Source organism: Chryseobacterium viscerum (assembly GCF_025949665.1).
Taxonomy (GTDB): Bacteria; Bacteroidota; Bacteroidia; order Flavobacteriales; family Weeksellaceae; genus Chryseobacterium; species Chryseobacterium viscerum_A.
Genome location: NZ_JAPDFT010000003.1, coordinates 173,014 through 288,356, shown reverse-complemented (window position 1 = coordinate 288,356; position 115,343 = coordinate 173,014). Strand labels below are relative to the sequence as shown.

Genomic DNA, 115,343 nt, shown 5'->3' with positions numbered 1-115,343 from the left:
GCATGGTATGAACCTTTAACCCTTGCATCAAAACATGCAGAAGAAAACAATGTACCGATTACTCTTCCAATGATAGGAGAAAAAGTAGATCTCGATCAGTTGGGAACCATAACCTGGAAAAAATGGTGGGAAGAATATATGTAATGAATTATCAACAATCCATTTTTTTAATTTTAAAAATAAAAACCTGCTCAGTAATGGGCAGGTTTTTTCCTTATTATAAAAAAATAATCACTACAAAGGCTCTTTATGGTTTACCTTCGTATGAATAATGTCGTAAAATACAGCTGGGTTTGCCGCATCAGGAGTAATTCTGTAGGTGAATGTTGTTTCGTTCAGAAGCAGAATATCCACAACACGGGTAAAAGTAGGCGTGGTAAGTGTTCTCTTCTTTCCATCCGGAGAAATCGACCATGTACCTTCAGATCTCAATACATCATTTAATCCGAAAATTTTAAAAGTTCCGTTAGCTTTGAAGTAAGAATATCCTACATATCCGGCCACACTGGCATCTGTAAGTGCCACATTATTTCCACTTTTATCCTTAGCACTGGTAGTTTCCCATGGCGTAGAAGCTAGTGTAAGCTGTCCATTAGTTGGTTCTGCATGAGAAGTTCTCATATGGATGATGTCATAATAAACTGACGGATCACTGGAGTTAGGACGGATTCTGTACGTAAATTCATTTCTGTTTAAAACAAGAATTTCAACATCACGGGTGAAAATAGTTGTTCCATCCGGGTTCAATGCGGCTATAGTTCTTGTTTTTCCCTGTGCATCTACAGACCATGTTCCCATAGATCTCAGCACATCCGTAAGACTGTAAATAGCAAATTTCCCATCTGCTTTGAAATATGCAAAACCTACATATCCAGCCACACTGGCATCTGTAAGTGCTACATTATTTCCACTTTTATCCTTGGCTCCGGTTGTTTCCCATGGAGTGGAAGATAGTACCTGTGAGGGAGTCTGCTGTTCAATAATAATTTCATTGTCATCGCTTGAACATGCAACGAAAGATGCTGATAACAGCATGGATGCAGACAGATAACATAATTTTTTCAGTGTATTCATAAGGGTATTTTTTAAGTCTTTGCAAACTTATCCGTAATAAATATCAAAACGTTGTACAAAATATCTCTTTTGTTGTAGAAAACATAACAGATCAGGAATTGGAATGAAAGAAACAATGTTAACCTTGAATTCTGTTTAAGGTGTTGACTTGATAAGCATTACTATTGAATGAGCACAATTCCTCTCTTTTGACGGGGAAGTCTCTTACATTGCCAATAAAATCTATTTCTTACCCTAAAAATTCACCAAAAATTCTATTTTTGAATATGAATAACAGAAACCGCGGAAAAAATACAGGAGATGACACTCTGTTTGGTTCAGAGAAGCAGATCGGCAAGCTGAAACTGGCTGTTGAGGACATGCGGTATCTTTTAACCAGAGAATATCCGGAAAAAGCAGCTTCTGAACTTGTTGGAAACAGATATAGATTGAAAACCCGTCAGATACAAGCTTTGCGAGGGGCGTCTGCATCAGATTTACAACTTTACAATAGACGGTTGAAACACGTGGAAACCTTAGATTTAAAAGGAAAAACAGTTTATCTCGATGGCTTTAATGTCCTTATCCTGTTGGAAAGTCTGCTTTCTGAAGCTTATATATTTGAAGGATTGGATGGCTGTATCCGGGACCTTTCCGGAGTTCATGGAACGTATAAAAGAGTAAATCAGACTTTAAGAGCGATAGAACTGGTTGCTGCCTTTTATCAGAAAAATCAGATTCAGAAGCTTGTCTGGATCTTTGACAAACCGGTTTCCAACAGTGGACGAATTAAACAGATTATTCTTGAATTTGCGGAGCAGCAACAGCTCAATTGGGAAGCTGATCTGCAGTTTAATCCGGATAAGTTTTTAGCGGAAAGTTCAGAGATTATTATTTCTTCTGATGCCTGGATTCTGGATCACTGTAAAGAATGGTTTAATCTGATCGGCTATTTGATCAGAGAAGAAAAGCTTCCTGTTAATGTGATTAAAATGCTGTAAAATATGAACCTGTTTGATCCCTATATTTCCCTGTTTTCTGAAGAATGGAAAGACAAATACCAAGGTGTTTTAGCTAAAGAACATCTGAAAACTTTGGAAAAAAATCTTCATAGGTTTAAGGAGAATACTTTAGAAATGAATTTGCCTTATTTTAATGAAGAAATAATCACTGACAAGCAGGAAAGCTTTGCAAAATTCATTGATATTCTTGAAAGTAATGACTCAGATGAGGTGAAAACAGAATTTCTGGAAGCAATTCCGTTTGAACATTGGCTGAATATCTTAGGACAAAGATTGACCTCAGCAAGCATCCGTGATGAAAATGCAATTCCACCTTTGAAAACAATACTTATCAATGCCTGTCAGGAACCTTTCAATAGTGAAATTACCATTGCACAGAGGGCCTGGGAAAAACATATCGGAAGAATGGATGACGATTTCTGGGGAGAAATCAAAGGAAACAACCAGCAGAAACAAGAAAAAGTAATGACAAAAATTCATGAGATTCTTGACAATAGAACCTGGTGGAATGTTTTCTTCCATTATAAACATGAACTAGTTTTTGAAGTTCGCGAAAAAGAAGGCCATGGAATCCGATGGAGCCACGGAGGAACAAAACTGATCGGTTTTCTGGAAAAATTCATCAATGAATAAAACATAAACATCTGCGTCATCTGCGTGAAATGAACTAGCAAATAAGACAGATTGACATATTTTTTTATTTTAAGTTTTCTGTTTTTTTTCTGATACGTAAAAACATTGCGTATTAAGCTTGTAGTTTTGCAAACATGAAATAGAAGCTGCAGGTTTTTTCAGAACAGAATGCTGCCAGCTTCCATTTTTTATATTTGAAAACAACATTTAATAAAAAAGTAAAAAAACAAATGAACACTTACATTGATATTGGCATTAATCTGACCAATAAACAGTTCTATAATGAACACGACGAAATTATCAACCGCGCTTTGGACCAGGGTGTAGAACATATGATCCTCACGGGAACCAGCGTAAGAGGAAGCAAAGAATCCGCTGAGATTGCAGAAGAATATCCGGAAATTTTATTTTCAACAGCCGGAATTCATCCCCATGATGCCAAATCTTTTAATGAACAAAGCATCAGCGAACTCAGAAAATTGTTAAAGCAGGATCACGTAATTTCAGTAGGAGAGTGCGGACTTGACTTTGACCGTGATTTCTCTCCGAGACCCATACAGGAAAAATGTTATCAGGCCCACCTGGAACTCGCAATACAAGTCAATAAACCGCTTTTTCTTCATGAAAGATCAGCATTTAAAAGGTTTAATGAGATCACAGATGAATATCTTTCTCAATTGCCCGAAGCCGTTGTACACTGTTTTACCGGGACATTGGATGAGGCAAAGATTTATCTCGATAAAGGATTTTATTTAGGATTTACCGGAGCCATTAGTGATGAAAAAAGATTTAAACACCTTGAAGACGTTATAAAATATGCACCTCTTGACAGAATGATGATTGAAACGGATGCCCCTTTTATGCTTCCGAAGAATATGCCCAGAATGCAAAACAGACGGAATGAACCATCCTTTTTACCTTATGTAGCACAAACAATTGCCTACCTGAAGAAGATCAGCATTTCCGAAGTCGCAGACGAGACTACAGAAACGGCCAGAAATTTTTTCAGGCTATAAAAAAGAGCTCTACTGATAAAGTAAAGCTCTTTTTTTATAAGCAGAATTGTCTTCGTCTTTTACAAACTCTTTATTGCCGATTCCAAAGCCAGTTCCATCATTGGATTTAAGGCTTTTTCTCTTTCGTCAGCAGAGATTTTCTCATGGGTAGGAATGATATCCGTTACCGTAAGAATAGTCGCTGCATTCTTTCCTAAATGCTGAGCATTGGCAAATAAACCGAATGCTTCCATTTCTACTGCAGGACAGTTGTATTTTGTTGCAATTTCAGGAGTAGCAGGATCTTTTCTGTAGAAAATATCACTACTGTGAATGTTGATTGCTTTAGCATTTAATGATAATTCTTTAGCTGTTTCATTGATAGTACTAAAGATATTCCCCTGGTGAGGAAGGATTTCATCTTCAATTCCCCATGCATATTTGGCATAAGTACTTTCGCTGGCAGCATTTTCAATATTTAAAATATCAAAAAGTTTAAGATCCGTATTGTAAGCACCACAAGTCCCAATTCTGATGATCGTATCTACTTCATATTCTGTAAACAGTTCAAAAGAATAGATCCCGATGCTTGGGAATCCCATTCCACTGGCTCCTACAGTGATCTCCTTACCTTTATAAAGGCCCGTATAATAAAAAATCCCTCTGGTTTTGCTTACCAGTTTTGCATTTTCTAAATAATTTTCAGCAATATACTGTGCACGAAGCGGATCCCCCGGCTGCAATACTACTTTAGCAATTTCTCCTTTTTTTGCACTGATGTGAATACTCATAATGTTATTTTGAATGAGCAAAGATAATAACTTTTAGATTGTCTCTGTGATTACGATAATGGAAACAATGAAGCCATCTCATATCAACAGAATATATAAGATGTTATCAATAAATGCCTTAAATAATCTTATATATGCAGTCTTTTGTAGAATTCAAAACGTAATATGGTAAATATAGAACAATAAAAGAATAATGTGGAGCAGGTATGGTGAAATCGGTCAGACTAGTTTTGCAGAAGTAAAACAATAAAATTTTTAAAAATGAAAATAGAGCATATTGCTATTTGGGTCAAAGACCTTGAAAAATCCAGAACATTTTACCAGAAATATTTCGGAGCTGTGTCCAATGAAAAATACCATAATCCTGTCAAAAATTTTCAGTCTTACTTTTTAAGTTTTAATAATGGCTGCCGTCTTGAAATAATGACTAAACCGGATCTCAAAGAAAGTGGAAACTCTTACGAATCTCAGCAATACGGAATCATTCATCTTGCATTTTCGGTAAACAGTAAAGAAAAAGTAGACGAACTTACGGAAGTGTTAAGAAAAGACGGATACACTGTTGCCGGAGAGCCACGCACTACCGGAGACGGCTATTATGAAAGCGTAATCCTAGATCCGGAAAATAATATTATTGAAATCGTGGCCTAAACCGTCATTGCGAGGAGCTTCAGCGACGAAGCAATCTAATAGCTTGGAAAACGCAAAGACGCAAAACTTAATCCATACTGTGTATTAAGGCGCAAAGATTTTATCTCCGATAAAATTAATACTATAAATTATAATCCTGATAAAACAAATTATTAAGTGATATCCCTGCTGAAAATCTTTGATTTTCTAGCGCCTTAAAAACAGTATAATAGATTTCAGCTTAGCGCCTTTGCGTTTTCCAACATTATAATTAAAAGCAGAGAATTCCATATTTAACATGAATCTTCTCCATAAAAATTTTATTCTCAACGAAATAATTTTATTTTTGTTAGATCATGGAAACCAAGTCACCGTTTTTAGACACGATCTTTTTGCTTCGTAAAGAAGAATGTATTACTCTTTTTTCAAGCTTACAGAAAATTTCCCCTCAGGAAGAGGCGGAAGCCGGAGACTATTTTGACATAGAATTCGAAAAAGAGCGACTTGAGTTTTTGTCAGACCAATTCACCTGCAGCAAAGAAGCTGCTGTTTGGGCGGCAAAAGTTCTCTACCATAGCACACAGCTTTACCTGATCCGAGAAAATACAGAGAAAGATATTCAAAATCTTATTCCCGGATTCAAAGGAACACGGGACATTTCTTCTATTTTATCCGCAGATTTATCACTGAGGTTTTTACCGCAGATAATAGTTGCCTTAAATACGGTTGACCCTGAAGATCCACTGATTGCAAGACTGGAGGATATTCTGGCACAGTTTCACTATTCAGGAATAGGGTATGATCTCGATCTGAAAAATGTAAACTGGAAGGAAGAATTGAAAGACAAAACCTACAGAAAACTATATCTGGAAAGAATTGTTGAAAAAAAAGATTATAAACTGGCGGAAATTCCGTTAATCAATAAACTAATAACTGCTGAATTCGGAATATACAAAGACGCATTCTGGCGAGAACTAAAAACGATAACCGAAGACCACAATGAAAACGTATGAGAAAGTATTTGAATTTTTAACTGACCCCACAAAAGAAACCTTCCTGAAGTGCCGTGAGCTGGTAATCAATGATCCTGAATATGATCCTTATTCCGAAGATATTGAAAATATCCAGAATTTACTCAATGAAGGAAAATTTGAAGAGGTTATACAATATGTAAATGTCAATATTCTGTTAAGTCCGAGAGCACATATCTATAAATATTTTGCGTACAAGGAACTGGGTGATGAAAAAGGGAGGAGTATTGAAATGACAATCACTCAGATTATTTTTGAATGCCTTGAGAAGACAGGAAACGGAACTAAAGATTCTCCCTATATTATTACAAGAATTTCCGATGAAAGAGATCTGATCAGACATCATCTCAATAAACAGGATGTATCGCAAAATCTGGTCAAAGATGGAGCTAAAATCATGGATGCGCTTACCCTGGATGATGGAACGCAATTGTACTTTGACATCAAAGATCCCTATCATAGACTTGCTTTTTCGTTCAGCAAAAGAAATGAGCAGGCGGAAAGTAAAGATGTAGAGAAAGTTCAAAAGAAAAAATGGTGGAAATTTTAATTTTTTAAATCAATGAATCAAAATATAAATCAACTCAATACAGTTCTTAACTACGTAAAAGAAACTTTTGTAGGCAAAAATGATGTTGTAGATCTATTGGGAATATGCCTTTTGGCGAGAGAAAATGCCTTTTTGTACGGGCCTCCGGGTACAGCAAAATCAGCTATTGTCAGGACTCTGGCAAAAACAGTGAAAGACGGGAAAAACTTTGAATATTTATTAACCCGCTTTACAGAACCGAACGAAATCTTCGGACCTTTTGATATCAGAAAACTGAAAGAAGGAGAACTCCTAACCAATACAGAAGGAATGATGCCTGAAGCTTCCATGGTTTTCCTGGATGAGATATTCAATGCCAATTCTGCTATTCTGAACTCACTTTTAATGGCACTCAATGAGAAGATTTTTAAAAGAGGAAAAGAAACCAAGCATTTACCCGCATTGATGTTCGTAGGAGCAAGTAACGTTCTTCCGGAAGATGAAGCGTTGAACGCATTGTTTGATCGTTTTCTTGTGAGAATCAATGTAGATTACGTAAAACCTGAACTATTACAGCAGGTGCTTTTAGCCGGAAGAAAACTTGAGAATGATGAAGAAGTGGAAATTCCGGAAATTCACGCTGATGAGATCAGGCAGCTTCAGAACCTGTGCAGAGCAATAGACCTTAAACCCATATATGAAGTCTATCTGAATACCATTATGAGCCTTAGGAATACTGGAATTGCCATTTCAGACCGTAGAGCAGTAAAACTTCAGAACCTGATCGCAGCAAGTGCCCTGATCTGTGGAAGAAAAGAAGCGGTACTTTCCGATCTTTGGGTATTGAAACATATCTGGGATACAGAAGAACAGATTGAAATTCTGGAAGGGATTATCAACAGAACGATCGAGAAAGATGATCACCCGGATTCACATCCACAAGCGATGCAGAACAAAACACCTAATCCAGAGGAAGTCATGAAAGATGTGACAATTCTTGTGGAAAAATGGAATGGCGGAATGCTGAGCTTTGAAGAACAGAATGTGATTAAAGATAAACTGAGATACTTACAGACCCGCTGTGACTGGATCAGAAATCCGGAGCAGAAACAGTATATCCAGCAAGAAATTGAAAGCTTATGGCAGAAGATTCTTCAAAGCGTTTAAAAGAATTCTGGGCGGAGCTTCCCCGTGCTGATGAAGATTTTCTAGGCTCAATTAGAGACTGGAAAAATGTTCAGATTGCTGTAGATGATGACACAATCTGGCTGAAAGACTTTACCGATGAACAGGCCGCAGCCCCGGAAATACAACAGTTACCTGACTTCATCCTGTATGAACTTAGGGATGGTCTTTTATTCAGGAAAGAAGCTTTGGTTCCGAGTAAAAAAATGAGGACAGCATTGCTTTGGATACCTATAGACAAGGCATTGCAGCTTAGTTTTTCACCTTTCAATCAAAATTATTTTGGAATTCAGGAACAGGTTCTGGTAAGATTAAAAGAAAGCAATGAAGAGCAGCCCGTAATTGCTTTATTAAGCAATATTGCTGATATTAAAGAAAGCATCGCAGCATTACCCAAGTTTAAACTGGAAAAAATAAAATGGACTTTGCTGGGAGATAAAGCTCTGTTTATAGGAGCTCCTCTGCTAAGCTTTCCCGGAAAAACATACTGGACCAAAGACAGACATTTACTGCCGGCAGGTCTGGATTTTGAATTTAAAAATGTAAGTACGCTGTTGCAGCAGAAATATAATAAAAAACCGGAAGGATGGTTGCTTTGGGATGAAAATGGAGATTACCTTTTAATAAAAGAAACAGATTTCCGCCCATTGTCCGTAAGCTCATTCCGTCTTACAGAAAAATCAAGAGAATGGAATTAAAGTTCTATTTCCAGTCCTATGAAAATTACTTCTGGGAATGGAAAACTGATGAAGATATTCCCGGAGATTCCGGATACCATGACAATAATCTCCTCTCAGTTCCAGGTGTGGGAGCGATAGCTTACAGGCCTTATGTGATGGAGATTCTTAAAGAGCTTCAGCCACAGGGGTGGCCTCCTTTTGGAGCATTGCTTATGGTTTTGTATGCCATGCAGGACGGCTATATTGATTTTGCCGGCCCATTGAGACGTACAGCTGAGTTTTATAGCGGAGAAGATTTTGAATTCAATGTGGAAAAACAAATTGAATTTCTTGAAAAAATAGAAGCGCTTCCCAAAATTTACAAGCAAAAACAGAACAGAATTGTACTGTTGCAGACCTTATTCAACAATAGCCACAACAGAATATCTTCATTGAACTCTGAAGCTAATATAAGAATCTATTATAAGCGGCCGCATGAGCTGGCTTTCAGCGCAGAAAAAAAGGATGCTGCTCCATTTGTTTTAAACAAAGATTTTAGCGCTTTAGATCTGAATGAAAAGTTTCCTACTGTACAATCTATCATGGATGCTGTGAAGGGGCTGGTTGACGAACCCGAGCTGGATGATGAGGTGGTAGAAGAAGAAACAACGGCGGATACTGATAAAGATTTCATCAAAGAATTAATTGAAGAACCAAAGACATTTCAGGTTGGAAGTCTCATCAAAAGAATATGGAGCGGTCTGAAAATTCCGATGCGCCACCTTTCTCCCGGAGAACAACCCATTGGAGGAATTTCTGATATGACCAACAAAGGTGATTTTCACAGGATGCTTCTCTCCGAATTTGCGAATGAAGATGATGTCTTCATGAATCGTGTTGCCAATAATGAAGCGCTTTATATTCAAAGGGAGATTCCACCTGAAGAAAATATTTTTGAAAGAATTATCCTTATTGATACCTCCCTCAGAAACTGGGGAACACCAAAAGTATTGGCTTTTGCCTCAGCAATAGCCATTATCAAACATCCGAAAGCCCATTCTGAATGTAAAGTCTTTGCTTTAGGACAGGCAGGTGTTCCGATTGCACTTAGCAAAGTGGAAGAAGTAGTGGAAAACCTGAATCAGGTAAGTCCGGTTTTGGAAGTGTCAGAAGCCCTGGAAAAGTTTTTTAATGAAAACCATTCAGAAAAGGATATTGAAGTATTCTTCATGACGCATCAGGATAATATGAATGATGAAAAAATTCAGAGGGTTGTACATCAGAACAGAGATCAACTGAAGTTTTTGGTGACTACCACTTCAGATGGTGAGATTAATTTTTACAAGCATCACAAAGGAGCGAGAAAACATATTCAGAAAATAAAGCTTCCACTGCAGGAGCTGTGGGCCAATCCGCCGCAGCAAAAACAATCTGTTCAAAACTTTAACGGAAAGAAAACAGATCTTCCGCAAAACTATCCGATTTTATTTCCAACACCTGTTAATAAGATCGCCAAGTTTTTATATGAAGGAGAGTTTTTCATTCTGAGTTCGAAAAAGCAGCTATTGAAGACGTATCTTTCTGATAACTATTACGACAAACATTCATACGATTACTATAAAACACATCATGGCTGTGAAGTTTTATTTGACAATATTTCCATAAAACCCAAGGGACAGTTTGCGCTTGCAAAAAACAAACAGCAGCACTTTATTCTTTGCCAGTATCAGTCTGACCAAAAATTAATATCAAAGCTTAATCTTAATACAAGAGAATATTCTGAGCAGAATCTTACAGGGATGAATATTCCGGAGTACTACAAACTGCTTTATTTTGGACGAAGTTTTTACCTGCATCACCCGGATAATTCTACTCACTATAAAATAAACAGAGATGGAAATATCTCTGTGGAACCTATTACCGGAAAAGATAAAGAATTTGAAAAAAATAATATAAAGGCCGAAGCGGAAGTTGCCAAACTGAAGGAAAGCGGACTGAAGATTATTAATAATTTCAACAAAATAGGAATCAATCAATATGAAAATCTGGTTATTTCCGGACATGAATTGTACAGTTCTGCAGAAAATACACTGGATTTTTCCAAAAATAAGTATGATATTAAAATTTTTGCTGAGCAAAATAAAAATAAATTTACATTTCCCGATGGAAGCGAAATCATTACAGATTCACGGGGAATGCTGGCTTTCCGGAGCAGCAACAAGAGCATTGAAGAATTTTTCATTCCTTCCACAGCTCATGGATTCCTCTCTTTGGCAACTTATGCTGAATTTGGAGGATCAGAATATTATCTTCCGGAACACGCCCTGTTGAAAGTAAGAACAATGGATGATATGTGCGACAGGTTTTTAAAACCGTTTATAGAACAGATTTTGGATTATGGAGCTTAGAATAAAACCTTTCCCGAAAAATAACTATCCCAAAACGGGGCTTTTGATCAGAGGCTCTTCACCTGTGGTATGGCTTCAGGAAATGGAAATGCTTGGAATTAATTTAAGTCAGGTAAGATCTTATGCAATTCCGGGCAACAGTCCCAATGTGCTTTACGGTTGTTTCCTTGTTTTTACTAATGATGCCCCGCAGGAAATAGGTAGGAATTCTTACTTCCAGTGTGTAGATAACAAGCTTTTTATCCCTGAAAATACTACTTTTTATCCCAAAATAAACCCGGAAGACTGGGCACAGCTTGATTCCCGTTTTCTGATTATGCATCCTGAATTCGGACTGGTAAAATTATCTGAAGAAATCGACTGGATTTCATTACTTCAGCAGCCCGGTATTATAAATGAAAGCATCAGAAAACCACTGAATGGAGTTTCAATCCCTCAAAAAATTGAAAGCTATACAGTTGAAATAGATGATGAAAAAGTGATGGAAGCATTACAGCCAAAGCAAACGGAAGAAGAATGGATGAATAACCTGCCGTTTGATCTTAAAAAAGTAATGGCCGGGAATAAAAAAGAAATAGAAAAGTATTTACAATATATTGAAAAATATCCTGAACGGGCAGTAGAATTAGGTGTTTCACTTGACGTTATGGGAACTTCCAGAGGAGATGGCTTAGGAAAATTTACATGGCTGGAAGGATTATTTGGCGGAGGTGCAGGAGGTAAAACCGAAAGTGCAGGAACAAGGAATTTTCGAAGAATATTCTGGGCAGTTATTATTGTGGCTATAGTCCTAAAGATTGCATTACCTTCAGATAAAAATGATTCCGAACAGGAAGAAAATGTTGCCTCTTCGGGAAAAATTGCAGACAATGCTGTAAAAGCACCTTCTGATATGGTTGCTTTCCAGTCCGGAACTTCGGAAATTGATCTGAAGATAGACTCTATGTATCATCAGGAGAGAAAAGTATTGTCCAAAGAACTTATTCACGCCGGGATTATAGAATCTAAAACAGAAAAAGACAAAGAAAATTATAAAAAAGCCGGTGGAAGAGATGTAAGTGAAATAGGAAGTGACATCGAAAAACTTGTTAATAAAGAAAAACAAAGCAGAGACTCTCTTAAAACTATTTATACCCAAAAGATCACAAAACATCTGGAACAAAATACAGAAAAACTGAAACGTAAAATTTCAGATTCTCTCAAGCAGTATATCAAAGGAAAACCTGTGAACGGAGAAGTCGTAAAATTTCTGCTTAAAAAGAGAAAGGCCCTGATGGCTGATTCTCTGGGAAAACTTTACGGGACATTGGATATTGTAGACCCTTCTTCTGCTTTAACTGACAAATCTAAGGTGAAAGGAATAGGACCGGAAGGTTCTCCATTGGAGAAAAAAGCCCCGGTTTCAGATATTATGTACATGGTTATCCTGATGATTGCAGGAGTGGGATTGTATTTGTTCTTATTTAAAAATAAATCATTAAACCTTGGTGGTGATAATGTACCTGTATGGGTGAAGTTTATTTTAATAGCAATCCTTGTGGTGATGCTGGTGTACTTATTTTATCCTTTGGTAAAAACGTTTGGGTACAACTGGTTTGTATGGGTTCTGGTGATTTGTGTAATGCTACTCCTTTATCGTCTTTTCCGGGAAGATAAAACCATTTTAAACTCCGATGATGATGAATAAACAGAAATTTATAGACAAGTTTATGGCGGCATTTGTATTGCTGGCCATGTTTAAGGTCATTGGAATCGTAGCTCAGCTATTTCATGAAAGCTTTTGGAGTGTAGTCGGAACATTAGCTATTTTCTTAATTGTAGCCTTTATTATCCTTCTCGTGATTACTTCTTTAAAAGATAAAGAACAAAACAACAGAAATTCAGCAGGAAGAAAAGGCAGTGGAAGCAGCAGTTTCTATCTTGAAAACTCACTTTTTGACAGAATCCGGAGCAAATACGAAGAACTCGCCGAAAAATATATTGCCGAAAACGATTATAAAAAAGCAGCCAGAGTCTATATGAATCTTTTGCAAGATAATTACAGAGGCGCAAAAACGCTGGAAAATGGTGGGTTCTACAATGAAGCAGCCGTAGTCTATCTTAAAAAGCTGAACAATAAATCCGATGCAGCAACCTGCTATGAAAAAGCCAAACAATACAAAAAAGCCATTGACCTCTATAAAGAAATGGAGCAGAAAGAAAAAGTAGGTGATCTCTATAAAGAAATCAACGATCTTAAAAACGCCCACAATTATTATCAGATGGTTGCAGATGACTACACCGTCAATAATCAGATGGTGAAAGCTTCCTTGGTATACCGTAAAAAAATGGAGAAAACGGAAGAAGCACAAAAAGTACTGTTGAAAGGCTGGGAAGAAGATAAAGATGCATTCAATTGTTTGAATAACTACTTTGCCAATATCTTTGACATTAAAAAACTGGAATCTGAGATCCAGCATTTATATCAAAAAACTCCGGCTCACAAAAAGATTACTTTTCTGGAGGCTCTGAAATATGAATTCAAAAAAGATCCTAAATTGCATACGGCAACCAGAAATATCGCCTATGAGATCATTGCTGAAAAAGTAGCTACTCGTTCCGAAATTGTAAACGAACTGAAATTTTTTAATCCCGATGATGAGGTAATTCTCAAAGATATTTCGAGATTTAAAACAGGAAGAAATAAAATGTTCAGGAATTAAATATTTAAAGATTGAAGAATTTAAAAATTAAAGAAAAACTTCTGCTTCATCAAATCAATGTTAATTGATTCCCCTTAGCTCCCTAAAAATAAGAAACTCTTGAACTTAAAACTTTGCGTTTAAAAAAGCATTATACATAAGTATCAGAAACACCCTTTTTATTACCCTTCCTTGTGAAAATGATAAAATAATATCAAAAAAGATTTATCTTTGCCCCAGAAAATTATGACAATACAAAGAGCACATATCAATGCAGAACTATGCGAAAGTCCTTCTACGAAAGGGTTATTCGGGTATGATGAGATGATATGGAATGAGGCGAAATGTGCTGACTTTGGAAATTATTTACTGTAAACTTGTAAAAATTTAATCAAAATACAACAGAAACGTCTCGAAAAATCGAGGCGTTTTTTGTTTTTTAGGTCAGAAATTATTTAGAATGAAAAAAAATAACTATAAACATGAAAATTTTTTAACAAAGAATGAAACTTTAATACGATAAAATAGAGTGATAAGCAACCCGGTGAGAGACAGTCATTTAGGTAATTAAGATATCTGCAAAATATTGCGGACAGAAATTCTCTACTCTAAAATTAACATGTAATTAATTGATTATCAGTTATTTAATTTGAGAATTTATTTGCAGATTCCAAAAATTCATATTTACTTTGCAACCGAAAATTGAAAGCAACAGGTTTTCAGGATTCAATTAAAAATAATTTAGAAACAAACAAAAATAAAATGAAACAGTTACACAACATATTCAATCATTATTCAAGACTATTCGGACAAGAGCCGACAGGTGTTGCGTGTATTCTTGAAAGTGGAATTGTGGATAAAAGGTGCTTATATACGTGGGTCAGCTAATGATCTCTTACGTTAAAATATATGAAGCGCCTCCCGAAAAGAGGCGTTTTTTTTTTTGGTTTCTTTAGCTTATTTGGTAAAGCGCCGGTCTGTGGAACCGGAGAACAGGGTTCGATCCCCGGAGATACCCCAAGTATAAAATCTCATAGCTCAATTGGTTAGAGCACCGACCTGATACGTCGAAGGTTGAAGGTTCGATTCCTTCTGGGATTACAAAAATGTGAATTCTGAAATTAAAAATTGACAAGCGAAGCGAATTGATTATTGACGATTCACAAAATTAAAATAATCTCATAGCTCAAATGGTTAGAGCACCGGTCTTTTAAACCGGGGGTTGAAAGTTCAAATCTTTCTGGGGTTACAAAAACGGTTCCGTAGCTCAACCGGATAGAGCATGGGTTTTCTAAACCCAGGGCTAGAGGTTCAAATCCTCTCGGAATCACAAAAGAGGTTCATGGAAAATTTCCAATCCGGCTGTCTCCCGGAAAAGAAACAGAAATGGACCCCAAAGCTGGAAAGATAACGGTGGTTGTTTACCCGTCTTGGACGCGGGAGGTCGCAAGTTCGAATCTTGCTTTCCAGACAATTTGTTCCATTAGCATAGTGGTAAGTGCATTCGGCTTTCTACCGAACGACAAGGGTTCGATCCCCTTATGGAATACAAATGATTTCGTAGCTCAAGTGGTTAGAGTGTCGGTCTGATACGCCGAAGGTTGAAGGTTCGAGTCCTTCCGGAATTACAATGATTTTGTAGCTCAATGGCAGAGCACCGGTCTGTTAAACCGGAAGTTGAAAGTTCGAGTCTTTCCAGAATCGCAGGTAACTAATTGTTAATTGTTTCAGGAGAAAAAGTAAAAGTTTGTCGAGAGCAGAAGATCTTTACGCCAAACACGAAAAATACAGACAGACTTTTCTTCTCTCCGGATTAATTAGAAATTAAAGAATATCATTTATAAATTTTTAGGTAAAAATAAAGTTTGTCAAGCGTAGAAGTTCTTATATCAAATAAATTAAGACAGACTTTATTTTTTAATCTGATGGTTCGCCGAAGTGGAAGAGTCGGGGCGGTCTGCAAAACCGTTGTGTAAACTGAGTGGGTTTGAATCCCATAACCATCTCAAAGAAAGACGAGATATTAGAAAAGATAGTACAGATGAAATATCATCACTCTTAAGAAATATCCTTTATTAATAAAAGAAAAAGGCTGTCGAGCGCAGAAGATCTTTAGTTAAACATTCAATATAAAGACAGACCTTTTCCTTTTTTGAAAGGAAAAATGAGGAATTACTTATTATTCATTGCTAATTGCTCATAAAAATCCGGAAGTACGCCGAAGTTGGAGAGTCGGGGCAGACTGTAAATCTGTTGCTTCATAGCTGAGTAGGTTCGAATCCTACTACTTCCACCCAACCACTGGTAATGTAATGGCAGCATGCAGGAAATGTACTCTTGTTGTTTAGGTTCGATTCCTGGTCAGTGGGTAATGCTCTATTCGTCTAATGGTGAGGACGCCTGCCTTTCGAGCAGAAAATAAGGGTTCGATTCCCTTATAGAGTACTGGATGTGAATAGCTGGTCAATATTGAATTGATATAATACCATGAAAGTTCAGATTTTAAAAAAATTGGCCAGTTACCATTCACACAAAAAATGAAGAAAAGAGAAAAGGTCTGTCAAGAGCAGAAGATCTTTAGTCAATAAAAATAGACAGCCTTTCACTTTTTTTAAACAAAATACATTAGGAAATGAGAAAGGTTTGTCAAGCGCAGAAGATCTTTACAAATACTAGCAGGCATAATTTATTAACAGACAGAGCTTTCTCAAACCTAGATATAATATGAGTAATAAGCAATGAATAATAAGTAATAATAAAAAGAGAAAATATTACTCATTACCGATTACTCATTACTAATAAGTTACGCCTCTCTATTCCAATTGGCAGAGAAAACGGCTTTAAACCCCGTAAAGTCCCAGTTCGAATCTGGGGAGAGGTACAAGATATGAGCAATAAGTAATGAATGATGGGTAATTAAACAGTATAAAAAAATTACTTATTACTAATTACTTATTACTAATGAAAAATCTGCGGGAATGGTGGAATGGCAGACACTCTTGATTTAGGATCAAGCTTTTGAGGGTTCGAGTCCCTTTTCCCGTACCAAAACATAAATGATAAGCAATGAGCAATAAGTAATAATAAAAAGAGAAAATATTACTCATTACCAATTACTCATTACTTATAAATAGCCGGAAGAGTGGTGTAGAAGGTCTGCACGTTAGTCTGAAAAACTAAAGGTACAGGTTCAATTCCTGTCTGTTCCACAAAAAGCATGAATGATAAGTAATACGCAATGAGCAATCATTGATATCTGACCAGTTTCTGTATTACTCATTACCAATTACTTATTGCTCATGAAATTGATTCATAGTGTAATTGGCAGCACACAAGATTTTGATTCTTGTAGTTTAGGTTCGAGTCCTAATGAATTAACAGTATTTACTCTGATAGTGTAATGGCAGCATCTCAGTCTCCAAAACTGATGGTATCGGTTCGAGTCCGGTTCGGAGTGCAAAAGATGAATAGTCAATATTGAATTTTGCTTTGCAAATGAATTTAAAAAAATTGATGATTCACAATTCAAACTAATTTAAAACAAAATTTAAAACATGTAGAAAAAATGGAAACGCAACAACAAACATGGCAGAATATGAATGGAAAATTTTTCCAAAACTCTATCACACAGCTGGTAGAAGAAGCCATCATCCGCGAACAGGCCAACGGACACCGTCTGAAAGTATGTGTGGGATCAGACTCTCATGTATACGGAGATGCCATCAGTTATGCTACGGCAGTAGTATTTATTCGTGAGGGAAAAGGAGCGTTTACCTTTATCAGAAAAGAAAGAGAAATACAGAGTATCAGTATCAAGGAGCGAATGCTGAATGAGGTCAACAAATCCGTTGAGATTGCATACGCTATCTGCTCTGTGTTGGATACTTATGGTGTGGAAATGGAGGTACACGCAGACATTAATACCGATCCCGACTTTAAATCCAATGTCGCATTAAAAGATGCAATGGGATATATTCTGGGAATGGGATATGTGTTTAAAGCAAAACCTTATGCTTTCGCAAGTTCCAACTGTGCTGATATGATGGTGTAATAAAGTTGGAAAAGGGATGTAAGGAGGATTGAAGTTTAAAAAATAAATCATGGAAAAAACAAAAAGATTATTATTTCTGGATGATATAAGGTATCCTATTGAAGCTTATCATTATACCAAACAGGATATTTTCCTCAGAAACGATTGGCATATCGTTCATAATTACGAACAGTTTGTCAACAGAATTTTGGAAAAAGGGCTTCCGGAAATGATTTCTTTTGACCATGACCTTGCCGATGAGCGCTATTTCAAACAGGACTCCCAGGAATATGTTGAAAGAACAGGATATGACTGTGCCAAATGGTTGATAGAATATTGTATGGATAACTATTTGGACCTTCCAGAATTCTACTCTCACTCTATGAATCCTGTAGGAAAGGAAAATATTCTTAGCCTTTTAAAAAACTTTAAAAAATTGTAATGGACATTTTTAGATTTATTGAAGATATTAAAACACATTTGAAACTCACATTTGATGAAGTGGATGGATGGTTTGAAAAAGATAATAAAATATTGAACCATCAACCTTCAAACAAAGGTTGGACCGTTCAGCAGATTTTAGAACACATTTATCTTACGAATTTTTACTTGTTGATCCTTATTGAAAAAGGTTCCAAAAAAGCAATGAAAAATTCTTTACATCTTGATCTGGAATCTGAAATGAAAAATTACAGCTTCAATAAAGAAAACTTTGACAAGGTAGGTGAACATGGCGCTTTTGAATGGATAAGGCCGGAACATATGGAGCCGAAAAGACAATTAGGTCTGGATGAAATCAGAAGCTTAATTACTCAGCAATATCTTCAGTGTTTACAATATCTGGAACTCATGAAGAACGGCGAAGGTTTCTTGTATAAAACAACAATGACGGTGAATGCACTGGGGAAAATTAATGTATACGAATATATTTATTTTCTTTCACTTCATGCTCAAAGACATATTACCCAGATGAAGAAAAACGAATCAGAAACGATTAAAAACTAAAACAAAATGATTTTCAAAACATATAATTCTATAGAAAATGCTTACCAAGCCCGCGTGATCGAGCAGATCAGAATACAGGGTTTTGGGGATGAGGTTTTCATAGTACAGGAAAAAGTTCACGGAGCTAATTTCTCTTTCTTTACCGACGGAAAGGAAATTAAAATCGCGAAGAGAACTGCTTTCATCGAAAAAGATGAGAAATTTTTCAATGCACATCAGATGTTGGAACGCTACAGAGAAAATGTAATAGAAGTGTTTCAAAAAGTGAAAGCCATTTACCCGGATGTAGAAACTGTAGTAATCTATGGTGAATTGTTCGGTGGTGGTTACAAACATAAAGAAGTGGAACCCGTAAAAGATGCTGTGAAGGTACAGAAAGGTATTGAATATGCACCTTACAATGAATTTTACGCTTTCGATATTAAACTGAATGGGATTACCTATTTGGATACAGAAGTTGTCAATCAGATTTTTGAAGAGACAGGATTTTTCTATGCTAAAATTTTGTTTCAGGGAACTCTGGAAGAAGCTTTGAAATTCCCTAATGTTTTCAATTCAAAAATTCCGGCTTGGCTGGGATTACCTGAATTGGAGAGCAATATGTGTGAAGGTACCATCGTGAAAACTTTGAAAACCAAATATTTTGGAAACGGAGCCAGAGTCATTCTGAAAAATAAGAATGAAAAATGGGTAGAAAAGTCCAAAATGGTTAAAAAAGAAGGTAAAACTGTTCAAAAACAGATTCATTTCAGTGAAAAAGCTCAGGAAATCTGGGAAGAAATCCAACAATATGCTACAGTCAACAGATTACATAATGTGGTCAGCAAAATCGGCGAATTCGAACCTAAAATGATAGGTAAGGTCATTGGTCTTTTTTCACAGGATATTTTAGAGGATTTCCAGAAAGATTTTCCGGCAGGTTTCCCAGCTATTGAAAAAGATGAGCAGAAAAGGATCAATAAAAAATTGAATTCTTTAGTAATTGATTTTATAAAAGAAGAGTTGATGACTCTTAAAGTGTAGTTTCGGTAATTTTTTTACCGAAACTTTTTTATGTATAACCTTAACCGTAAAGTAATATGATTTTTACGGTAACATTCAAACAATTAAAAAAATGAAACCCAATATATTTTTTACAGCAGACCATCATTTTGGTCATGAGAATATTATAAAATTTTCAGAAAGACCTTTTGAATCTCTGGACCATATGAATCAAGAGCTCATTAAAAGATGGAACGAGAAAATTCAACCCGGTGATACAGTCTACCATTTAGGAGATATGAGTTTAGGAAAACCGGATTTTACAAAGGAAATTTTAGACAGTTTAAATGGTAATATCCATCTGATCAAAGGTAATCACGAAGGAGCTGCTTTAACCTATCCCAAGCGGTTTGCTTCCATCAGAGATTACCATGAACTGAAAATTGATGAACCGGATCAAAACAATGGTAAACAGAAAATCATTCTTTTCCACTACGCGATGCGTACCTGGAATGGCTCACACCGTGGTGTCTGGCAATTATACGGTCATTCACACGGAACCTTGCCGGATGATGAGATGGCACTTAGTTTTGACGTTGGGGTAGACTGCCACAACTTTTATCCGGTTTCCTACGAGGAAGTCAAAGAATTGATGAAAAGGAAAAAATGGACACCTCCATTTGCTCCAAGAAATTAACAATGAGTAATCATTAAACGTAGAAAAAGTGAAAATGAGACTTCATTTAGTATTGAATAGGATTCATCATACATTTTACTTTTTACATCGTACATTTTACAATAACAATGAAAACAACCAACGAGATAATAATTATCGATCTGGAAGCTACGTGCTGGGAAAACGACAGAATTCCCATCGGGCAGAAAGTCGATATTATAGAAATAGGGATTTGCAAATTAAATTTAACATCAAAAGCAATTTCCCAAAAACAAAGCATTTATGTAATTCCTGAAAGATCGGAAATCAACAGGTTCTGCACAAAACTGACCGGAATTACCCCGCAGCTGATAGCAGAAAAAGGAATCTATTTTGAGGAAGCCTGTGAAATAATCAGGACTGAATACCATTCTGATCCACTTACATGGGCAGGATATGGAAACTTCGATGGAGAGCAGATCATAGAACAATGTGATTGGCTCGGCATAAAAAATCCTTTTTCAGAAAATTATCTGAATGTGATGTTTGAATTTAAAAGACATTTCGGACTGTACAAATCAATAGGTCTTAAAAGAGCTCTTGGTCATCTGAACATGGATTTTGAAGGTACTCATCACAGCGGAGCAGACGATGCTTATAACACAGCCAGAATTTTAAGTAAGATTCTGTAATTAGTAATTAGGCTGGAAGCCTGAAGCAGGAGGCTGGAAGTAAATTAGATACTGTAAAACTTCCCTCTTCCCACATTCATCTTCCTCCATAACAATCAAATTTTAAACAAGTGAAAACAACAGAAAATATATTAATTGTAGACCTTGAAGCAACGTGTTGGGAAAACCGACCGCCAAGAGGCCAGGAAAGTGAGATCATCGAAATTGGTGTTTGTATCATGAACGCAAAGACCGGTAAGATCTCTAAAAATGAAGGGATTTTAATAAAACCCCAGTATTCAAAAGTAAGCCCGTTCTGTACGGAGCTTACTACCATTACCCAAAATATGCTGGATAATGAAGGAATCATGCTGGATGATGCTTTCGATATTCTGAGAGCAGAATATGATTCAGAAGAACTGACATGGGCCAGCTACGGAAACTATGATCTGAATATGCTTCAGAATCAGGCAAGAAGATTCTATACAGATTATCCTATGAGTGATGACCATATCAATGTGAAAACATTATTTGGTGAAATTCATCCTACCATCAGGAAAAGTGTAGGAATGAACAGAGCTTTGGGTGAATTGGGCCTTACGCTTGAAGGTACACATCACAGAGGAGTGGATGATGCCAAAAACATTGCAAAGATTCTGCATTGGTGCATGAAAAATTATTAAGTCATCTTAAATAACAATAGATCCATTTAAAAATGAAGGCTGTCTCAAATGATGAGGCAGCCTTTTTTTATTTTGCTAAATCAGAGATCCTGCCATTGATAAAACCATAGAGCTCCTCAGGAATAGAATGTCCCATCCCTTCAATGAGAAGCCATTCAGCATTGGGAATAGAATCCGCAATATCTTTTCCACAATCAGGATGGAAGATCAGATCATCTGTTCCATGAATAATCAAAGCCGGAGCAGTTATTTTTTTCAGCATGTCAGGATTATACTGAAAAGAACCCATAGCCAGAAGCTGCCGGATGATGCCGTTTTTCGTTCTGGAACGGGTAAGTTCTTCTTCAAGCAAAACCTTTTCCTGATTCGGATCAAACAGATATCCGGAACCTGATATTTTTTCTGCAAAATGGAGTTTCTCCCTGAAATACTCTTCTCTATAAAGAAAAGGATCTGCAGATACCCGTGTCATCATAGCCATTACTTCAGGATCTGGTTTAGGGAGGGCAGGTTTTAAGGAAGTTGACATGATGATCGTCAATGATAAAACTCTTTCAGGATAGTATGAACCTAAAATCTGTGCGATGATTCCCCCCATAGAGCGTCCTGCAATATGAGCCTTTTCAATCTTTAAATGATCAAGCATGCCAATAACATCGTTTGCCATATCCATCAAAGTATAAGGAATACCTTCTTTGTTTATCACAGCAAAAACTTCTTCAATACTTTTATCTGAAGGGATTTCTTTTTTTGCACTAAAAACAGAATTTCCAGAATCTCTGTTGTCAAAGCGGATTACCCTGAATCCTTTTTCAGCCAAAAGTTTACAGAATTTACTATCCCAACGGATCATCTGGCTTCCTAATCCAGAGATCAGGACTAAATTTTTGGTGAAGGAAATTCCAAAAATTTCGTAGCATAAATCTATATCTTGTATGCGAATCGTTTCCATAGAAATTAATACAATTCAGTGGTACTTTCTGAAATTACTTTCTGCTCAGCTTTCTGTATCTCCAGACGGTAGTTGATATATTCATTATTTTGATCAGGTACAATCATGGCAAATTCAAAAGTAAAAAGATCACTTCCCGATTCTGTCCATTCTTTCTGTAATTGAGAATTGGTAAATAACCCGCCATTTAAAAGAAATTTCATCTTATTCACCAACGCTTCCAGATTTAAAGAAGCCTGGATAAACTGTTTTCCATTTAAAGTATTTGTAACAGCAAGAACTCCCATTGTTGTTTTATGATCTTTAGCTTTTTCTCTAAGCTGTTTTTTTAATGCATTTTTCATGTTTTCATTATTGTATATTTCCTCCCAGGTCAAATAAAAATTCATTCACCATCTTTAAAGATTTATTCTTTTTTGAAGAAAGAATTTCTTTTGTAATATGCTCTGCACTTCGCTTTGCCTCTTCAAAGATCTTTTTACCATTAGAAGTGATGACCACATAGCTTACACGGGCATCTCTTTCATTGGTTTCTCTGGCTATCAACCCAATTTTTTCCAAAGGGTTCAATAATCGGGTTACTCCAGATGCTGTAAGACCTGTTTTTTCAGCAAGATCTATTCTTCTCATTTTGCTCTCAGATGAAGAATTAAGGATATAAAGAATAACAAAGTCATTGAATCCCAGACCATGAACGCTCAAATAATCAAATTTTCTGGCGATTACAGACTGCAGCTTATTAATGTTCATTAAAAATAATAATTCGGTACTTATCATTGAAAAGTGTTTGAGTTATCAAGTATTTTTATTTGGCAAATATATAAAATTTAATGAATTACAATCCTGATTTTAATATTTTAAATAAAATTAACGTATCTGTATAATATATTGACTTAATCATGAAGAGTACAAATTCCGAAATTAAGACACTAAATAATGTGTAAATGTCAAAGTACAGAGTCTTTAACCACTTTTTTGTTAATATATCCTTAAACAGGGAATTGTTTTTAGAGTGTCAAAGTGATGCTGGTAGTTGTTTTATTAACTTAATATTTTGTTAAAAAATTCACTTTAATGGGATAATTTACTGTCTGTCAGTCATTTTTTTTTATTTTAGCTGATAAGAATGAATTTATGTTTATTGATGAAGGTTTTAAGACAATGTATTTAAACTGTAAAATAAAGGAGATGGTTCCTTTTCTTAAAAAGCTTACACCAAAAGATAAAAAAGAAGTTGTTGCTCTTTTAAAAAAACATAATAATAAAAAACTGAGCCTTAATACAATTTCTGTATTAGCTTCTTTGATTGGCTGCAAAGCGGGAAATGAGTACAAAGACAAATCCGGATATGATGTGATACCGGTTTATTTTGTCGACGAATTCATTGAAAATTATTTTCTTGAAAATGCTTCTTTTTTGAAAAATGTATTCCATCCTTACCATAGTGTTTATTATAATAGCCTGATCGGAATTTTATATGAGAAACTTTGTTTTTCAGATTCTTTTTTTTCAACGAAAAGCAATAAAATTTCATCAAGTGCTGTTTATCAATATAATACCGAAGAAGAAATGATGTTTCCTGATGTTTGGATGAAGCTGGATTTATCTTCGCAGCAGATACATTATTTATTCCTCTCTTTAGGACTGTTTAATAAATACGAAACACTCTCTGGTACGGCTTTTGAAGCCTCATTAAACAAGGCAGTTTCGGATGATTTTAAGAAACAGACACTGGGAATATTAATTGGTAAAAAGATCAGTTTTGAATGGCCATCTGTAAAGCAATTTACAGACAAAGTTTTAAAATTTATCAACCTGATTACTAGTTGTAATATCGCTTTCAGAAAACTGCTGATCCCCATTCTTTCAGCTGTTGAGAAATCAGTTTTTAATGTTAAAAGCTCCTCAAGTTTTGTTATGACCTGATAAAGCAGAACCGAACCAAGCCCATTATCGGACTGTTAGAAGAATGGAAAAAATGAATAACCTGAAACAAATTTATACATCAAATTAGAAGCACATGAAAGAAAGACTTTATGAGATCCTTAATGAGGAAAAAATACATGAGATTATCCCTTTTCTAAAAGAACTTAGCATTGAAGAAAGGAAAACACTGGTGCCCTCTATAAAGAAAATGGACAGGGAGATCAGTAAAATTGTAATGACTAAAAACTCCTACCATACGGCAGGATCTGTAAGCCAGCATTCCATTATTGATATTGCTTCATTTGTCTGTATGGACAAAAAGAACTTTGGTAAAAACTACTGGAGTCTTTTCCGTAATGCAGAACAAACCGAACAGATCCTGGAGTGGGGCTGCCCGGAATGGTTTTCAGACTTTATCAATGAATCTGTAGAAGCTGAATTTACAGCGTTTAACTATAAAGATATTTTAGGATGGACAGAAAAAGGCTATGTAAAGCCCAAACCGGAATTGCTGGGACATCATCTGAGCAATTACCCGGCTGAACTGGACCGCCATCCCGAAACCCTTAATACCCATTTTTGGTATCTATGTGAATATCCTTCTAAATCTTTACCCTTCCGTAAAGAATGGTTTCCTATTGTTCAGAAGCTCATCACGGAAAAAAAGATTGAAAGAAAAAGGTTTTTGAAAGAATGTCTTCTGGCTTCCAACAGAAATTTTAATAAAAATGTAACAGGCTGGTTTATGGATGCGTTTACATCATTAAAACCAACAGAAGAAGAATTGTCTGAGCTGCAGGATGAATTGCTTGCAGGGCTGGCTTCCTCACAGTCAAAAGCTGTGAATACCATATTATCACATTTGAAAAAAATTGTGGGAGTTCCTAATTTTAAAAATGATGAATTTTCCCATTACCTTCCGAATTTACTGAGTTCGGAAGTAAAAACGGTGGTTGTTTCCAGTCTGGTACTTACCGAAAAAATATTCCAGAGAAAGAAAATAGATCCTGAAATGCTGGGAATGGCTTTAAGTACTGCATTTGTCAGCAAAGATGATGGTGTACAGTCAAAAGCTGCGAAGATCATCCTTAAATATATTCCAGCTTCAGAAAATATCATAGAGGCTCTTTCCCATTATTCAGATAATATACTGACTAATGTACGTCCTCTTCTGATAAAATATATTGAAGAAACACAACCAGAGCTGGAGGCAATAGCGTCGAAAAAATTATCCCTGACTACAGAGGAAAATGCGGTGAGAGTACTTCAGAACTTTGAAGATCTGATGTTTTATCTTCCTTTGGCTATGGATGATCCATACAGCCAGCATTGTGATATTGCTTTGACTGGATTTATCCATTTTGCCGGTGATGTAAACGCTGAGTCTGTGAAATTAATAGAACCGGTATTTTTGAAAGCCTGTAAAACAATTGCGAAGTGGGAAGTTCCCTATCTGAATGTTTTATTGTGCAATGCTATTATCAATTATGGCTTGGGTTTACTGGAAAAATATCCTATTCAGCTTAAAAATCTGGAAAAAATTTACCATAAGACCAAAGAAGAGGAAACAGCAAGAGAATCTTACTCCAATTATCAGAAAAAATTGGGGCCAATTGAAAATGTGGGAGCAGACTGCCCTGCCAGAATAGCTTTTAAGGAGCTTGCTATCCATGCATATGAAAAAATAAAATCAGGAGATAAAATCCCGTTATTGTTCCCTGTTACCCATGCTCCATGCTGGATTTCCCCTATTACACTGGTGGAAAGACTGGAGAGCTATCAGAATAATAATATTGAACCCCATCATCTGGATATTCAGCTGGCATTGCAGCGTTGTGCTTTAGACAATACTTCAGAAGCTGTTGTAGAAGTTGAAAGAAGATTAAAAGGAGAATATAAAGAACTGTTACTTTTCTTCTTTGGCAAAAATGTTAAGCCGGAAGGAAAATTTGAACACCCTTCATGGTGGATGACTGCGGGAATTACCCGTTCACCGGAAATAGTGTTTGAAGAATTCAGCAGTTTCGGGTATGATGATATTCCTGTAGAATTCTTTTCAGGGGCTTACAAATGGAAAACCATTGATAATAAGAAAAACTCATACTACCCTGTAGAGCTGAAGATTGTTATCCCTAAATATCATCTTGTAAAAAGAAAAGAACCTTTATTCGTGGAGTATTTCGTTGCCGAACAGAAAGAACTTACCGAAATTCCCGCTTTGATGCTGTGCTTTCCGAACACTCCGGCAAATGCTTTGGCAAAAGTAATCAAGCACTGTCTTTTCTTTTCAGGAATTGCCGAAGTTTATGAAAGAAGTCTGGTTTTGAATACAGCAAATGCGCTTTATCAGGTTAAAAAACCTTTGGATGAAATCGGATATCTGTTCTTAGGAACTATTTTCCTGGACAGCGATAAGACGATCCGCGGTACAGCAGCTGAAATTTGGCTGGAACACGTTTCTTCCCAAACCATGGATAATGCATGGTTAGGTAGAGTGATTGGTCTGCATGAAAAGTTGGAATGGGCACCTGTTAAAAGACTAACAGATCTCATGCAGCATCATATGCTGAATGTCAGTAAGAATCATAATATTGCCCTGGAAGAATTAATTTCCAATATATTGCTTCAAATGGAAACACCGGTAACCAATCTGAAAAAGATTCTGGAAATATACCATGAAGTATTGGCTTTGAATCACTCAGAAGCACATAAAGAGATAATCATAAAACTAGATAGCTGGAAAGAAAACTCGAGTCTGAAAAAAATATGTAGTCTTCTTCTGAAAAAATAGATTATGGAGGATACACTTATTTACAACTATTCAGAAGCATCCTCTTTAGTAAGGAAAGATGCGCTTGAAGAGCTTTTTCTTGCTAAATACAGTGAGGTCCATAAAAATACCGATGTCCCGTGTTTTTTCTGGGGAAATGTCAGGCAGCCTTTTATTTTAGCACGTTGCCTGATTACACTTTCCAATATTGTGAAATCCAGCTTTAATCTGTCTCCGTTTCAGATGGCATTTCTCAAAGATCCGATAGTAACAGCCGGAAATCAAAGATTACGCTTTGAAGGTTTTTCTCACTGTGCCGGAGTCTATGCAAGAGTTGACATACTGCCTGATGGTCTGGAAGGTGAGTTCCTGGAAAACGGAACTACCAATGTTGATTTTAATCAGCCTATGATAAACGCCCTGGGAAGCATCCGCCCAAATGAAAAAATTATACTTTCCGTGGGTGAAAAAGAAGTGGGCCTGTACAAAAAAGAGGAAAAGGTAATAGAAAAAAAGGTTCCTTTACCGGTAAAATGGATCAAAGGACTGGGAACTGTTCAGGTTTATTTATCAGAATCTGAAAAACGGCATACTTTTAATAAAATTCAGACACAGCAGCTGTTCCAGGGAATGCCGAAAGGAACCATAAAGTTGGATTATTATCTGATTGTGAGAGGAAATAAACCCATTTTCTCTCCGGTAAAATCTGTGGATGCTGTTTGTATAGGCGGTCTTCACAGGCTTCGTCTTTTAGAACCATTGCTTCCTTATATTGATTGTATGCAGGTTTTTCCACATTCTAATATGCAGTCTACAACGTGGCAGCTCTATATGGGACATATCAGATTCAGCTTTTCTTTGTCAAGAGAGTGCTGGAGAGGTTTCTCAGGAGAAGGTGCTGTATTGGAAAACCTTATTTCTGAGGTTTCTGATGAGTGGATTGATGCTTTGGATAAGTATGCCTATGCCAATCAATCTTTTGATCCAGCTATACTTGCTCTGAAGGAAAATCTGAGTTTCAGCAAAGCTGAAAATATTACAGGAAGACTTGCTGCAATGGGATTACTTGGGTATGACCTTGATGATCATGAATTTTTCTACCGCAGACTTCCTTTTAAATTAAGCCGTATTATTGGCCTCAATCCTCGCATAAAAAATGCCGAAAAGTTGATAGAAGGCGGAAAAGTAGAAATTTTAAATAACAACAAAGAAAGAACAGAAGCCAGAGTAGAAGGAACTGATGTACATCATACGGTAATCATTGAAGAAGAAAAAGAACGCTGTACCTGCGAATGGTTCAGTAAATATCAGGGAGAAAGAGGTCCTTGTAAGCACGTGCTGGCAGTGAAGAAACTTGTAAGCGGTTAAAGACTGATCTTATCATTTTGTTGACGGTCGCAAGGGCGCAAAAATTTTGTTTAATAAGAATTTTATTTTGATCCCCTTAAGTCTTTGATTCCCTTGCACCTCTGTATTATATTATTGACCTTTGACAAATATTTCTATAATTTCTGTATCAATTTTTTACCTGTTCCATCCATTCCTCATAACTAAGCACACCCAATTCCGGTTTGCTTTCCCCCTCAAGAATAGAGATAAATTCAAGCTGGTTTCCATCAGGATCATTAAAATAAATGGCCAGTGCGGGCATCCACGCAAATACCATAGGTTCAGTACTTCCGTTTTTTAGAAAATTGTAAGGTTTCAAATTCTTATTTTTCAAAAATTCTACTGAATAATTTAAAATATCTTCTTTACTGCTTGAAAAAGCAAAATGCCTAGTCTGGAGATTTTCCGCCTGTTCCCACAGTCCTAACATAAATTCTTTCCCTTCTCCAACCCATAGAAAAGCGATAGGTCTGGTTCCATCTCTGTGAGCCAGTTTCAATCCTAACACTTCTGTATAAAACTGTATTGCGTTTTCCAGATTGCTTACCTGTACATGAGTCTCATATATTCCCTTAATCATAGCTTAATTTTAATAATAGCAAAGCTAGAAAACCCTTTCTTAAAAACAAATCAGAGATGATTTTTTTAATGAAAACGAATGATAGAAGGATTTTATAATTAGGAATTAGGAATTAGGAATTAGGAATTAGGAATTAGGAATTAGGAATTAGGAATTAGATTGTCATTAAAGATCTATGTTTATTTTCAATGGGTGGTTTTTAACCTACCTTATAAGTTACCATTTAGCCGAAACTTAAATCTGTGTAATCCGCAAATCCTGAATGTTTATCCAATTGAGATATCCTCTATAAAATCTCCTTTCAACCCATTAAAAAAATAAAATTTTAAAAAAAATTAAAGAAAAATTTTCTACGCAAAAAGATTGCGCAATACTGTTTTTACTTTGCATCAGAAATCAGAGAGGAAATATCAATTCTTCTCCATGTTTAACAAAAAAACAGTAACCATGAAATTTAATTTTTTAAAAAAAGAAAATAAAAAAGTAGTCCTGAACTACGAAGGTGCAAAAGTATATGCCATGACACCTGCAGAAGAATTGTATAGTGCTGTTGTTACAACAGGACTGTCCGATGCCAACTATGAAAAAGGAAACGACAGATTGGAAAGAATCCAGTCTCTGATCAAAAAAAATGATCCTGAATTTGTAGCTAAACTGGCAGTGTATGCAAGAAAAGATATGTATTTGCGTTCCATTCCATTGGTATTGACTACCGAATTGGCAAAGCAGGTTTCCGGTACGGATCTGGTAAGTAAAACGGTAGAAGGTGTGGTCCAGAGAGCAGATGAAATCACAGAATTGCTGGCATACTACCAACTTGCGAATAAAAGAACAGATACCAAAAAATTGAACAAACTGTCAAAGCAGATTCAAAAAGGTCTGGTAAGATCATTCAATACATTCGATGAATACCAGTTTGCAAAATACAACAGAAAAGCAGAAGTAACCCTGAGAGATGCATTATTCCTGGTTCACCCAAAAGCTAAGGATGAAAACCAACAAGCTGTTTTCAATAAAATTGCCAATAACACATTGGAAACTCCTTATACATGGGAAGTAGAACTTTCAGTTTTAGGTCAGACGAAATTTGCAAATGATGCAGAAAGAAAGTTAACCTTCAAAAACAAATGGGAAGAACTGATCTTCAGCAATAAATTGGGTTATATGGCAACCATGAGAAACCTGAGGAATATCCTGGAAGCGAGAGTATCACCTGATGCAATGAATAAAGTATGCAGATATCTTTCTGATGAAAGAGCCGTATCCAATTCAAAACAACTCCCATTCCGATTTCTTGCGGCTTATAGAGAATTAAAAAATATTGATTCTCCTTATCTGTCCTCGGTATTGGAAGCATTGGAGAATGCTGTTGTGGTAAGTGCCAGAAATATCAAAGGTTTTGGTTTCGACACTTCAGTAGTGATCGCTGCAGACGTCTCAGGTTCTATGCAGAAATCCGTTTCCGGCAAAAGTAAAATCTTGTTGTATGATATCGGTTTGCTGATGTCGATGATTCTGCAGTCACAATGTAAAAACGTAGTGACAGGTATCTTCGGTGATCGTTGGCTAAGAGTCCCAATGCCTAAAAACAGTATTTTGAGGAATGTAGACGCATTCTATAAGCGTGAAGGTGAAGTAGGATATTCCACCAGTGGCTATCTGGTGATCGAGGACCTTATCAAAAGAAGAGAACAGGTGGATAAAGTAATGCTTTTCACAGATACTCAGCTATGGGATAGCAGAGGAAACAGGAACTCCTTTGAAGACTCATGGAAAAAGTACAAAGCTATCGCTCCTCATGCAAAACTGTATATTTTTGACCTTGCGGGTTATGGTACACAGCCACTTGATATCAGGAAAGATGACGTACACCTTATTGCAGGTTGGTCAGATAAAATTTTCGATGTGTTGAATGCCTTGGAAGACAAGAAATCTGCAGTGGAAATGATTCAAAAAGTAGTGCTGTAACAGGCACTGCTTTTAAAATTCAAATGTAATTTAGTAAATCAAAACCCATGAAAATTATCAATAAATATCCTGTATTTTCAGATATTATACAGCTTGGAGATACATCTTTCCAATTTAAGTTTAAGAAATCAAAATGTTTTGATCATGCGGCGGATCTTTTTGTTGTAAATATTCAAGGAGTCATAATTCAAAATGTTGAAGAATGGATAAGCGCTATAAAAGCAGATCATATTAATATGAATTCTGTTATTACAGTTGATGGAAATGCTATGGAAATATTTACAGGAAATTTTGATGAGGATCAATGGGGTGATTGGTGTACAAGTTTCTCTCCCTTTGTGTTTGAAAGCTATGATACGAAATATATCCAAAAAGAGCAAAAAGATTGGGATGATGAATTATTGTTAACTGTTAGAATGCAGGTCATGGAAAAAATGTGTCGTTCTGTAACTGCCTCTGATTTTAGAAAATTTATACAGGAATATTGTGAAGCTGATTTATCCAAAGCAGAATTGAAAACAATACAACGGGAAAGACTGAAAGAAATTCTGGAAAAGATTAATAAACTTAATGCTTCCAGCTTTTATGACATCTTTGTTTGGAAATCCACATTTCAAATCGATTAATGATGAATCAGATTGCATCATAAAATAAGGAAAGAAAGATTATGGGAAATTTATTTTATAGAATTGAATAGGAACTTGAAATGATCTTATCATTATTTTCTCAATAAAAATCAAACTACGTAAAAAGATTGCGTACATACAGCATAATTTTGCAGTGTTAATAATACTGGTGCCGTTAGAAAGACCTACTTCGATTCCAAACTGACAGAGTCTTTCATCAGCTTGCCCGGTAGCTAACCAATGCCGTAGATAAGAGTTTCATCGTCAACTTCCAATTGAATATCATTTACTCTTATTATTTATTTGCTTGGTTTTTAATAAAAAAAGAACTGCGTAAAAAGAATGCGCAGTAATAATATAGATTTGTAAAAAGAAAACTAATAATTATGAATAAACATAAAAATCAAGTGTCGTCTTAGAATCATACTTCGAGATTGATTAAACATTGGGTCGCAGGTTCGAATCCTGCCTTTTCCCTCGAAAAGGAGAGGTAGCTCAGCAGGTAGAGCAAATGCACGGAAGATTCTGAAAAATATTACCTTGATTTGTAAAAGAGTGCCGTAGAAAAGGCCTACTTCGGTTTAATTTGGTTCGACTCCATAAGGTCATGGAAATGATCTTGTACAAGTCTTTTCGAATCTTGCCTCTTTTTATTTTAAAACAAACAAGTGCCGTAGAAAAATGTTACTTCGCTCATCACGACGGGGTCACGGGTTCGAATCCCGTCTCTTCCACAACAAAAAACACGATCTATATAGGAAGAGTAGCTCAGTTGGTTAGAGCACGACTGCATTATTCGATCTTAGCCTTGTTTTTCTCATATTAGAAGCCGGAAGTGGGGTGTTGAAAGATATCTTTGTATATAATTTTCTATAAAGTCAGAGAGATTTTCAGACTTTAACCCCTTTCTTCATCCCACTTCCAGCTTCTTAATATTACCATTCTAAAGTGTCGTTAGGAAAAAATTCATCGTAACACAATTATGGGAGGAATAGCGAAGTCGGTCACCCCGGCAAGGCTATCCGGTTCGACTCCGGCAAACGTTTAGCCCTGTTTTTTCCTTACTTTTACCTTTAAAAAGTGCCGGTAGATTATTTACCGGCACTCTTCATTGTATCTTCAAGCTCTTCTTCAAACATGACTTTCCATTTTGAAAGAGTAGTTCTGCTTATTTTATATTTTCTTGACATATAGCTTGTGGAATGACCGTGCTTTTTCTGATACTGCAGCAATTTTAGCATTGTCTGTCTGTCATAGGTTTTGAGTTTTTGATTTTCTCTGGACTGCTTGAACAGTTTCTCGTTGAACTTCAGTACATCTTCGCTGGTATGAAGTTTTTCAAGAAGTTCCTTGATTTTCGGATCCTTTAGCTTTTCCGGATATTCCATCCTGAGCATATCCTGATAAATTTTTTTGTAATTGGGGCGCATGTCTTATCTGTTTATCCGTTTACATTATCGCTCTTCTGAAGCCATCTGTGAAGGGTGCTTTTAGGAATAGAATATTCTTTAATGACTTCACTTTGGGTCATTTCACCGGAAAGAATTCTTTTCATAATAAAATCTTTGATTTCCTGAGTGTAAATATTTTTCCTGAAATAAGGCGTTTTTTCGGACTTCTGCTGGTTTTTGTTAATGGCAGAAGGAGGTGCATATAAAATCAAATGTGAGCTGTAAAGTCTGAAAAAATCATATTCCAATAATTTGCTCCATCTTAGAAGAAGATCTGTATCCATCGATTTACTTTCGTACATAACTTCGATAGCTCCTTCATCTTTGCCTAAAAATTTGCATATCCTTTCTATTGTTATTTCATTTTCATCTACTCTTTCCTTAATAAACTTTCCAATATGGATTTCTTTATATAACATTTTTATTGAATATTATTCTTTTGTTTAAACTTATATATCAAAAAAACGAAAATAGGATCTATATATTATTTCATGTGGTGGGGAATAATTTGCTTCAATTTGAAATTGATAAAAAATGGAAATTATGATGTAAGAATGTTAAATCGCGTTTAATAAGATGATGAATCTTAAAAAACGGATCTGTAACTTACCAAATATCTTAAAAACAGGTGGGTAGGAGTCACCTTAATGTACTTGAGATATATTCTTTATTTTCAATGGGTTTCCTCTTCTTCTCTTTCAAACTCTCTTCCTGCCATTTGTGTAAATAATATATGACCTATTAAGGTTTTTATACAATTCTATGAGTTGAAGCTGTAGATGAATTGATATACAGCTTTTTACACGTTGAATTTTTTAATTAGTACCAAATAATTGCTTATTCGTTTTCAAATGTAAACAAAAATAAGAAGTAAAAAGAGATAGAAATGTAAAAATCGTACTTTATCTGCTTATTTTAATTAAAATTAACATATTATAAGAATTGATTTGTAAATTACTTACAGGTAATAGACTTCATCATAGAAAAATGATAAAAAGAAAAAATTGTATACCATTGAGACAGTCCATACCTTTGCAAATCAATGAAAAATACTATAAGCTTATTCGATTTTTCGAAGAAAATCAATTACAAAAATGAACTGCTGGCTGGCTTTACTGTAGCGATGACAATGATTCCTGAATCTCTTTCATTTGCTATCCTTGCCGGTTTGTCTCCCCTTACAGGACTCTATGCAGCCTTTATGATGGGGCTTGTAACAGCTGTTTTGGGAGGCCGTCCGGGAATGGTTTCCGGTGGAGCAGGAGCAACTATCGTTGTATTGATTGCTCTGATACAATCTCACGGAATAGAATATCTTTTTGCCACGGTTGCACTTGCCGGAATACTTCAAATGCTGGTGGGAATCTTTAAATTAGGAAAATTTGTAAGATTGATTCCACAGCCAGTTATGTACGGGTTCCTGAACGGGCTGGCCATTATTATTTTTATGGCACAGGTAGAACAGTTCAAAATTACAGATAGTAATGGAGCTGTACAGTGGCTTCAGGGAGTGCCTTTATACATCATGGCCGGCTTAACTGTACTTACAATTGCCGTAGTCTATTTTTTTCCAAAAATCACAAAAGTTGTCCCTGCCTCTCTGGTTGCCATTATAATCGTATTTGCTGTAGTTCTCGGATTTAATATTCCAACCAAAACAGTAGCAGATATTGCTCATATCAGTGGAAATCTTCCCAGTTTCCATATCCCCAAAATTCCTTTTTCCCTGGAAACTTTGCAGATTATTTTCCCTTATGCCTTAATTATGGCCGGAGTAGGTCTTATTGAATCTCTTCTGACATTATCCATGGTAGATGAAATTACTAACACCAAAGGAAGTGCAAATAAAGAATCCGTAGCTCAGGGATTGGCCAATATTACCAATGGTTTCTTCGGTGGAATGGGTGGCTGTGCAATGGTAGCACAGACATTAGTGAATCTGAATGCTGGTTCCAGAGCAAGATTATCCGGAATTATAGCCTCTCTGCTTATTTTGATCATTATACTGTGTGGAGCCCCTGTGATAGAGAAAATTCCTATGGCAGCTTTAGTAGGAGTGATGATGATGGTGGCCATCAGTACTTTTCAATGGGTGTCTATCAGAATTGTTAATAAAATGCCGAAATCGGATATTTTTGTAGGGGTTACCGTAGCGTTGGTTACTGTGGTTTTACATAATCTGGCTTTAGCAGTGTTGATTGGAGTGATCATTTCAGCGTTGGTTTTTGCCTGGGATAATGCGAAAAGAATCAGAGCGAGAAAATATGCGGATGAAAATGGAGTAAAGTACTATGAAATATACGGACCTTTGTTTTTTGGTTCAGTAACAGCATTTACGGATAAATTTGATCCCATGAATGATCCGGATCAGGTGGTTATCGATTTTAAAGAAAGCCGTATTGTAGATATGAGTGCAATAGATGCTCTGGACAAATTATCAAAACGTTATAAGCAATATAATAAAATCTTACATCTGCGTCATCTCAGCGAAGACTGTCGAAAAATACTTAAAAATGCAGAGGCTGTAGTGGAAGTTAATATCCAGGAAGATCCGACGTATAAGGTGATGCCGGAAAGATAGGGAAGGAGGCAATAAGTGAATTTTGCTTCGCAAGTGAATAGTGAATTTTTGTAGTGTAGAAAATTGACAAGCGCAGCGGATTGACGATTGACCATTCACTATTTTATAGGCAATAAGTGAATTTTGCTTCGCAAGTGAATAGTGAATTTTTGTAGTGTAGAAAATTGACAAGCGCAGCGGATTGACGATTGACCATTCACAATAAACCTCCTCATAAACCAGACAAGGACTGTAAGAAAAAATCTACAGTCCTTGCTAGTTTAGGTCATTAATGTATTCGCAATAAAATCTGGCACTAAAGCATAGTGTGATAATTTCATGCTGATAGAAGCTCTTCCACTCGTTAGTGTTCTCAGATCAGAAATGTACCCGAAAGTTGAAGCTAACGGAACTTCCGCTGCAAAAATCTTTCTTCCTGATTTTTCATCAATAGAAGTAATGATTCCTCTTCTTCTGTTGATATCCGCGGTGACAGCACCAGTATATTCCTCAATACTCTGGATTTCCACCTGCATGATAGGTTCCATCAGTTTAGGACTACATCCTTTTGCTGCCGTTTTGAATCCTTCTCTTGCCGCAATTTCAAAATCAAATGCTGCGGAATCCTGAGCGTGGAAAGAACCATCCAGAAGAGTGATCTTCATGTTTTCCAGAGGATATTCTTTCAATGGTCCATGTTCCATAGCTTCTCTGAATCCTTTTTCAACAGAAGGAATAAATTCAGTGGGAATAGCTCCTCCCTTGATCATATTGATGAATTCCAATCCATGTTCATGATCATTTCCTGGCCCGATTTCAAAAGTAATATCAGCGAACTGACCACTTCCTCCATTTTGCTTGGAAAGCTTTTCTCTGTGAACTTTAGTTTCCGTTAAGATCTCACGATAAGAAACTTTAGGTTTTCCCTGATTGATTTCAATACCATGATTAAGACGGATTTTTTCCAATGTAACCTCAAGATGAAGTTCTCCTAATCCACTCAATAAAGTTTCCCCGGTCTGCGGGTCTCTTTCAACCACCAAAGAAGGGTCTTCTTCCTGGATTTTTGCCAGCACCAAACCGAACGATTTCTCATCACCATTGGTTCTAGGCTCAATTGCAACTCTGATCACAGGAGTCGGAATGGTAATGGCTTCCAGTAATATTGCCTTGTCTGGAGAACATAAAGAATCTCCGGTTTTGGCATCCTTTATTCCCGTTAAAGCAACAATATCTCCGGCTTTAGCTTCTTCCATGGATAAAGTTTTGTCCGACTGCATCTGTAAAATTCTCGAAATCCTGTAGCTTTCACCCGTCCTTACATTCAGTATTGTATTACCGGATTTTATTCTTCCGGAATATACACGAAGCATGGCCAGCCTTCCCATATGTTTGTCAATAACGACTTTGAAAACAAGCCCTGCAAAAGCAGCTGCCTCATTTCTTCCCAATGTTACTGTTTCTTCTGTATAAGGATTTCTTCCTTGAAGGTCAGTTAGCTGATCCGGAGCCGGAAGATAAGTTACCACAGCATCAAGAAGAGGCTGGATTCCCTTATTTTTAAAAGCAGAACCACAAAGAACAGGAACAGCTGATCCGGATCTGCAGACCCTTTGTATAGCTTCTGATATCATTTCGATGGTGACCATTTGTTCTGTATCCATAAAGATTTCAAAGAACGTGTCGTCATTTTCTGCCAGGGTTTCCATTAATTTTATCCTGTATTCATCAGATTCAGCCATATAATGATCGGGAATTTCTTTTTCCACGATAGTCTCTCCATTTTCATCAGTCCAGTATAATGCTTTCATTTTAACAAGATCGATCACTCCTTCAAAATGTACTTCAGCGCCAATTGGAATCTGAAGAGCAAGGGGTACAGCATTCAGCTTAGTTTTTATCTCATTGAGAACCGCAAAGAAATCTGCGCCAATTCTGTCCATTTTATTGATGAAACAGATTTTGGATGTTCCGTGTTTTTCTGCCTGGAACCAAACATTTTCAGTCTGCGGCTGAACTCCTGAAGAAGCACAGAAAACTGCGACAACACTGTCCAGAACTCTTAGAGAGCGTTCTACTTCTACCGCAAAATCAATGTGTCCCGGCGTATCAATAATGTTGATATTATAAACGGTATTGTCTTTCTTCCATTGTGTAGAAACTGCAGCTGATGAAATGGTGATACCCCTGTTTCTTTCCTGGATGTCTTTATCCATGGTGGTATTTCCATCATCTACATTACCAATTTTATGAATAAGTCCTGTGTAATACAAAAGCCTTTCTGATAAAGTTGTTTTTCCTGCATCTACGTGTGCTATAATCCCTATGTTTCGTGTGTTGTATTTCATTTTGTTTGATTTAAATTGTTGATTTTTAGATCTGTGCTTAGAAAAGTTTCTGGAAAAATTGAGCACAAAATACACTCCGGTCTCGTAAAGCCGGCAAAACATTTTTTGTATTTTGTATCAAAGGAAAATTTTCAGAAATCTTAACAAATAACACAAATTCGTTGAATTGTTAAAGTCTGAAATTAGGGCAGCAAAAAAGACCTATCCGAATAGACAGGTCTTCAATATATTTTTAGTATAAAAGATCTATAGAACTATTCAGATAAATATTCAGTGCTGCCAAAGAACACAGCTCTGACAGGATTGCTTAAAGTTATAATATTTATCATTTTTGTTGACATTGTTGATTTTTAATCGGTTGCGAAATTATAATTTTTTTTTGATTTTCAAAGAATTTTTGAAAATATTTTTTTGTGAACGAATATTCAACACTTCTGAAATCATCTTCTGTGAGTCTTTCAAATTTATAGAATTTCATAAAAATATCTTAAAACAGATAACTAACGTAATGCTTTTATGATAAATATTTTATCTTTGGGAAGAATAGTATTATAAACACTTTTTGATGATTAGAAAATTTTAAATCTTTTTCAAGAAGCTAAATAAAAACTTTTAACTTAAAACCTATTGAAAACAGATATCGACATTCATAACCACTGTCATTTTTCCTTTGATTTGTGGCTCACTTTAATCAAATCTCATCCTGAATTTAAAGCAAAAAGAGTTGAGCTGTTCTCCTCATTTTTCAATGTAGATAAACCTATAGATGAAGTTGCAAAAACTGTGAAATATTATGATGATCTTTGTAATACCATCAACGAAGTAACAGGGGGAAATATTGATACTTTTGAGATTTATCTGATGATTCTTGGTTCCCTGGGGGTGGATGTAAAGCAATTGAATAAAGAAAAACTCAATGAGTTTTATAACAAAAGTGAAGAATTGTTTCTGGAATACAGACCAGTTGTGATTTTTGAAAATATTCATGGATTTTTTGATGATATCAAAAATCAAGGAAAGACTATTAATATTCTGAGCAACACAGGATTTATCAAAGGGAAAACAATGAGAAAATTCCTGATTCATGAAAACCTGGATCAGTACATAGATTTTCATATCTATTCTGATGAAATCAACTGTTCCAAACCAAACCCGCTTATTTTTCAGGAAGTGAAGAATAAGATCAAAGATCAGGACTTGCCTCTAAATCGGATTCTGCACATCGGAGATAATCCTGTAGCGGATTATCAAGGAGCAAAAGACTTCGGTTTCAGTGCCTATTTACTTAAACACTAAAAATAAACATGAATACAAGATACAGCTTACACCACATTCATTCCGCAGATGAGTTTACATTCTCACCTGCAGAATACAGCTATTTCAAGTATGGCGATAGATCGTATGCTGAAAAATTTGCAAGAGAATTATTCGATGGATTTATTTCCGAAAATGAAGAACTTTTAAATACGAATAAAGAAATTGTTGTGCTGCCAAGCCCGTATATGGCGATTCCTACAGCATCTAATTTTTTATGTTTTTATTTTAAGAAACATTTGGATTTTTATCTGTTTCAAAAAGGAAAGAAATCCAGTGTTTTATCTAAAATCAATCGTAATCATACTTACATCACAGATTACGGGAATCTTAATTTTGAAGACCGTAAAAATCTGATCGCGAATGACACATATTATATCGATAAAGATTTTTTGAGAGGAAAACTTTGTATTTTTATAGACGATATAAAGATCACGGGAAGTCATGAATATACAGTCAACAGAATTCTGGATGAATATAGTGTGGAGGCTGACTTTATGTTCCTGTATTACGCAGAGCTGATGAATTTTGACCTTGATCCGAAAATCGAAAACTTTTTCAATTACTATGCAGTAAAAAATGTAAAACACGTGGCAGAAGTGATGAATAAAGAAAGTTTTCAGTTCAATACAAGGATTGTAAAATATATTTTAGGTCTGGATTCAAGTAATTTTGATTATCTTACGTCTAAAGTAAAAAAAGAACAGATGGATCTGCTTTTAGAGCTGGCCATCAGCAATAATTATCATTTAATAAAAGAATACGAAAATAACATCAATACTTTAACACAAACGGAATTATATTATGGCTATTAACTTACAAAAAGGACAAAGAGAAAATATTAACGCACCTAAATTTACTGTAGGTTTAGGATGGGATATCAATAATACTTCTACAGGAACAGGTTTTGACCTTGATGCATCTTTGTTTTTGCTTGGGGACGACAAAAAATTAGTTTCAGATAATCACTTTATTTTCTATAACAACCTTGAGTCTCCGGACAAATCTGTAATTCATACAGGTGATAACCTTACAGGAGAAGGAGCAGGAGATGATGAGCAGATCAAGATTGATCTTACAAAGATTGATGATGCTATCAAAGAAATTACTGTAGTAGTAACTATTCACGAAGCAGATTCGAGAAAACAAAACTTTGGGCAGGTAAGAAATTCTTTCATCAGAATTTTCAATACAGATACGAATGAAGAGATCTTAAAATATGAATTGGATGAAGATTTCTCAATCGAAACGGCTGTAGAATTCGGAAGAATCTATAACAGAAACGGAGAATGGAAATTTGAAGCTGTAGGAGCAGGGCAGAGAGACGGCCTTGAGAAATTTGTATCAATTTATCAGAAGTAATCATGGACAATCAGGAAAATCAACCCATAGATCCGCTAGGGTCAATAGAACCTCTTAAAACCTTTGAACCTACTCCAATGGTTCCTCCAACTCCGGCTCAGCCTGTTCAGAATGCAGCGCCGGCAGTTCTTGTGGATAGAGAAGGAAATGTGAATCTGACTCAGTTGCAGTCGGAAGAACGCCAGAAATATGAAGTTCTTGCGAACTCTATTGATGAAGCCAATCCAGGTTCCATCGTTAATTTCGGGGCAGAACTTCAGAAAACATTAACCAATCAGAGTGACAGCTTCTTAGGAAACGTAAGAAGATCAAACTCAGGAGAAGTAGGAGGTCTTATCAATGATCTTTTGGTAGAGCTTAACTATGTAGATGTAGATGAGCTTAACGGAAATAAAGTAAAAAGCTTTCTAAGTAAATTACCATTCATGAAGAAGGTAATTACTCAGGTGGAAAACTTATTTGCAAAATATGACAAGATCATCAATAATATTGAGCAGATTTCTTACAAAGTAAATGCAGGTATTATTACTTCTACAAAGGATAATGCGGTACTTCAGACTATTTTTGAAAGCAATGTGAATTCTATTAAACAAATTGAAGACCTTGTAATTGCAGGAAATATCAGAATGGAAAGAGCTGCAGTAGAGCTAGCTCAAATGGAAACTGCTCCTCAGAATTTTCAGGATTACCAGATTGCGGATAAGAGAGATTTCATTGCAAGGTTAGACCGAAGAATGGCAGATCTTAAAGTAGTACGTGTGATCATGATGCAGTCGCTTCCACAGATCAGACTGGTACAGAATAACAACGTTTCTATTGCTGAAAAAGCACAGACGATTCTTACTACTACACTTCCTGTCTGGAAAAACCAGCTTTCATTGGCTGTAGCGATGTACAGACAACAGCAGAATATTGAAATCCAGCAGAAAGTATCTTCTACTACAGAAGAAATTTTAAGAAAGAATGCAGAGCGTCTAGGACAGAACTCAATTAATGTTGCCAGAGCAAACGAGCAGACTATTGTATCTGTAGAAACATTGAAAGAAACAACATCAATGCTTATCAATACATTGAATGAAGTGAAACAAATCCAGAAACAGGGAGCAGATAACAGAAGAAAACTGGATCAGGATCTTCAGACATTGGAGCATGAACTTAAAGCTAATGTCAGAGGTTAATTTATAGGATACTAAGGTGGGGGATGATGCAGCAACCATATTGTCGCAAAGCAAAAGAAGATTAACAAAGCTTAAGCTTCTCGCGAATTTTTTTGAACATATTGACATAATATCAATTTATATCAAAACAGATATTATCCACAATCTGTTCCAGGAAAATACGGCTTTAGATTACAATAAACTGGAACTTTTTCACCTGCAGTATACGGACAGCCTCATAGAGCTTCTGACTAAAATTAAAAAGCAGAAAGAAAATGATATGCTGGCGGTCATCAATGAAATTAACATCAACAGTAAATATATTTCAGGTTTTGAAGAAAGACAGGTAGACAGCTTTCAGACCGACAGGAAAATGTACAGCGGTGTATTTTCCCAACATCTGAAAAGACTGTATAAAGATCTTACTGAAGACAGCTTTACAGCCAATTGGGATAATGTACTGTACTTTCATAAAAAATATGCCCAGGAATTTTACAGGACAGATGCAGATGAAATGCTGCTGAAATCCGGTTCTTTTCCGGCTTATCAGTATAAAGATTATTCAATTGAAAGAAAGCTGTTGGGAAGACTCAATATACAAGGGTTTAAAGTCCGTTTTGTTTGTGGATACCTTATAGGAACCCATGATTATGAGCTTTTCAAAATCTTTCAGTCTGATGATCATTTTATTTTCAGTGTAGACGAAAAGAAATTGTATCTTTTTGACAAAGAATTGGATAAGCTTGATATTTCTGAAAATCAATCTAATCAGAGTTCTATTATCGATCAGCTGAGAAGTAAAAATGAACAACTGGAATACAGTATGAACGAAAGAAAACGTACATTACCACCAGAAGTAGAAGGTGTTTTGAAAGACTATATCAAAAACCTGGAAAATATGGATATTATGAGCAAAATATTTGACTTCGATGAAGAAACAAATATTCTGCGGGCAATGCTTAATTTGAATTTGAATAATAACTAAGACGAAATTTGAAAAGCAAAGAAGATACACTTTTTTGCAAAATAGTAAATAACAACTAAACATACAAAGATGGCTATTAACTTACAAAAAGGTCAGAGAATCAACCTTAAAAAAGAAAATGGAGCTGAGCTTTCCCAAGCTTGTGTTGGAATCAACTGGGGAGCAATTGAGAAAAAAGGATTTTTTGGAACTAAAAAAGAAGCAGTAGACTTAGATGGAAGCTGTATTTTATATGATTCAAACAAAAATGTTACAGAAGTAATCTATTTTGGAAACCTTAAATCCAGAAACGGATCTGTAAGACACAGTGGAGATGACCTTACCGGTGACGTAGATGGAGATGACGGATTGGATAACGAGGTGATCACTGTAGATTTCAGCCAGCTGGAACCAAATGTAGAGCATGTGGCAATGGTACTGAACAGCTACAGAGGCCAGGATTTCGGAACAATTCCTTTTGCTTCTATCCGTATTTATGAAGGATCCCCTACCAACGTAAGAGAAGTTTTTGCAAAATATGATATTGCCAATGATGCTTCTTTCAGCGGACATGTTGCCATGGTAATGGGTGTTTTCTATAAGAGAAACGGAGAGTGGAAATTCAATGCGATCGGAGATCCTACTGCAGACAAAAAGCTGGAGCAGACGGTTCAGACAGTTCAGATGAATTACCTATAATCAATTGTAAATCAAAAGATAAATAAAATAGCAATATTTGTACCCAGTACATCTATTGCTTTTATCATATAATAACATAACTCAAGTGGAACATCAAAGTATTTTAGAACTGCACCCAGGTCTGGTGTGGGGATTTGCAGTAACGGTCGTTATCATGCTGCTCCTGGACTTAGGGGTATTTAATAAAAAAAGTCATGAAGTCTCTTCCAAAGAAGCTACCATATGGTCTATCGTGTGGATTTCGCTTTCAATGGTTTTTTCAGGAGTGGTGTATTGGGTATTCAATACAGATGGCAGTCCTGAAAGCCATGCTTTGGCAATAGAGAAATTTACACAATATCAGGCAGCCTATTGGATTGAAAAGGCACTGTCGGTGGATAACTTATTTGTATTTATCCTGGTTTTCGGGTTTTTTAAAGTTCCGAAATACCTTCATCACAAGGTTCTTTTCTGGGGAATCATTGGAGCACTGATCTTCAGAGCTATTTTCATCTTTGCAGGAGTAGGATTGATCAATCTGACGTATCTTCCTGAAATGAATATCTTCGGAGAAGCAGTGAAAATCAACATTGTGATGGCGCTGTTTGGATTATTTCTTGTGTATGCGGGAATCAAATCCTGGGGTGATGGTGACGATGATGACGATGAAGATTACAGCAATACAGCAGGAGCAAGACTGATCAAGAGTTTCTGGAAAGTTTCCGACAACTATGATGGAGATAAATTCTTCACCATTCAGAACGGAATTAAAATGGCAACTCCCCTTTTAGTGGTAGTAGGAGTTATAGAGTTTACAGACGTTCTTTTCGCGGTAGATTCTATTCCGGCTATTTTTGCGATTTCTAATGATCCATTTATCCTTTATACATCAAATATTTTTGCGATTTTAGGATTAAGATCACTGTATTTCCTATTGGCGAACTTTATCCATATGTTCAGTAAACTTCCTTACGGATTGGCTATTATCCTATCCTTTATTGGGGTTAAAATGCTTATCGCACCATGGATTCATATTTCATCTCCAGTTTCATTAGGAATTGTAGGTGGAGTATTGGTAATCTCTGTTCTTTTATCCATTATCTTCCCTGAAAAAGAAGAGAAGAAAGAAGAACTGGAAGAAAAATAATCATATTTAAAATAAAATGAAAGCCTCTGGAATGTAATTCTGGAGGCTTTTTCTATTCGTATTCTTTGTTGGACAACGCAAAGGCGAGGCGCTAAAGTTTATTAGTATTAATGATGTTTTTTAAGGTGTAAGAACATCATAGATTTTCAGCACCGTTGAATTTTTAAGATGTAAACCTTATAGGTTTCAAAAACCTATAAGGTTTGAGATAAAGAGAATCAGATTATCAAAATATTTTCCTCAAGGATACCTACTAATTATTTGCATAATTCAGAACCATATTATTAGCGATATTCAATTTTATCGGAGATAAAATCCTTGCGTCCTTACTATGCTTTACCAATTAAAAATTTAGCGCCTTTGCGCTTTCCAAAATTCTCAAAAAAATATTTTCAAAAATAAAACAGACAGACTGGTCTGTTCTTTGTTTTTTTTCATACCTTTGTTTCATAAAAGAAAGCAAAATGAAGTCTCCAAAAGAAAGAATCATAGAAACTACATTTCAATTGTTTGCCAATCAGGGCTATAATTCTACTGGAATCAACCAGATTATTTCTGAAGCAGAAGTAGCCAAAGCCAGCTTCTATCAGCATTTTAAATCCAAAGAAGATTTGTGTGTAGAATTTCTGAAGGTGAGACATGAATATTGGTTCAATGAACTCAATAACTTCTTAGCAAAAGAAAAAAAATCAGATTCTAAAATTATCAAGGCTTTCGATTTTCTGGTTTATATGAACGATAAGGAAAACTTCAGGGGATGCAGCTTCCTGAATATTTTATCAGAAATCCCAATGGATAATATTAAAATCCTGACTGTTATTCAGTCTCATAAATCAGATCTCAGAAACTTTTTTTTAGAATTACTGAATGATAATACTCTTTCCGATCATGTCTATATGCTTTTTGAAAGCAGTATTATAGAAAGTCAGCTTTTCAGATCTAATGAATTAATTGAAAAATCAAAAAATATAGCAACCAATTTAATACAATAAGTTATGGAACGAAAACATCCGCTTCCGCCTTTCACCCTTGAAACGGCACTGGAGAAAATTCAAATGGCAGAAGACGCCTGGAACACTCAGAATCCTGAAAAAGTTTCCAAAGCATATACCATCGACAGCGAATGGAGAAACAGAGATACATTTGTGAATGGAAGAGAAGAAATTGTAGCTTTTCTTCAGAAAAAATGGGAAAAGGAGCTTAATTATAAGCTTAAAAAAGAGTATTGGGCACACACTGATAATCGCATTGCTGTTCGCTTTGAATATGAATATCAGACAAAAGATGGCAGCTGGTTCCGGGCATATGGAAACGAAAACTGGGAGTTTGATGAAAACGGGCTGATGGCGAAAAGATATGCAAGCATTAATGATTTGGCCATTAAAGAAGAAGATCGAAAGTTCAGATAAAATTTAAAGACTGTTGTAACAACAGTCTTTAAATTTTTAGTTGAATAAAATCTTTTAACCTTACATTCAAAAAATCATAATTTATCATTTATAATTCATCATTATTCATTCTACCCGTTTTTCCCATGCAGTAGCTTATTAATCTTTCTCCTGGTCTGTACAGAAACTTTATAAGCTTCATCACGCAGTTTTTGTATTTTTCCTACGGGCTGGAAGAAGATTTTACTTTCAAAAGGATTGAATGAAAGAAGCTCGTTCGTACAATTGCGTGAATCTAATAAGGAATCTTTGTTGATTCTTACCTCACCAATTTTAATAAATGGAGAATCTTTCCATTCAACATTAAGTCGGTTGATCGGTTGATCTTTTAGATCATAGCAAATCTGTATCAGAACATCTGCTGCAAAATCATGCATCTGAAGGTAATTTTTTAATGAATCCTTGATCTTTTGCTTTCTCCCAATATTTTTATCCACAGATTGAGGACATAGCTTTATTTTAATAACCTGATCTCCCAGACGGTAAGCTCCTACAGAATAATAATCAAATGACAGGATAAAATCATTTCTTTTCCCAATAAGTCTGATCATATTGCGAACCATATCACTTGTTAATAATGAAGGAATTATTTTAGCTATCTGAAAAAGCATTGGAAACAAACTGCTCCATTTTTTGATGTAAAACTTATTGACAGCAGTAAACAACTTCAGAAAAGTAGAAACAGAATGGATAGGAAACAAAGGGAAATTCACCAATGGATAATTGGCAAGCAATCCGCCGTTCTCATCTCTTATCTGTACGGCAAACCCATAAGCAGGAATATCTTTTTTTGAATTTTGAATTTTCAGCTGAGCATTGGAAAACCGGATGGTCAGATCAAATTTTTCTTTGTCAAAGAAAGGTTTCAGAGACTCCGGGATGTCAGGTTCAATCCAGAACGTTCCCTTTGCTACAGCATATGTTTTAGCATGGGCATTCCGGGTTGCATAATTGATGTCACTGATGGAAGAGGACTGCTCAACAAAATCAGCAATTGTTTTTTTATTGATTTCCAGAAGTTTTTTTTCCTCTTCATTCAGTTCATCAAACTTCTTATTATATTTTAATGGATTTGGCATTTAGTTTTTAAAATTCAATTATAACGCCAAGTTTCGAAATCTGTGTTACGTAAGTATTACAATTATTTGAATTTTGTGGAAAAGATGTTTGAAAATAAGGAAATGTAAGACAATATGATTAATGAATATTAAAAAATAAGCTATTTAACTTATTGATTATTAGTGTTTAGCTTTTTTTAATAAGAATAAATTAAAAACATATCGTTTGGTAGGAAAATGCTTCGGATTTTTAACCTTCTCTCATCGTGCTTCCATCTTCCAACCCTAAAAAGCCTTATCTTTGTAAAAAAATTATAATATGGGAGTAGCAGATATGTTATTTAAACGTAAAAAAGAATTGGCAGAAAAGAACCTGAAAGATGGTAAAGAATATATGGAAGAGTATGGTAAGAGAGAAAGCGTTGTGCAGTTACCAAGCGGATTACAGTATGAGATCATTACAGAAGGAGATGGCCAGAAACCAGGACCTAAGTCTACGGTAAAATGCCACTATCACGGAACCACTATTTCCGGTAAAGTATTCGATAGCTCAGTAAAGAGAGGTACGCCTGCATCTTTTCCTTTAAACAGAGTGATTTCAGGGTGGACAGAAGCACTTCAGCTAATGCCGGTTGGAAGTAAATGGAGATTGATTATTCCACCGCATTTAGCCTATGGAGATCAGGAAATCAGCAAAGAAATCGGACCAAACAGTACACTTGTCTTTGAAGTAGAATTGCTGGACATTAAATAGTCCTTCTTAAAAATAAATTAAAAAATTATCTGATTTCAGGTAATTTTTTTTATTTGTACTATATTCGTATTGGTAAATTGTAAAGCAAAGGTGGCAGAAAAAGATTTGTTTTATAATTGTTTCGGCTACACAAAAATATGACTGAATGAAAAAACTCTTCTACCTTTTCGCTGTGGTTAGCTTACTGGTGTCCTGTGTTTCCAAAAAAAACCAGGCGATCCAGCAGAATATTCTTACCCTTAAGGACAGTTACTGTAAAGCTCCCTTTAAATACAATTACAATAATAAACTTCCGTCTTATAATTCTGATTCTATTATAACAGCGAATAAAGAACTCAGTGGAATGTTTACTGATCAAAGTATTTTAATTTTAAATGCATTGGGTAATCTTGATGATGTACACAAAATTATCGAACTTAAAAAGGATTCTTCTCTCACTTCACAGGTGAAAATATTGCAGCTTAAAACCAAAATTAACAGCAGAATTACCATTGCTTTAACAGAGCTTGATGCCGTAGCGGCGGAATTCGACTGTGAAGGAGAGCGGGTGGCTCAGATCGGAAGTTATGTGGATAATCTGAATGCATCCAGAAACAATAAACTGATTTTATATTCCATCATTGCCGGAGCAGCCTCATCCATTGCGGGAGGAATTGTGAAAAGTGACGGCTGGGATAATGCCATAGGTATTGGTGGAGGTGTTTTAGGAGCAGGGTTTGGTTTGGCAACCCTTAATCCCAAAGGAAAAAAAGTAGAATTTATCCACCAGAGAAATCTTTTGAGGGATATCTGGAGAGAAAAACTGGAGTCTCCCAACTTTCCTCCTTTTATCTGGTATATGTATACTGAGAAAAAATTTTCCAACAAAGAAGAATACTCTATTATCGGAAATATGAAACAAAGATGGCTTCACTATCAGTTTGATGATGTAAAAGAAGCTGCAGATAAGTCTGTGATCTTCAGTGATGGAGGATTTTATAGAGCAGATGATCTTAATAACCGTGCTGCCATGCTCAATCAGATGCAGTCTGCAACCCGTACTATCAATCAGAATATCAATTATCTGCTGCTTGATCTGGATAAATTAATCCTTTAAGAAAAAATTAACTGTAATAAAATTTGTTACATTTAAAAAAATGCTTACCTTTGCAATGTAATTATAATGAACAATACAAGATTTGCTACGGCAATACATATCATGACATTATTGGCGAAGAGCCCTCAGGAGTGGCTTACTTCCGAGTGGATAGCCGGTAGTATCAATGTGAATCCGGTGATTATCCGAAAGGAGATCAGCGTATTGAGAGAAGTAGGTCTGATTAATAGCAGACAAGGGAAAGAAGGAGGAAGTCAGCTTGGAAAAAATGCTGAATTGATTACCATTTCGGAAATCTATAAAGCAGTAAAAAATACAGAAGTATTAGGTAAAAAAAATCAGAATCCCAATCCGGCATGCAGTGTTGGTAAGGAAATTAACATTCATTTAAATACATTATTTGAAGAAACAGATCATTTGGTAGTAAAGTTTTTAGGAGACAAGTCATTACAGGAATTCGCTGACCAGTTCGAATAAAAATTTTTTAACTTCAAATGTAATAAATTTTATTACAATTTAATTTAAAAATAAAACATTATGAAAAAAGTAGCAGTAATTGGTGCAACAGGATTTGTAGGAGCACACGTAGTAGCGGAATTAGCAGACAGAGGATATGCTGTAGAAGCATTGGTAAGAGATGCCTCTAAAGTAAAATCACAGGAGAATGTAACGGCAAAAAGTATTGATGTAAACAATGTAGATGAATTGGCTGAAGTATTAAAAGGAAGCGATGCTGTAATCAGTACCTTCAACGCAGGATGGACGAATCCCAATCTTTACAATGATTTTTTGACTGGCTCTGAGAGTATTCAAAAAGCAGTAGAACAGTCTGGGGTAAAAAGACTTATTGTAGTAGGGGGAGCAGGAAGCCTTTACACTCCGGATAATGTACAAATCGTAGATACTCCGGATTTCCCTGAAGCTTACAAACCAGGTGCTGCAGCAGCAAGAGATTATCTGAACAAAATCAAAGAAAACAAAACTCTGGATTGGACATACTTCAGTCCTGCAATAGAAATGAACCAGGCAAATGTGGGAGAAAGAACAGGAAAATACAGAACTTCATTAGAAACTCCGGTATTTGATGAAAACGGAAGAAGTATTCTTTCTGTAGAAGATGTTGCCGTTGTTTTGGTGGATGAATTGGAGCAGAATAAACACATTAGAGAACGTTTTACTGCTGCTTATTAATCAACTAAAATGTAAAATCACTAAAAAAAATCAAAAATGATGCTTAAAAAAATTTTCTCATCAGTTCTGTTATTGGGTTTTGCCAGTATTTTATGGGCTGGGAACCTAAAGATCAAGGTATATAATCCGGGTACAAAAGCCATTTTCTCTGTTACATCAACCATCATCTATGGTGATAAGGATGCGATACTTGTTGATGCACAATTCCAAAAACAGTATGTGGAGCAGTTGATTAAAGAAGTAAAGGCAACTGGAAAGAATTTAACAACTGTTTACATTTCTCAGAGTGATCCGGATTTTTATTTTGGTCTTGGCGCAATCAAAAAAGCCTTTCCAAATGCAAAAATTATTTCAACGGCTCAGACAGCTTATCTGGTCTCAGCATCAAAAGATAATAAACTGGAAGTATGGGGTCCAAAGCTGAAATCAGATGCCCCTTCGGAGATGGTTGTACCAGAAGCTGTGAATGCAATACCTGATCTGGAAGGAAATAAAATAGAAATCAGACAGAATCCTGAAGATCCAGCTCATAGTTTCCTTTGGATTCCTTCCATCAAAACAATTGTAGGCGGAATTTCTGTTTTCACAGATTCTCACCTTTGGCTTGCGGATACAAAAAATGAAAAAGCAATTGATTTGTGGATTGACCAGATTAATGAAATGAAATCTCTGCAGCCTAAGCAGGTAGTTCCATCTCACTTTGCAAAACTATCCCTTTCTCCAAGTTCTCTCGATTTTGTTAAAAACTATCTGGAAAACTATAAAAAAGCAGTAACTGAAAATAAATCTTCAGATGCAGCCATAAAATATATGGTAAGTAAATATCCAAACCTTCCCGGGGAAGACGAATTAGAAATGGGAGTAAAAGTATTTCTGGGAGAAATGGAATGGACATTAAAATATCCTTACCCTGCAATTGGTCATAAGGTTGAAGTGGACTTTGGAGCAATAAAATTCCTTCTTGATTTTAAGGATAACAAAACAATGACTTTTGTAGGCACGGAAGGAGATGTAAAAGGAGCAACGGATACTGTAGAATACACAGCCGTAGAGGTAGCAAAAAATGTATTTATGGTCTATTGGCACGAACCGCATCTTGGCTTCAATGTAGTCAATATTCAGGATTATAATAAAAATATTATCTATTCAAATATTGCAGGCCCTGACGGTACGTTTACCCATCCGAAAGGAACTCTTAAAATTTTGAAATAATGGTAAGAATTGAAAGTACATGTAAATTTTGCATGTACTTTTTGTTATATTTGATTTGCAGAAAATCATTCTTTTAAAAAGAGAAGAAGATCTGTAGCTTATTTTTAAAATCAAATAATAACTCATGAAATCAATTAAAATTCTGCCTTTTCTGTTGCTGTTGTTTTTATTTAGCTGTGGTAAACTAGCGACTACATCCGAAGATAAAAAATCTGTCGACGAAATTCTTAAATTTTATGGGGGCCATGCTGAAATGTTAAAAGGAGTGCAAACGTTGAATGGAAAATCCAGCGATTTTTTTGAAGTGGAGGTTAAAGACAGTAAACTCATCAATAGCCAGCCTCAAAGAGCGATATCCAATGCCGCCAATATTGCATTTATAGTTTTTCAGAATCAGAAACCTGGAGAATATGATGTTATCAAAACAAAATTACTTTTATCTGATGGCGCCAGTTTTACAAAATCATTCACCCAAAAAGAACTGCAGGAAGTAAAAGATATATATCCGGAAGTAGAAAAGGTGAATTCATTTCTGCTCAAAAAAGATTACAACGGAATTCTTGAAATGTTTGATCCTAAATTTAAACCTAAAGAGAAAATGGCAAAAGAGGTCCTTTCCAGAATGGATTCTATAGCAGGACCGATTAAAAAAACACAGTTCCAGGGATTTGAATTCATTGAAGATTCCAATTTGGGACACATTGTTGTCATTAGAGAAGTAGGAGTAAGAGATAAAGTTTTTCCTTTTATCAATATGGCATTCGACAGAAAGACAAAAAAACTCTTGAATATTGAGTTTCCATAAAATCAGGCAGATTAACATTAAAAATAAAAGGCCGTTCTATGTGAACAGCCTTTATTTTTTATAGATTCATAAACAATTTCGGATTAATCGGAGTATTGTTTTTGTGTACTTCATAATGAAGATGAGGACCTGTAGAGCGTCCTGAATTTCCGGATTTAGCAATTACCTGGCCTACTTTTACTTTATCATTCACTTTAGATATAAGTTGAGATAAGTGTCCATACAGCGTAGCCAGTCCGTTTCCGTGAGAAACAATTACGCAGTTTCCATAGCCACCTTTCTGTCCGGAAAAAATAATTGTTCCGGCAGCCGCAGCTCTTACATCAGAACCATAGGCAACGGCAATATCCAGCCCTTTGTGAAACTGCATCTGATCAGCTTCGGCAGGGGGATTGTTTTTTTCAGCAGCAACAGTTTTGGTTGTTGTAGTTCCGGCAACTGATTTTGTAGTCGCAGGAGCAGAGGAGGCAGCCATGGGTGTAGCTTTTGGGGTAACCATCACTTTTACTTCTCTTTTATTTCCATAACTGTCTGTAAGCTCTACAATTTTTTCAACAGGTTCAGCTTTTACCTCAGGTTTTGCGGCTGCAACCGCTACAGGTTTTGTTTCTGTGGCTGCACTTGTTTTTACCGATGCGAAAACAGTTTTGAACGGAATCGGGTTTTTTCTCACTCCGAAATTAGAGGAAATATATCCGTCTGTAGGCATACCCAAAGGAACCTGCATCAGTTTTTTCTGAAGATCCATCAGATACTGACTGTATCGGTTGGCCTGTTTGGAAAGATAAATAGAATTTGAAATACTGTCCTGATTGAGCATCATCAGCTTTTCGTTGGTAATGTCTTTGGACTTCAGGAAGGAGTTGAGCTGAGCAACTGTCTGATCTACGAGAGTAAGATCAGTTTTCATTTTTAGATAATCTACACTGTCTTTTTCAGTGTTTATTTTTACAAGGTTAACTTCGTAGGTTTTGTCGTCCCTTTCAGAAAAGAGCTTTGCAATGAAGACACCTTGTGCAAAAACTACTAGCAAAAGTCCTCCCAGGAGAATGTTTACGTTCTTCTTGCTGTTTAGAAATTTTTTCATATTTCTTCTCTTAGTAAAATTTAAAACGGTTTTGAAGCTGCAAATTTAATTAAAAATAAGCTTTGTGGGTTATTTTTAATTAAAATTCAGTTTTTTCTGTATTTAACGGTTAATTAGCTGTTTAATTGTGTTGGAATGTTAATTTTTTCAGAAAATGGTGTTTATCATAGTTTCAAAGCCTTCGTTACGTCTTTGTTTTAATATCTTTGCAGTTCACATTCCAATTATGGCTAAAAAGAAAATTATTTCAGAATCTTCGAATCCAAAAAAGAATAAAAAGGATATTTCTGTAGGAGTTGTAGGGAGCGGAAGTTTTGCAACCGCTATCGTAAAAATGCTTGTTGAAAACTGTAAAGTTGTACACTGGTGCGTAAGAAGTGAATTTGTAAAAGGAGCCATCGAGCTTCGTGGACACAACCCGACTTATCTTACAGCTGCTCACTTTAATCTGAAAAGCTTAAAATTAACAACGGATATTAACGAACTGGTTTCTGCCTGTGACGTTATTGTTCTGGCAACCCCGTCTATTTACCTGTCTGATACACTGGATAAGATGACCTGTGATTACTCAGATAAGATCTTTATCTCTGCAATTAAAGGAATTATTCCTAAAGTAAATGATGTAGTAGCCCATTATCTGCGTGATGAATTTAAAATCGGATTCAGAAATCAGGCGGTTATTGCTGGGCCTTGTCATGCAGAAGAAGTAGCAATGGAAAGACTTTCTTACCTTACCATTGCGGCAGTAGAAGATGAAACGGCTGAAAAACTTGAAGGAATTTTCAGTTCAGACTTTATTAAAGTACATACAAGTAAAGATATCTTAGGAAATGAATACAGTGCTATTCTTAAAAATATTTTTGCGATAGGAGCGGGAATCGCAAGTGGATTAGGGTATGGAGATAATTTTACCGCTGTTTTTGTTTCCAATGCAATCCGTGAAATGGAAGCTTTCCTGGAAGCCATCTATGAAGCACCGAGAGATGTGAATGAAAGTGCATATCTGGGAGACCTGCTGGTAACTGCTTATTCACTTTTCTCAAGAAACAGGAACCTTGGAAACCTTATCGGAAAAGGATATACCGTGAGATCTGCCATTCAGTCTATGAATATGGTGGCGGAAGGATACTATGCTGCAGATTCTATTTATAAAACAGCAAAGCAGAAGAATCTTAAACTTCCAATTATAGATACCGTATATGCCATTCTTTATGAAGGTAAAAATGCAGAAAAACAGTTTAAAAAACTGACGGCAAAATTGAATTAAAAAACAGGTCTTTATTGCCAAAACCTTGTTTGTAAAATAAAATTAACCGAAACTTAAGCATTCCAATGCTTAAGTTTTTTTTGCGCTCATTTTTGATGATCCAAGAGAGCATAATGACCTGATATTATCAATCATTTCAATGATGTTTTATTGAAATTTTCCATGGCTTTTTGTTGTATACTCAAGAAGTATTTTTGCTGTAAAAAATAACATGTTAAAATCGTTAAACGCGTTCCTGTTTTTAAAACTTTTCCCGAAATTTGAAGTAAAATTTAAAATTATGTCACAATCGCTTACAAGCAGAACACCGAAACCTAAATATGATGTTGTACTGATAGGCGGCGGAATCATGAGCGCCACTTTAGCAACGCTGCTTCATGAATTTGATCCAAATCTTGAAATTGCAATCTTTGAAAGACTGGGAAGGTTTGCCAAAGAAAGTACAGCAGCATGGAATAACGCCGGAACAGGGCACTCCGCTTTTTGTGAGCTAAATTATACCCCGGAGAAACCGGATGGGTCTATTGATATCACCAAGGCAGAAAGCATTGCAGAACAGTTTGAAATTTCAAAACAATTTTGGGCTTATCTGCTCACTAAAGGTTATATTCATGAGCCAAAAGAATTTATCAATTCCTGCCCTCATATGAGTCTGGTATTCGGGGAAAAAGATGCTGAATATCTTAAAAAACGCCATGATAAAATGGCAGAATCTGTTCTTTTCTCAGGAATGGAATTTTCTACAGATCACGAGAAACTGAGAGAATGGATTCCTTTGGTAATGAGCAAAAGAAATCAGTCTGAAGTAATGGCAGCAACGAAAATGGATATGGGGACGGATGTGAACTTCGGAACACTGACAAGAAAAATGGGAAGACATCTTCTGGAAGATTCCAATGTTGAAGTTTTCTTATACCACGAAGTGAAAGACATAGATCCAAGAGAAGATGGGAAATGGGGAATGAAGGTAAAAGACAGAATTCATAGTCACAAACAGGAAGTTGTTGCAGACTTTGTTTTCATTGGAGCAGGAGGATATGCGCTTCCGTTATTGGACAGTTCAGATATTAAAGAAAGTGAGGGCTACGGAGGTTTTCCGGTTTCCGGACAGTGGCTGGTAAGCCATAATCAGGAATTGGTAGAAAAACATCAGGCTAAAGTATATACACAGGCTACAGTAGATGCTCCGCCGATGTCTGTTCCGCACCTTGACCTTAGAATTATTGATGGGAAAAAAGCACTTCTTTTCGGACCTTTTGCAGGGTTCTCCACCAAATTTCTGAGAGAGGGAAGCTATCTTGATCTTCCTGAAAGTGTAAACACCAAAAACCTGAAATCACTTTTCGGAGCTTGGTGGCACAATATTCCTCTGACGAAATACCTTATCCAGCAGGTTGCTATGACAAAATCCCAGAGGATGCAGCATTTAAGAGAATTTATCAAAGATGCTAAAGAAGATGACTGGGAGCTGAAAGTAGCAGGCCAGAGGGTTCAGGTCATCAAAAAAGATGAAAAAGAAGGGGGAAAACTGGAATTCGGAACTGAAGTGGTAGTGAATAAGAGCGGGACTATCGCTTCTCTGCTGGGAGCTTCACCAGGTGCGTCCACAGCAGTATATGCTATGTTGAACGTACTGGAAAAATGCTTCCCGGAAAAACTTCATGGCGAATGGAAAGGGAAACTGCTGGAAATGGTTCCTTCCTATGGACAAAAGCTGGCCGAAAATCCTGAACTGACCAATGAGGTGAGGAATTATACAAAAGAAAAATTAGAATTAGAATATTAATACCAATAATGAGCAATGAGTAGCAGATCTATTACTCATTGCTCATTATTTATTACTTATTAAAAGGTGGAAGAAGTAATTGTAAAACCTGTTATTGCAAAGGAAATCCTGGAATCTCTTAAGGCAAAAACGGAAGAAGAAAAACAGGTGATCGTACACTGTTGTTTTCCAGCATCGCCGTTTTTGGGAAATCTCATCAGGATCTGGCATTCGACCTATCTTTTTGACAACCAGTCTGAGCATAGAAGTAAATTGATTCACGCAGAAAATATTTCAATTTCTCCTTATTGGACGCCGGTTCCTTTTATGAAAGATTTTTGGTTTACCCTGATATTTTCAGGGCTTCCGAAGGACTGTAAAAGTTTTGATTTAAAAGAAGTAATTCCTGAAGAAGGCGGCTTTTTTGTAGAATCAATTAAAAGAAACTCTTCCGATGTGTATCGGGTAAAAATATCAGAATTCTGATAAATATGAAAATAAGGGAAGAAAAACTGAAACATATTATTCATTGGGCTGAAAACAATCCGGACATCCGTGCTGTTCTTCTTACCAGTTCATTGGTAAACCCTTATGCTCCTGTAGATGATTTTAGTGATCTTGATGTAGAACTTGTTTTTGAAAACAGGAAATCTTATGAATCCGGAAATGAATGGACCAGGCTTTTTGGTGATCCTATTTCCATGATTGAAGAAGATGACCATGTTTTTGAGGGAAAACATGCTATGAAAATGGTTTTGTACAGAGACCATGTGAAAGTTGATTTTAAACTGTATCAGGTGTCTGAATTTATTGAAGAAGTCAATGAAGAAACTCTTCCCGAAGATTGGGATGTAGGATATCAGGTTTTAATAGATAAAGATGGTCTGACAAGAAATATGAAACCGCCAACCTATCAGTCGATCATGATCCATCAGCCTGCGGAAAAAGAATTTCAACAGCTGATCAATGACTTCTGGTGGGATACAACCTATGTGGCAAAATGCCTTAAACGCGGTGATATGTTTTATGCCAAATTTATGTCTGAAAATGTCCTGCGTACAGATTATCTCGTTCCTTTGATCGAATGGTATATTGCCGGAAATCATGACTGGGACACTATTACAACCAATAAACACGGAAGACTTTTCAAACAATATTTATCCCCGGAATTATGGAATAAAGTGGAAGGCACTTTCTCAGGAAATGATATTGAAGAAAACTGGAAAGCTCTGCTTACATATGCGGATCTGGTTCATGAACTGGGAACTTATTTGGCTGAAAAGCTTCATTTTATCTATCCGGTAAAGCTGGAAGATGATATCCGGAACTATCTTACAGAAGTACATTCAATGCCCTGATTTCAGACAAATTCATTCTGTTTAATCAGGTTTTCAATACAATATTCTGCAATAGCGGTAATGGTGACAAACGGATTGACACCAATGGTTCCGGGAATTAATGATCCGTCCAGAACATACAGGTTTTCATGATCTTTTAGCTTTCCAAATTCGTTGGTAGCTTCACCCAAAACACATCCTCCAAGCGGATGGTAGCAGATATCAGCTCCGAAACCATTGTTGAAAAGCAGATGGCTTCTGGTTCCGCCATTGGCTTTATTCATTTTACGGATAAAATATTGGGCATTTTCTTTCATTTTGGCGGTATTGCTTTCGTTCCAGTTCAAAGTCAGGGATTGGCTGGCTTTATTGTAGGTAACTTCCCCTTTTTTATCGACTCTGTTGATCAGCAGATATAAAGCCGTAGCGACATCCATTCCCATCGGTAAAGGGGCAATTTCTGTGAAAAACGGATGTTCCGGATCGTCCCAGTTGTCAATTCCTCCTACAGGAATAGTAGATTGCTTAGCTCCCGTACCGCCTGACAAAGGTTTTACCCAGTTTCTTCCGGTCATAAAATTTCCATTGTTTCCCCATTGTTTTCCGATCTTTTCATGAACAGGAAAATTGTTTTCTGCATGAGACTGTAACAGAAGCTGTAAGGTTCCCATGGTTCCTGCAGAAAGGATCAGCTTTTTGCAGTTGAAAACTTTGTTAGCAACCGGAATTCCTGAAGTATCAATCTGCTGAACATTCAATGTATAGCTTTTATCATCATTAAGTTTTATCGTTTGGACACGATGAAGATCAAGGATTTCCAGGTTTCCGGTTTCCATCGCTTTTCTGAGATAAGTTTTATCCAAACTGTTTTTTCCGTGATTGTTGCCATAGATGACCTCGGTATTAAGGGCAGAGCGGGGAACTTCATTCCGGAATTCTTTTTCCATATACTTAAAATCATATACATTCGGAACTCTCATGGTTTTAAAACCAGCTTTATGAGCCTCTTCTTCGCCTACCCGAGTGAATTTATAATAAGGACAGTCTTTCAGAAACTGTTCGTCAATCACATTTACTTTGAGTTCTTCCCGTACCAGAGGAAAGTAATGATTGTAGAATTTTTCAGCATCAAGATCCGGAAAAACTTCTTTGAAATAACTTTCTTTGGGAGTAACAGCCATTCCGCCATTCACAAGAGAACCTCCGCCAACGCCTCTTCCTAACCAGATATTGATATGATCAAAATCCAGACGGTCTAATACTCCGGTAAAAGGAGTCAAAGAAAAAATATTCATGAAAGGTGCAATGCTTTTCTTTTTCAGCCAGGCCGAGCTTTTCCCAGGTTTCAGCAGATTGGAAAACGGAATTCCTGCTTTTTCCCAGTTAAGACCCATTTCAAGCATCACTACTTTTTTTCCTGCTTCACAAAGACGTAATGCAGATACAGCACCTCCATATCCGCTGCCGATGATTATAATGGGAACATCAGTATTCTCTTTGATCTGGCTGTTTTTTCTTTCCTCAGCCCGGAATAATTCAGATTGAAGAAAATAGAAACCTGATATCGCCAATGCACTGGTCCTGATGAAGTTTTTTCTGTCCATGAACTTTGCTTTTCAAAAAGTATGCTAGATCAGCAGGGGCTTATTTTATTTAAAACAGATTATGTTTTTTTATTAGAATTTTAACTTTTGTTGTTCCGAAAATTCATAGTTTTACTTATAATTTTATATTCATGAAAAAATATATAGTACTCTTTTTACTCCTGCCATTATGGGCTTTTTCTCAGAAAGCCATTTCAAAGGAAGAGAAAGATGTTCAGAAATTTCAGAAAGAACTTAATGCTGAATACTTCAATCCAAAAGAGACTCCATTAAGAGGAGATAATTTTAAAAATTTTAAAGGACACCCTTTCTTCCCTTTTGATGCCAAATATAGAGTAACGGCAGAATTTGTTAAATCAAAAGATACAAAACCTTTTGAACTTCCCACTTCTTCAGGGAAAACAAAGACATATCAGGAATATGGAAAAGCAACTTTTACATTGGATGGTAAGTCATATACTGTAACATTGTACCAAAGTCTGGCTTTAATTAAACAGGAAAAATACAAAGATTACCTTTTTCTTCCGTTCCGTGACGCTACCAATGAAAAGGAAACCTATGGAGGAGGAAAATATATGGATCTGAAAATTCCGAAAGGGAACACTATTGTACTTGATTTTAATCAATCTTATCATCCTTTTTGTGCATATAATGCTTACGATTACAATTGCCCTATTGTTCCTGAGGAGAATAAACTTCCCGTGGAAATCCGTGCAGGAGTAATGTATGAAGATATATACCATCACTAAGACATGATACATTTAGAATTCTATAAACCAGAAGATCTTTCCGGAGTAAGTTATGCTTTGGATGAAAACCAGATGCAATTTACTGCGACAGCTCAACAGGCTTTGCAACGTATCAGTGAACGGGATGATGACGATGCATTTCCGGTGACTATATTTGAAAATGATCAGGTTGCAGGTTTTTTTGTACTTGATTTTGGGAAAGATAAATTTGAACTTACCGATGATGAAACATCAGTTTTACTACGTTCCTTATCTGTAAATCCTCAGATGCAGGGACGAGGAATAGGGAAAATAGCTATGCTGGAGGTAGGGAATTTTGTAAAGAACCACTTCGGGGAGTGCAACGAAATTGTACTGGCGGTAAACCAGAAAAACAATTCTGCTTACCACATTTATCTTCAGGCAGGATACATTTATGATGGTAAAACCAGAATGGGGAGGAGCGGACCTCAATATCTGATGTACAAGAAACTTTAATAAAATTTTAAAATCATAATTTTTTATCTGCTGATATCTTTCCATAACTTTGAGTAACATCAAATTACAAAACATGGAAATATCACTTCAAAATCAGGTTGCTGTGGTTACAGGAGCCTCCAGTGGAATAGGTTCAGGAATTGCCAAATCATTAGCTGCAGCTGGAGCAACAGTCATTGTCAATCATTCCTCAGAAAGATCTGCAGAAGAAGCCAAAGCTGTTTTGAAAGAAATCACTGATGCCGGAGGAAAAGGAATCACTTACGCATGTGATGTCTCCAAAGAAGATCAGGTAGTCAAAATGTTTCAGAATGTTGTTTCCGAATTTCAAACTGTAGATATTCTGGTGAATAATGCAGGCATTCAAAAGGATGCGAAATTTACGGACATGACTATTGACCAATGGAATGCTGTCATAGGTGTCAATCTTACGGGACAGTTTCTATGTGCCAGAGAAGCCATTAAAGAATTTCTACGGCGTGGCATAGATCCTTCACGTTCTGTAGCCTGTGGGAAAATTATTCACATCAGTTCTGTTCACGAAATTATACCTTGGGCCGGACATGCCAACTATGCATCCAGTAAAGGAGCCATCAGAATGTTGATGCAAACCCTTGCTCAGGAATATGGAGCAGCCAAAATCAGGGTCAATTCTATCTGTCCGGGAGCAATTCAGACTCCTATTAATCAAAATGCATGGAATACTCCTGAAGCACTTAATTCTCTACTTACCCTTATTCCTTATAACAGAATCGGACAGCCGCAGGATATCGGAAATTTAGCTGCTTTTCTTGCCAGTGATCTTGCTGATTATATCACAGGAACCAGCATTTTCGTTGATGGTGGAATGACTACGTTTGAGAGTTTTTCTACGGGGGGATAGTAGTTTAAAGTTCAAGGTTCAAGGTTTAAAGTTTAAAGTTTAAAGTTTTGAGCTTGTGGTCATCAATACATGAATACATTTTACAATTGTACAAAACATCTTATCTATGTCAGAAAAACAGAGAATTTCAGATATTTTATGGAAAAAATGGGGTCCTTATGTAAGCAACAGGGAATGGGGGCTTGTTCGTGAAGATTACAGTGAAAACGGTGATGCCTGGAATTATACCAGTCATGATACGGCAGAAGCCAAAACATACCGTTGGGGTGAGGAAGGCATATGCGGAATCTGTGATGACCTTCAGAAACTTGTGTTCTCTGTGGGATTCTGGAATAAAAAGGATAAGATGGTGAAAGAGCGGTTCTTTGGACTGACCAACGGACAGGGAAATCATGGTGAAGATGTAAAGGAATATTTTTATTACCTGGATTCTACACCTACCCATTCTTATATGAAAATGCTGTATAAATATCCTCAAAATACTTTTCCTTATGAAGACCTCGTGAAAACAAATGCTTCAAGAAGTAAGGATGAAACGGAATATGAACTGATTGATACCGGAATTTTTGATCACAATGACTATTTTGACATTTTCATTGAATACGCAAAGGAAAGTCAGAATGATATTCTGGTCCGGCTAACGATTGTCAACAAATCTGAAAAAGAAGCACCTCTTATACTATTACCAACAGTTTGGTTCCGGAATACCTGGAACTGGGGATATGATGACTATGAACCTCAGTTATTTGCCGAAGATGCAGACCGTATTAAAGTGAACCATAAGGATATTGAGATCAAAAATGTCTACGCAAAACAATCTTTAAAGACCCTGTTCTGTAACAATGAAACCAATAATGAAAGACTTTACCAGTCTCAAAATGAGTCAAAATTCTGCAAAGACGGGATTAATAATTTTGTAATGACAGGTAATTCTCAGTCAGTGAATCCAAAGAATGCAGGAACGAAAGCTTCTTTTTTTATTGATGAAGATTTCAAGGCCGGAGAATCCAGAATATTTGAATTCAGAATATCAGATAAGGACTTACGGGAACCCTTTAAAGACTTTGAAACTCTTTTTGAAGAAAGACAAAAAGAAGCAGATGAATTTTATGCTGAAATCCAGAAAGGAATTGCTTCGGAAGATGAAAAACTGGTGCAAAGGCAGGCTTTTGCGGGAATGTTGTGGAATAAAATGTTTTACCACTACAATGTTGAAAAATGGCTGAAAGGTGATCCGGCTGAAATGCCTCCTCCAAAGTCGCGGGATAAAATCAGAAATTATGACTGGAAGCATCTTAATAACGAACATATTATTTCCATGCCGGATAAATGGGAATATCCGTGGTATGCAACCTGGGACCTGGCATTTCACACCATCAGTTTTTCTTTGATAGATCCTGATTTTGCAAAACATCAGCTGAAACTTTTCCTGTTTGAATGGTATATGCATCCAAACGGGCAGCTTCCCGCCTACGAATGGAACTTTAGCGATGTGAATCCTCCAGTACATGCCTGGGCTGTTTTCAGAGTATTTAAAATTGATGAATATTTAAAAGATAAGCCCGACCTGGAATTTTTAGAAAGTGCTTTCCAGAAACTATTGATGAACTTTACTTGGTGGGTCAATAAAAAAGATACCAATGGCAACAACATATTTGAAGGAGGTTTCTTAGGGCTTGATAATATTGGTGTTTTCGACCGGAATGCTGTTTTACCCAACGGAGAACAGCTGGAACAGTCAGACGGGACAAGCTGGATGGCTATGTTTGCCCTGAATATGATGCGGATTGCCCTGGAACTGGCCCTTTACAATAATGTGTATGAAGAAATGGCGATGAAGTTTTTTGAGCACTTCCTGGCGATTGCCAATTCATTGGATAATATGGGTGATGAAGAATTCAGTTTGTGGGATGAGCAGGATGAGTTTTTCTATGATGCCATAGCTTCTAATGACGGAACGCATATGTATTTGAGATTAAGGACCATTGTAGGGCTGATCCCGATGTTTGCCGTTGAGGTTATAGATGATGAAATGATTGAAAATCTTCCCAATTTTAAGAAAAGAATGAAATGGGTACTGGATAATAAACCCGAACTGGCTTCTCTGGTTTCAAGGTGGGAAGTCAAAGGCCAGGATTCCAAACACCTTTTGTCTTTGCTTCGTGGGCATCGTCTGAAAAGATTGTTAAGCAGAATGTTGAATCCGGATGAATTTTTAAGTGACTATGGAGTAAGAGCATTATCAAAAGAATATGAAAATAACCCTTATACTTTAACTCTGAATGAAACGGATTATAGTGTAAAATATACACCTGCAGAAAGTGACAGCGGACTGTTCGGGGGTAACAGCAACTGGCGCGGCCCTGTATGGTTTCCTATCAATTTTCTGATTATCGACAGTCTTCAGCGCTTTTTCTTCTATTACAGTCCCGATTTCTTAGTTGAATATCCTACGGGAAGTGGAAATTACTTAAACCTTGATCAGATAGCAGATGCTTTAAACAAACGGCTTGCAAAGATTTTTTTAAAAGATGAAAATGGAAAAAGACCTGTTCACGGGCAGTATGAAAGATTTCAAACCGATCCGGATTTTAAAGATTATATCTTATTCTATGAATATTTTCATGGGGATAATGGCCGTGGAGTAGGAGCTTCCCACCAGACAGGCTGGACGGGACTTATTGCAAAAATTCTGCAGCCAAGATTCTCCAAAAAAGAAATTGCAGAATCTGAAACCGAAATGCCTGAAGATATTGAAAAAACAAAAGAACTGTAAAAAAAGATCAGCCAATCATGAATCCGTCTATTCAAATATCTGCTGGATAATTTCCAGTGAAGCAGGTGTTTTGAAATCCGTAATATGATAATGATAGTACACCAGAAGGCTGTCCAGAAAATCTTTTCTTAACGAGGAATGGATTTTTGTAGCATACAGGTTTTCAGCACAAAGTGCCTCTTTCCATAATGCAGAAATTTCTTCATTGAACTGCTGATGGCTGATTCCTAAAGAAAAAGTGCCGGTTTCCGGATCTAAAAACTTACCATCACTCAACAGTGGAGCAACCCCCTGAATTTTTAAAACAGCCAGTAAAAAAAGAAGATGTGCCTGATAATTTCTGTTCGTCAGTTCATTGATAAAGTGATCAATACCGGCATAGATCGGAATATTTTTATCCTCATATTTCAGAATATGGCTCAGAAAATCTGAAATAAAGAAAATGACGGTATTAACTCTTATATCCGTATAAATATCATTGTTTTTTACCAGTTCAAACTTTGAAACGGTTGGTATACCATTGCCACGGGGTGGATGTATTGAAAAATTCAGCTGGCTCAGCGGCTGCAGCAGGGCTTTCTTTTTGTTCTTTTTAGAATAAATTCCTTTCAGAAAATAGCTTTGAAAACCCTCTTCTTCAGTGAAACAATGCAATACAGCATCATTTTCTCCGTATTTTATAAACGAAAGTAAAAAACCGTTTTGTGAATTCATTAATTAATTGACTACTCCTATTTTGGCTGTAGCTTTATCAGACCCGTCTTCATTGGTCATCAGGACAAAGTACATTCCTGATGCTACTCTTACTCCTTTCTGATTATTAAGATCCCATTCATAATAACCTCCTCTTGCCACTGCAGAATGTACAACATTTCCTGCTGCATCTACAATTCTTATATTCGTTTTTTCAGCAAGGCCTTTAAGGGTAACTTTTCCTTTAAAATTGGAATATACAACAGGGTTAGGATATACCACAACATCCCCGAAATTGGAATTTACATCAGCAACGTCCCCCTGATAGGTTACAATACCATTATACGTTACAAAATATACTTTCCCGGTTTTCTTATCAACTTTTATATCTGTAACGCTGTTTGTAGGAAGAGGTGAATTTTCTTTAGTAAAATGTTTTATGGTTTTCTGGCCGTCAGCAGACAGATAATATACACCACCACCATCAATGGATACCCACTTGTAATTTCCTTCATCTACTGCAATCTGAAGAATAGCTGATTCTCTGAAAAGCTCTTCACCCAGCCCGTTTTGTTCTATTACTATAGGTTCTACTTCAGGCTGTGGTTTTTTTATTTCAGATGCAGCATTAGGCATAATTCTTAAGCCTCCATCTGTACCGATCCATGCATCTCCGGACTTATCAAATGCTACGGATAGGATTCCTCCTGAACTGTTAAATCCATTAGCAGAACCAAGAATATAGTCTGTATCATCGGAAAGGTTGGTTGCATTTTTATAGTCATATACCCAAAAGTTATTAGATCTCGGCAATGGAGTCCATAACATATTTTCATGGAAAACGGCCTTTTGTATACCATCACTGGCCAAAACGATTTTCTTGATGATAAAATCATCTGCGGCTTTATCATAGATCCCCATGGAAGGATTTCCGTCATTAAATCCGAAGGAAACAAAAAGATTGTTCTGAGTATCTGTAGTCAATCCTACTGGGCGTCTGTAGTAAGGCTCAGCGCCAAGATTATAATACTTTACCAGCTCAAAATCTTTGCTTGTAGCATTATATTTCATTTTATATACTCCGTGAGACAACATTGTATAATTAGTAAAGAGAACTTCATTACTGTTATAAGGGCTTATAATAGCATCCAATACGTTGACAAAGACTGGACGATTTGGATTACTTTTGTTGAAAAAAGAAGGATAGATCCAATCCGTACCGTTGAAATAATAAAATCCTGGTTCTTGCGGAATAATAGACGGGTGATTGTAATTATTTGCTCTGGCACCAGTGGAAACCAAGAGTTGATTATTATCGAAAAGATTAATATTATAGGCAAAATTATAGTAAGGGCCTAATGGCTTAAAAGTATTGTTACTTTCATCTTTGATCCCTGATAATACGGTTCCTCCAAAGATTTTTCCACCAGCTGTTATAGCAGTGTTGCATTCCTCTCCAAGGCTCACCGCATTTTGTGATACTCCGTTAATGCCATAAGTATATACTCTGTTATCAGTAACTATAATATTATTGGATGTAACAACGATATCATGGATATTATCAAAGTTTGTAGGAAGCTGGGTAGGAGTACCGTTGTTATAAAAATAGGCAGCTGTAGCGGATGAATATACCAGCTCAGATTCTGAATCTATATGCTTGAATGCTCCGGGAGCTTCCGTTGTCCATGTGGAATATACCGGGAAGGTAGTATTCATCTGATGGCTCTTCAATCCGGTATCCGTTACTGAATATACCTTATTCCCGAATATGGTGGCTTCATTACTTGCCTGATAAACCCCTCCATTCAGGAAAAATGCAGAATCTCCGAATTCTTTATTATTCAGATTAAATATGGAAAGTCCGTAGCCTACAGAAATGACAGCCTGATTTCCTGTTATGGAAATATGATTGATTTTTTTATTTCCGTTATAGCCGGTAGCAATAGGAATATCTACAATATATTTGATTTCCTGTGGAGTGATAACATCCATAGAGCCGTTTTCATACCCAATGAGTCCTGTTTTCGTCTGTGGGTTATAATCGAAGGCTGTTATTCCAACATTATGCAGGCCATTGGCCTTGGACAACTTCGTAATTTCTCCTGTTGATATTGTATAATAGAATATTCCGTTTTCTGTAGCTGCAATGATTTTCCCATTGTCTTCTTTCATTGCTAAGACTTTGTTATAGGAAAACAGATCTGCCCATTTTTTTGATGAAATGACCTGAGCTTTTGTAAACTGCAGGGATGCTAAAATACCAAGAGAAATTATAGAGAGTTTTTTCATATTATGCGGTTATGCTATGCTGCTGTCTATTACCTGATTGTTCCAGGAAATATGCTGTACGTTTTTGTTTGTATCAAAATAAAAATCTATTCTACCCAAAAGAAGACCTGCCCATCCTACCTGATTGACAAGAACATTTTTGCCCTGTCTGTTTGTATAAGATTGAGGTTCCGGTAAAAATGTATGAGTATGGCCTCCCAGGATAATATCAATATTTTCTGTACTGGCCGCTAAAATTTTGTCGCTTATTTTATTCGGTTCATCTTTATAATCGTAACCAATATGTGAAAGACAAATCACCAGATCACATTTCTGATCTTTTTTCAGGTAATTTGAATAATGCTGTGCTACATCAATAGGGTTGGAATAATCGGTTTCTCCATACTGTTTTTTACCTACAAGGCCGTCCAGTTGAATTCCCACTCCGAAAATTCCTACTTTGATTCCATTCTTGTTGAAGATCTTATACTGGGAAGTTTTCCCGTCAAGAACAGTATTTTTAAAATCATAATTGGAACAGATAAAAGGAAACTTTGCATTAGGAAGTACCTTTAAAAATCCATCAAGACCATTATCAAAATCATGATTTCCCATGGTAGAGGCATCATATTTCATCATGGACATTAATTTGAACTCCAGCTCTCCTCCAAAGAAATTGAAATAGGGAGTTCCCTGAAAAATATCTCCTGAATCAAGAAGCAGTACATTGCTTTCCTGGTTTCTGATCTGCTGAATTAAGCTAGCCCTTCTTGCAAAACCTCCCTGGTTAGGGTTTTTTGTATAGCTTGCATCGAAAGGTTCTATTCTGCTATGCTGGTCATTGGTATGAAGAATAGTCAGTTTATTTGCGGATTTTAGGTCAAGAATTTTCAACTCTTCCGCCATCATCATATTGGGAGCTAAAGCCATTGCTAAAGATCCGCCTCCTATTGCTTTTAAAAAACTTTTTCTATCCATTACTTCTTCCCGATAAAATTTAAACGAACATCTGAATTTACTACAACTTCAGGAGTCTTCTTAAAATAATCGATAAACAGATCTCTCATTTTAATTCCTGTTGAGATTGATTCTCCTTTTGCAAAGAATTTCATATTGTCTCCTCCCAGTGCAAGATAGTCTGAAGTGGCAACATAATAGTCTTTAGCCGGATCTACCTCCTTTCCGTTGATTAAGGATTTAATGATCTGTCCATTCTTTGTTTCAATGTATAAATGAGAAACAGGGTTGTTGACCTGCGTTTTTGCATAATACTCAAAAAGCCCCTGTAAATCTGCTCCCTTCATTTTTACAATAACCACCTCATTTTCGAAAGGCATTACTTCAAATACATTTTTCAGTAAAATATCGCCCTTTCCAATGGTGGTACGGATTCCTCCGATATTGATCAATGCAGCATCTACATTTTGTTTAAGATGAGTTTTTATCCACTCATTACCTCCTTCAAACGTATAGTCAGCTAAAAGATTACCCAGATTGCTGTTATCGCCCTGCTTTGTAAGATCCACATTCGTATGAGAGATCTTCTGGTTCATTTCTTTATCCAGTTTTTGCTTATAAGGCTCAATAAATTTTACAAACTCCTCATCATTTTTTAGCTCATTATTAATAGAAATATTTTTCTGGGATTTTACATCCGCAAGTTGCAGCGTAGAAGCTGTTTTGCATGCTGTAAGGGCTGCCAGGGCAATTCCTATTAACAAGAATTTATTTTTCATAATATCTTTTAGTATATGCAAATATAACTATATGTATAATAAAACATTATTATTTATTACAAATTCTTACTGTAAATTATTAAATTTGACAAAAATAATTCTAACAGATGAGCATTTTAAAAGGAGTAGGTGTTGCATTGGTAACGCCCTTTAATGAAGATTTATCCGTTGACTTCGACAGTTTAACAAAACTTGTTGAATACAATGTCGAAAACGGAACCAATTATTTGGTAGTATTGGGTACTACGGCAGAAGCCGCAACGCTTTCTGCAGAAGAGAAGAAACAGGTAATTGAGCATATCATTAAGGTGAATAATAAACGTCTTCCTTTAGTTTTGGGAATTGGCGGCAACGATACTCTTGACGTTAAGAAACAGATTGAAGAAGCAGATCTTTCTGCATTTGAAGCAGTACTTTCAGTATCTCCCTATTACAATAAACCGAATCAGGAAGGTCTTTACCAACATTATAAAATGTTAGCTTCCACAGGGAAGAATATTATTATTTATAATGTTCCTTCAAGAACCGGGCAGAATGTAGAGGCAGATACCACTCTTCGTCTTGCCAAAGAATTTCCTAATTTATTCCTGATTAAGGAAGCTTCACCCAATATTTTACAGTATTTTGATATTCTGAGAAAGAAACCTGAAGGATTTTCATTGGTTTCCGGAGATGATGAATATACATTACCGGTAACATTGGCAGGTGGAGATGGTGTGATTTCCGTAATCGGACAGGCATATCCTAAAGAATTTTCTACCATGGTACAGTTAGCTTTTGAAGGAAAAGTGAAAGAAGCTTATGCAATTCACAATAAACTGGTAGATATTACCCGCTTGATTTTTGCAGAAGGAAACCCTTGCGGTATTAAAGTAATACTGGCTGAAAAAGGAATCATTAAAAACTTCTTAAGACTTCCTTTAGTGGCTGCTTCAGAAGGCCTTCATGCAAAAATTAAAGCTGAAATGGCCAACATTTAATAATGAATTGAATTTTAAAATGGTTTTAAAATTCAGAAGTTCATGGAAAAATATAAAGGGTGAAAAGTTTAGGCTTTTCACTTTTTTTAATCATATTAATACAATAAATCATGAAATTAAGACAGGCAACAGCTGTGGATATTCCTTTAATTCAGGATCTGGCAAGAAGATCATGGGAAAATGCCTATGCAGACATTCTTTCGAAAGAACAGATGGAATTTATGCTTTCCGAAATGTATTCTGAAACAGAAATTCTGAACCACCTTGAAAATCCTCATTACCATTATTATCTTATTCAGGATGAAAATAATGACTCTTACGAGGGGTTTATAGGATATGAACATCATTACGAAGAGAAAACAACTAAGCTGCACCGTATTTATCTTGTTCCGGAAAGTAAAGGAAAAGGATTCGGTAAAAAAGCACTTCATTTTCTGCATGAGAAAGTTTCTGAAAGTGGAAATGAAAGAATTATTTTGAATGTAAATAAAAATAATTCTGCCCGAAATTTCTACGAATCCCAAGGATACAAGGTTTATGGGGAAGGTGTTTTTGATATTGGAAATGGATTTGTGATGGATGATTATATGATGGAGTTTCTAATTCACTCATGATTGACTTAAAATTTTGTAACTTTATCCTGTAATTCTATAACAAGTGACTTCTTTTTTTGAATGATCTTTGCTTCAGAACCAAATCACTTATAACAATACATTCATATGCTTGGTTTTGAGCTGACACAGCTTTTTATCAGTATATTTTTTTCATCCTTAGTGTTTAAATTCCTGTATTCTTAAATACAGGAGTTTTTGCGTCTATTTGGTAAAAATAAAAAATTTACACCTATTTCACTTTTAAATGAAATAAATTATTATATTTACTAAATAAAACAGGCTTATATATACTAGGATGAAAATGTATGTTAAATTTGATTTCAATGCCCTTTGCAAGAAGGTATTGGACGAAAAACTTAAAGAACACGGGCTGAAGTACAGGTTGCTGAACTTCGGTGAAGTGGAATTTTATGAGCCCCTTACACAAGAACAGCACAGTCTTTTTAAGAAAAATCTTGAAGATTATGGTATAGAAATCATAGAAAGTCAAAAGACTGCGTTGGTACAGAAAATAAAAGATGTTATCGTAGAACTGGTCTTTTCTGATGAGATCATACCGGTAAAAGCATCCATATATATTTCTGAGAAACTGAATCACAGCTATGGATATCTTTCCAACCTATTTTCCGAAGTTGCTTATACATCTATTGAGAATTTTATTATTCTGCAAAAGATAGAGCACGCGAAAGCCCTGATCATAAGAAATAAACAAAGCCTTACAGAAATAGCCCATAAGCTGAATTACTCCAGTGTGGCGCATTTGAGCACCCAGTTTAAAAATACAACAGGAATCACTCCCTCCCAGTTCCAAAAAATTATTGGAAAACGGAGAAGAGCTCAAAGCACGGTAATAAACCCTAAAATGCAGTATGAATAAAGAATTTCTGAACGTAATAGTAGCAGATAACGATGAAAACACCTTGATTTTTTTTAAAAATATTTTGAAAGAGTTGAAAATCTCTATAAAAGTTCAATGTTTCTGTAACGGAAAAGATATGATGCTATATCTTAATAATGATGATGCCGTAGTGCCGGAAATTGTTTTCATAAAATACACTATCCCTGGAAAAGACAGTATGGAATGCCTGGAAGAAATTGAAGCAAATTCAAAATTCAATAACATGGTAACCACCATATTTTCGGAACCGATTCCGGAAAATGAAATTGAAGATATCTTTGTAAAAGGAGCCAATATTTTCATGAAAAAACCAGAGTCTTTTGAGAGTCTGAAAAAGGTGCTTACAGAAGTTATTACAATCAATTGGCAGTATCATACTTCAGGATTGAATAAAGACCATTTTATTCTTAAAGTGTGATGAATAAAGGAGTTATTGATTTTGTGTTACGAGAATATTAATCGTATTTGATGCATACTATTCACAAATAAGTGAAAATTTTATAACTAATAATTAAAATAATATAAAAAGGATCTGAATTAATATACTGACATTTGTAAAAGTAATCTGAGACACAAATTTCATTATATAGTAGAAGATACAGATGAATGAGAAGTAATTGTTTCTAAAAACAAAAATTATATAAATCACGATGTTAGTTAACAAAATGAATTATACTAATTTTCCAATTTTAAAGCACAGAAGATCTTTAAACAAAACGGTACAATCATGAAAACTCAAAAGTAGTTGGAGATATTTTTATTCGTTTCATTCCCTCATCTCCACCGAAACTCAGTTAGTTTTTATAATAAGCAAGTTGGAAAAAAATAATTCATTTTGTTTTTCATAATTTATTTTAATAGTTAAGGTTTTAGCTTATCCAAATCTTATATTGTTATATAGATATTTTCACACCACATCACAAAATATTAAGCCTTAACTATTAAATAAATTTTTTTGAACATATCAAAGTAATTTCTTCTAAATAACAGTTTTATAAGGGGGCCGCAGGAAGTATTTTCTGCGGTTTTTTTATGAAATTTTACTCCATTTGTTTTTTCCTTTGTAGTATCTGATATAATAGTTTTTAATGATCAGGTTATCAGGTCTGGACAGCATCGGATCAGCTTCCAGAATTTTTTCTACCGTATTTTTTGTCGTTTTGATGATCACCGAATCATTTATCAGGTCTAATCTCTTAAAATCTACCACACCACTTTGCTGGGTACCCAGAATATCTCCCGGGCCACGGAGCTGCATATCCACTTCAGAAATTTTAAAGCCATCATTGGTTTCAGTCATTGTCCTGATACGCGTTCTGCTTTCCTTAGACAATTTATCTGAAGTCATCAGGATACAGTAACTCTGTTCAGCACCTCTTCCTACACGTCCTCTCAACTGATGCAGCTGGGAAAGTCCGAATCTTTCTGAACTTTCAATGACCATTACAGAAGCATTGGGTACATTTACGCCTACTTCAATTACTGTAGTTGCCACCATAATTTCAGCTTTCCCCGAAGCGAAATAGGCCATTGCAGCGTCTTTTTCATCCGGTTTCATCTTTCCATGAAGCATGGTCACATTGTATTCTGAGAAATAATCCATGACATGTTCCAAACCTTCCGCCAGATTTTTGTAATCTAAGGTTTCTGATTCCTCAATAAGTGGATATACAAAATAGACCTGCCGGCCTTTCTTAATTTCGTCTTTACAGAAATTATAAACATATAGTCTGTCTTTTTCACGTCTGTGAGCAGTAATGATAGGTTTTCTTCCCACCGGCATTTCATCAATCACGGAAACATCCAGATCTGAATAAAAACTCATTGCCAGAGTCCTTGGAATAGGAGTAGCAGTCATTACCAGAATATGGGGCGGAATTTTATTTTTAGCCCAAAGTTTAGCCCGTTGAGCAACTCCAAATCTATGCTGCTCATCAATGATGGCTAATCCCAGATTTTTAAATTTAACCTTATCTTCCAAAACAGCATGAGTTCCTACCAAAATTGAAAGCGAACCGTTTTCCAGTTCTTCATGTATAATTCTCCTTTCTGACGCTTTGGTAGAACCAGTCAGAATACGGATATTGATTTCTGTTTTTTCTAAGAGTTCTTTGATTCCGTTATAGTGCTGCTGAGCAAGAATTTCCGTTGGAGCCATCAGACAGCTCTGAAAACCGTTGTCCATAGCAATAAGCATGGTTAACAATGCCACCATCGTTTTCCCTGATCCTACATCACCTTGTAAAAGCCTGTTCATTTGAATTGGCCTTTTCATATCAAGACGGATTTCCTTTAATACTCTTTTCTGTGCATTGGTAAGCTCAAAAGGAAGGTGTTTTTCATAAAAATTGTTGAAGTGGTCCCCAATAATAGGGAAAGGATTGCCGTGAGACTGTGTTTTATGATGGAGTTTTTTTAATCCATATCCTAACTGAAAGAAAAATGATTCTTCAAATTTCAGCCTGTAATCAGCCTTATCAAAATGCTCTTTATCCTTTGGGAAATGAACATTCAAAAAAGCGTGCTGTCTGGACATGAACTTGAAGGTTTTCATCAGGTATTCCGGAAAATTCTCTTCAATAAGATTCGGAATTTCTTTGCAGATATTTCTCAGGGCATTCTGGAAAAATCTTTGACTTAATCCCCTTTTAGTCAGCTTTTCTGAACTCGGATAGATAGGTTTAAGCCTTGTATCTCCTTCTTTATTTTCCTCAGCTTCTATTTCCGGATGCGGCATAGAAAACTGACGGTTGAAAACATTGATTTTCCCAAAAATATAAACGTCTTTGTTAATAGGAAGCTGCTCTTTCAGCCATTTAGAATACTGGAACCATACCAGATCCATACTGCCTGTTTCATCATTGAATTTCGCAGATAATCTTTTAGTCTTCCCGGTCTGGATTTCCTGAACATGGGTGATTCTTCCTCTCAATTGTATTTCCTGGCTGCTTTCTTCCTGAAGCTGAGAAACTTTATAAATTTTACTTTTATCCAGATAACGGATAGGGTAGAAGTTCAGCATATCTTCAACAGTGGTTAGGCCCAATACACTTTTAATGAGTTTGGCTCTTTCCGGACCTATTCCTTTTACGTATTCTATGGAGGTTTCGAGATTCATTTTCAGATTTCAGGATGCGGGTTTTTGAATTTTTTGATCCTTATTTTTTGACAAAAGAAATAAAGGTTCGAATTTCGGTAAAATTAAAAAGACTTCCAATTTTTTGGAAGTCTGTATGGTGAATTTTTAGCATTAAATACGAAAATCCGTATCTCTACATTAATCTTTGATTTTAGATTTGAACTTTTTCTGGTAGTCTTCCCATTGTTCTCTGGTTTTAATCTTTTTGAACAAATCTTTTGAGATCAGTTCCAGATAGGGTTCCAGTTCTTTGGCTGATAATTCTCCCTGAAGAATGGTAATAGGATCTCCGTGTTCATCCAGAAATACAGTACTTGGAACAGCACCTACATTCATATACTGTGTAAATTCATGCAGTGAATTTTTTCCTTTTCTGTGCTCTGTATTAGGGTTTGAAAATGTTCTTCCAAAGATCTCAATACTCTTTTTTTCTTCTGCATTAAACTTTACAGGATAATAATTTTCGTTCAGATTCTGAGCAATCACAGAATGTCCGTAAGTTTTTTTGTCCATAATTTTGCATGGACCGCACCAGTCTGCATAAAAATCAATAAGTATTTTTTTTGGATTTTCCTTTTGAGCTTTTAAGGCTTCTTCAATGGTCATCCACTTTACCTGAGCAAAACTAAAATTTAATAAAAATAAGAGTACTATGCTTAAAATTTTCTTCATATTGTGATATTTAAGTAAAAATAAGCATAATTACTTATTTTTTATTTTACATCCTGCATTAATTTTTTCACGTACGGAGATATCAAAATTAATACCACTCCGGCAATTACCGCATATAATCCCAATTGTTTATATCCATCAGTATAAGTGATCAATTCATCATAGTTGGTAGAACCTTTTTTTGCGGTAGCAAGACTGGCTCCGATAATCCCTGCAACATACTGTCCATAGGCCGAAGCAAGGAACCACATTCCCATCATCATTCCCTGAAGATTCTTGGTAGAAAGCTTGGTCATGATAGATAATCCGATAGGAGAGAGGCATAATTCGCCAAGAGTAATGATTAGCAATGCCAATGTGAAGAAGTTCAGTGAAGTGATTCCCTGAAGATCAGCAAAGAGGCGGGTAGCAAATAAAACATAGTATCCCAGTCCTAAGAAAATAAATCCTAATCCAAATTTGATAATAGTGTTGGGCTCAATTTTTCTTTTGTTCAGCCAGATCCAAAGAAGCCCGATCAATGGAGCTAGGAAAATAATGAAGAAAGCTCCTCCTGAATTATTCACTCCATTTGGGTCTAATCCTAAAAGGTCTTTATTTAGATTTTTAGCGGCAAAAATACTTAAAGAACCTCCACTTTGTTCATAAATTCCCCAGAATATGATGGAGAATATAATAAATACTAATGCTGCCCAAAGCTTTTTACGCTCTGAAGCTGTTACTTTAGACATTTCATAGAATAGATAGATTAAAGTTAATGGCCCGATTGTCCACATAAAATAATCTGTATATTCTGTTTTAGCAACCATGGTCATGATAATTGGGACAAAAACCAATGACAAAACGTATACTCCATATTCTTTCCATTTTGGTATTGGAGCGGTTTTTTCTTCTGCTAAAGGATGTCCCGGCTGTAAACCGATAGTACCTAGTGTTCTTTGTGTAAATACAAAATTAATCAAGCTCACCACCATTACTATTGAAGCCAGTCCAAAAGCAATATGCCATCTCATTTCTTCTGCAATAATATTACTTAAGAATTCTCCTTTACCAATAGCAATACATAAGTAACCTCCTAATAATGCTCCAAGATTAATTCCTGCATAGAAAAGCGAAAATCCTGCATCAGCCCTTGAATCATTGGGTTTGTAAAGTTGTCCCACCATAGATGAAATATTAGGTTTAAAGAAACCTGTACCTACTACGGTGAATGCTATTCCCAGGAAAAAGAATTTGTGTGGATCGGTAGCCAAAATTAAACTTCCTATGATCATCAGAAGACCACCCCAGAACAGGGATTTTCTGAATCCTAAAATTTTATCGGCAAAAAGACCTCCTACAAAAGTAAAAGCATAAACGAAGGCCTGGGTTGCACCATATTGAAGGTTGGCTTCTTTTTCATGGAAATTAAGCTGAGAGATCATAAAGAAAACCAACATTCCACGCATTCCGTAGAAACAGAAACGTTCCCACATTTCAGAGAAAAACAGGCTCCAGATCTGTCTGGGATATTTTCCTTTGAAATTTTGTATTTCATCTAAAGTTAAGCTCATAATGATATATGATTAAGTTCTAATTAAGGGTTTTTATCTTTCTGATCCAGTTCAAAACGGATTCTGTCCTGGTCAATAATTTGTTTTAATTCTTCTTCTTCTTTGGGGAGGTACAGCAGGTATTTGCTGGCAAATAAATTGTTTTTATCATTCAAAATCGAAATTGATTTGTCTTTTGATATCTCTGTAATTCCAGTTATTTTGAACGGATTCGTTGATATAATAATTCATTTTATCAACATTATCCAACCTTATCAACAGTCTGTAGTGAGTCCAGCTCAATATGTGACGCAATGCGTCACATATTGGAAATACATGATAAAAAGAGCGTATATTTCTTAAATTACTTTCATCAAACCCTTTTCCAAATTCTAAAGTAAGCTTCTGAGAAAGCCTTTTGAGCGTATATTTTCCATATTCTGCCCGTTCTTTTCCCTGTTGTTCATCCTCAATAATAAGTTTTCCAATCTGCCAGTAAGTGAACAGTAGAGTAGAATTCGCTATTCGAAAAACTTTTTCGCGCGATTGTCTAATGATTTTCTTTACGGATTGGAATAAAGAATCTTCGGAGATTTCCATCGTACGAAAATAAAAAAAACCTCTGACTTGGCAGAGGTTTTATTATATTTTGTTGATACAATTAGTTTACACCATGCATCATTTTCTTTAAGATAGGTGAAATTAAACCTAAAATTACAGAAGCAATACCACAAAGTACTACGAATACCATGAAGAATTCAAATAGATTGTGAATTTCAAATCCTACAAAAGTAGGGTTATGTAATGGAAGCTGGGCTTTATCGAAAGCTGCTACCTGATCAGCTGTCAGTGTTACTTTTTTATCCAAAACATCCTGTAAATTAACTCCCAGTTCTTCAGCTTTCTTGAATTTATCACCTGTTGCAGGGATCAGTGCTCCTAATGAACCAGCTAATGCATAACCAGCTGCGTTAGAAATGAAGAAAACACCGTATAATAATGAAGCAAATCTTTTCGGAGCAAGCTTACCAACCAATGATAAACCAATTGGAGAAAGACAAAGCTCACCACAAGTCTGGATGAAATATAGTAACATTAACCATTTGATTGCTAATAATCCTGAGTTTCCAAGATCTTTTACATTGTGTGCAATGATGAAATAAGAAAGAGCGATTAATGCCAATCCCATTGCTTGTTTGAACGGAGATACCGGTTCTTTTCCTTTTGCTCTTAGTTTATCCCAACACAAACTGAAAGGAACAGCTAATAGAACTACGAAAATTCCGTTAAAGATCTGAACCATTGAAGGAGGCATATTCCATCCGAAAATGTTTCTGTCAGTCTGGTTATCTGCGATAAATGTTAATGAAGATCCTGCCTGCTCGAATGCTGCCCAGAAGAAAATAATAAAGAATGATACGATATAGATTACCCAGATTCTTTGTCTTTCAACCTTGTTTTCTGCAGAAGACATAATCAGGAAGGCAAGAGAAATACCTGCTGAATAGATGAAAGGATAAATAATTCCTTTGATCATTTGTCCCATTTCCACTGAGTTGAACCCAAGTTCTCCTACAAGTAAATATCTGAATACAAAGAATAGAGCAACAAATATACCTACAGTAATTCCTAAGGACATCCCTGAGAATTTTGCTGTTTGAGTTTCTCCTTCTTCAAAATCTGCACTTGTATTATTTTTTGGCAATCCTCCGATAGGTCTTCCTTCAGGGGTTACTACATATTTGTTTTTAAGGATAAAGAATGTTATTGTTCCGATTACCATCGCAATAGAAGCAGCTAAGAATCCCCATTTGAAAGCGAAGATATCTCTTACTCCGGTTGCAGCATCTTTTACGTCTCCTACGTATGGACAGATAAACTGACCCAAGAATGCTCCAATGTTGATCCCCATATAGAAAATGGTAAAAGCAGAATCCAGTTTAGATTTTTCCTGCTTTGGATAAAGACTTCCTACCATTGAGGAAATATTCGGTTTGAAGAATCCATTACCAAAAATGATAACGAATAATGCCAGCCACATAATCAGTTTAGCACTTCCAATGTCTGCTGAGAAAGTTGAAGCACTGATAAATAATAAAAACTGGCCAATAGCCATTAATGATCCACCAATGATGATAGCGAATCTGTTTCCGATATACTTATCAGCAATAAATCCTCCTAAAAGAGGTGTTAAATAACATAACGCTAGAAATCCACCATAGATGATTGCAGCATCAGCTTCTTTTATTAATAAGGAATTTACCATGAAGAGCGTCAAAAGTGCTCTCATTCCATAAAAGTTGAAACGCTCCCACATTTCTGTTCCGAAAAGAACCCATAATCCTTTAGGATGCCTGGAATTCTTATTCTCTACAAATTCATCCGGTTTCGGACTCAATGCTTCAATATTATCCATTTCTATTGTTAATTTTTGTTAAGACTGACAAATATAGTTTATTTTAGGTTTTTGGCAAGGTTTTAATTTTATTTTTAAATAAAAAAGCTGCGGAACTAATCCGCAGCTTGCTAATCTTTATAATATCAAGGATTAATGTCCTTTTTCCTTCATAATTTTGTTCAGTCTTTTTAACATAGAAAGACCTAAAAGTGTAGCAAATATTAACAAACCGAAGTTTACAAGGAAATAATTCGTCTTGTTTTCGTAATTATACCACGTACTTGCCAGGATTCCGGAAAGCTTATTTCCCACAGAGTTGGCCAGGAAGAATCCTCCCATCATCAACGCGGTGATCCTTGCAGGAGAGAGTTTGGATACAAAGGAAAGTCCCATTGGAGACAAACATAATTCCCCGATGGTAATTACTCCATAGCTGGCAACAAGCCATAGAGGAGATACTTTTACAGCTCCGTTATCTCCCGCTACCACTGCTAAAACCATTACCAGGCATGAAAGTCCGGAAATAAATAGTCCTAAAACAATCTTGGTAGGCGTTAAAGGCTCTTTTCCTTTTCTTCTCAACAATGCCCAGAACCCAACGATCACCGGAGTGAGTGCAATAACCCAGAACGGATTGATAGACTGGAATAATTCCGTATTGTATAGGTATACTTTATTCTCAGGGTTCTTCTCAAGAGCAGCACGCTGTTCAGGAGAAATGTTTTTGAAATAAACATCTTTCCCCATTTCTTTCTTAGTCTCTCCGTTATCATCTTTTTGGGAACGGAATTGATTATCGTAAACCGGTGTTTCTTTGTCCTCATAGCTCTTGCCATCCACCATATAAATTCCTTCCAGTGGTTTTTCAAGAGAAGCAGGAACACTTCTGTCCGTATAATAATTCGCCCATCTCGTTAAAGCGGTACCATTCTGTTTGAAAACAGCCCAGAAGAACATACTGATCAGGAAAACAGAAAGTAATGCTCCAATGGAAGCTTTTTCGTCAGGTTTAGCTTTAAAGTAAAGAGAGGCATAAAAGTAAATTACAGGTACACAGGCAAAAATAAAGGCATCTGTACTGTCACTTCCAAAAATGTTGTTAGGAACAAACCAGCCTATTGCTCCGGCAATAATGGCAGGAACAAATACTTTAAGCATAATTTCCGAAAGTTTGGTATCTCCTTCCTGTACAGGTTTCATCTGTGCAGCATGGATATAATGTTTTCTTCCGATAGTAAAAATCACCATACCGATAAGCATTCCCACTCCGGCAGTGATGAAAGCCTCACCCCAGCCAAATTTATTACGCATAAATGCAGCAATAATGTTACAGATAAATGCTCCGATATTAATTCCCATGTAGAAAATATTATACCCGGAATCTTTATTAGCTTTATAAGGTTCCTCAGAATAAAGGTTCCCTAATAGTGTTGAGATAGTAGGTTTAAAGAAACCATTTCCAATAATAATTAATGCCAATGAAGCATAAAACAGAGGCAAATCTTTAAACACACCCATTCCTATATATCCGGCAGCCATTAAAAAGCCTCCCAGATAAATAGATTTAATATATCCTAAAACTCTGTCTGCCAGGAACCCACCAATAAAGGGAGTCAGATAAGTTAAGGCAATGTAAGTTCCGAAAATGTCATCAGCAGTTTTATCCGGAAGCCCAAGTCCGCCTTTCATACCCGTAGGTTCAATAACGTACAGAACAAAGATTCCAAGAATCAGGTAATACCCGAAACGCTCCCACATTTCTGTAAAAAAGAGGAAGGGAAGCCCTTTAGGATGTTTAGTCTTCATATATTCAATTTTCAAATTTCCCAAAAATAGGTTTTTAATTTTAATTGATAAAATAAATAATACTTGCCTAAATGATTAATGAAATAAATAAAAAAGTCCCTTTCAGGAAAACTGAAAGGGACGTTAATTGTTCATAAATCATAATATAATTCTCACCTAAAAACCATTTTGAGATTTTAATACTTGATTTTCTTCTTTTAATTCGTGAATCTTTTGTTTTAGAAAACCAATATAGTCTTGTAAGTTTTCAATTAATGAGTAATTGAGATTTTGTGTGTACTGATATTGAGATGTGTCTTTGAAAGTGGAATTTTTACTACTTACTAGTCTTTCGTCCTCTTCTTTAATCTCAGAAATAGGAACGTTGAGAGCCTCAGCTATTTTCTTCCATTCTTCTTCATGTATCCTTACTTCACCCCGTTCTTTTCTGGAATAATTTGAAGGATCAGTAGATAAAATTCTTGCCATCTTCTCTTGAGAGATGCCTTTGAGTTTCCTTAGGTTTTTTAGTTTTTCTTGCTTCATGATTCTTAATGTCTATTACAAATATGCAAAACATGTACATGTTCTGCAAGAAATTTGCCAAAAAAATGCCTGATCTATTTATCTTATTGGAGGTTTTAATTTATAGTTTTGAAAAGTCAATAATGACACAGAATATTTAATTAAAACATTATGAAAAACAATTCTTTGAAAATGAAGAAAGCAAGTCTATCCAGAAATGAGTTAAGATCACTTAAAGGAGGGAAAATAGGAAACGGAGGAGGAACTTCTATCGGAATCGGTGGTGGTGAAGTAGAGTGTGGTTGCGTACAAGCCGGCTGCGCTGGAGACGGTAGTGCAAGATGCGGAGGAGGATGTTGTAACTAAAAATTAAAAATCGTAATCAGCAATGAAATTTCATTGCTGATTATTTTTAAGTACTTATGAAGAAAAATATTAATATATTAACAAACTATTTAAATCTTGTTGATATCCATATTGATAAGACTGAGTTTGAATACCAATTAAATGGTCATCCGGAATTTCCTAATATTCTGTCTTTTTCCGATACACTACATTTTTTTAATATTGATTGTTCAATTTTTGAAATAGATGAAGAAGATGTTGAGCTGCTACCTAAAAACTTTCTTTCAATCAATGACGGAGATTTTACATTAGAAGACAAAAAAAATTATGATCTCTCAACATCGAATGTTGTTTTATTAGTTGACAAATCAGAAAGTTTTTATAATGAAAAGAAGAAAAATAGCCTCTTTTTATGGAGTATTCTTTTATTAGGTGCTCTCGTATTATCTGTTTTATTATTGGATTTTTCTTTCTTTTATACGGGAATAACATTTTTATCGCTGTCATTTTTAGGAATTTTCCTTTCTTATGAAGCTTATAAAAAAACTCATGGCAAAGGAACAATTATACCTTTAGGGGTATGTCAGAATAAAATGTTGAAAACAGATTGTGATTATGTATTTAATTATAAGAAATGGAAATTTTTTGATATATCTGAGATCTCTTTATTATTCTTTTTCTCTCAAATTATTAGTTTTATAGTTTTAGCTATATATAAAGATCTGAGTTTTTATTATTTTATATACAAATATATATTTTATTTGTTTATACCCATCTCATTTGTTTCATTGTACTACCAGATGATTGTTATTAAAAAGCTATGTCCAGTTTGTATTGGTATTATACTTTGTGTTTATGCTCAACTGGCTCTTTTGCTTTTTTTACCCAATCCATTAGCAAAGATCAATCTATTTTCTATTATTTTGTATGCGTTATTTATTTCGGCATCTGCTTTGTTTCTTCTTTATTTAAAGGAAAAAATAAACTGGAATAGTAAACTGAAAGAAGAGATTATAAAAAGTTCAAGGTTTAAAAAGAATTACACATTCTTTAGAAATAATCTTGCAATTCAAAAGAAAACACTTAATGATGATTTTTTAAGTTCATTTAATTTTGGAACTTCGGATTCCAGTTTAACACTAGTTTTAGTGACAAATCCTTCATGTAAATATTGTAAGGAATTTTATCCTACATTCATGAGGATCATATATAACTACAGTAATAAAATTAATATTCGACTGGTATTAGATGCAGATCTGGATAATTTTTCTGAAGAATTACGTTCCACCTACATAAATATGGCCAGCATTTATGAAAATTCGGAAGATAAAACCACATTTTTTGTAGCTTTGGAAGAGTGGTATAATATAAGAACAGATAAAAATGGGATAGATAAATGGAATAATAAATATTCTCATTTGTTTAAAAATCAAGAAAATGTCATTACTATCTTAAATAATCAGAAAAAATGGAGAAAGATAAATGATATTAATTTTACACCGGATATTTTTATCAATGGTTATCAATACCCTATAGAATATGACAGAGCCGATTTAGAATATTTCTTATCTGAAATGATTGACTAAATTAAACTATGAAAAAACTATTATTTTTATTGTTGGGAACATTCACCTGTTTTGCTCAAAGCAACAGATTTGTATATGATGTTGTATCTAAGAAAGACTCCACTTCAAAAAATCTTATCAAAGAAAATTTTAATCTGGATATTTCTAAAGATGAAATGAAATATTATAATAGAATATATTATATCAATGATTCAATATTTGCGACTAAAAATCAATATGGATTTAAAGGGTATAAACAGACTTCATTTCTGATTAAAAAAAATAATACTAATGAATATCAAAACTATGAATATATAGGAGATGTGAATTTTTATAAAATTGATGGAAAGGCTGAACAGAACTGGAAAATTACTGATAGTATCAAGATAGTTGATGAACTTCATCTTCAAAAGGCAACAACCCAATTTGGAGGAAGAAGTTGGGTAGCATGGTTTTCTAAGGATATCCCCATTCCTTATGGTCCCTATAAATTTAATGGATTACCAGGGCTCATTGTAGAGTTGTATGACATAAAAAAAGATTACCATTTCAAAATTATAAAGAGCGAAAAGATTACAGAGGATTATAAACAGGTTTCGTTAGAAAACTCTATTTCCAGAGCAATTCCCGTTAATCAGGCTAAACTGGATAAATTGAAATTAGAATTATATGAGAGTCCTTTTAAATATATAATGAATGGAAGGCTTGCGCTACCTGAAGGAAAAAAGTTACTGCTTGATGATGGCACTGTTCTCTCCAAAGAACAGTTGAAACCCGCCGAAGCCAACGAAAGAAAAAAAATAAAATCTTTTAATAATCCTATAGAATTGGATAAAGCTGTAAAATATCCTTAACGAATCCCACTAAAAAACCTTTCAGAACTTCTGAAAGGTTTTTTTATTTAGATATAATTATAATCCTTATAAGTTATTCAGGATGAAATCCGTCATTTTCTGATACAGCTGTGGTCTCGTCTGTCCTCCATAGATTCCGTGGTTTTTATCCGGGTAAGCCATGAAATCAAACTGTTTTTTGTTTTGAATCAAAGCTTCAGAGAATTCCATAGAGTTCTGAAAGTGAACATTGTCATCTGCAGTTCCGTGAATCAGAAGGAATTTACCTTTCAATAGGTTTGCATATTCTGTAGGAGAGTTTTTATCATATCCATCAGGGTTTTCCTGAGGAGTTCTCATAAATCTTTCCGTGTATACGGAGTCATAATATCTCCAGTTGGTTACCGGTGCTACAGCAATTCCCATTTTGAAAACATCTGCGCCTTTAGTCATTGCCAGACTGGTCATATAACCACCGAAGCTCCATCCGAACATTCCGATTCTGCTTTTGTCAACATAAGTTTGGTTTCCAAACCACTTCGCTGCAGTGATCTGATCTTCAATCTCATACTTTCCTAAATTCATATACGTTACTTTCTTGTATTTTGCTCCTTTGTACCCGGTTCCACGGCCGTCTACACAAGCTACGATATATCCTTTTTGAACAAGATGATTGAACCACATTGCATTTCCGTTATCCCATGAGTTGGTAACCTGCTGAGAGCCCGGTCCGGAATACTGGAACATAAATAAAGGATACTTTTTATTCGGATCAAAGTTTTTAGGCTTCATAATCCATGCATTCATCTGATCACCAACAGCATTAGGAATGGTGATGAATTCTTTTTCAACAAAATTATCTGTTTTTAATTTCTGTAACTGATCATTGTTGTTCTGAAGTTCTTTTACCGCTTTCCCGTTTCCGTCTTTTAAAACATAAGTGTAAGGTTTTGCTGCTGTAGAAGAAGTTTCAATGAAATAATTATAATTCTTGCTGAAATTGGCAGAATTGTTTCCTTCTGCATTGGAGATCAGCTGAGATTTTCCGTTTTCAATATTTACTTTGGAAACAACCTTATTGATACTTCCTTTTTCAGTAGTCTGAACGAAGATTTCTTTCGATTTTGGATTGAAACCATAATAGTCTGTTACTTCCCAGTTTCCTTTTGTGATCTGCTTTTTAAGCTTACCATCTTTGTCATACCAGTAAAGGTGGCGATTTCCGTCTCTTTCAGAAGCCCAAAGGAAAGAATCATCTTCAAGGAATTCCAGAGTAGGGCTGTCCGTATCGATCCATTTGTCATCCGTTTCAGTAAATAATTTCTGAACTGCCCCTGTTTTGGTATTTACTTTTAAAATATCTGAAGCATTCTGAATTCTCTCAGAAGTAATTAAAACAATTTCATCCGCTTTTGCAGTCTGGAATACATTCGGGATATAGTAGTTTTTGAAAGAACCTAAGTTCAATTGCATTGTTTTCCCGTTATCAAGACGGTAGAGCTGTGCTGAAACCACAGAGTTTTTTTCGCCAGCTTTTGGGTATTTATAGCGCATTTCAGCCGGGTAAAGACTTTTTCCGTAGATGGGAATATAGATTTCCGGTACCTGTCCTTCGTCAGATTTTACAAATACGATTGCATCAGAATTCTTCGTCCATTCATATTGTCTTGCATGTCCGAATTCTTCCTCATAAACCCAATCTGCCAAGCCATTCAGTATTGAATTCTTTTTACCGTCAGTAGTAATCTGTGTGATTTTTCCTGAGTTAAGGTCCTGATAGAATAAATTGTTGTCAGAAATAAATGCCACTTTTGTAGCATCAGGTGAAAATGTGGGCTCCTGAACTGTTTTACCTTCATTGAGGCTGATTACTTTTCCGGATTTTAAATCTTTTACATCGAATTTTCCTAAGAAAGAATGTCTGTAAATAGGCTGGCTTCCTGTCTGTAAAAGGATTTTAGATTCATCATCAGAAAAAATATAGCTTTCAAATCTTCCGTCCACAAGATTTCCTTCTTTCTGTGAAGTTTTATAAGAATATTTTGCAATTCCAGTTGGTTCAATCACAAGATAGTTTTCTCCGTTTTTCATGGAAGTAATTCCTGCGATTCCTTTTCCACGGTAATATCCTGAATATATTTTATCTAAAGTAATATCCTGTGCTGATACATTTTGGAATATAGCAGCAACAGTAAGAGTTAATAGGAGTTTTTTCATTTTCAATTTTAATGATTCCAAATTTAATAATTCTTACTTACATAACCATATAAAATACAAAATCAGGACTTGCTATCCTGATTTTGTATTTTAATTAAGCTTCATGCCTTGTTCCCGGATCTTCTGTTTCCGGCGGATAATAGCCTTCAGGAACACAGAAAGGGTATTAAAAAATATTCATTAATGAAATTTGTTAAAAAAGGCAATTTGGCAAAAAAATTGAATATATAATAAGTATAAATCAAATCAAATGATAATTATGGAAACGAATGCATACAACCAGAAACTGAACCGTTATGTATTAAACGATCAGATTGTTTATACAGGTTTTTCCAGTTTTAATGACGCAGAAGAGTGCGCTCATAAAAAAGGAGGAACATTGGTGGAAGTAGTGTTTAGAGATGGGAATGATAACCCTGAAATTACTGATGAAGCAGGTTTGATAGAGAAAAAAATTCATTACCATGTGTATGCAGGCGATGAATACAAATTTATTCACTCCTCAGATCCGGGATTCAGAAAATATGCGGATGAACTGCAGAAAATTAAAGCAAGAAATGATAAAACCAGCCCGGATGAGCGGTATTTTGCCAATTTTGAAATTGAAAATATAGAAGACCCGATTATTGTGATCAAAAATGATCATTTTGAATCGGTAACATCGAGAGAGCGTTCAAAGTATTTGAAACATGCCTGTGTTTATGAATTAGGGGTTTCCCTACCAAAATCTTAAAAAAATCAGATCATGAGCAAAACGAAATATTCAGACAAAGCTCAGGACAAAGTAGGAAAAGTAATGCACGAATTCAAGGAAGGAAAACTGAAATCTTCCTCCGGAAAGAAAGTGACAGACAGAAAACAAGCCATAGCCATCAGTATTTCTGAAGCAAGAGAAAAAGGACTAAAAGTACCTGCAAAGAAAAAGTAAATAAACCATAAAAAAGCCCGGAAATTTTCCAGGCTTTTTATGAGATGTAGAATTTTGTATTCTCTCTATTTCGCTTCATTATAAAGCACTCTGTAATATTCATCTGCCATCCTGTCGCTGTTGAAATGATCTTTCACATCATTCATTGCATTATGCTGGATTTTTCTCCATTGGTCAGGATGATCATAATAGGTGGGAAGAATTTCGTTTTCAAGGATTTCATATAATTTGTTTAAATCATAATTGTCCTGTTCATAAATGCTCATATTCATATAATCTGCTTTCGGAACGACGAAAGAGTTTTCTCTGTGTTTGGCAAATTCCGGGATCCAGCCATCATCAGTGGATAAATTCACTGAACCATTCATAGCAGCGGTCATACCGGACGTTCCTGAAGCTTCTCTAGGAACTCTGGGATTGTTAAGCCATAGATCTGAACCTTGTTTTAACGATTTACTTAAAGAAAGTTCATACCCGGTAAGAACAGCTATACTTTTATGATTTTTACTTTCTTCAACCAAAGTATTGAATGTGGAAATAGCAGAGTAATCCATTGGGTAAGGTTTTCCTGCCCAAATGATCTGCACCGGATATTTCGGATTGTTCAGAAGCCTGTAAAACCTTTCTTTATCATGTAAAAGAAGTTCCGCTCTTTTGTAGCCTGCAAATCTTCTGGCCCAGACAATGGTAAAGATATTAGGGTTAAATAAATTTCCTGTTTGATCTGCAACAATACTGAACAGTTTTTTCTTTAAATACTTTTTACGGTAATCGAAAACGGTTGCATCATTTTCGTCTTTGGCGTTGTACAAAGGTTTATCAGACCAATATTTAAATTCCTGCGCATTCGTGATAGATGTAATTTCACAGATATCGGGATATTTATTCCACATGGCTCTGGAAACCACACCATGAAGCTGAGAAACTCCATTGGCAATTCTGGCCATCCTTAATGCACAAAGAGAATGGTTGAAACGGTCATCATCTGAACCTTCAATCTTTTTTACTTTTTCCATGCTGTAGCCGGAGAAATAGGACATATCGTAACATAATCTGAAACTATGTTTTTCATTTCCTGCTTCTTCAGGAGTATGCGTGGTGAAAACCAGCTTTTCCTTCACTTTATTGAGGTCACCGTTATATTTTTTCAACAGGTAAAAGGCTGCAGGAAGTCCATGAGCTTCGTTAAGGTGGTAAACATCTCTTTCAATATTCAATTCATCCAATAGCTTGGCTCCTCCTTTTCCTAATAAAATATATTGAGCAAGTTTGGTAGACTCATTGGCGTCATATAATTTGTGACAGATTGTTTTGGAAACGTGGTCATTTTCCGGAACATCTGTGGAAAGAAAAAACATAGGTGCCGTATTGAAAGTTTCAGGATCAAGGTACCATACTTTTACCCAAACCGGAGCACTGTGGATTTCGATTTGAAATTTTATTCCGGTGTCTTCCAGAAAGCTGTACATTTTTCTCGTCCATACGGGCTGTAAAGTCTGATCATGATTTCTTGCCTGATCATAATAACCAAATTTCCACAGAATGCCGATTCCTATAAGGTCCTGCTTAAGGTTATAAGCACTTCTCATATGAGATCCTGCGAGAAAGCCAAGTCCTCCCGAATATATTTTAAGTACTTGCTCAAGAGCAAACTCCATCGAGAAATAGGCGGTTTTTTTGGAATATTGAGGATTGATATTGTAGGGTATTCTGAAATTCCTAAAATCCATAAATGTGCGTTTGTGTTAGAAAAAGACAAAGGTATTAATTATGAAAATAAACTTTACATTAATTAACAGATAATTTAATTTTAAAACTAGGCGTTGAATTGTTTTTTTACTTACCTTTAAGTGTGTAAAATTTTGATTATCAAAAACTTTTAACGATGAAAGCCCATGGCCGCATGTGTTCTTAATTAAATAAAAATATCACACATGAAAAAGACGTTTTCTGAGGAAGATCTGATAAAGAATCTGAGCTTATATTACCTGAACAGGCATTTGAAAAAAAAGCCCATGGAAAAGTATCACCGTACCATAGACGAATCTCCGCTTCATGATCGTGAAAAATACAGAAAGAAATCTGAGATTCTTCTTCTCAATTCCTTTATGCATCATTTCCCCGATGTTAAATTTGAAAACCTTACCTGCGAAAGTCCGGACTTTATCGCAAAGCTAAACGACAAAAAAATCGGAATAGAACTGACTGAAGTAATCAACCATCTGGAAATGAAGAAAGTGGAAAGTACTTTGAACAAGATGTTCCGTCAGGCAGAAATATTATTAGAACAGGAAGACACTACGAAATATCGTGGTGTTTATTTTTTAGAATTCCACCCGGAAACTAAATTTGATAATCTTGAAATACAGCAGGAAAATATCATTAATATCTATAAAAGCATCAAAAGAAATAAAACTGTGGGCTGTGTAAAAAGCATAAGAAAATCTTTTCACCGTAGAAATGTCTTCATCACCCACGAATACAACATGAACCTTTTTGATGAACTCTGCTCGGAAAAAATACTGGAACTCATTGAAAAGAAAAATGAAAAATTTCCTTACTATGATACCTCGGTGGATGAATGCTGGCTGGTGATTGTATCAGATATGAATTCTATTGCTTCAAGATATACCTTTATTCAGGATAAAGAACATTTAACAGAAGTGAAAAGCCCTTTCCACAAAATATTTCACCTCGAAAACCTGTGTGGTAATATTACAAGTATAAAATAAAATTTTGTGTTTGGTTATTTTTTTCTTTAATCTAAAATAATATGAATAATATTGAATTATTTAGGGTTTTAATTTAAAATAGTTTAAAATTATCTGGATTTTATTGTTTGTAATTAAAATATGGGTATATTTGGTGTACGTTGAATATCAATACGATGTATAACTAATAAACCATAAAAACATGTAATCTATGAGAAAATTTTTACTTTTTATACTTCTATGCATCTCTCATACTTATTATTCTCAGGCAGATTGTGCTACCGCATTGTCCGTTTGCGGAAACTCAAATATCACTTATAGTCCCACGGGATATGGTAATATAAAAGAATTAGTAAACTCCGGAAGTTGTATAGACTTTACCGGAGAGCACAATTCTATCTGGTACAAAATTACGATTGCTACTGGAGGTACCCTTACTTTTGATCTGGTTCCGAATAATCCGGATGCCGATTATGACTGGGCAATTTTTGGCCCTAATGTAACCTGTGGAAGCTTAGGCTCACCAATACGTTGTAATGCAGCAACAGTTATCGGGCCTGGTCCTGCTACAGGATTAAATATGACAAGCACTCTTTTAAGTGCTGCCGGAGGTTCTCTGACTCCTTACTGCAGATATATGGATGTTTTACCAGGACAAACGTATTATTTGTTTATTGATAACTGGGTAAGCAGTACCAGCTCTACAACCGCTCCGTTTTCTTTGACATGGGGTGGAACTGCTACACTGGCTTCACCGTTTACAGACCCTAATATCCAGACGCAGCCGTTTAATCCTCCTGGAATTCCGGCGGCTAATCCTGCCGATCCAAGAGAAGTGGTAATATGCTCAAGTACAGCTCTGTTTGATTTTTCTACACTGTCTGCAGGAATTCTTAATGGAAATCAAAACTTTAATGTAAGTTATCATCTGAGTCAGAATGATGCTTTAACGGGGAATAATCCTATTACAGCTCCTATTACAGTAAATACAACTACTGTTTACTATTACAGTATCAATTATACCGATCCTACCAATGCCACCAATCCGCTTAATAAATGTAAACAGGTTGGAACGTTTAAATTCAAAGACGGTTCTATTACGGTTAAAAATGCAACATTAACCCAATGTAACAATAATAATGCAGGTACAGCTTTATTTGATTTAACCACAGCAGATGTCATTGGAAACCCGAATGTCACTAAAAAATATTATCATACGATGGCAGACCTCAATGCCGGAGTCAATGAGATTACTACCCCTATGGCATTTGTCTCTGCAGAAGGGATTATTTATGTAAAAGTCATCTCTGAATTTGGATGTACCGCGGTTGCACAGATCACTTTGAAGTTTTATCCGGTAGTCGTTGTGAATGAAGCGACATTAAGATCATGTTTCATAGAGGGTAATCCATTCACTGCATCTTTCAATCTTGTAAATGCTTCAGTAACAGGTCAGACGAATCCTACCAAAAAATATTATCCTTCAATGACGGATGCTGTCAATCAGACTAACGAGATTCTGAATGCCAATAATTATATTGCCCCTAATGGATTTGTATATGTAAGAGTTTCCAATGCTCAGGGATGCTATACAGTAGCCAGAATTACCTTAGTAGTTATTGAGCCGGTATATTCTGCTACTCTTAAAGATGTAACCATTTGTGCAGAAGATCAGGCCACGTTGGATGCAGGTGCAGGATTCAAAAGTTATGAATGGAGTACAGGAGCCACTACCCAAACGATCAAAGCAGGAATTGGTGTATATTGGGTAAAACTTAAAACCGGAGAATGTATTGCAACACAAACGGTAAAAGTACTCCCTTCTGAACAGCCGGTTGTTTCCGGAATTGATATCTCGAATAATACAATTACTGTATCTGTAATAGGAGGGAATCCGGCATATAAATATTCAATAGACAATATCATTTGGCAGGACTCCAATATTTTTAATAACCTTTCGAGAGGTGATCATAAAGTATATGTAAAAGATGCTTATGATTGTGATCCTATAGAAATAGGAATTGTTGTTCCTAATTTAATCAATGTAATTACTCCTAATGCAGATGGAATAAATGATGTGATTGACTATTCTGCATTGGCCAATAAGCAAAACCTGATCATGAATGTTTTTGACCGTTATGGAAACAAAATTTTCCAGGCAGACAGATCAAATGGTTATAAATGGGATGGTACCCAGGGAGGAAGAAGAGTACCTACCGGAACTTACTGGTATTCTATTACATGGAATGAAAATGATAAAAATAATACAGCAATCAAATTTACAGGTTGGGTATTGGTAAAAAACAGAGAATAACAATAAATATAATACATAGATAAAACCACTTCAAACGAAGTGGTTTTTATTTTTAAAAGTTTTTAAATTAGTTATCAAAATAGAAAAAATGAAAGATCTGTTTGTAAAACGTTTTGAATATTATAAATCCCTGGGAGATAAGACATTTGATCAGCTTACTGATAAACAGATGTTCTGGCAGTATAATGAGGAGAGTAATTCTATTGCCGTCATTGTGAAACATATTGCAGGAAATATGCTTTCAAGATGGACCAATTTTCTGACTGAAGACGGAGAAAAATCATGGCGTAACCGAGATGGAGAGTTTGTCAATACATTTACTACAAAAGAACAGGTACTGGATTTTTGGGAAAAAGGATGGAAATGTTTTTTTGATGCTCTTGAAAAGATAAATGATGATAATATGTATTCAACAACTTATATCAGAGGGGAAGCTCACCCGGTTATAGATGCGGTTCTCCGCCAGCTGGCTCACTATCCCTACCATATTGGTCAGATGGTTTATATCGCGAAGATGATAAAAAATGAAGATTGGAATACACTGTCTATTGCCCGAAACCGTTCTCAGGAGTTTAATACAGAAATGAAAACTAAGTTTTTAAGCAGTGAACAGGATACCAATTCGTCCCCCGTCTGCTTTCAAAACAGTCCTGAAGTAAGGGATGAATATAAACAATAGATTGAATCAATCTTGGATTCTTATTAAAATTACTATCTTTGCACCCATAAAATTCAGGAGTAACAAATGTCTACTTTTCATAGAACTGCCGCGTTTCATACACTTGGCTGCAAATTGAACTTTGCAGAAACATCTACTATTGCCCGTCAATTAACAGATGCAGGTTATGATAAGGTAAGTTTTGATGATAAAGCGAATGTGTATGTTATCAATACATGTTCCGTGACAGAAAATGCTGACCGTGAGTGTAAAATGCACGTAAAAAGAGCAATGAAAGCCAATCCGGAAGGGCTGGTCGTTATTGTTGGGTGCTATGCGCAATTGAAACCTGAAGAAATTTCACAAATTGAAGGTGTTGACCTTGTTTTAGGAGCAAAAGAAAAATTCAATATTCTAAGCTACCTTGACGATTTAGAGAAATCTGAGAGTGAAGGAGTAGTTCACTCATGTGAAATTGAAGAAACAGACTTCTTTATCGGAAGTTATTCTATTGGAGACAGAACAAGAGCTTTTCTGAAAGTACAGGATGGCTGTGACTATAAATGTACCTATTGTACGATCCCGTTAGCAAGAGGAATCTCTCGTTCCGATACTATTGAAAACGTTCTCAGAAATGCCACAGAAATTGCTGCAAAAGACATCAAAGAAATTGTTCTTACAGGGGTGAATATCGGTGATTATGGTAAAGGAGAATTCGGAAATAAAAGACACGAGCATACTTTCCTTGATCTTATTTCAGAACTGGATAAAGTAGAAGGGATTGAAAGAATCCGTATATCTTCTATTGAACCCAACCTTTTGAAAGATGAAAGTATTGAACTGGTTTCTAAAAGTAAAAGCTTTGTTCCACATTTTCACATCCCGTTACAGTCCGGAAGCGATGATCTCTTGAAAAAGATGAAACGCCGTTACCTGACAAAATTGTATAATGACAGAGTAAATAAGATCCGCGAGGTTATGCCCCATGCGGCTATTGGTGTAGATGTTATTGTAGGGTTTCCGGGAGAAACAGAGGAGAAATTTATGGAAACTTATAATTTCCTTAATGAACTTCCTATTACTTATCTTCACGTATTTACTTATTCTGAAAGAGAAAATACAGAGGCTGCTGCAATGGAAGGTGTTGTTCCGGTAGCTGAAAGAAAAAAACGTAATAAAATGCTTAGAATTCTTTCTGAAAAGAAGAAAATGGCATTCTATCAGACACAACTTGGAAAATCGCTTCCTGTTCTTTGGGAGCACGAAAATAAAGACGGGAAAATGTTTGGCTTCACAGAAAACTATGTGAGAGTTCAGAAAGACTTTGATCCTGCATCAGTAAACAAAATCGAATTTCTAAATTTAGAAAAAATCCTGTCAGATGGCACGGTTTCAGTGCAATCTTCCTACCAAAATTTTTTAGCAAAAGCATAGGCTCTTTGCAAAATTTCCACTAAATTTATTTTTAAACTTTAAATACTACATTCATGAGAGATAAGTTTTTATCTTGGGGAATTGTATTAGTAGTTGCTACATGGATTATAGCACTGCTGATCAGAACGCATTACTGGATACCAACGCTGTTATCCGCAATCTATGCATTAGGTGTATACAATGCTTACCAGTCGAAACATGCTATTTTGAGGAACTTTCCTGTATTGGGATACTTCAGGTATTTTTTCGAGAGTATTTCACCTGAAATGCAGCAATACTTTATTGAGAGGGAGACAGACGGGAAACCATTTCCAAGAAATCAGCGTTCTGCGGTATACAGACGTGCAAAAAATTTAAGTGATACCGTAGCTTTTGGTACACAGCTGGAGGTGAATCACAGAAAATACGAAGGGATCAAGCATTCTATTTATGCAAAATCACCATCAGAAGAACTTCCGAGAGTATGGGTAGGAGGAGAGCAATGTACACAGCCTTATCACGCTTCTTTATTTAATATCTCAGCTATGAGTTTCGGGGCATTGAGCGACAGAGCTCAGATTTCCCTGAACAGAGGCGCCAAAAAAGGAAACTTTTATCACAATACAGGAGAAGGAGGAATTTCACCCCACCATATGGAAGGAGGTGATTTATGCTGGCAGATCGGAACAGGATACTTTGGATGTCGTGATGAAGAAGGAAAGTTCAATCCGGAGCTTTTTGAAAAATATGCTACACTTCCTAATGTTAAAATGGTGGAAATTAAATTATCACAGGGAGCAAAACCAGGACATGGAGGAGTGCTTCCGGGGGTAAAGAATACTCCGGAAATTGCAGCGATCCGTCATGTAACACCAGGAATGACTGTTATTTCACCACCATCACACACATCATTCTCTGATGCTGCAGGATTGCTGAGGTTTGTACAGCAGCTTAGAGAGCTTTCAGGAGGAAAACCTGTAGGATTTAAGCTTTGTATAGGAGATACCAAAGAATTTGAAGATGTTTGTGTGCAAATGAATGTATTGAAGATTTATCCTGACTTTATTACCATAGACGGAGCTGAAGGAGGAACAGGAGCGGCACCACCAGAATTCTCAGATGGAGTAGGAATGCCATTAGAACCGGCTTTGATATTTGTGAACAGAACACTTAATAACTATAATTTAAGAAATAAATTAAGAGTTATTGCAAGTGGTAAGGTTCTTACGAGCTTAGATATTCTTAGAGCTGTTGCAATGGGAGCAGATATGTGTAATAATGCCAGAGGATTTATGTTCTCTTTAGGATGTATCCAGGCATTGAGATGTAACTCAAACAACTGTCCTACAGGAGTTGCTACACAGGATAAAATGCTTATTAAAGGACTTGATGTAACGGATAAGGCAGAAAGAGTATACCATTTCCATAAAAATACACTTCATACCTGCAACGAACTGATTGCCGCAGCGGGAAGAAGTTCTTATGAAGAAGTAGATGCTACCATGTTTATGAGAGGAGATGAATTTGACCACCTTGCAGACCTTTACTTTCCAGATATTTTAGGAAATGTGAAACAGAAGGCAAGAACCTAATTCTGATAACCGTATAGATATAAATAAACCCCACAATAATCATTGTGGGGTTTTTATTATTTTATTTAAACTTTTATGTTTGTTTTTATGGTCTTGTTGATTTGCCATACACCTGGAAGTTGAAAACAAATGTTTTGTTTCTCAACGAGATCACCTGGCCGTAACCTGGGTAATTGTATGGGAAATAAGGATCTCTTGCAAAAGCAGCTCTTGAAGGAACAATAATTACTCCTTGTAAATTATATGGTGATCCGCTAGAGTAGTCTTTGAATGCTTTAAATTTCTGCAAAGCTTCACTAAACCCTTCAATCTCATAGTAACTTCTTTTTTTTGCAGCATCAGTAGTTGCATTTTCGATCAATGGATCTTTTTTACCCTCTACATCAGAAATATAGTAGAATTTAGGATCAATTGCAGGAATTCCGGTTCCGTTTATTGTATTCATGAAATCTGTAGCAGCAGTAAATGAAGATTTTCCATCTGTATTAATTGCTAGATAAGTAGTAGCTTTCATCATTACAGTAAGAATATCGGTGCTTGTAATTGTCTGTTCCGGGGTGGGATTAACAGGCTGTGCTCCCGTTCTCATGATATAAATAGTTCCTGAAGGAAGTGTTACAGGATTCAGCTCAGATAATTTCTTTTCATTGTCGTCCGCAGTATCCGTAGAACTGAAAGCCTTTATATTACCTTGTGCATCCAGATAATTCTCATCCATGAACTTCTTAATGGCTTGATCATCATACGTGTTTTGTGTAGTAACGTCTTCCGGTTCCACATAGGGTGACACATCATCATCTTTCTTACAAGCAGAAAAACACAAAGATCCTGCAAGGATATATAAAAATATTTTTTTCATTTCAAAAAACTTTAATTACTTTACAAATAATATAACGGCAAAAGTATAAAAAATTATGAGAATAGATAAATTTTTATGGAGCATTCGTTTTTATAAGACGAGAAGTATTGCAGCAGAGGAGATTAAAAAGAACAGAGTTTCTATAGGAACGTCTGCCGTAAAGTCATCTAAAGAGGTAAAAGAAGGAGATACTATTAAAATCCGTAAGAATCAGATTGATTATAAAATAAAAGTAATTCAGATTCCTAAAAGCAGAATAGGAGCCAAATTGGTGTCACTTCATATCCAGGACGTGACAGATAAAGAACAATATGAACTGCTGAAACTTCGCAAAATGTCGCAAGACTATTACAGAAATAAAGGAGAAGGAAGACCTACGAAGAAGGATAGGAGGGAGATGGATGACTACGTGGGAAATGATATTGACTCTGATTTTACAGACTGGGATGATTTCTTTGGAGAGACAGGTAATGAAGATGAAAAAGAAGATTAATATAAAAGTAAAAAAGCTCTAGAGATAGAGCTTTTCTATTATTTCGTTGACAATATCTTCCGGTTCTCTGGAATCTGTACCTACAGTGAATTGTGCTTTACTGTAAAACTGATTCCTTTCAAATAAATGTTTAGCAATGAATTCCGGGAGATCTTCATCAGATATATTGGCAATCAACGGTCTTTTTTCTTTCTGTTTTGAAAGCCTTTCAACCAATGTTCCTACAGAGCTTCTTAAAAAAACACTTTTGGAATTATGATTGATGATCTCCATATTATTGTAATAAACAGGAGTTCCTCCGCCAAGACTTAAAACTACATTTTCTTCCGAAGCCAATATCTCTTCCAGGGCCTCTCTTTCCAGCTTTCTAAAGTAAATCTCACCCTTCTTTTCAAAAATTTCCGGGATGGTTAATTTATTTCTTCTGGAAATCTCTTTATCGAGATCAATCAATTTAAAATCGATTTTTTCGCTTAATATTTTGGAAATGTGAGATTTGCCACTTCCCATGTATCCGATCAATGAAATTACCATGAATTTTTTTTAAACAAATTTGCGAAAAAGTTTTGAGATAAAGAAAAAAGTCATATCTTTGCACCACTTAAAACAAGGGACATTACTTAAATGAAAACTTGATAAGTAAGTGACCGACTCGGTAGCTCAGCTGGTAGAGCAATACACTTTTAATGTATGGGTCCTGGGTTCGAATCCCAGCCGGGTCACAAGCAATAAAAATTACTGAATTTTGTAATTTTATTGCCTGCGTGGTGAAATTGGTAGACACGCCATCTTGAGGGGGTGGTTTCCTAAGGATGTGCTGGTTCGAGTCCAGTCGCAGGCACTGCAAAGAAAAATTTATAATTAATATTGAAATTTATTTCATTTTAATTGTGGCCGACTCGGTAGCTCAGCTGGTAGAGCAATACACTTTTAATGTATGGGTCCTGGGTTCGAATCCCAGCCGGGTCACAAGTTTACTGAAAAGTAAATTTTTTTCATATTAATATTTTGTGATTTGGTGTTTCAAAGGCTTCCTTCAGGAGGCCTTTGATTTTTGTATTTAATCATCTAATGATGTCTGCGGGAATTTCATAATGGGTTTTGAATTCTTTGCCTGTTATTTCTTACAGTAGAAAGTGAAATATTATAAATATTGTAACAGAGATATTCTTTGTTATATTATTCTTCTCTCCCGTAATTATTTAGTTAATTCTTATTACAATAAATCAAAAAACTCTGACGTCGCCATCAGAGTTCTTGTTTTATAAAGAATACATGTATGTTATATTAATCCAACTGCATGTTGTCTATTAATCTTACGCCATCTACAACTACTACAATAAAGGCCCTGAATTTTCTGTCCTTATAGAAGAAATCAGTTTCCTGTAGAGTGTTTTCATCGGCAATCAGAAAATATTCAAGCTTCATTCCCTGCTGGTTGTCGAAAATATCTGTTACCCTTTCCTTTATTTCTGGTATTGTAACGGTTCTGAACCAGTTGTTTACTTTTTTTAACGTTTCATAAATGACTTTAGAAGCTTCTTTTCGGTCTTCATGAAGTCTCTGGTTTCTTGAGCTTAATGCCAATCCGTTTTCTGCTCTGTAGATAGGAACTCCTGATATCTTAACGGGAAGATGTTTTTTATCTACCATCTTTTTAATAATAGCAAGCTGCTGAAAATCTTTTTCTCCAAAATAAGCATGATCGGGCTGTATCTGTTTGAAAAGTTCTTCTACAACAGTTCCTACACCATCAAAATGTCCCGGTCTGGATTTTCCTTCCATCTCATTTTCCAATCCATCAAAATCATAGTGCTGGCTTTCAGTCTTCTCCGGGTAGATATCTGCTACCTCAGGGATATAAACAGCATCTACAAGTCCTGAATTTTGAAGAATAAGAATATCTCTGTTAACATCCCTTGGGTATTTTTCAAGATCTTCAGAATTGTTAAATTGGGTTGGATTTACAAAAATTGAAGAAATAACAAGGTCATTTTCTTTTCTTGCCTCTTCATACAGAGAAAGATGGCCCTTATGTAAAGCCCCCATTGTAGGTGCAAAGCCAATTCTTTTCCCCATTTCTTTCTGTCTTTCAATGAAATCCTGAAGGACCTTCCTGTTTTTTATAACTTCCATAGTTTATTTTAATGCTATTTCAAAAATAGTAAAAATATCGTATAATAATATGCACTTTTAATAATTTGGAAAAGGGAATTTTCGTAAAAAAATGTTAATTAAAATAATGTTGGATGTTTTTTTGTAATTTTGCACATTAAAGCATTTTTACAAAAATTAGATAGAAAGTTTATGCCGAATCAAAAAATACTGTACATTACTACAGAGATGTATCCATATCAGGAAGATACCAATATGGCTGCAGTGGTAAACAAAATGGCACTTAAGATGCACAATGAAGGCAATGATGTAAGAGTTTTTATGCCAAGATTTGGACAAATAAGTGAGAGGAAATTCCAGCTTCATGAGGTGATCCGTCTTTCAGGAATGAATATTATTATCAATGACCTGGACCAGCCTCTTATCATTAAAGTAGCGTCTCTTCCGGGGGAAAGACTTCAGGTTTACTTTATTGACAACGAAGAATACTTCAAAAGAAAACAATACTATTTTGACGATGAAGGAAATCCTTTCGAAGACAACGACGAAAGAGCTATTTTCTTTGCCAGAGGAGTTATTGAAACCATTAAGAAGCTGAATTGGGTACCAGACGTAATCCATTTGAATGGATGGATGGCTTCTTTTGTCCCAATTTATCTTAAAACTTACTACGAATCAGATACTTATTTCAAAGACGCGAAAATTGTACTTTCTCTTTACAATGAGAAAGATGCGGACTTGGATAAAAAGATCGACGAAAAACTACAGTTTGATAATATTTCAGGATTAAAAGCGTTAGATAACCCAACAATTAAAAGTTTTGTTATCGAAAGTATGAACTATGTAAATGCTGTTGTGAAAGGTGACGAGTTTCTGGATGAAGACCTGGATAAGGCTTTCAATGAAACCGCTACTGAGAAGTCGGAATATCTTGACATAGATTCTATAAATCAACTTTATTAAAAACACATTTTTAATGACTCATAATCTTAAAAGGACCTTCGCCATGCTTTTATTGGCGATTTTCGGAAGTACAATCCTTTATAACTGTGAACCGGATCCGGATTCTCTTGGTGAACAGTTGTTCAATGATGATGCAGCACAAGGTAATGAAATTGCATATCCAGTTATCGCATACAATTATAACAACAATGATTCAATCAGAAGTGATGCTGCCAGATTAATCAGCGGACTGAGCGAAACGGGGGCAGTCTCTACTGTTGGTGTTCTTGGAGCTTTTACTGAAAGTCAGTTTGGAATGCAGAGAGCCTCTTATGTTACTCAGCTAAGAATGCCGGTTGATAATTATGACTTTAATGGTGCCAATCCAAAAGTAGACTCCGTTGTTCTTGTAGTGAGACCACCAGCGAATACTGCTTCTAATACCTATTTCTTTGAAAGTGACTCCATAAAAACAAATACATTTGAGAAAAGTGATTTTCCGGTAGATGGAGTGGCTACAGCCGTTTCAATTGAGAAGAAAACTTATCCTGTTCGTAAATACGGTAAAATAGGAGGGGCTTCAAAATCAATGAAAATCAATGTACACGAAGTAACTACGTTCTTAGATTCAAATGATGATAAGTTCAAACGTTCCAATGCGGGTACGAGTATAAGTACTGGTGAGTTATTAGGATCAGGAGTGTTTGATGGTAACATTAATTCTATATCTGTTACCAAGAAATCCGATAATTCAGTTGTATTTACAGGAAACCTTGGATTCAGAATGAAACTAAGCAATACAAACTTTTTCCAGACTCATATCCTTGATAAAAAAGGAAAACCTGAACTTCAGGATGCTTCTAACTTTATCAGATATTTCAAAGGGATAAAGATTTCTGTGGACGAAACTGATAGATATCTTTACCAGTTCTCTCCAAATGACCTTCAGCTTATCATGTATTATAAATATGATAAAACAGAGAACGGGAATACAACAAGGCCACAAACAAATCTTGCTTTCAACTTAGGAGGTGCTAGTGCTCATATCGGACTGTATGAATATAACAATGCCGGGACTCCTGCGGCCAATGCAGTAGCAGCAAGTAATTCTTCTGTAGGTGATGAAAAGCTTTATATTCAGGGAATGGGTGGTCCTTCTGTAGTAATGAAAATTAAAGATGAGACAATTGCAGACCTTAGGAAGATCTATGTTGAAAAGAAAGCAGGTATTTTAAGTGCTAAGATAAGAGTATATGTAGATCCTTTAAGCTGGAAGAATACCAACTCAACAGAAGATCGTAGATTTACAATTCTAACCAATACATTAAATAGTAATGGTACTATTGATTTCTCCAAATTAGCTTATACATCAGACTTATCAACAGGACTTGGTTTATATAACTACAACAAGGATAAAGATTACTATGATATTATAGTAACAAAAACAATCAAGGATCTTGTTGAAGAAAAAAAGGAAACAGTTAATGGACAAGATGTGCCAATTGTTAATAAACCATTAGTGATCGGTGCAGGAACATTCGCTGCAAATGCTACAGGAACCCTTTTAGGAGTTCGTAATACAACAAGAGCTTTTGATATGAACAGAATTATTCTGACAGGTATAGATAAAGCGAATACCAATCCAAAAAGAATCCAGCTGTTGGTGACTTATGCGACGAAAAAATAGAATACAATAAATACAAAATACACTAGACAAAATATAATATGTGCGGAATAGTAGGATATACAGGTTTTCAAGACGCTTACGAAATTGTAATTAATGGTCTTAGAAGATTAGAATATAGAGGGTATGACAGTGCCGGAATTGTTTTAGAAGGTTCAAACAATAAACTTGAAGTAGAAAAAACAAAAGGCAAGGTTGAGGATTTGGTGAATATTTCGAAAGAATTAAAAGGGAAATATAAAATTGGAATGGGGCACACGCGTTGGGCTACCCACGGAGTTCCAAGCGATAGAAACTCCCATCCGCACTTGTCAAACAATGGAAAAATAGCAGTTGTACATAATGGTATTATTGAAAACTATGATACTATTAAAACAATGCTTACGGAAAAAGGATTTACTTTCAAATCAGAAACTGATACAGAAGTATTGGTAAACCTTTTCCAGTATTTTATGGATATTAATCCTGAAACTGATTTCCCGACTGCAGTAAGATATGCATTGAATGAAGTATATGGAGCCTATGCAATCACTGTACTTCATGAAGATTATCCTGGAGTATTGGTGGTAGGAAGATTAGGTTCTCCTCTTGCTATCGGAATCGGAGATAAAGAATATTTTATTGCATCTGATGCTTCTCCTTTCGTAGAATTTACAAAAGAAGCTATTTACCTTGAAGAAGGGCATATGGCAACAATCTCTCTTGAAAATGGAGTAGATATCAGAACCATTAATGAAAACTCTAAAATTGAGCCGGAAATTCAGGAGCTTAAAATGAGCCTTGAGCAGATCGAAAAAGGTGGATACGAGCATTTCATGCTTAAAGAAATCTTTGAACAGCCTAAGTCTGTACACGATACAATGAGAGGAAGACTTCTTGTAGATGAAGGAGTGATTAAAATGGCAGGGATCTGGGATCATGTTGAAAAGTTTAAAAATGCCAACAGAATCATCATTATTGCTTGTGGTACTTCATGGCATGCTGGTCTTATCGGAGAATATCTTATAGAAGAATATGCAAGAATTCCTGTTGAAGTAGAATACGCATCAGAATTCAGATACAGAAATCCAATCATTACGGATAAAGATGTGGTGATTGCCATTTCTCAGTCCGGAGAAACAGCGGATACGATGGCTGCTTTAAAACTGGCAAAAGAAAAAGGTGCATTTATATATGGTATATGTAATGTTGTAGATTCTTCAATTGCAAGAATTACTGATGCCGGTTCGTATACGCATGCCGGTCCTGAAATCGGGGTTGCTTCTACAAAAGCATTTACAGCACAGCTTACTATTCTTACTTTAATCGCATTTAAATTAGGAAAACACAACGGAAACTTAGGAAACGCTGAATTTATGAGCTTAATTGCTGAGCTTGATGCTATCCCTAAGAAAATTGAAGAAGTGTTGAGTACGACCCATGAGCTGACTCAAAATATTGCAAAAGATTTTGTGAAAGCTACAAACTTCCTTTATTTAGGAAGAGGATACAATTATCCGGCTGCCCTTGAGGGAGCATTAAAATTAAAAGAAATTTCTTACATCCATGCAGAAGGATACCCGGCTGCAGAAATGAAGCACGGTCCAATTGCCCTGATCGATGAAAACATGCCAATTGTAATTATAGCACCTAAAAAAGGCCACTATGATAAAATTGTAAGTAACGTTCAGGAAATTAAAGCGAGAAAAGGTAAAATTATCGCTGTAGTGAATAAAGGAGACCGTCAGGTGAGTGAAATGGCAGATTATGTTATTGAAATCCCTGAAACTTCAGAATGTTTCTCACCAATCGTTGCTTCCGTACCTCTGCAACTGCTTGCTTATTATATTGCAGTATATAGAGGGGCAAACGTAGATCAACCGAGAAACCTTGCAAAATCTGTTACCGTGGAATAAAAAGTAGTTGTAAATAAAATAAATTTAGATTTCTTCCGTTATTTCAAAAAAAATCTTAAAAGTTTCTTAAAAAAATTATATATTTACGGCTTAATTATAAAAATTAACATGAAAAGGATATTTCTTTTATTATTGTCTGCGTCGGTAGCATCGGTATCTTGTTCAGGTGGTGGCAGCTCTTCTGTAGGGAAGCCAGGAACAAAAGGAGAATTGATACCAAGAGAAAAAACTAAATCATTTGTTGCGGAAAGACCATACGGAATGGTCGCAATTCCTGCAGGTTCATTTGTTGCTGGTTTAGCAGACCAGGATCCAACAAATACTCCTGAAAAAACAGCATTGAAGACAGTTACTGTTTCTTCTTTCTTCATGGATGAAGCAGAAACTACCAACTCGGAGTACAGAGTATTTATCAACTATGTAAGAGACTCTATTGCGAGAACTTTACTTGCTGAAGCTGCCGGAGAAGGTGGTGATGAAGGCGGACGTAAAGGAGCTAGCATAGGGGATTATGCATACCTTGCTAAAAAAGAAGAAAATTTAACACCTTATCAAGAATATATGGAAGGCCAGGGCGGCCGGGAAGACGGAAGTTATGATGCCAGCAAAAGATTAGATTGGAAAATTCCTTTGCACTGGAGCACAACAAAATATCCGGATGTAGAATACGCAGAAGTTTTAGAATCTATGTATCTGCCTTCTTCTTCCAGAATTGGAAACGAAAGAATTTTAGATGTAAGCAAGCTTAAATATACTTACCGTTGGGGAGATATGGACGCTGCAGTTGCAGATAACGAAAGAGGAGCTAATTACCTGAAAAGCGAAAGTATCGCGATCTATCCTGATACTACAGTTTGGGTAAAAGATTTCCACTTTGCTTACAATGAGCCATTGTTTGAACAGTACTTCTGGCACAAGGCTTACAAAGACTATCCTGTTGTTGGGGTAACCTGGGATCAGGCAAGGGCTTATTGTAACTTCAGATCTAAATTGAAATCTGATTACAACGAAAGTTTAAAAAGAAAAAAACAAAAACCATTAGTATTCCGTCTTCCAACAGAGACAGAATGGGAATATGCTGCCAGAGGAGGAATGCAAAATGCTACTTATCCTTGGGGAGGTCCATATTTAATGGATGACAGAGGATGTTACCTTGCCAACTTCAAACCGAAGAGAGGTAACTATATGGAAGATGAGAAAAAAGGTACTTATACATATACAGCTCCAGTTAAGAAATTTAAGAAAAATGGGTTTGGGTTATTTGATATGGCTGGAAACGTTTCTGAATGGACATTATCTTCGTTTAACAATTCATCAGCTGGATTCACTTCTACATTAAATCCTTCTACTAAGGATAAAAAAGATACGAAGAAATCTGTAAGAGGTGGATCTTGGAAAGATATAGGATATGCACTAATGACAGGTGCTAGAGATTGGGAAAGAAAAGATTCCGCAAGAAGCTATATCGGATTTAGAACTGTACAGGATATCCCTGAAGCAGCTGTTAAACCAAGAAGAGTTAACAGAAATTAATCAGACAATTTTTCAATAACAATTTTATTTAACATTAAAAAAACTAACTCAATATGTTTAAGACTAAAGATGCTTGGATGAATTTCTTTTATTCATTCGGTGCTGCAATTGTAATTCTTGGAGCTTGGCTTAAAATTACTCACATTACCTTGGGACCAATTAACGGTAACATCGCTCTTACCGTGGGACTTATTACTGAAGCGATTATCTTTATCATTTTTGCATTTGACCCTCCAAAATCTGAAGAGTCTTATGCTTGGGAAAATGTTTATCCTGAATTATTAGATAAGCATGCTAATCCTAACCCATTACACTCTAATGTATCTTCTAGAAATAACAACGCTGCAGCTCAATTTGCTGAATTAGAAAATTCTCTTTCTACCAAATTGGACAAAATGCTTGAAGACGCTAGATTAGATGTTCAATTATTTGAAAGACTAAGAACAGGAATTGATAAATTTTCAAATTCTGTAGATCAGATCAATCAAACTGTTGACGTATCTGCTTCTACTCATAAATATAATGACCAATTAAATAAAGCTGCTCAGCATATGGAAAGCATGAATGCTCTTTATGCAATGCAACTTGAAAGCGGTAAAAAGCAATCAGAATTTGCTAACAAATATGTAGCAGATATGCAGAAATCCGCAGAGCAATCTGAGAAATTCAATCAAGAGCTACAAGGTTTAACTTCTAATCTTAATAACTTAAATAGAGTTTATGGTGGTATGTTAACTGCTATGAAGTCTTAATTCCTAACCATTTCTAAATTTAACTACTTAATCAAAAAACAAAGAAAAGAGAATGGCACAAGGAAAACAGACCCCTCGTCAGAAGATGATCAACCTGATGTATTTGGTGTTCATCGCGATGATGGCCCTAAATATTGATGCAGAAATCATCAGATCATACTATGACTCTACCAGAGCATTGAATGAAACCAGAACTTTAACAGAAAAAAAGAACGAGAAGATCTTTGAAAGAACATTGGAAGCTAAGGCTCAGCAAGTTCCGGATACCTACGCGCAGCCTTGGGCTCAGTACAAAGTATTGAAAACCAAAATTGATGCGTTAGTGAAATCTGCTCAGGATGTTAAAGATTTGTTGAAAAAACAATCTGAATTTCATGATAAAGATCCTAAAACAGGAAAAGATATTGATGTAAGTGAAAACTTTGCTGCACTTAATAACAACGAAGCAACTACTGAATATTTCTTCAAAGAAGGTGATGAAAATACTCCTTCAAAGAATGCATTAGATCTGAAAGCTAAAATTGATGATGTAAGAAACTACATCAATACTACTTTTGGAAGCAATGCTCAGCTACAGGATTTAGTGGCAAGAGCTAACAAGTCTCTTATTGCGGAATATCCTAAAGGGACATCTCCAAATGAAAAGACTTGGTTCCAGAATAAATTTTATCATCAGCCGCTAATTGCTGCAATATCTAATTTGGAGATTATCCAAAATGATGCCAGAAACGTACAATCTGATGCATTAGCTCTATTGCTTCAGGAAAAAGTAGATGCGAATATTAAATTCTCAAGCTACGAGCCTATTGTTTCAGGTCCGGTTGATATCCAGGCAGGAAAACAGGCTGAAGTAAAAGTAATGTTAGGAACATATTCTAACAGTAACAAAATCAGTATCTCTGGTGTAAGCAGAGTGGAGAATGGTAAAGGTATTACGCAAATTTCAGGTTCTGGAATTGGTGAACATAAATTAGGAGGTACAATTACATTAACAGATGCTTCAGGTAAGCCGCAATCTTTCCCTTGGACACATACTTATAATGTAATCGCAGGACCTAGAGAAGTAAAACTTGAAAAAGGATTATTGCTTTCTGCCGATAAAATGAATGTAATGTATAGAGGACTTGAGAACCCTGTTTCAGGATCAATCTTAGGTGCTGACAATTCTAAACTTTCATTATCTGCTGCAGGTGCTACTGTGAAAGGTAAAGGTCCAGGTAAATGGGATGTAACTCCTACTACAGGAAATGTAGTGAAGTTAACATTATCAGGAACAGATCCATATGGTAAGACAGTTTCTCAGGTATTTGAGTACAGAATTAAGAATATTCCTAGACCTCAGGGTCAGATCAGAGGTAAGGCTGTAAACTTTATGCCGGCAGGTTCTATACCTAACCAGATTGTATCAGCTACTTTACCTGACTTTGACTTCCCTGTTTCGTTTACTGTGAACAGCTTCATTATCAAGCTTCCAGGAAAAGCAGGTACTCTGATTCAAGGTAGCTCATTATCAGGAGCAGAAGGTATGCTTAGAAACCTAAGACCTGGTGATGTAGTTCAGATCTATGATATTCAGGCAACGGCTACAGGATTGGGTAACCAGAGACTTAAGGAAATTTCACCTGTAATTATTAATGTACAATAAGGTTAATTTGTAAAATCATATTATGAAAAAATATATTAGCACCCTTTTGGTTTTAGTTTCGGGATTCGCGTTTTCCCAGACTATTCTGAATGCTGCTTCTCCCGAGGAATTTAGACAAATGAGATCTGAATCAATGAGAAAAGCAGGGGATACTGTTATCAGCAATAAAGTAAAGCCTCTTGAATATGGTTTCGTTGATGACAAAGATATTTACAAAAGTATGTTTGTTTGGGAAATCATTGATATGAATGATAAGATCAACCAGCCATTCTATTATGACAATCCGGATGGTCTTCTTTCAAGTTCTACAAGATCTTTATATCAGTTATTACTTGATGGAGCTCTTAAAGGAGACATTAAGGAAGTTTATGATGACGAAAACTTTGTGACAAGACTTTCACCTGAAGCTATTCAGAAAAGATTGGAAAGTGTAAGACTTGACGAAGAAGCAATTGATATTCTTAACTCTGGAAGAACCCTTACAGAAGATGAGAAAAAAAGATTAACAGATATCATCAGAACAACAACTGATAAAGTGAAAGTTCTTAAAGTGATGGGTATGTGGTTCATCGATAAGAGAGACGGTCAGATGAAATACAGACCTTTGGGTATCGCAGCTATGGGACCAGATCCTACATCTGTTGGAAGAATCGGTCCTGACGGTCAGCCTTTAGCTGGTGCTGATGAATTGATCGACTTATTCTGGATCTATTATCCAAGTGCTCGTGATATTTTAGCAAACAATTATGTTTTCAATAGAAAAAATTCTTCTGCAGACCTATCTTTTGATGATATCATCAATGCAAGAAGATTCTCTTCTATTATCTACAAGTCTTCAAGCGGTTTAGGAGATGGTACAATCAAAGACTATATTCCTAGAAATGCTGAAGAACAGCTGGAAGAAAGCGATAGAATCAAATCGCAGATTCTTGATATGGAAAATGATATGTGGAATTACTAGATTTCACTTGATATTTATAGAAAACCTGAGTATTTTTACTCAGGTTTTTTTATTATGAAATCACCCTTTGTTTATTGCCGATCAATAATCAATGACATAGGCGATTACATATGACCTTTAAATAAATGAAATTTCTCATGAAAAATGTAGATTATATTATTGTAGGAGACGGATATGCAGGGCTTTTCCTGGCTCATCAGCTAATTAAGAACAATAAATCGTTTGTGATCTTTTCTGAAGGAAGAAAAAGTGCTTCACAGATTTCTGCCGGAATTATCAATCCCGTTGTTCTTAAAAAGTTTACCACATTCTGGAAAGCACAGGAACAAATAAACTATCTTAAAGACAGTCTTAAAGAAATAGAATCTTATACCGGAGAAAATTATCTGATCAATGCTCCCATCCATAGAATTTTTCATGATGAGAATGAACAGAATCTTTGGTTAAAGAAATCAGGAAATGAAGAATTATCGGCTTTTCTTGATGAAAATTTTGATCGTTTAAACGGGGTAAAAAACGATTTTCAGACCGGAAAGGTGAATCAGTCTGCCAGACTCAATGTTAATGGTTTTTTTAGCGGTTTATTCAATTATTTGGAAAAAAATGATCATTTGGTAAAAGAAAGATTCGATTATACCAAATTGAACCCTTCTGAATCCGTTTATAAAGATTTTTATTTCAAAAATATTATTTTTTGCGAAGGAATGGGAGTGAAAGATAATCCATACTTTTCAGAAACAGCGGTGGTTCCCAATAAAGGACATCATATAAAAGTGAAACTTTCCCAACCGATTCCGGAAAACATCACCATTAAAAAGAAACATTTCTTATTTCCAACCGGAAACGGACTTTATTTTTATGGCGGAACTTACGACAGAGACCAGCTTCACCACCATATTGATGATTCTGCAGTCTCTCAACTGGTCAACGGGCTTTCTGAATTTTATCCTTATGATTTTGAAGTCGAGGAAGTACATTTTGGCTTCCGTCCTACTGTAAAAGACAGAAGGCCAATCATCGGAAGACATGAAACATGGAATAATTTATATGTTTTTAATGGAATGGGCGCCCGCGGTATTCTCAATGGCTGCTATTTTTCCAGGGATTTATTCCGTTTTATTGAAGACGGTACTCCGTTGCATGAAGAAGTTTCATCTAAGAGGTTTCAATAGCATTTCCTGGCATAAATATTCAAAATTGTAAAATAAATGGACGAAAATATATTAGGAATCATTGCCGGTTTTCTTACTTCGGTTTCGATGATTCCGCAGCTTGTAAAGGTGATCAGAGAAAAAAATGTAGAAGATATCTCTCTGCTCATGCTTCTGGTCCTTATTTCAGGACTTTCGTTGTGGGTATGGTATGGTTTTGAAAAAGATGAGCTGCCAATTATTTTGTCAAATTCATTTGCAGTTCTTGTGAATATAAGCCTTTTGATTTGCTATATAATGTACAATAAAAAAGAGTAATCCTATATAAATGAAAAAGACACCTTATCAAAAAGGTGTCTTTATATTTTTACTATAAAAGATTCAATTACTGAAGAACAAATTTAGCTAAAGGAGCCATTCTTGCCTTGTTTAATGTAAGCGTATTTCCATTTACAGAGTAGTTATCTGCAGCAAGGACTGCTTTTGTAAACTGGTTTTCAATATCCAGATCTTCACAAGCCATCATCGTAGACATTCCCTGATTGAATTTTATTCTCATGATTTCAGGTTTGATCTCGAAAGTTCCTCCAAATCCGTTACATCCGGCATGACCTTCATATCTCATTCCATCCATATTAAGTTTGAAATGAGGATTGTTTTTAGGGTTTTTAAGTTCAATTGGTTTCCCGTTAAGCTCTGTAAGTTTCCATGTTTTTCCAGTAATATCAGTAGTCGCTTTTTGTGCGTTTTGTGTTTTACATGAAACAACAAGAAATGTTGCGATAACAAGTACCGATAAATAATAATATAAACTTTTCATAATGTTTATTTTTTTTAGTTGAATGCTATTCCTTATGCTAATACGATGCCATTTTTGCCGGTCCAGACTCTTTTTTTGCCTGTTTAAGATGGAACAGCACCATGTCTACATTCTTTTTAAGGAAAGTTATATTTCCTTTAATATCAGAATATTGATACTCTTCATTGGAGGCTGTATACTCAGGTAAAGCATCGCTTTTTTTAAGGTCAAAAGTTTTACCGTTTAAATGTATTGTTGCGGTATTTTTAGTGTTGTTGATGGTTACTTCTATCTTTTCTCCATAGCTGTCAACATACACATCTTTGAAAATTTCGTCTGTGTTTTCGGGAGTAGCAGCGGTAATGGTTTCAGCTTCTTTTCCGGGATGTTTACACGCTGTTAGGGAAAGAATGGTCAATCCCAAAAGGATTGGTGTTAATAATTTTTTCATAGTGATAAGTGATTTTAAAGTGTTTCATGAATTATGATATTAATACTATATAAATTTACAAATATTTTTAATAAATATATGTTAATTTTACATAAAGTAACAGTAAATTTAAATTTTTTTGATTTTAACTCACTGTTTTTTGAAACATTATTCACAAAACTGAAAGTAATAATTATTGTAGAAAAGTGGGGATAATGGTTGTTAATGCGGGATTTTTAACCATCTTATTCTCAAGAGTATAAAGTGTTTTTTTTTCGTTTATCATTTGTTGTGTAAATTTTCGGCAAAAATAATTCAAAAAGAAGAGAGTAACAATAAGTAAATGTTAATAATTCTAATTTATGATAAAGTTTAGGTTAGAGTATAGAAACTTTTAAAATAGAGTACCAGGTCACTTAAATGTTCAAAAACGCAACAGCTTTAAAATTAAAATTTCCTTAAATCAACAAAAGTGGCTTAGTTTTTGAAAATTGAAACCTGCATAGATTAGATATCAGGATTGCCCGAATTATGCTTGAATAAAAGAGAAATTTAATATTTATTACCTTTTTATATTCAGGTATTTTAAAGAAGAGTTAAATTTTGTTAATCCATGATGATAATATCATAATCTGGGTGTACATTTGCAACTTCAAAATGAGAAACTTTATAGTATACTTTTTAACTGGTCTTTTTCTGCTCTTTGTAGTAGAAAGCAGACTCAACGTTAAAACTCTTCGAAATGACTATTCAGGTCATGTTTCTCATCATCTGCCGAAAAGAGCCAACCGTCTTAATCAGACTTTTGAAAAACTTTCTGTTCAGCAGATGGCCGATACCGTAGACAATTCCACATTAGAACTTGCAGAAAATGATTTCCAGCTGTCTGATGTATGGCAGGCTATTGTTGTTTTTGCAGGAGTTTTCAGCCTGGTTTATATTTTTGGGTTAAAAAGCCATAAAAGGTTTAGACCTGATATTCATGGCTTTATTCTTGGCTTTGCCACCAAAAGATTTATTCTTATCCGTTCTATTAGAATTTAAAATTTCATCAATCTACTCATTTTCTACCTGATTCCGGGTAGAAATACTTTGCGTTGTGTATGCTGGTAATCATCACATCGTACCCCCTTTTATTACCGTTTTTATTTCTATCAAAACATTAACGATTTATATAAACTCTAGAATTATGATAAAGAGAGTTGCTTCGGGAATTGCGCTGAGTGCCCTTCTGTTGGCGGTTGGCTGCAATAAGAAAAAAGAAGAAAAAGAAGAAGTTACCGTATATCCGGTGACATCTCCTGTAGTAATGGACACTGTAATCAACAAAGAATATGTAGCCCAGATTCAATCTGTAAAAAACATTGAAGTAAGAGCTCAGGAAAAAGGTTTCCTGGAAAAAATCTTTGTAGATGAAGGACAATACGTACAGGCGGGACAGACATTGTTCCGAATCATGCCTAAATTGTACCAGGCAGAATTATTAAAAGCAAAAGCAGAGGTAGAACAGGCTTCTATCGAATTGAAAAATGCAAGTACATTAGCAGGAAACAATATTGTTTCTAAAAATGAAAAAGCAATGGCAAAAGCCAAGCTGGATGCTGCTAATGCTGAAATGAAACTGGCTCAGATCCATCTTTCATTTACTGATATCAAAGCACCGTTCTCTGGTGTTATCAACAGAATTCCTTTGAAACTTGGAAGTCTTGTAGATGAAGGTGATTTGCTGACTTCATTGTCAGATAACACAAGTATCTATACTTACTTTAACGTTTCTGAACCGGAATATTTAAGTTATCAGACTCACGCTGCAGACAGAGGAAGCAATCAGGTATCCCTGATCACAGCGAATGGAGAAACCTATTTGCAGAAAGGTGAAATCCAAACCATAGAAGGAGAATTTGATAACGAAACAGGTAATATTGCGTTCCGTGCCAAGTTCCCGAATCCTGATAAGCTTTTGAGAAATGGCGAAACAGGGAAAATACAGATGTCAATGCCTGTTCATAATGCATTAATTATTCCTCAGAAAGCTACTTATGAGATTCAGGATCAGAAATATGTATTTGTGGTTGATAAAAACGGAGTAACGAAATCCCGAAATATCAAAATAGCTTATGAACTTCCGGATCTTTATGTAGTAGGTTCAGGAATATCAAAAGGAGATCAGATCCTTTTGGAAGGAGTTCAGAAAGTGAAGGATGACCAAAAGGTGAAAACAAAATTCCAGGACCCTAAGAAAGTTCTTCAATCATTGAAATTAAAAGCAGAGTAGTGGTCTCTAAAATGAAGTAGTATGTTTAAGAAATTCATTCGCAGACCAGTTCTGTCTATAGTAATCTCATTGATTATTGTATTTATGGGGATATTATCACTGGTAAAACTTCCCGTGACGCAGTTCCCATCCATTTCTCCGCCTAAAGTAAATATTACCGCAGAATATCCCGGAGCTAACAACGAATTGTTGATTAAATCCGTAGTTATCCCTTTGGAAAGAGGATTAAACGGGGTTCCGGGTATGAAATATATGACCTCGGATGCCGGAAATGATGGGGAAGCTTCCATTCAGATTGTATTTGACCTGGGAACAGATCCCAACGTAGCTGCAGTAAACGTTCAGAACCGTGTATCTTCAGTGGTGAATAAACTTCCTCCTCTTGTAGTACGTGAAGGGGTGAAAATCACTCGTGAGGAACCGAACATGTTGATGTATATTAACCTGTACAGTGATGATCCTAAAGCTGACCAGAAATTCCTTTTCAACTATGCAGATATTAACGTAATGTCTGAATTGAGAAGGGTAAGCGGTGTTGGTTTTGCCGATATCCTGGGAACCCGTGAATATGCAATGCGTATCTGGCTTAAACCAGATAGATTAACAGCTTATAATATTTCAGCTGATGAAGTAATGGAATCTCTGAATGAGCAGAGTTTGGAAGCTTCTCCGGGTAAAACGGGAGAAAGTTCAGGAAAACGCTCTCAGTCATTTGAATATGTATTAAAATATCCGGGACGTTTCAATAACGAAAAAGATTATGGGAACATTATCTTAAAAGCAAAGCCGGATGGAGAATCTGTAAGACTGAAAGATGTTGCAGACATAGAATTCGGAAGCTCCATGTATGATATTTATTCCACATTGAACGGAAAACCATCCGCGGCAATTACGGTAAAACAATCCTACGGATCTAATGCAAGTGACGTTATCAAAAACGTAAAAGCATTGATGAAGGATCTTGAAAAGAATAACTTCCCTAAAGGGATGCATTACGATATCAGTTATGACGTTTCCAGATTCCTGGATGCCTCTATGGAAAAAGTAATCCATACCTTATTTGAGGCCTTCGTTTTGGTTGCTATTGTGGTATTTTTATTCCTTGGAGATTGGCGTTCAACATTGATTCCGGCGTTAGCCGTTCCGGTTTCATTGGTAGGAACATTCGCTGTAATGTCTGCCTTTGGAATTACCCTGAATATGATTTCCCTCTTTGCCCTGGTAATGGCAATCGGGGTTGTAGTAGATGACGCGATTGTGGTAATTGAAGCCGTACACGCCAAGATGGAAGAAAAACACCTTTCTCCATTGAAGGCAACAGAAGAAGCAATGCATGAAATCAGTGGGGCAATTATCGCAATTACATTGGTAATGGCATCCGTATTTATTCCGATTGCATTTATGTCCGGACCTGTAGGAGTATTTTACCGTCAGTTCTCTATTACAATGGCTTCATCCATTATCTTATCCGGAGTTGTGGCACTTACTTTAACACCGGCATTGTGTGCGTTGATCTTAAGAAATAACCACGGAAAGCCTAAAAAGAAAACTCCGGTTACGATTTTCCTGGATAAATTCAATAACATCTTTACAAAAGGAGCAGGGAAATATGAGAAGATGCTGAATAAAACAGTGACGAAAAAAACAATC

The 115,343-nt window shown here is 35.8% G+C and carries 107 protein-coding genes and 19 tRNA genes (2 of these 126 only partly in view); 95 read left to right on the top strand and 31 right to left on the bottom strand.

What is annotated here, in order from left to right; all coding sequences use genetic code 11:
• Positions 1 to 144: the final stretch of an MBL fold metallo-hydrolase gene (locus OL225_RS18195; protein ID WP_264519157.1), read on the top strand. The gene continues 906 nt to the left of window position 1, outside the view; 144 of the gene's 1,050 nt are visible here — the last part of the coding sequence; its start codon lies off the left edge, out of view; it ends in the stop codon at positions 142 to 144.
• Positions 145 to 234: 90 nt separating this feature from the next.
• On the opposite strand, the gene OL225_RS18190 is transcribed toward OL225_RS18195, so the two are convergent.
• Positions 235 to 1,074 carry a DUF4822 domain-containing protein gene (locus OL225_RS18190; protein WP_264519156.1) on the bottom strand — a complete coding sequence of 280 codons (840 nt, stop codon included), beginning with the start codon at positions 1,072 to 1,074 and terminating at the stop codon, positions 235 to 237.
• A 266-nt stretch (positions 1,075 to 1,340) separates the two neighbouring features.
• On the opposite strand from OL225_RS18190, the gene OL225_RS18185 reads away from it, so the two are divergent.
• The 3 genes from OL225_RS18185 (at position 1,341) to OL225_RS18175 (ending at position 3,724) form a co-directional block, all read left to right on the top strand.
• Positions 1,341 to 2,054 carry a DUF434 domain-containing protein gene (locus OL225_RS18185; protein WP_264519155.1) on the top strand — a complete coding sequence of 238 codons (714 nt, stop codon included), beginning with the start codon at positions 1,341 to 1,343 and terminating at the stop codon, positions 2,052 to 2,054.
• Positions 2,055 to 2,057: 3 nt separating this feature from the next.
• Positions 2,058 to 2,708: a hypothetical protein gene (locus OL225_RS18180; protein ID WP_264519154.1), complete on the top strand. Its 651-nt coding sequence runs from the start codon at positions 2,058 to 2,060 to the stop codon at positions 2,706 to 2,708.
• A gap of 230 nt (positions 2,709 to 2,938) precedes the next feature.
• The gene (locus tag OL225_RS18175; protein WP_264519153.1) at positions 2,939 to 3,724 is read left to right on the top strand and encodes a TatD family hydrolase; all 786 of its coding nucleotides are present in this window, start codon (positions 2,939 to 2,941) and stop codon (positions 3,722 to 3,724) included.
• A 59-nt stretch (positions 3,725 to 3,783) separates the two neighbouring features.
• Here OL225_RS18175 and deoD read toward each other — a convergent pair whose 3' ends face one another.
• The gene (gene deoD / locus OL225_RS18170; RefSeq protein ID WP_047377779.1) at positions 3,784 to 4,494 is read right to left on the bottom strand and encodes a purine-nucleoside phosphorylase; all 711 of its coding nucleotides are present in this window, start codon (positions 4,492 to 4,494) and stop codon (positions 3,784 to 3,786) included.
• 261 nt (positions 4,495 to 4,755) lie between these two features.
• Here deoD and OL225_RS18165 point away from each other — a divergent pair, with 261 nt between their 5' ends.
• The 32 genes from OL225_RS18165 (at position 4,756) to OL225_RS18010 (ending at position 21,642) form a co-directional block, all read left to right on the top strand.
• Entirely contained in the window at positions 4,756 to 5,145 is a 390-nt protein-coding gene (locus tag OL225_RS18165; protein ID WP_264519152.1) for a VOC family protein, read from the top strand.
• Positions 5,146 to 5,480: 335 nt separating this feature from the next.
• On the top strand, positions 5,481 to 6,137 hold the full coding sequence (locus OL225_RS18160) for a hypothetical protein (RefSeq protein ID WP_264519151.1): 657 nt from the start codon (positions 5,481 to 5,483) through the stop codon (positions 6,135 to 6,137).
• Positions 6,124 to 6,705 carry a DUF4919 domain-containing protein gene (locus OL225_RS18155; protein WP_264519150.1) on the top strand — a complete coding sequence of 194 codons (582 nt, stop codon included), beginning with the start codon at positions 6,124 to 6,126 and terminating at the stop codon, positions 6,703 to 6,705. The genes OL225_RS18160 and OL225_RS18155 overlap by 14 nt, the downstream gene beginning before the upstream one ends.
• 12 nt (positions 6,706 to 6,717) lie before the next feature.
• Positions 6,718 to 7,851 (top strand): AAA family ATPase, encoded by a 1,134-nt coding sequence (locus OL225_RS18150; protein WP_264519149.1) that lies wholly within the window; start codon positions 6,718 to 6,720, stop codon positions 7,849 to 7,851.
• Positions 7,824 to 8,567 carry a hypothetical protein gene (locus OL225_RS18145; RefSeq protein WP_264519148.1) on the top strand — a complete coding sequence of 248 codons (744 nt, stop codon included), beginning with the start codon at positions 7,824 to 7,826 and terminating at the stop codon, positions 8,565 to 8,567. Before OL225_RS18150 ends, OL225_RS18145 begins: the two co-directional genes overlap by 28 nt.
• On the top strand, positions 8,558 to 10,936 hold the full coding sequence (locus OL225_RS18140) for a hypothetical protein (RefSeq protein WP_264519147.1): 2,379 nt from the start codon (positions 8,558 to 8,560) through the stop codon (positions 10,934 to 10,936). Before OL225_RS18145 ends, OL225_RS18140 begins: the two co-directional genes overlap by 10 nt.
• The gene (locus OL225_RS18135) at positions 10,926 to 12,623 is read left to right on the top strand and encodes an APC family permease (RefSeq protein ID WP_264519146.1); all 1,698 of its coding nucleotides are present in this window, start codon (positions 10,926 to 10,928) and stop codon (positions 12,621 to 12,623) included. Before OL225_RS18140 ends, OL225_RS18135 begins: the two co-directional genes overlap by 11 nt.
• Positions 12,616 to 13,638 carry a soluble NSF attachment family protein gene (locus tag OL225_RS18130; RefSeq protein ID WP_264519145.1) on the top strand — a complete coding sequence of 341 codons (1,023 nt, stop codon included), beginning with the start codon at positions 12,616 to 12,618 and terminating at the stop codon, positions 13,636 to 13,638. Before OL225_RS18135 ends, OL225_RS18130 begins: the two co-directional genes overlap by 8 nt.
• 225 nt (positions 13,639 to 13,863) lie before the next feature.
• Complete coding sequence (locus tag OL225_RS18125) at positions 13,864 to 13,992, top strand: hypothetical protein (protein ID WP_047377786.1); 129 nt, start codon at positions 13,864 to 13,866, stop codon at positions 13,990 to 13,992.
• A gap of 570 nt (positions 13,993 to 14,562) precedes the next feature.
• Positions 14,563 to 14,635: transfer RNA gene (locus OL225_RS18120), tRNA-His, on the top strand.
• A gap of 9 nt (positions 14,636 to 14,644) precedes the next feature.
• Positions 14,645 to 14,718 (top strand) — tRNA-Ile (locus tag OL225_RS18115).
• Positions 14,719 to 14,792: 74 nt separating this feature from the next.
• Positions 14,793 to 14,866: transfer RNA gene (locus OL225_RS18110), tRNA-Lys, on the top strand.
• Between the two features lie 7 nt (positions 14,867 to 14,873).
• Positions 14,874 to 14,947: transfer RNA gene (locus tag OL225_RS18105), tRNA-Arg, on the top strand.
• A gap of 69 nt (positions 14,948 to 15,016) precedes the next feature.
• Positions 15,017 to 15,088, top strand: a tRNA-Pro gene (locus OL225_RS18100).
• Positions 15,089 to 15,094: 6 nt separating this feature from the next.
• A tRNA-Glu gene (locus OL225_RS18095) sits at positions 15,095 to 15,166 on the top strand.
• A gap of 5 nt (positions 15,167 to 15,171) precedes the next feature.
• A tRNA-Ile gene (locus OL225_RS18090) sits at positions 15,172 to 15,245 on the top strand.
• A 4-nt stretch (positions 15,246 to 15,249) separates the two neighbouring features.
• Positions 15,250 to 15,321, top strand: a tRNA-Asn gene (locus tag OL225_RS18085).
• A 220-nt stretch (positions 15,322 to 15,541) separates the two neighbouring features.
• Positions 15,542 to 15,623, top strand: a tRNA-Cys gene (locus OL225_RS18080).
• A 203-nt stretch (positions 15,624 to 15,826) separates the two neighbouring features.
• Positions 15,827 to 15,910 (top strand) — tRNA-Tyr (locus OL225_RS18075).
• A gap of 80 nt (positions 15,911 to 15,990) precedes the next feature.
• Positions 15,991 to 16,062: transfer RNA gene (locus OL225_RS18070), tRNA-Glu, on the top strand.
• A 362-nt stretch (positions 16,063 to 16,424) separates the two neighbouring features.
• Positions 16,425 to 16,498, top strand: a tRNA-Leu gene (locus OL225_RS18065).
• Positions 16,499 to 16,589: 91 nt separating this feature from the next.
• Positions 16,590 to 16,665, top strand: a tRNA-Leu gene (locus tag OL225_RS18060).
• An 88-nt stretch (positions 16,666 to 16,753) separates the two neighbouring features.
• Positions 16,754 to 16,826: transfer RNA gene (locus OL225_RS18055), tRNA-Phe, on the top strand.
• 97 nt (positions 16,827 to 16,923) lie between these two features.
• A tRNA-Gln gene (locus tag OL225_RS18050) sits at positions 16,924 to 16,995 on the top strand.
• A gap of 8 nt (positions 16,996 to 17,003) precedes the next feature.
• Positions 17,004 to 17,074 (top strand) — tRNA-Trp (locus OL225_RS18045).
• A 108-nt stretch (positions 17,075 to 17,182) separates the two neighbouring features.
• Positions 17,183 to 17,668: a ribonuclease H-like YkuK family protein gene (locus OL225_RS18040; RefSeq protein ID WP_047377788.1), complete on the top strand. Its 486-nt coding sequence runs from the start codon at positions 17,183 to 17,185 to the stop codon at positions 17,666 to 17,668.
• Between the two features lie 49 nt (positions 17,669 to 17,717).
• Positions 17,718 to 18,089, top strand: coding sequence for a cyclic-phosphate processing receiver domain-containing protein (locus tag OL225_RS18035; protein ID WP_264519144.1), 372 nt, complete (start codon positions 17,718 to 17,720; stop codon positions 18,087 to 18,089).
• Entirely contained in the window at positions 18,089 to 18,652 is a 564-nt protein-coding gene (locus tag OL225_RS18030) for a DinB family protein (RefSeq protein WP_264519143.1), read from the top strand. The genes OL225_RS18035 and OL225_RS18030 overlap by 1 nt, the downstream gene beginning before the upstream one ends.
• Positions 18,653 to 18,658: 6 nt before the next feature.
• Positions 18,659 to 19,675 (top strand): RNA ligase, Rnl2 family, encoded by a 1,017-nt coding sequence (locus tag OL225_RS18025; RefSeq protein WP_264519142.1) that lies wholly within the window; start codon positions 18,659 to 18,661, stop codon positions 19,673 to 19,675.
• A gap of 91 nt (positions 19,676 to 19,766) precedes the next feature.
• The gene (locus OL225_RS18020; RefSeq protein ID WP_047377884.1) at positions 19,767 to 20,330 is read left to right on the top strand and encodes a metallophosphoesterase family protein; all 564 of its coding nucleotides are present in this window, start codon (positions 19,767 to 19,769) and stop codon (positions 20,328 to 20,330) included.
• Positions 20,331 to 20,437: 107 nt separating this feature from the next.
• Complete coding sequence (locus OL225_RS18015; RefSeq protein WP_264519141.1) at positions 20,438 to 20,980, top strand: 3'-5' exonuclease; 543 nt, start codon at positions 20,438 to 20,440, stop codon at positions 20,978 to 20,980.
• Between the two features lie 110 nt (positions 20,981 to 21,090).
• Positions 21,091 to 21,642: a 3'-5' exonuclease gene (locus OL225_RS18010; protein ID WP_264519140.1), complete on the top strand. Its 552-nt coding sequence runs from the start codon at positions 21,091 to 21,093 to the stop codon at positions 21,640 to 21,642.
• Positions 21,643 to 21,709: 67 nt separating this feature from the next.
• Here OL225_RS18010 and OL225_RS18005 read toward each other — a convergent pair whose 3' ends face one another.
• From OL225_RS18005 to OL225_RS17995, 3 genes are read right to left on the bottom strand one after another with little or no spacing between them, the layout of a single operon-like run.
• Positions 21,710 to 22,594 (bottom strand): alpha/beta fold hydrolase, encoded by an 885-nt coding sequence (locus tag OL225_RS18005; protein ID WP_264519139.1) that lies wholly within the window; start codon positions 22,592 to 22,594, stop codon positions 21,710 to 21,712.
• A 5-nt stretch (positions 22,595 to 22,599) separates the two neighbouring features.
• On the bottom strand, positions 22,600 to 22,938 hold the full coding sequence (locus OL225_RS18000; RefSeq protein WP_047377885.1) for a GIY-YIG nuclease family protein: 339 nt from the start codon (positions 22,936 to 22,938) through the stop codon (positions 22,600 to 22,602).
• Between the two features lie 7 nt (positions 22,939 to 22,945).
• A complete protein-coding gene (locus OL225_RS17995) occupies positions 22,946 to 23,371 on the bottom strand; it encodes a MarR family winged helix-turn-helix transcriptional regulator (RefSeq protein ID WP_264519138.1) in 426 nt (141 codons plus the stop codon).
• Between the two features lie 411 nt (positions 23,372 to 23,782).
• On the opposite strand from OL225_RS17995, the gene OL225_RS17990 reads away from it, so the two are divergent.
• The 3 genes from OL225_RS17990 (at position 23,783) to OL225_RS17980 (ending at position 28,658) form a co-directional block, all read left to right on the top strand.
• The gene (locus OL225_RS17990) at positions 23,783 to 24,520 is read left to right on the top strand and encodes a hypothetical protein (protein WP_264519137.1); all 738 of its coding nucleotides are present in this window, start codon (positions 23,783 to 23,785) and stop codon (positions 24,518 to 24,520) included.
• A gap of 94 nt (positions 24,521 to 24,614) precedes the next feature.
• A complete protein-coding gene (locus tag OL225_RS17985) occupies positions 24,615 to 27,311 on the top strand; it encodes a DUF6493 family protein (protein WP_264519136.1) in 2,697 nt (898 codons plus the stop codon).
• 3 nt (positions 27,312 to 27,314) lie between these two features.
• Positions 27,315 to 28,658 (top strand): SWIM zinc finger family protein, encoded by a 1,344-nt coding sequence (locus OL225_RS17980; RefSeq protein ID WP_264519135.1) that lies wholly within the window; start codon positions 27,315 to 27,317, stop codon positions 28,656 to 28,658.
• A gap of 148 nt (positions 28,659 to 28,806) precedes the next feature.
• On the opposite strand, the gene OL225_RS17975 is transcribed toward OL225_RS17980, so the two are convergent.
• Positions 28,807 to 29,259: a VOC family protein gene (locus OL225_RS17975; protein WP_264519134.1), complete on the bottom strand. Its 453-nt coding sequence runs from the start codon at positions 29,257 to 29,259 to the stop codon at positions 28,807 to 28,809.
• Positions 29,260 to 29,706: 447 nt separating this feature from the next.
• On the opposite strand from OL225_RS17975, the gene OL225_RS17970 reads away from it, so the two are divergent.
• Both OL225_RS17970 and OL225_RS17965 read left to right on the top strand, forming a co-directional pair.
• On the top strand, positions 29,707 to 31,227 hold the full coding sequence (locus tag OL225_RS17970) for a TROVE domain-containing protein (protein WP_264519133.1): 1,521 nt from the start codon (positions 29,707 to 29,709) through the stop codon (positions 31,225 to 31,227).
• Positions 31,228 to 31,274: 47 nt separating this feature from the next.
• A complete protein-coding gene (locus tag OL225_RS17965) occupies positions 31,275 to 31,853 on the top strand; it encodes a hypothetical protein (protein WP_047377799.1) in 579 nt (192 codons plus the stop codon).
• Between the two features lie 1,091 nt (positions 31,854 to 32,944).
• On the opposite strand, the gene OL225_RS17960 is transcribed toward OL225_RS17965, so the two are convergent.
• Both OL225_RS17960 and OL225_RS17955 read right to left on the bottom strand, forming a co-directional pair.
• Positions 32,945 to 33,283 carry a hypothetical protein gene (locus OL225_RS17960; RefSeq protein ID WP_047377800.1) on the bottom strand — a complete coding sequence of 113 codons (339 nt, stop codon included), beginning with the start codon at positions 33,281 to 33,283 and terminating at the stop codon, positions 32,945 to 32,947.
• A gap of 11 nt (positions 33,284 to 33,294) precedes the next feature.
• Positions 33,295 to 33,723: a transposase gene (locus OL225_RS17955; protein WP_264519132.1), complete on the bottom strand. Its 429-nt coding sequence runs from the start codon at positions 33,721 to 33,723 to the stop codon at positions 33,295 to 33,297.
• A gap of 623 nt (positions 33,724 to 34,346) precedes the next feature.
• On the opposite strand from OL225_RS17955, the gene OL225_RS17950 reads away from it, so the two are divergent.
• Positions 34,347 to 35,885, top strand: a complete 1,539-nt coding sequence (locus OL225_RS17950; protein ID WP_264519131.1) for a SulP family inorganic anion transporter — start codon at positions 34,347 to 34,349, stop codon at positions 35,883 to 35,885.
• Between the two features lie 260 nt (positions 35,886 to 36,145).
• Here the strand turns inward: OL225_RS17950 and fusA are convergent, their stop codons facing one another.
• On the bottom strand, positions 36,146 to 38,212 hold the full coding sequence (gene fusA / locus OL225_RS17945) for an elongation factor G (protein WP_264519130.1): 2,067 nt from the start codon (positions 38,210 to 38,212) through the stop codon (positions 36,146 to 36,148).
• Between the two features lie 627 nt (positions 38,213 to 38,839).
• On the opposite strand from fusA, the gene OL225_RS17940 reads away from it, so the two are divergent.
• The 9 genes from OL225_RS17940 to OL225_RS17900 all read left to right on the top strand — a co-directional run bounded on the left by OL225_RS17940 (position 38,840) and on the right by OL225_RS17900 (position 46,243).
• Positions 38,840 to 39,508, top strand: a complete 669-nt coding sequence (locus OL225_RS17940; RefSeq protein ID WP_047377803.1) for an HAD family hydrolase — start codon at positions 38,840 to 38,842, stop codon at positions 39,506 to 39,508.
• Between the two features lie 8 nt (positions 39,509 to 39,516).
• Positions 39,517 to 40,341, top strand: a complete 825-nt coding sequence (locus tag OL225_RS17935; protein ID WP_047377804.1) for a phosphoribosyltransferase family protein — start codon at positions 39,517 to 39,519, stop codon at positions 40,339 to 40,341.
• Positions 40,331 to 40,888 carry a TerD family protein gene (locus tag OL225_RS17930; protein ID WP_047377805.1) on the top strand — a complete coding sequence of 186 codons (558 nt, stop codon included), beginning with the start codon at positions 40,331 to 40,333 and terminating at the stop codon, positions 40,886 to 40,888. The genes OL225_RS17935 and OL225_RS17930 overlap by 11 nt, the downstream gene beginning before the upstream one ends.
• Positions 40,889 to 40,890: 2 nt before the next feature.
• Positions 40,891 to 42,066: a toxic anion resistance protein gene (locus OL225_RS17925; protein WP_264519129.1), complete on the top strand. Its 1,176-nt coding sequence runs from the start codon at positions 40,891 to 40,893 to the stop codon at positions 42,064 to 42,066.
• A 16-nt stretch (positions 42,067 to 42,082) separates the two neighbouring features.
• Entirely contained in the window at positions 42,083 to 43,030 is a 948-nt protein-coding gene (locus tag OL225_RS17920) for a hypothetical protein (RefSeq protein WP_052184754.1), read from the top strand.
• Between the two features lie 69 nt (positions 43,031 to 43,099).
• The gene (locus tag OL225_RS17915; RefSeq protein ID WP_047377806.1) at positions 43,100 to 43,708 is read left to right on the top strand and encodes a TerD family protein; all 609 of its coding nucleotides are present in this window, start codon (positions 43,100 to 43,102) and stop codon (positions 43,706 to 43,708) included.
• Between the two features lie 85 nt (positions 43,709 to 43,793).
• A complete protein-coding gene (locus OL225_RS17910) occupies positions 43,794 to 44,834 on the top strand; it encodes a TerC/Alx family metal homeostasis membrane protein (RefSeq protein WP_264519128.1) in 1,041 nt (346 codons plus the stop codon).
• A gap of 464 nt (positions 44,835 to 45,298) precedes the next feature.
• Positions 45,299 to 45,826, top strand: a complete 528-nt coding sequence (locus OL225_RS17905; RefSeq protein WP_264519127.1) for a TetR/AcrR family transcriptional regulator — start codon at positions 45,299 to 45,301, stop codon at positions 45,824 to 45,826.
• A gap of 3 nt (positions 45,827 to 45,829) precedes the next feature.
• Entirely contained in the window at positions 45,830 to 46,243 is a 414-nt protein-coding gene (locus tag OL225_RS17900; RefSeq protein ID WP_264519126.1) for a nuclear transport factor 2 family protein, read from the top strand.
• Between the two features lie 110 nt (positions 46,244 to 46,353).
• On the opposite strand, the gene OL225_RS17895 is transcribed toward OL225_RS17900, so the two are convergent.
• Positions 46,354 to 47,361, bottom strand: coding sequence for a catalase (locus OL225_RS17895; protein WP_264519125.1), 1,008 nt, complete (start codon positions 47,359 to 47,361; stop codon positions 46,354 to 46,356).
• Between the two features lie 298 nt (positions 47,362 to 47,659).
• Here OL225_RS17895 and OL225_RS17890 point away from each other — a divergent pair, with 298 nt between their 5' ends.
• The 6 genes from OL225_RS17890 to OL225_RS17865 all read left to right on the top strand — a co-directional run bounded on the left by OL225_RS17890 (position 47,660) and on the right by OL225_RS17865 (position 52,398).
• A complete protein-coding gene (locus OL225_RS17890; protein ID WP_052184755.1) occupies positions 47,660 to 48,094 on the top strand; it encodes an FKBP-type peptidyl-prolyl cis-trans isomerase in 435 nt (144 codons plus the stop codon).
• Positions 48,095 to 48,239: 145 nt separating this feature from the next.
• Entirely contained in the window at positions 48,240 to 49,190 is a 951-nt protein-coding gene (locus tag OL225_RS17885) for a hypothetical protein (RefSeq protein ID WP_264519124.1), read from the top strand.
• A 66-nt stretch (positions 49,191 to 49,256) separates the two neighbouring features.
• Positions 49,257 to 49,667: an Rrf2 family transcriptional regulator gene (locus tag OL225_RS17880; protein ID WP_047377812.1), complete on the top strand. Its 411-nt coding sequence runs from the start codon at positions 49,257 to 49,259 to the stop codon at positions 49,665 to 49,667.
• 60 nt (positions 49,668 to 49,727) lie between these two features.
• A complete protein-coding gene (locus OL225_RS17875; protein ID WP_047377813.1) occupies positions 49,728 to 50,381 on the top strand; it encodes an NAD(P)-dependent oxidoreductase in 654 nt (217 codons plus the stop codon).
• 36 nt (positions 50,382 to 50,417) lie between these two features.
• The gene (locus tag OL225_RS17870) at positions 50,418 to 51,593 is read left to right on the top strand and encodes an MBL fold metallo-hydrolase (RefSeq protein ID WP_264519123.1); all 1,176 of its coding nucleotides are present in this window, start codon (positions 50,418 to 50,420) and stop codon (positions 51,591 to 51,593) included.
• A 124-nt stretch (positions 51,594 to 51,717) separates the two neighbouring features.
• Positions 51,718 to 52,398, top strand: coding sequence for a hypothetical protein (locus OL225_RS17865; protein WP_264519122.1), 681 nt, complete (start codon positions 51,718 to 51,720; stop codon positions 52,396 to 52,398).
• A 58-nt stretch (positions 52,399 to 52,456) separates the two neighbouring features.
• Here OL225_RS17865 and OL225_RS17860 read toward each other — a convergent pair whose 3' ends face one another.
• The gene (locus OL225_RS17860; protein ID WP_264519121.1) at positions 52,457 to 53,485 is read right to left on the bottom strand and encodes a M23 family metallopeptidase; all 1,029 of its coding nucleotides are present in this window, start codon (positions 53,483 to 53,485) and stop codon (positions 52,457 to 52,459) included.
• 226 nt (positions 53,486 to 53,711) lie between these two features.
• Here OL225_RS17860 and OL225_RS17855 point away from each other — a divergent pair, with 226 nt between their 5' ends.
• The 4 genes from OL225_RS17855 to OL225_RS17840 all read left to right on the top strand — a co-directional run bounded on the left by OL225_RS17855 (position 53,712) and on the right by OL225_RS17840 (position 57,875).
• Positions 53,712 to 54,752: an NAD(P)H-dependent glycerol-3-phosphate dehydrogenase gene (locus OL225_RS17855; protein ID WP_149835180.1), complete on the top strand. Its 1,041-nt coding sequence runs from the start codon at positions 53,712 to 53,714 to the stop codon at positions 54,750 to 54,752.
• Between the two features lie 280 nt (positions 54,753 to 55,032).
• Positions 55,033 to 56,538 carry a malate dehydrogenase (quinone) gene (mqo, locus tag OL225_RS17850; protein WP_047377817.1) on the top strand — a complete coding sequence of 502 codons (1,506 nt, stop codon included), beginning with the start codon at positions 55,033 to 55,035 and terminating at the stop codon, positions 56,536 to 56,538.
• A gap of 66 nt (positions 56,539 to 56,604) precedes the next feature.
• Positions 56,605 to 57,003, top strand: coding sequence for a hypothetical protein (locus OL225_RS17845; RefSeq protein ID WP_264519120.1), 399 nt, complete (start codon positions 56,605 to 56,607; stop codon positions 57,001 to 57,003).
• Positions 57,004 to 57,008: 5 nt separating this feature from the next.
• Positions 57,009 to 57,875 carry an AadS family aminoglycoside 6-adenylyltransferase gene (locus OL225_RS17840; RefSeq protein WP_264519119.1) on the top strand — a complete coding sequence of 289 codons (867 nt, stop codon included), beginning with the start codon at positions 57,009 to 57,011 and terminating at the stop codon, positions 57,873 to 57,875.
• A 2-nt stretch (positions 57,876 to 57,877) separates the two neighbouring features.
• Here OL225_RS17840 and OL225_RS17835 read toward each other — a convergent pair whose 3' ends face one another.
• Positions 57,878 to 59,458 carry a GMC family oxidoreductase N-terminal domain-containing protein gene (locus tag OL225_RS17835; RefSeq protein ID WP_264519118.1) on the bottom strand — a complete coding sequence of 527 codons (1,581 nt, stop codon included), beginning with the start codon at positions 59,456 to 59,458 and terminating at the stop codon, positions 57,878 to 57,880.
• Between the two features lie 131 nt (positions 59,459 to 59,589).
• Here OL225_RS17835 and OL225_RS17830 point away from each other — a divergent pair, with 131 nt between their 5' ends.
• The 4 genes from OL225_RS17830 to OL225_RS17815 all read left to right on the top strand — a co-directional run bounded on the left by OL225_RS17830 (position 59,590) and on the right by OL225_RS17815 (position 64,343).
• Positions 59,590 to 60,207 carry a DUF1684 domain-containing protein gene (locus OL225_RS17830; RefSeq protein ID WP_264519117.1) on the top strand — a complete coding sequence of 206 codons (618 nt, stop codon included), beginning with the start codon at positions 59,590 to 59,592 and terminating at the stop codon, positions 60,205 to 60,207.
• Between the two features lie 3 nt (positions 60,208 to 60,210).
• Positions 60,211 to 60,684 carry a GNAT family N-acetyltransferase gene (locus OL225_RS17825; protein WP_264519116.1) on the top strand — a complete coding sequence of 158 codons (474 nt, stop codon included), beginning with the start codon at positions 60,211 to 60,213 and terminating at the stop codon, positions 60,682 to 60,684.
• A 73-nt stretch (positions 60,685 to 60,757) separates the two neighbouring features.
• Positions 60,758 to 61,567: a glucose 1-dehydrogenase gene (locus tag OL225_RS17820; RefSeq protein WP_264519115.1), complete on the top strand. Its 810-nt coding sequence runs from the start codon at positions 60,758 to 60,760 to the stop codon at positions 61,565 to 61,567.
• A 106-nt stretch (positions 61,568 to 61,673) separates the two neighbouring features.
• A complete protein-coding gene (locus OL225_RS17815) occupies positions 61,674 to 64,343 on the top strand; it encodes an MGH1-like glycoside hydrolase domain-containing protein (protein WP_264519114.1) in 2,670 nt (889 codons plus the stop codon).
• A 27-nt stretch (positions 64,344 to 64,370) separates the two neighbouring features.
• Here OL225_RS17815 and recO read toward each other — a convergent pair whose 3' ends face one another.
• Genes recO through OL225_RS17795 form a run of 4 tightly spaced genes read right to left on the bottom strand, consistent with a single transcriptional unit; the run spans position 64,371 to position 69,040 of the window.
• Positions 64,371 to 65,057: a DNA repair protein RecO gene (gene recO / locus OL225_RS17810; protein WP_264519113.1), complete on the bottom strand. Its 687-nt coding sequence runs from the start codon at positions 65,055 to 65,057 to the stop codon at positions 64,371 to 64,373.
• A 3-nt stretch (positions 65,058 to 65,060) separates the two neighbouring features.
• Complete coding sequence (locus OL225_RS17805; protein WP_047377826.1) at positions 65,061 to 67,325, bottom strand: isoleucyl-tRNA synthetase; 2,265 nt, start codon at positions 67,323 to 67,325, stop codon at positions 65,061 to 65,063.
• A 9-nt stretch (positions 67,326 to 67,334) separates the two neighbouring features.
• The gene (locus tag OL225_RS17800; RefSeq protein WP_264519112.1) at positions 67,335 to 68,282 is read right to left on the bottom strand and encodes a bifunctional metallophosphatase/5'-nucleotidase; all 948 of its coding nucleotides are present in this window, start codon (positions 68,280 to 68,282) and stop codon (positions 67,335 to 67,337) included.
• Positions 68,282 to 69,040 carry a 5'-nucleotidase C-terminal domain-containing protein gene (locus OL225_RS17795; RefSeq protein ID WP_047377828.1) on the bottom strand — a complete coding sequence of 253 codons (759 nt, stop codon included), beginning with the start codon at positions 69,038 to 69,040 and terminating at the stop codon, positions 68,282 to 68,284. The genes OL225_RS17800 and OL225_RS17795 overlap by 1 nt, the downstream gene beginning before the upstream one ends.
• Positions 69,041 to 69,147: 107 nt before the next feature.
• On the opposite strand from OL225_RS17795, the gene dapA reads away from it, so the two are divergent.
• The 4 genes from dapA (at position 69,148) to OL225_RS17775 (ending at position 71,950) form a co-directional block, all read left to right on the top strand.
• The gene (dapA, locus tag OL225_RS17790; RefSeq protein WP_264519111.1) at positions 69,148 to 70,020 is read left to right on the top strand and encodes a 4-hydroxy-tetrahydrodipicolinate synthase; all 873 of its coding nucleotides are present in this window, start codon (positions 69,148 to 69,150) and stop codon (positions 70,018 to 70,020) included.
• 110 nt (positions 70,021 to 70,130) lie between these two features.
• Positions 70,131 to 70,634 (top strand): GNAT family N-acetyltransferase, encoded by a 504-nt coding sequence (locus tag OL225_RS17785; protein ID WP_047377831.1) that lies wholly within the window; start codon positions 70,131 to 70,133, stop codon positions 70,632 to 70,634.
• 295 nt (positions 70,635 to 70,929) lie between these two features.
• Entirely contained in the window at positions 70,930 to 71,511 is a 582-nt protein-coding gene (locus OL225_RS17780; RefSeq protein ID WP_047377832.1) for a helix-turn-helix domain-containing protein, read from the top strand.
• Entirely contained in the window at positions 71,504 to 71,950 is a 447-nt protein-coding gene (locus OL225_RS17775) for a response regulator (RefSeq protein ID WP_264519110.1), read from the top strand. Before OL225_RS17780 ends, OL225_RS17775 begins: the two co-directional genes overlap by 8 nt.
• Before the next feature lie 612 nt (positions 71,951 to 72,562).
• Here the strand turns inward: OL225_RS17775 and recG are convergent.
• From recG to OL225_RS17735, 8 genes are all read right to left on the bottom strand, one after another.
• On the bottom strand, positions 72,563 to 74,650 hold the full coding sequence (gene recG, locus OL225_RS17770) for an ATP-dependent DNA helicase RecG (RefSeq protein ID WP_264519109.1): 2,088 nt from the start codon (positions 74,648 to 74,650) through the stop codon (positions 72,563 to 72,565).
• Between the two features lie 159 nt (positions 74,651 to 74,809).
• A complete protein-coding gene (locus OL225_RS17765; protein WP_264519108.1) occupies positions 74,810 to 75,343 on the bottom strand; it encodes a thioredoxin family protein in 534 nt (177 codons plus the stop codon).
• A gap of 41 nt (positions 75,344 to 75,384) precedes the next feature.
• Positions 75,385 to 76,896 (bottom strand): peptide MFS transporter, encoded by a 1,512-nt coding sequence (locus OL225_RS17760; RefSeq protein WP_047377836.1) that lies wholly within the window; start codon positions 76,894 to 76,896, stop codon positions 75,385 to 75,387.
• 23 nt (positions 76,897 to 76,919) lie between these two features.
• A complete protein-coding gene (locus OL225_RS17755; RefSeq protein ID WP_264519107.1) occupies positions 76,920 to 77,051 on the bottom strand; it encodes a hypothetical protein in 132 nt (43 codons plus the stop codon).
• Positions 77,044 to 77,475, bottom strand: coding sequence for a DUF1016 N-terminal domain-containing protein (locus OL225_RS17750; RefSeq protein ID WP_264519106.1), 432 nt, complete (start codon positions 77,473 to 77,475; stop codon positions 77,044 to 77,046). Before OL225_RS17750 ends, OL225_RS17755 begins: the two co-directional genes overlap by 8 nt.
• Positions 77,476 to 77,536: 61 nt before the next feature.
• A complete protein-coding gene (locus OL225_RS17745) occupies positions 77,537 to 79,291 on the bottom strand; it encodes a peptide MFS transporter (protein WP_047377837.1) in 1,755 nt (584 codons plus the stop codon).
• Between the two features lie 132 nt (positions 79,292 to 79,423).
• On the bottom strand, positions 79,424 to 81,079 hold the full coding sequence (locus OL225_RS17740) for a peptide MFS transporter (protein ID WP_047377894.1): 1,656 nt from the start codon (positions 81,077 to 81,079) through the stop codon (positions 79,424 to 79,426).
• A gap of 156 nt (positions 81,080 to 81,235) precedes the next feature.
• Positions 81,236 to 81,604 (bottom strand): helix-turn-helix domain-containing protein, encoded by a 369-nt coding sequence (locus OL225_RS17735; protein ID WP_047377838.1) that lies wholly within the window; start codon positions 81,602 to 81,604, stop codon positions 81,236 to 81,238.
• Positions 81,605 to 81,754: 150 nt separating this feature from the next.
• Here OL225_RS17735 and OL225_RS17730 point away from each other — a divergent pair, with 150 nt between their 5' ends.
• Genes OL225_RS17730 through OL225_RS17720 form a run of 3 tightly spaced genes read left to right on the top strand, consistent with a single transcriptional unit; the run spans position 81,755 to position 84,347 of the window.
• On the top strand, positions 81,755 to 81,949 hold the full coding sequence (locus tag OL225_RS17730; protein WP_047377839.1) for a hypothetical protein: 195 nt from the start codon (positions 81,755 to 81,757) through the stop codon (positions 81,947 to 81,949).
• Positions 81,950 to 82,005: 56 nt separating this feature from the next.
• A complete protein-coding gene (locus OL225_RS17725; protein ID WP_264519105.1) occupies positions 82,006 to 83,514 on the top strand; it encodes a thioredoxin domain-containing protein in 1,509 nt (502 codons plus the stop codon).
• An 8-nt stretch (positions 83,515 to 83,522) separates the two neighbouring features.
• Entirely contained in the window at positions 83,523 to 84,347 is an 825-nt protein-coding gene (locus OL225_RS17720) for a GLPGLI family protein (RefSeq protein WP_047377841.1), read from the top strand.
• Positions 84,348 to 84,413: 66 nt separating this feature from the next.
• On the opposite strand, the gene OL225_RS17715 is transcribed toward OL225_RS17720, so the two are convergent.
• On the bottom strand, positions 84,414 to 86,543 hold the full coding sequence (locus OL225_RS17715) for a S9 family peptidase (protein WP_264519104.1): 2,130 nt from the start codon (positions 86,541 to 86,543) through the stop codon (positions 84,414 to 84,416).
• A gap of 259 nt (positions 86,544 to 86,802) precedes the next feature.
• Between OL225_RS17715 and OL225_RS17710 the strand changes: the two genes are divergently transcribed.
• The gene (locus tag OL225_RS17710; protein WP_047377895.1) at positions 86,803 to 87,276 is read left to right on the top strand and encodes a hypothetical protein; all 474 of its coding nucleotides are present in this window, start codon (positions 86,803 to 86,805) and stop codon (positions 87,274 to 87,276) included.
• A gap of 12 nt (positions 87,277 to 87,288) precedes the next feature.
• Positions 87,289 to 87,471 (top strand): DUF6496 domain-containing protein, encoded by a 183-nt coding sequence (locus OL225_RS17705; RefSeq protein WP_264519103.1) that lies wholly within the window; start codon positions 87,289 to 87,291, stop codon positions 87,469 to 87,471.
• 65 nt (positions 87,472 to 87,536) lie between these two features.
• Here OL225_RS17705 and glgP read toward each other — a convergent pair whose 3' ends face one another.
• The gene (gene glgP / locus OL225_RS17700) at positions 87,537 to 89,201 is read right to left on the bottom strand and encodes an alpha-glucan family phosphorylase (protein ID WP_264519102.1); all 1,665 of its coding nucleotides are present in this window, start codon (positions 89,199 to 89,201) and stop codon (positions 87,537 to 87,539) included.
• Between the two features lie 204 nt (positions 89,202 to 89,405).
• On the opposite strand from glgP, the gene OL225_RS17695 reads away from it, so the two are divergent.
• From OL225_RS17695 to OL225_RS17675, 5 genes are all read left to right on the top strand, one after another.
• Positions 89,406 to 90,203, top strand: a complete 798-nt coding sequence (locus OL225_RS17695) for a hypothetical protein (RefSeq protein ID WP_047377845.1) — start codon at positions 89,406 to 89,408, stop codon at positions 90,201 to 90,203.
• A 190-nt stretch (positions 90,204 to 90,393) separates the two neighbouring features.
• Complete coding sequence (locus OL225_RS17690) at positions 90,394 to 92,496, top strand: T9SS type B sorting domain-containing protein (protein ID WP_264519101.1); 2,103 nt, start codon at positions 90,394 to 90,396, stop codon at positions 92,494 to 92,496.
• 88 nt (positions 92,497 to 92,584) lie between these two features.
• Positions 92,585 to 93,175, top strand: a complete 591-nt coding sequence (locus OL225_RS17685; protein WP_264519100.1) for a DUF1572 domain-containing protein — start codon at positions 92,585 to 92,587, stop codon at positions 93,173 to 93,175.
• 66 nt (positions 93,176 to 93,241) lie between these two features.
• A complete protein-coding gene (gene mtaB, locus OL225_RS17680) occupies positions 93,242 to 94,588 on the top strand; it encodes a tRNA (N(6)-L-threonylcarbamoyladenosine(37)-C(2))-methylthiotransferase MtaB (RefSeq protein ID WP_264519099.1) in 1,347 nt (448 codons plus the stop codon).
• A gap of 53 nt (positions 94,589 to 94,641) precedes the next feature.
• A complete protein-coding gene (locus OL225_RS17675) occupies positions 94,642 to 96,159 on the top strand; it encodes an FMN-binding glutamate synthase family protein (RefSeq protein ID WP_047377849.1) in 1,518 nt (505 codons plus the stop codon).
• 85 nt (positions 96,160 to 96,244) lie between these two features.
• On the opposite strand, the gene OL225_RS17670 is transcribed toward OL225_RS17675, so the two are convergent.
• Positions 96,245 to 97,018 carry a hypothetical protein gene (locus tag OL225_RS17670; RefSeq protein WP_264519098.1) on the bottom strand — a complete coding sequence of 258 codons (774 nt, stop codon included), beginning with the start codon at positions 97,016 to 97,018 and terminating at the stop codon, positions 96,245 to 96,247.
• 55 nt (positions 97,019 to 97,073) lie between these two features.
• Between OL225_RS17670 and OL225_RS17665 the strand changes: the two genes are divergently transcribed.
• Positions 97,074 to 97,511 (top strand): RNA-binding S4 domain-containing protein, encoded by a 438-nt coding sequence (locus tag OL225_RS17665; RefSeq protein WP_047377851.1) that lies wholly within the window; start codon positions 97,074 to 97,076, stop codon positions 97,509 to 97,511.
• An 18-nt stretch (positions 97,512 to 97,529) separates the two neighbouring features.
• Here the strand turns inward: OL225_RS17665 and OL225_RS17660 are convergent, their stop codons facing one another.
• Positions 97,530 to 98,045 carry a shikimate kinase gene (locus OL225_RS17660; protein ID WP_047377852.1) on the bottom strand — a complete coding sequence of 172 codons (516 nt, stop codon included), beginning with the start codon at positions 98,043 to 98,045 and terminating at the stop codon, positions 97,530 to 97,532.
• A gap of 115 nt (positions 98,046 to 98,160) precedes the next feature.
• Here OL225_RS17660 and OL225_RS17655 point away from each other — a divergent pair.
• The 3 genes from OL225_RS17655 (at position 98,161) to OL225_RS17645 (ending at position 98,480) form a co-directional block, all read left to right on the top strand.
• Positions 98,161 to 98,233, top strand: a tRNA-Lys gene (locus OL225_RS17655).
• 36 nt (positions 98,234 to 98,269) lie between these two features.
• Positions 98,270 to 98,352 (top strand) — tRNA-Leu (locus OL225_RS17650).
• Between the two features lie 55 nt (positions 98,353 to 98,407).
• Positions 98,408 to 98,480: transfer RNA gene (locus tag OL225_RS17645), tRNA-Lys, on the top strand.
• A 318-nt stretch (positions 98,481 to 98,798) separates the two neighbouring features.
• On the opposite strand, the gene panC is transcribed toward OL225_RS17645, so the two are convergent.
• Entirely contained in the window at positions 98,799 to 99,647 is an 849-nt protein-coding gene (panC, locus tag OL225_RS17640) for a pantoate--beta-alanine ligase (protein WP_264519097.1), read from the bottom strand.
• Positions 99,648 to 99,818: 171 nt separating this feature from the next.
• On the opposite strand from panC, the gene OL225_RS17635 reads away from it, so the two are divergent.
• The 9 genes from OL225_RS17635 (at position 99,819) to OL225_RS17595 (ending at position 110,507) form a co-directional block, all read left to right on the top strand.
• Positions 99,819 to 100,589, top strand: coding sequence for a glycogen/starch synthase (locus OL225_RS17635; protein ID WP_047377854.1), 771 nt, complete (start codon positions 99,819 to 99,821; stop codon positions 100,587 to 100,589).
• Positions 100,590 to 100,602: 13 nt separating this feature from the next.
• Positions 100,603 to 102,255, top strand: a complete 1,653-nt coding sequence (locus OL225_RS17630) for a DUF4270 domain-containing protein (protein WP_264519096.1) — start codon at positions 100,603 to 100,605, stop codon at positions 102,253 to 102,255.
• Positions 102,256 to 102,293: 38 nt separating this feature from the next.
• Complete coding sequence (gene glmS / locus OL225_RS17625) at positions 102,294 to 104,147, top strand: glutamine--fructose-6-phosphate transaminase (isomerizing) (RefSeq protein WP_047377856.1); 1,854 nt, start codon at positions 102,294 to 102,296, stop codon at positions 104,145 to 104,147.
• Between the two features lie 108 nt (positions 104,148 to 104,255).
• Positions 104,256 to 105,680 (top strand): gliding motility lipoprotein GldK, encoded by a 1,425-nt coding sequence (gene gldK / locus OL225_RS17620; RefSeq protein WP_047377857.1) that lies wholly within the window; start codon positions 104,256 to 104,258, stop codon positions 105,678 to 105,680.
• 53 nt (positions 105,681 to 105,733) lie between these two features.
• Positions 105,734 to 106,432 (top strand): gliding motility protein GldL, encoded by a 699-nt coding sequence (gldL, locus tag OL225_RS17615; RefSeq protein ID WP_047377858.1) that lies wholly within the window; start codon positions 105,734 to 105,736, stop codon positions 106,430 to 106,432.
• Between the two features lie 52 nt (positions 106,433 to 106,484).
• Positions 106,485 to 108,077 carry a GldM family protein gene (locus OL225_RS17610; RefSeq protein WP_264519095.1) on the top strand — a complete coding sequence of 531 codons (1,593 nt, stop codon included), beginning with the start codon at positions 106,485 to 106,487 and terminating at the stop codon, positions 108,075 to 108,077.
• Positions 108,078 to 108,099: 22 nt separating this feature from the next.
• Complete coding sequence (gene gldN / locus OL225_RS17605; RefSeq protein WP_047377860.1) at positions 108,100 to 109,038, top strand: gliding motility protein GldN; 939 nt, start codon at positions 108,100 to 108,102, stop codon at positions 109,036 to 109,038.
• Between the two features lie 137 nt (positions 109,039 to 109,175).
• Positions 109,176 to 110,210: an NAD(P)/FAD-dependent oxidoreductase gene (locus OL225_RS17600; protein WP_264519094.1), complete on the top strand. Its 1,035-nt coding sequence runs from the start codon at positions 109,176 to 109,178 to the stop codon at positions 110,208 to 110,210.
• A 36-nt stretch (positions 110,211 to 110,246) separates the two neighbouring features.
• Positions 110,247 to 110,507 (top strand): SemiSWEET transporter, encoded by a 261-nt coding sequence (locus OL225_RS17595; RefSeq protein ID WP_047377862.1) that lies wholly within the window; start codon positions 110,247 to 110,249, stop codon positions 110,505 to 110,507.
• A gap of 67 nt (positions 110,508 to 110,574) precedes the next feature.
• Here the strand turns inward: OL225_RS17595 and OL225_RS17590 are convergent, their stop codons facing one another.
• Complete coding sequence (locus OL225_RS17590; RefSeq protein ID WP_264519093.1) at positions 110,575 to 111,009, bottom strand: META domain-containing protein; 435 nt, start codon at positions 111,007 to 111,009, stop codon at positions 110,575 to 110,577.
• A 37-nt stretch (positions 111,010 to 111,046) separates the two neighbouring features.
• Complete coding sequence (locus tag OL225_RS17585) at positions 111,047 to 111,439, bottom strand: multicopper oxidase domain-containing protein (protein ID WP_047377864.1); 393 nt, start codon at positions 111,437 to 111,439, stop codon at positions 111,047 to 111,049.
• A 636-nt stretch (positions 111,440 to 112,075) separates the two neighbouring features.
• On the opposite strand from OL225_RS17585, the gene OL225_RS17580 reads away from it, so the two are divergent.
• From OL225_RS17580 to OL225_RS17570, 3 genes are all read left to right on the top strand, one after another.
• Positions 112,076 to 112,462 (top strand): hypothetical protein, encoded by a 387-nt coding sequence (locus tag OL225_RS17580; RefSeq protein WP_047377865.1) that lies wholly within the window; start codon positions 112,076 to 112,078, stop codon positions 112,460 to 112,462.
• A 148-nt stretch (positions 112,463 to 112,610) separates the two neighbouring features.
• Entirely contained in the window at positions 112,611 to 113,693 is a 1,083-nt protein-coding gene (locus tag OL225_RS17575; RefSeq protein WP_413541859.1) for an efflux RND transporter periplasmic adaptor subunit, read from the top strand.
• A gap of 21 nt (positions 113,694 to 113,714) precedes the next feature.
• Positions 113,715 to 115,343 carry the 5' portion of an efflux RND transporter permease subunit gene (locus OL225_RS17570; RefSeq protein WP_047377866.1) on the top strand. 1,563 nt of this gene lie beyond the right edge of the window, so 1,629 of the gene's 3,192 nt are visible here — the first part of the coding sequence; its start codon is at positions 113,715 to 113,717; the stop codon falls past the right edge of the window.

Coding starts and splice junctions, on each gene's coding strand:
- OL225_RS17785 (WP_047377831.1), top strand. CDS start 70,131: ATGAAATTAAGACAGGCAACAGCTGTGGATATTCCTTTAATTCAGGAT.
- OL225_RS18135 (WP_264519146.1), top strand. CDS start 10,926: ATGGAGCTTAGAATAAAACCTTTCCCGAAAAATAACTATCCCAAAACG.
- OL225_RS17885 (WP_264519124.1), top strand. CDS start 48,240: ATGAAAAAACTCTTCTACCTTTTCGCTGTGGTTAGCTTACTGGTGTCC.
- recO (WP_264519113.1), bottom strand. CDS start 65,057: ATGAATTCACAAAACGGTTTTTTACTTTCGTTTATAAAATACGGAGAA.
- fusA (WP_264519130.1), bottom strand. CDS start 38,212: ATGAAATACAACACACGAAACATAGGGATTATAGCACACGTAGATGCA.
- OL225_RS17890 (WP_052184755.1), top strand. CDS start 47,660: ATGGGAGTAGCAGATATGTTATTTAAACGTAAAAAAGAATTGGCAGAA.
- OL225_RS17895 (WP_264519125.1), bottom strand. CDS start 47,361: ATGCCAAATCCATTAAAATATAATAAGAAGTTTGATGAACTGAATGAA.
- OL225_RS17590 (WP_264519093.1), bottom strand. CDS start 111,009: ATGAAAAGTTTATATTATTATTTATCGGTACTTGTTATCGCAACATTT.
- OL225_RS17830 (WP_264519117.1), top strand. CDS start 59,590: ATGAAAAAATATATAGTACTCTTTTTACTCCTGCCATTATGGGCTTTT.
- mqo (WP_047377817.1), top strand. CDS start 55,033: ATGTCACAATCGCTTACAAGCAGAACACCGAAACCTAAATATGATGTT.
- OL225_RS17875 (WP_047377813.1), top strand. CDS start 49,728: ATGAAAAAAGTAGCAGTAATTGGTGCAACAGGATTTGTAGGAGCACAC.
- OL225_RS17795 (WP_047377828.1), bottom strand. CDS start 69,040: ATGAAAAATAAATTCTTGTTAATAGGAATTGCCCTGGCAGCCCTTACA.
- recG (WP_264519109.1), bottom strand. CDS start 74,650: ATGAATCTCGAAACCTCCATAGAATACGTAAAAGGAATAGGTCCGGAA.
- OL225_RS17705 (WP_264519103.1), top strand. CDS start 87,289: ATGAGCAAAACGAAATATTCAGACAAAGCTCAGGACAAAGTAGGAAAA.
- OL225_RS18000 (WP_047377885.1), bottom strand. CDS start 22,938: ATGAAAAATGCATTAAAAAAACAGCTTAGAGAAAAAGCTAAAGATCAT.
- OL225_RS17955 (WP_264519132.1), bottom strand. CDS start 33,723: ATGTTATATAAAGAAATCCATATTGGAAAGTTTATTAAGGAAAGAGTA.
- OL225_RS17670 (WP_264519098.1), bottom strand. CDS start 97,018: ATGAAAAAAATATTTTTATATATCCTTGCAGGATCTTTGTGTTTTTCT.
- OL225_RS18175 (WP_264519153.1), top strand. CDS start 2,939: ATGAACACTTACATTGATATTGGCATTAATCTGACCAATAAACAGTTC.
- OL225_RS18030 (WP_264519143.1), top strand. CDS start 18,089: ATGGACATTTTTAGATTTATTGAAGATATTAAAACACATTTGAAACTC.
- glgP (WP_264519102.1), bottom strand. CDS start 89,201: ATGGATTTTAGGAATTTCAGAATACCCTACAATATCAATCCTCAATAT.
- OL225_RS17815 (WP_264519114.1), top strand. CDS start 61,674: ATGTCAGAAAAACAGAGAATTTCAGATATTTTATGGAAAAAATGGGGT.
- OL225_RS17675 (WP_047377849.1), top strand. CDS start 94,642: ATGAGAGATAAGTTTTTATCTTGGGGAATTGTATTAGTAGTTGCTACA.
- OL225_RS17950 (WP_264519131.1), top strand. CDS start 34,347: ATGAAAAATACTATAAGCTTATTCGATTTTTCGAAGAAAATCAATTAC.
- OL225_RS17975 (WP_264519134.1), bottom strand. CDS start 29,259: ATGATTAAGGGAATATATGAGACTCATGTACAGGTAAGCAATCTGGAA.
- OL225_RS17635 (WP_047377854.1), top strand. CDS start 99,819: ATGCCGAATCAAAAAATACTGTACATTACTACAGAGATGTATCCATAT.
- OL225_RS17800 (WP_264519112.1), bottom strand. CDS start 68,282: ATGGATAGAAAAAGTTTTTTAAAAGCAATAGGAGGCGGATCTTTAGCA.
- OL225_RS18180 (WP_264519154.1), top strand. CDS start 2,058: ATGAACCTGTTTGATCCCTATATTTCCCTGTTTTCTGAAGAATGGAAA.
- OL225_RS17610 (WP_264519095.1), top strand. CDS start 106,485: ATGGCACAAGGAAAACAGACCCCTCGTCAGAAGATGATCAACCTGATG.
- OL225_RS17840 (WP_264519119.1), top strand. CDS start 57,009: ATGAAAATAAGGGAAGAAAAACTGAAACATATTATTCATTGGGCTGAA.
- OL225_RS17860 (WP_264519121.1), bottom strand. CDS start 53,485: ATGAAAAAATTTCTAAACAGCAAGAAGAACGTAAACATTCTCCTGGGA.
- OL225_RS17665 (WP_047377851.1), top strand. CDS start 97,074: ATGAGAATAGATAAATTTTTATGGAGCATTCGTTTTTATAAGACGAGA.
- gldN (WP_047377860.1), top strand. CDS start 108,100: ATGAAAAAATATATTAGCACCCTTTTGGTTTTAGTTTCGGGATTCGCG.
- OL225_RS17760 (WP_047377836.1), bottom strand. CDS start 76,896: ATGAGCTTAACTTTAGATGAAATACAAAATTTCAAAGGAAAATATCCC.
- OL225_RS17730 (WP_047377839.1), top strand. CDS start 81,755: ATGAAAAACAATTCTTTGAAAATGAAGAAAGCAAGTCTATCCAGAAAT.
- OL225_RS18150 (WP_264519149.1), top strand. CDS start 6,718: ATGAATCAAAATATAAATCAACTCAATACAGTTCTTAACTACGTAAAA.
- OL225_RS18155 (WP_264519150.1), top strand. CDS start 6,124: ATGAAAACGTATGAGAAAGTATTTGAATTTTTAACTGACCCCACAAAA.
- OL225_RS18035 (WP_264519144.1), top strand. CDS start 17,718: ATGGAAAAAACAAAAAGATTATTATTTCTGGATGATATAAGGTATCCT.
- OL225_RS17915 (WP_047377806.1), top strand. CDS start 43,100: ATGGCTATTAACTTACAAAAAGGTCAGAGAATCAACCTTAAAAAAGAA.
- OL225_RS18140 (WP_264519147.1), top strand. CDS start 8,558: ATGGAATTAAAGTTCTATTTCCAGTCCTATGAAAATTACTTCTGGGAA.
- OL225_RS17905 (WP_264519127.1), top strand. CDS start 45,299: ATGAAGTCTCCAAAAGAAAGAATCATAGAAACTACATTTCAATTGTTT.
- OL225_RS17735 (WP_047377838.1), bottom strand. CDS start 81,604: ATGAAGCAAGAAAAACTAAAAAACCTAAGGAAACTCAAAGGCATCTCT.
- OL225_RS17935 (WP_047377804.1), top strand. CDS start 39,517: ATGAATACAAGATACAGCTTACACCACATTCATTCCGCAGATGAGTTT.
- OL225_RS17595 (WP_047377862.1), top strand. CDS start 110,247: ATGGACGAAAATATATTAGGAATCATTGCCGGTTTTCTTACTTCGGTT.
- OL225_RS17820 (WP_264519115.1), top strand. CDS start 60,758: ATGGAAATATCACTTCAAAATCAGGTTGCTGTGGTTACAGGAGCCTCC.
- OL225_RS17740 (WP_047377894.1), bottom strand. CDS start 81,079: ATGAAGACTAAACATCCTAAAGGGCTTCCCTTCCTCTTTTTTACAGAA.
- OL225_RS17775 (WP_264519110.1), top strand. CDS start 71,504: ATGAATAAAGAATTTCTGAACGTAATAGTAGCAGATAACGATGAAAAC.
- OL225_RS18125 (WP_047377786.1), top strand. CDS start 13,864: ATGACAATACAAAGAGCACATATCAATGCAGAACTATGCGAAAGTCCT.
- OL225_RS17985 (WP_264519136.1), top strand. CDS start 24,615: ATGAAAGAAAGACTTTATGAGATCCTTAATGAGGAAAAAATACATGAG.
- OL225_RS17690 (WP_264519101.1), top strand. CDS start 90,394: ATGAGAAAATTTTTACTTTTTATACTTCTATGCATCTCTCATACTTAT.
- OL225_RS17710 (WP_047377895.1), top strand. CDS start 86,803: ATGGAAACGAATGCATACAACCAGAAACTGAACCGTTATGTATTAAAC.
- OL225_RS17695 (WP_047377845.1), top strand. CDS start 89,406: ATGAAAAAGACGTTTTCTGAGGAAGATCTGATAAAGAATCTGAGCTTA.
- gldL (WP_047377858.1), top strand. CDS start 105,734: ATGTTTAAGACTAAAGATGCTTGGATGAATTTCTTTTATTCATTCGGT.
- glmS (WP_047377856.1), top strand. CDS start 102,294: ATGTGCGGAATAGTAGGATATACAGGTTTTCAAGACGCTTACGAAATT.
- deoD (WP_047377779.1), bottom strand. CDS start 4,494: ATGAGTATTCACATCAGTGCAAAAAAAGGAGAAATTGCTAAAGTAGTA.
- OL225_RS17980 (WP_264519135.1), top strand. CDS start 27,315: ATGGAGGATACACTTATTTACAACTATTCAGAAGCATCCTCTTTAGTA.
- OL225_RS17630 (WP_264519096.1), top strand. CDS start 100,603: ATGACTCATAATCTTAAAAGGACCTTCGCCATGCTTTTATTGGCGATT.
- OL225_RS17870 (WP_264519123.1), top strand. CDS start 50,418: ATGATGCTTAAAAAAATTTTCTCATCAGTTCTGTTATTGGGTTTTGCC.
- OL225_RS17580 (WP_047377865.1), top strand. CDS start 112,076: ATGAGAAACTTTATAGTATACTTTTTAACTGGTCTTTTTCTGCTCTTT.
- OL225_RS17965 (WP_047377799.1), top strand. CDS start 31,275: ATGAAAATTATCAATAAATATCCTGTATTTTCAGATATTATACAGCTT.
- OL225_RS17780 (WP_047377832.1), top strand. CDS start 70,930: ATGAAAATGTATGTTAAATTTGATTTCAATGCCCTTTGCAAGAAGGTA.
- OL225_RS17865 (WP_264519122.1), top strand. CDS start 51,718: ATGAAATCAATTAAAATTCTGCCTTTTCTGTTGCTGTTGTTTTTATTT.
- gldK (WP_047377857.1), top strand. CDS start 104,256: ATGAAAAGGATATTTCTTTTATTATTGTCTGCGTCGGTAGCATCGGTA.
- OL225_RS18005 (WP_264519139.1), bottom strand. CDS start 22,594: ATGGAAACGATTCGCATACAAGATATAGATTTATGCTACGAAATTTTT.
- OL225_RS17745 (WP_047377837.1), bottom strand. CDS start 79,291: ATGGATAATATTGAAGCATTGAGTCCGAAACCGGATGAATTTGTAGAG.
- OL225_RS18190 (WP_264519156.1), bottom strand. CDS start 1,074: ATGAATACACTGAAAAAATTATGTTATCTGTCTGCATCCATGCTGTTA.
- OL225_RS17930 (WP_047377805.1), top strand. CDS start 40,331: ATGGCTATTAACTTACAAAAAGGACAAAGAGAAAATATTAACGCACCT.
- dapA (WP_264519111.1), top strand. CDS start 69,148: ATGAGCATTTTAAAAGGAGTAGGTGTTGCATTGGTAACGCCCTTTAAT.
- OL225_RS17600 (WP_264519094.1), top strand. CDS start 109,176: ATGAAAAATGTAGATTATATTATTGTAGGAGACGGATATGCAGGGCTT.
- OL225_RS18165 (WP_264519152.1), top strand. CDS start 4,756: ATGAAAATAGAGCATATTGCTATTTGGGTCAAAGACCTTGAAAAATCC.
- OL225_RS18185 (WP_264519155.1), top strand. CDS start 1,341: ATGAATAACAGAAACCGCGGAAAAAATACAGGAGATGACACTCTGTTT.
- OL225_RS18145 (WP_264519148.1), top strand. CDS start 7,824: ATGGCAGAAGATTCTTCAAAGCGTTTAAAAGAATTCTGGGCGGAGCTT.
- OL225_RS17765 (WP_264519108.1), bottom strand. CDS start 75,343: ATGAAGAAAATTTTAAGCATAGTACTCTTATTTTTATTAAATTTTAGT.
- OL225_RS17960 (WP_047377800.1), bottom strand. CDS start 33,283: ATGCGCCCCAATTACAAAAAAATTTATCAGGATATGCTCAGGATGGAA.
- OL225_RS17720 (WP_047377841.1), top strand. CDS start 83,523: ATGAAAAAACTATTATTTTTATTGTTGGGAACATTCACCTGTTTTGCT.
- OL225_RS17925 (WP_264519129.1), top strand. CDS start 40,891: ATGGACAATCAGGAAAATCAACCCATAGATCCGCTAGGGTCAATAGAA.
- OL225_RS17585 (WP_047377864.1), bottom strand. CDS start 111,439: ATGAAAAAATTATTAACACCAATCCTTTTGGGATTGACCATTCTTTCC.
- OL225_RS18130 (WP_264519145.1), top strand. CDS start 12,616: ATGAATAAACAGAAATTTATAGACAAGTTTATGGCGGCATTTGTATTG.
- OL225_RS17900 (WP_264519126.1), top strand. CDS start 45,830: ATGGAACGAAAACATCCGCTTCCGCCTTTCACCCTTGAAACGGCACTG.
- OL225_RS17880 (WP_047377812.1), top strand. CDS start 49,257: ATGAACAATACAAGATTTGCTACGGCAATACATATCATGACATTATTG.
- OL225_RS17660 (WP_047377852.1), bottom strand. CDS start 98,045: ATGGTAATTTCATTGATCGGATACATGGGAAGTGGCAAATCTCACATT.
- OL225_RS17835 (WP_264519118.1), bottom strand. CDS start 59,458: ATGGACAGAAAAAACTTCATCAGGACCAGTGCATTGGCGATATCAGGT.
- OL225_RS17855 (WP_149835180.1), top strand. CDS start 53,712: ATGGCTAAAAAGAAAATTATTTCAGAATCTTCGAATCCAAAAAAGAAT.
- OL225_RS17805 (WP_047377826.1), bottom strand. CDS start 67,325: ATGAAAAAACTCTCTATAATTTCTCTTGGTATTTTAGCATCCCTGCAG.
- OL225_RS17725 (WP_264519105.1), top strand. CDS start 82,006: ATGAAGAAAAATATTAATATATTAACAAACTATTTAAATCTTGTTGAT.
- OL225_RS17825 (WP_264519116.1), top strand. CDS start 60,211: ATGATACATTTAGAATTCTATAAACCAGAAGATCTTTCCGGAGTAAGT.
- OL225_RS17715 (WP_264519104.1), bottom strand. CDS start 86,543: ATGAAAAAACTCCTATTAACTCTTACTGTTGCTGCTATATTCCAAAAT.
- OL225_RS18040 (WP_047377788.1), top strand. CDS start 17,183: ATGGAAACGCAACAACAAACATGGCAGAATATGAATGGAAAATTTTTC.
- panC (WP_264519097.1), bottom strand. CDS start 99,647: ATGGAAGTTATAAAAAACAGGAAGGTCCTTCAGGATTTCATTGAAAGA.
- OL225_RS17990 (WP_264519137.1), top strand. CDS start 23,783: ATGGTTCCTTTTCTTAAAAAGCTTACACCAAAAGATAAAAAAGAAGTT.
- OL225_RS17685 (WP_264519100.1), top strand. CDS start 92,585: ATGAAAGATCTGTTTGTAAAACGTTTTGAATATTATAAATCCCTGGGA.
- OL225_RS18160 (WP_264519151.1), top strand. CDS start 5,481: ATGGAAACCAAGTCACCGTTTTTAGACACGATCTTTTTGCTTCGTAAA.
- OL225_RS18015 (WP_264519141.1), top strand. CDS start 20,438: ATGAAAACAACCAACGAGATAATAATTATCGATCTGGAAGCTACGTGC.
- OL225_RS17750 (WP_264519106.1), bottom strand. CDS start 77,475: ATGGAAATCTCCGAAGATTCTTTATTCCAATCCGTAAAGAAAATCATT.
- OL225_RS17995 (WP_264519138.1), bottom strand. CDS start 23,371: ATGATAAGTACCGAATTATTATTTTTAATGAACATTAATAAGCTGCAG.
- OL225_RS17970 (WP_264519133.1), top strand. CDS start 29,707: ATGAAATTTAATTTTTTAAAAAAAGAAAATAAAAAAGTAGTCCTGAAC.
- OL225_RS18020 (WP_047377884.1), top strand. CDS start 19,767: ATGAAACCCAATATATTTTTTACAGCAGACCATCATTTTGGTCATGAG.
- OL225_RS18025 (WP_264519142.1), top strand. CDS start 18,659: ATGATTTTCAAAACATATAATTCTATAGAAAATGCTTACCAAGCCCGC.
- mtaB (WP_264519099.1), top strand. CDS start 93,242: ATGTCTACTTTTCATAGAACTGCCGCGTTTCATACACTTGGCTGCAAA.